This is a genomic window from Sphingomonas sp. NIBR02145, assembly GCF_027359115.1.
Classification (GTDB): domain Bacteria; phylum Pseudomonadota; class Alphaproteobacteria; order Sphingomonadales; family Sphingomonadaceae; genus Sphingomonas; species Sphingomonas kyeonggiensis_A.
Genome location: NZ_CP114791.1, coordinates 3667720 through 3777640, shown reverse-complemented (window position 1 = coordinate 3777640; position 109921 = coordinate 3667720). Strand labels below are relative to the sequence as shown.

Below are 109921 nucleotides of genomic sequence, written 5' to 3'. Positions count from 1 at the left end.
CGAGCCGCATGTCCGACGGTTCCACCACTTCCAGCGTAAAGATGCGCATCAAGCGCGAGATCGGGGGCTTCAAGGGGCTGTTCGGTCGCGTCCGCCACCGCTGGTGGTTCCGGATCCTCGCGGTGCTCGCGCTGCTCTCTGGCCTGTTCGTGTTCCTCGTCTGGCTTTTCATCGCGCGCAACCTGCCGTCGGTCGATACGCTGAAGAACTACGAGCCGCCGCTGCCGACCAATGTCCGCTCGGCCGAGGGCCTGCCGATCTACAGCTATGCCCGCGAGCGCCGCGTGCAGCTGAGCTTCCCCGAATACCCGAAGCTGCTGGTCGAGGCGTATATGTCCGCCGAGGACAAGACCTTCTTCGAGCATCACGGCGTCGATTTCCCCGGCCTGGTCCGCGCGGCCTTCCAGGGTCTGGTCAGCGGCTCCACGCCGCGCGGCACCTCGACGATCACCCAGCAGGTTGCCAAGAACCTATTGGTCGGCAACGAGACGAGTTACCTGCGCAAGGCCAAGGAGGGCATCCTCGCCTGGCGCATGGAGGACGTGCTCACCAAGCAGCAGATCATGGAGCTGTACCTCAACTCGATCGAGCTGGGGCGCAACGCCGGCGGCGTCGAGGCGGCAAGCCAGGCCTATTTCGGCAAGGAGCTCGACCAGCTGACCCTGCCGCAGATGGCCTATCTGGCGATCCTGCCCAAGGGCCCGTCCAACTATGATCCCGAACGCCACACCCAGCGCGCGCTCGATCGCCGCAACTGGGTGCTCGGGCAGATGCTCGAGAACGGCTTCATCGACCAGGCCCAGCATGATTCGGCAGTCGCCTCGCCGCTCGGCACGGTGCCGCGCCAGACGCCGAAATTCGAGCGCGTCGGCGGCTATTTCACCGAGGAAGTGCGCCGCCAGCTGATCGACAAGTTCGGCGAGACCGACGAGACCGGCCCCTACAGCGTCTATTCGGGCGGCCTGTGGGTGCGCACCTCGCTCGACCCCAAGCTGCAGGAATATGCCCAGAAGGCACTGCGCGACGGTCTGCTGCGCTATGACCGCGGCCGTGGCTGGTCCGGGCCGATCGGCCATGCGGATATCGGCAGGAGCTGGCTCCAGTCGTTCCTCAACACCAATATCGGCCTCGACTACGAGAATTGGCGCGCGGGCGTGCTGATCGATCGTACCGGCGACAGCTGGCAGATCGGCTTCGACGACGGCTCGACCGGCACGCTGCCAAAATGGGCCGCGGCCATGCCGGTGCGCGGCAAGGGCGGTCAGGCATTCGATGCGTTCAAGCCGGGCGACATCGTCGCGGTGGCGCCGGAAGCCGGCGGGCAATGGGCGCTGCGCTCGGTCCCCAAGGTCTCGGGCGGCATGGTGGTCGAGGATCCGCGCACCGGGCGCATCCTCGCCATGCAGGGCGGCTTCGATTCGCGCATCCAGAGCTTCAACCGCGCCACCCAGGCGCAACGCCAGCCGGGCTCGACGATCAAGCCGATCGTCTATGCCGCCGCGCTCGAGCAGGGCATGACCCCCGCCTCGATCGTGGTCGATGGCCCGTTCTGCGTGTGGCAGGGGGCCAGCCTCGGCCAGAAGTGCTTCCGCAATTTCGGCAATGCCCGCGGCGCTGGTCCCAAGACGCTGCGCTGGGGCATCGAGCAGTCGCGCAACCTGATGACGGTGCAGATCGCCAACCAGACCGGCATGGATCACGTCGTCGACCTGATGCAGCGAATCGGCGTGTCGCGACAGAAATTCCCGCCCTATCTCAGCTATGCGTTGGGCGCGGGCGAGACGACCGTGACCCGCATGGTCAACGCCTATTCGATCCTGGTGAACCACGGCCGGGCACTCAACCCGTCGCTGATCGACTTCGTCCAGAACCGGAAGGGCGCGGTGGTGTGGCCGGAGAACTGGCGCCCGTGCGAAGGCTGCAACGCGCCCGACTGGAAGGGCGGCGCGATGCCGCGCCCGGTCACCCGCGCCAAGCAGGTGCTCGATCCGCTCTCCGCCTATCAGATGGTTCATATCGCCGAGGGCGTCGTCCAGCGCGGCACCGCCACGGTGCTACGCGACCTGGGCCGCCCGATGATGGGCAAGACCGGCACCACCTCGGGCCCGACCGACGTCTGGTTCGTCGGCGGCACCCCGCAGATGATCGGCGGCCTCTATATCGGCTATGACACGCCGACCAACCTGGGCGGCTATGCCCAGGGTGGCTCTATCGCCGCGCCGATCTTCAAGCAGTTCGCCATCCCCGCCTTCGAAGGCATGGAGAAGGTTCCCTTCACCGCGCCGCAGGGCATCCGCATGGTCCGCATCGACCGCGCCAGCGGCAAGCCGGTGACCGGCGCCTGGCCGTCGAGCGATCCGCTTTCGGGCGTGATCTGGGAAGCGTTCAAGCCCGAGACCGACCAGCGCCGCGGCCGCCGCGACCAGGAAGAACAGCCCGAGGCCAAGGCCATCGAGAAGAAGGCCGCCCCCAAGAAGCAGGAAGGCGACAGCGACTTCTTGCAACGCGAGGGCGGAATCTACTAGCGCGGCACACTATATCGTCATCCCGGCGGAAGCCGGGATCTCAGGCGACGAGCGATCGGCCTGAGGCACGAGATCCCGGCTTTCGCCGGGATGACGTAAAAGATTTGGAGTTACTGATTATGCGCGCCGAAGCGCAGGCTCATGTCGACAACATCAAGGAGTCGCTCGCGCTGCTCCGCCGGTTCCTCGATTGGGATCGCGCGCTGCGCCGGCTCGACGAGCTCAATGCGCGCGTCGAGGACCCGACCCTGTGGAACGACGCCAAGAAGGCCCAGGACGTGATGCGCGAGCGTCGCCGGCTCGACGAATCGATCACCGCTACGCGTGCGATCGAGACCGAGCTCAACGACACCGCCGAGCTGATCGAGATGGCCGAGGCCGAGGGCGACGAGGACATGGCGGTCGAAGGCACCGCCAGCCTTGCCGCGCTCGCCGCACGCGCCGAGAAGGACAAGGTCATGGCCCTGCTCTCGGGCGAGGCCGATGCCAACGACACCTATATCGAGATCAACTCGGGCGCCGGCGGCACCGAGAGCAACGACTGGGCAGGCATGCTCCAGCGCATGTACACGCGCTGGGCGGAGCGCCACGGCCTCAAGGTCGAGCTGATCGACTATCATGCCGGCGAGCAGGCGGGCATCAAGTCGGCGACGTTGCTGGTGAAGGGCGAGAACGCCTATGGCTATGCGAAGACCGAGAGCGGCGTGCACCGCCTCGTCCGCATCAGCCCCTATGACAGCGCCGCGCGCCGTCACACCAGCTTCTCCTCGATCTGGGTCTATCCGGTGATCGACGACAATATCGTGGTCGAGATCAACGAGAGCGAGCTGCGCATCGACACCTATCGCGCCTCGGGCGCGGGCGGCCAGCACATCAACACCACCGATTCGGCGGTGCGCATCACCCACTTGCCGACCGGCATCGTGGTGCAGTGCCAGAACCAGCGCTCGCAGCACAAGAACAAGGCCGAGGCCTATAACCAGCTGCGCGCCCGCCTCTATGAGCGCGAGCTGGCCGAGCGCGAAGCCGCGGCCAACGCCACCAACGCCACCAAGACCGATATCGGCTGGGGGCACCAGATCCGCTCCTATGTGCTCCAGCCATATCAGCTGGTTAAGGACCTGCGCACCGGTGTTACTTCCACCGCGCCCTCGGATGTGCTCGATGGGGACCTCGACGCGTTCATGGCCGCCGCGCTATCCCAGCGGGTGACCGGCGAGACGGTCGAAGTGGAGGATGTCGATTGAGACGCGGCCCCGCGCTGTTCCTGGGACTGATGCTGGCGGCGTGCAGCGGCGCGCCGGTGGCGATCGACAACAAGGAACAGGGCGTCCCTGCGGCCAATAGCGGCTTCCCCGCTGCCGACCGGCCGGTGGCCGGCATCCTGTCACCGCGCTGGTCGACCGAGGAAGCGCGCGATCGTCTCAACGAAGCGGGCCAGGTGATGGACCTGGCCGGCATCAAGCCGGACATGACCGTGGCGGACATCGGCGCGGGCGAGGGCTATTACACCGTCCGCCTGGCTGCACGCGTCGGCGACAAGGGCCGCGTTGTCGCCGAGGACATCGTCCCCGAGACGCGCGACTATCTCGCCACGCGCGTGCTGCGCGAGAAGCTCGACAATGTCAGCGTCCGCCTCGGCTTGCCCGCCGATCCGCGCCTGCCCGAGAACAGCTTCGACCGCGTGCTCATGGTCCACATGTACCACGAGATCGAGAGCCCCTATGAGTTCCTCTGGCGGCTGCGCCCCGCGCTCGCCCCCGGCGGCCAGGCGGTGGTGGTCGACGCCAATCGCCCGACCCAGGACCACGGCACCCCGCCCGAGCTGCTCAAATGCGAGTTCGCCGCGGTCGGCTATGTCTTGGTCTCGATGAAGCCAATGCCCTCGGCCGGCGGCTATATCGCGATCTTCGAGGCAAGGGGCGAGCGCCCCGAGCCGAGCGCGATTCGCGCGTGCAAGAGCGGCAAGACCGCGACGCCGGCGGTGCTGCCCAAGGAAGAATCAAAGGAACCCTAGGCTGCGGAAGCTGGTGGTGCCCTTAGCGGCGACCACCAGGTGATCGAGCAGCCGCACGCCCAGCACATCGAGCGCGCGGGCCAGCCGGTCGGTCGCCTCGCGATCGGCACGGCTGGGGGTGGGATCGCCGCTCGGATGGTTGTGCGCCATCACCACGGCAAAGGCACGGAAAGCGATCGCGTCCGCCGCGATGTCGCGGATCGGCAGGCTGAGCCGGTCGCGCCAGGCCGAGCGGGCATGGCGCATGCCCAGCACCTGCTGGCTCCGGTCAAGATAGGCGAAGGCCATCACTTCCACCCGCTCGCCCGCCAACGGGGCGAACAGCGCGCCCGCCGCTTCGCTATCGGCCAGGCGCAGGGGTGGTTTCTCGGCACCGAACAGCATCCCGCCCGGGTGCCAGTCGATACCGCCCGCCCGAAGCGCGATCCGCTCCGGAACGGACCGTGGGGGAGAGGCGCGGTTTCTCCACAATGGATATGTCTCGCCCGCTTGGCCTCGCGCGGAGGCAGGGCTAGGCTGCGGCCCATGCAGCAGTACCTCGACTTGATGGCCCGTGCGCTCAACACCGGCGCCGAGCAGATGGACCGCACCGGCACCGGCACGCTGAGCGTGTTCGGCCACCAGATGCGCTTCGATCTCAGCCAGGGCTTCCCGCTGCTCACCACCAAGAAGCTGCACCTGCGCTCGATCCTGATCGAGCTGCTGTGGTTCCTGCGCGGCGACACCAATGTGAAGTGGCTGCAGGAGCGCAAGGTCAGCATCTGGGACGAATGGGCAGACGAGAATGGCGATCTCGGCCCCGTCTACGGCAAGCAGTGGCGCGACTGGGAAGCGGCGGACGGCCGCCATATCGACCAGATCAAGGAGCTGATCGAGACGCTCAAGACCAATCCCGGCTCGCGCCGCATGGTCGTCTCGGCCTGGAACCCGGGCGAGCTCCACGCCATGGCGCTGGCGCCGTGCCACTGCCTGTTCCAATGCCATGTCGCCAATGGCAAGTTGAGCCTGCAGCTCTACCAGCGCTCGGCCGACATCTTCCTCGGCGTGCCGTTCAACATCGCCAGCTATGCGCTGCTCACCCATCTCCTCGCCCAGCAGGCGGGACTGGAAGTGGGCGACTTCGTGTGGACCGGCGGCGATTGCCACCTCTATTCGAATCATCTGGAGCAAGCCCGCGAGCAGCTGAGCCGCACGCCCGGCCCGATCCCGCGGCTGGAGATCCTGCGCAATCCGGGCTCGATCGATGCCTATGAATATGAGGACTTCGTGATTCACGATTACGTCGCCCAGCCGCACATCAAGGCGCCGGTGGCGGTTTAGGAGAAATCGTCACCCTGAACTTGTTTCAGGGTCCAACCCTCCCCCCGGGAAGCCGTAGCGCGTTGGATGCTGAAACAAGTTCAGCATGACGGGTTCCCATGCAGGGGCGCATCTGCTTCTGTCGCCGGATGCAGGTGATTTCCTTCCATCTTGCCCGTGCCGACAATGGCGTGATCGGCGTCAACAACCAGCTGCCGTGGCGCCTGCCCGCCGATCTCAGACGCTTCAAGGCGCAGACCATGGGCAAGCCGATGATCATGGGGCGCAAGACCTTCGACAGCTTCCCCGCGCCCCTGCCCGGCCGGCGTCATATCGTGCTGACCCGTGATCGCGGCTGGCAGGCCGAAGGTGCCGAAGTCGCGCATTCGCCCGAGGAAGCGCTAGCGCTTGCCGGCCCCGGCGACGTCGCGGTGATCGGCGGAGCGGAAGTGTTCGCGCTGTTCACGCCCGACAGGATCGAGCTGACCGAAGTCCATGCCGCTCCGGAAGGGGACGCGCATGTCCCCGCTTTCGGGGTTGAATGGCGCGAGGTTGCGCGCGAGGATTTCCCGGAAGAAGCGGGGCGCCCTGCCTACAGCTTCGTGACGCTGGAGCGGACGGGATGAAGAAGAAGATCCTATGGGGCGTATTGATCGTCCTCGTGCTGGCCGCGGTCGGCTTTTTCGGCTTCGCCCCGGGGATCGTCGAAGGCAGCATGAACAAGGTGGTGCCGACGAAGCTCGCCAAGCCGAGCGACGCGGTGAAGACGCTCCACGCCTCGCTCCAGATCGCCGACATGCATGCCGACACGCTGATGTGGAACCGCAGCCTGCTCGAGCGCTCGAACACCGGCCAGGTCGACCTGCCCCGGCTGCTCGAAGGCAATGTCGCGCTCCAGGTCTTCTCCTCGGTCACCAAGACGCCGAAGCACCAGAATTACGACGCCAATTCGGGCGACACCGACAACATCACCCTGCTGACCATCGCCCAGCTCCAGCCACCCAAGACCTGGACCTCGCTGCTCGAGCGCTCGCTGTTCCATGCCCGAAAGCTCGATCGCGCCGCCGCCGGCTCGAACGGCAAGCTGCGGGTGATCCATAATCCGCAGGAGCTCGACCAGCTGCTCGCCGATCGCGCGGCAGGCAGGAAGGTCGTCGGCGGCATGCTCTCGATCGAGGGGCTGCAGGACCTGGAAGGCCAGATCGGCAATTTGGACAAGCTCCATGCCGCGGGCTTCCGCATGGCGGGCCTCGCGCATTTCTTCGACAATGACGTCGCCGGATCGATGCACGGGATGAAGAAGGGCGGGCTTACCCCGCTCGGCCGCCAGGTGCTCGCGCGGATGGAGCAGCTCGGCATGATCGTCGACATCGCCCATTCGAGCCACGAATCGGTCGCCGAGATTCTCAGGCTGGCGAAGCGCCCGGTCGTCTCCAGCCACGGCGGCGTGCAGGCGACCTGCAAGGTCAACCGCAACCTGACCGACGAAGAGATCAAGGGTGTCGCGCGCACCGGTGGCGTGGTCGGCATCGGCTATTGGGACGCGGCGGTGTGCGGCACCGAGCCGGCCAATGTCGTCCGCGCGATCCTGCATGTGCGCCAGCTGGTCGGCGTGGATCATGTCGGCCTGGGCTCGGATTTCGACGGCGCGGTGACTACCGGCTGGGATTCGTCGCAGCTTGTCGCGATCACCGGCGGGCTGCTCGATGCCGGCCTCTCCCCCGACGAGATCCGCAAGGTGATGGGCGGCAATGTCCTGCGCGTGATTCGCGCGGGGATCGTGCCGGGGAAGTGAAAACTCCTTCTCCCCTTGTGGGAAGAGGAATGGGCCCGCGAGGCGAAGCCGAGTGGGAAGGATGAGGGGGAGTGAGACGCACTCCCCTGCCCCCTCACCCTTCCGCCGACTGCGTCGGCTCCCTCCCTCTCCCACAAGGGGAGAGGGAGAGTAGGTCAGCATGTTGGCAGACCCAATCCCGCCCCCTATAGCCCGCCTGATGGAGCGGCTTGACGGCGGCTCGGCAGTCCCGCCCCGCTATCGGGGCGCGATCGTCGCGCTCGGCAATTTCGACGGATTTCACCTGGGGCATCAGGCGGTGGTGGGCCATGCGGTGGCGCGTGCGCGCGCCGAGGGGCGGCCGGCGATCGTCGGCACCTTCGATCCGCACCCCCAGCGCTATTTCCGCCCGGACAGCCCCTGGTTCCGCCTGACCACGATGGACCAGCGCCAGCGCCTGCTCGCCGAAGCCGGCGTCGATGCGATGCTGGTCTTTCCGTTCAACGCCGAGCTGGCGGCACTCAGCGCGCGCGGTTTTGCCGCGGAGCGGCTGGTCGAGCGGATCGGCGCCGGCGGCGTGGTCACCGGCGGCGACTTCACCTTTGGCAAGGGCCGCGAGGGCGATGTATCGACCCTCGCCGCGCTCGGCGCCGAACTCGGTTTCTCGGCCGAGACGGTGGCGCCGGTAAAGCTCGACGGCGAGACCGTCTCGTCGAGCCGCATCCGCGACCATCTCCGCGAAGGCCGGCCGGCCGAGGCCGCCCGGCTGCTCACCCGCCCCTTCGCGATCGAAGGCATTGTCCAGCACGGCGACCAGGTCGGCCGCACGCTCGGCTTCCCGACCGCGAACCTCAGCCTCGCTAACTATCTCCGCCCCGCCTATGGCATCTATGCGGTGCGCGGACGCCTGCCCGACGGGCGCGTGGTCGGCGGCGTCGCCAGCCTCGGCATCCGCCCGACCTTCGAGCCGCCGGTCGAGCTGCTCGAGCCCTATTTCTTCGATTTCTCGGGCGACCTCTACGGTCAGACCATCGAGGTCCAGCTGATCGACTATCTCCGCCCCGAGGCGAAGTTCGATTCGCTCGATGCCCTCAAGGCACAGATCGACGCCGACGCGGCAAAGGCACGGGAGCTGCTGGGCTAGCGCGAATCGCGCACCGCCAGCTGGTGCAGCCGGATCAGCCGGAAGCGCACGCGGTGCCATTTGCTGAGGTCGTCCCAGCGCGATTCGGCAGTGGCCGCGGCGATCTCCGTGTCGATCCGCGCCAGCCCCTCCGCCTCGGGTAGCAGCAGATAATGCCCGGCCAGATCGGCAATCTCGTCACCGCCTCCGGGCCCAGCGACGCTCTGGACCGGAATGTTCATGAAAAGGGGACTCGCGAACCCGCGCGGGGTTCCCCAAATTGGTGGTTAAGCGCACGCGCAACATCTGCTTTGCATGGAGCGCGGCTTCCTCTAATTCCCGCGCACTCATGAGCGACGAAAAAGACTACCGCGACACCGTCTTCCTTCCGAAGACCGAGTTCCCCATGAAGGCAGGCCTCGCCCAGAAGGAGCCTGCCATCCTCGATCGCTGGGCGAGGATCGGGCTGTACGACAAGCTGCGCACGCAGCGTGCCGGCCGCACCCGCTTCATCCTGCACGACGGCCCGCCCTATGCGAATGGCGACATTCACATGGGCCATGCGATGAACAAGGTCCTCAAGGACATCATCGTCCGCTCGCAGAGCCTGATGGGCAAGGACGCGCCCTATATCCCGGGCTGGGACTGCCACGGCCTGCCGATCGAGTGGAAGGTCGAGGAAGCCTACCGCGCCAAGAAGCTCAACAAGGATGAAGTCGATCCCGTCGCCTTCCGCGCCGAATGCCGCGCCTATGCCGAGAAATGGGTCGGCGTGCAGCGCGAGCAGTTCGAGCGGCTGGGTGTGATGGGCGACTGGACCAACCCGTATCTGACGATGAACTATGAGAGCGAGGCGATCATCGCCGGCGAGCTGCTCAAGTTCGCCGAGAGCGGCCAGCTCTATCGCGGCGCCAAGCCGGTGATGTGGTCGCCGGTCGAGAAGACCGCGCTGGCCGAGGCCGAAGTCGAATATGAGGACATCACCTCGACCCAGATCGATGTGGCGTTCGAGATCACCGAGGCGCCGAACGCCCCCGAGCTGGTCGGCGCGCATGCGGTAATCTGGACGACTACGCCGTGGACGATCCCGGTGAACCAGGCGCTCGCCTATGGGCCAGAGGTTGAGTACCTGCTCGTCAAGCGCAATGACGGATTCCAGTTCATTGTCGCGGCCGGCCCCGCAGACGCGTTGATGTATGACTGCCTTGCTCGTTTCTCCAAGGCCCTGCCGGCAGAAGAGCGCTCCTACGAGACTGTTACCCGCTTTTCGGGCTCACAGCTCGCAGGCGCCGTCGCGCGTCACCCGATGCACAAGCTCGGCGGCTTCTTCGCCAAGCCACGTCCGCTGCTCGCCGGCGACTTCGTCACCACCGATGCCGGTACCGGTCTCGTCCATATGGCGCCGGACCATGGCGAGGACGACTTCCTGCTCTGCAAGGCCAATGGCATCGATCCGGTGTTCGCGGTCGATGCGGCGGGCATGTACCGGCCGGACTGGCTGTGGCTCGGCGGCCAGGGATCGGTGATCAACAAGAAGTTCACCGCGTCGGACGGCCCGATCTGCACCGATCTGCGAGAGGCCGGCGCACTGCTCGCCGCCTCGGACGACTTCACCCACAGCTATCCGCATAGCTGGCGCTCCAAGGCCAAGGTGATCTTCCGCTGCACCCCGCAATGGTTCATCCCCATGGACCGCCCGAACGGCGCCACCCGCGACACGAGCTGGGACGACGAATCGCGCGAAGCGACCGCTTCGAACGGCGCCACTCTGCGCGGGATCGCGCTCGATGCGATCGAGAATACCCGCTGGGTGCCTGAAAAGGCGCAGAACCGCATCCGCGCGATGGTCGAGGGGCGCCCGGACTGGGTGATCAGCCGCCAGCGCGCCTGGGGCGTGCCGATCGCGCTCTATGTCCACCGCCAAACCGGCGAATATCTCCGCGATCCGGAGGTCAACGCCCGCATCCTCAATGCCTTCGAGACCGGCGGCGCGGATGCCTGGTTCCAGGCCGATCACCAGCAGCTGCTGGGCGAGAAGTATGATCTCGCGCACTATGAGGTGATCACCGACATTCTCGACGTCTGGTTCGATTCGGGCTCGACCCACAGCTTCGTGATCGAGGCGCGCTACGGCGCCGGCACCCGTGCGGACCTGTATCTCGAAGGTTCGGACCAGCATCGCGGCTGGTTCCAGTCGTCGCTGCTCGAAAGCTCGGGCACGCGCGGCCGGGCGCCCTATGACGCGGTGCTGACCCACGGCTTCGCGCTCGACGGCAATGGCCGCAAGATGTCCAAGTCGCTCGGCAATGTCGTCGATCCGCTCAAGATCATCGGCGAGAGCGGCGCGGACATCCTGCGCCTCTGGGTCGCGCAGACCGATTATTTCGAGGACGTCCGCATCGGCAAGGAAGTGCTTGCCGGCACCGGCGATGCGTATCGCAAGATCCGCAACACCTTCCGCTACCTGCTCGGCGCGCTCGACGGGTTCAGCGAGGCGGAGCGCCTGCCCGTGGCCGAAATGCCCGAGCTGGAGCGCTATATCCTGGCCAAGCTGGCTGAGCTCGATGCCGAGTTGCGCGGCGCTGCGGACGGCTTCGAGTTCAACCGCTACAGCCGCGCGCTGACGGACTTCATGAACGAAGACCTCTCGGCCTTCTTCTTCGATATCCGCAAGGACTGCCTCTATTGCGAGGCGGAGAGCTCGGCCAAGCGCCGTGCCTATCGCACCGTGCTCGACACGCTGTTCCACGCGCTGGTCCGCTACGCCGCGCCGATCCTCGCCTTCACGGCCGAGGAAGTGTGGCAGGCCCGCTTCCCGAGCGAGGACGAATCGGTCCACATGCTCGAATGGCCGGTGTTGCCGGAAGGTGCCTCGGTCGAGAGCGACTGGACCGCGATCCGCCAGCTCCGCCAGCAGGTGACCGAAGCGATCGAACCCTATCGCCGCGAGAAGCAGGTGCGCTCCAGCCTCGAGGCCGAAGTGACCGTGCCGGTGCTGCCGGCATCGGAAGCGGATCTCACCGAGCTGTTCATCGTCTCGAAGGTGAGCAAAGGTGATGCGGTCACGGTCGTGCCCACCCAGCGCCATAAATGCGGCCGCTGTTGGCGGCATCTCCCGGAAGTTGCGCAGGACGGCGCCTTGTGCGACCGCTGTGCCGGGGTGGTGGAATGAACGTGACTCGTGGAATCGGCTTCGCCGTGGCGGCCCTTGTTTTCGTCATCGATCAGGTGACGAAGCTGCTGGTCGTGCGCGCGCTCGGCGTCGACCTGGCGTTCGTCCAGACCCTGATCCAGCAGAAGCTCGGCCTGGACGGGCTCAACCATGTCCAGGAAGTGCTGCCGATCTTCGACCTGCGCTTCGTCGCCAATATCGGCGTGTCGCTCGGCCTGTTCGCCGCGAACAGCGATGCGACGCGCTGGATGCTGGTGGTGCTCACCGGCGCGATCGCCGCGGGCGTGATCTGGTGGATGTTCCGCGAGAAGAAGCTGCCCGATGTCTGCGCGCTCGGCATGGTGCTGGGCGGCGCGCTCGGCAACATCCTCGACCGGGCCCGGCTCGGCTTCGTCGTCGATTTCGCCGACCTGCATTTCGGGACATGGCGCCCGTTTTTGGTCTTCAACGTCGCCGATGCGGCGATTACCATCGGCGTGCTGATCCTGTTGATCCGCGCGCTCCTCGTGCGCGATAAGGCCGCAGGCGAAAGCCCGGCCGCTGTGGAGAATGAAGTCAATGCGTAAGACCGTTACCATCGTGAGCGCGATCGCGCTTGCGGCCTCGCTCTCCGCTTGCGGCAAGAAGGGTTATGACCGGGCGCGTCCCGACGAGTTCGCCGTCGCGCGCCAGGCGCCGCTGGTGATCCCGCCCGATTTCGCGCTGGTGCCGCCGCAGCCGGGCGCCCCGCGTCCGCAGGAAGGCAACCCGGCCAACCAGGCGCTCGACGCGATGTTCGGCGGCTCGGCAGCGCGCAGCCCCGGCGAGCAGGCAGTCATGGACCAGTCGGGCAGCACCGGCGCCGATGTCGGCGCGCGCTCGACCGCAGGCAGCCCGGGCACCAGCGTGGTCGACAAGGGCACCACCACCCGCGACATCGTCGCGGCGCCGGAAGGCGACGGCAAGGATGCCAAGGCCAGCACGCCGCAATAAGCGGCACTGCTCCTCAAGCGCACGAAACAAGAAAGGCCGGCCTGCATCCCCCTGCAGGCCGGCCTTTCCCTATGGCGGGGAGCGCCCGGGGCGCTCCCCTTCCCCCCAACCGAATTAGAAGGCGACGCTCACCGAGCCGAGGATGCCGCCCTTGGCCGCGTCCTTGCTGCTCGGCGTGATGAAGGTCGTGTCGGTGTCGACATAGTTCACACCGAAAGTGAGCGACTTGTAGGTGAAGGTCGCGCCCACGCCCCAGTCGGTATACTCGTCGGTCGGACCCGACAGCCAGCTCGGACCCCAGGTGTGGCCGAGATGGGCGGTGAGGCCGATCGGCGTCTTCGGGATCGCTACCGAAAGGTCGCCGGCCAGGTAGAAATTGTCTTCCTTCTTCAGGAGACCGGTCTGGCCCTGGTCGATCGCCAGCGCCTTCTGCTTCGGCGCATAGTTGCCGGTGACCTTCCCGGTGACCGGGCCGATCGCATAGGAGACCGAGGCATAGGGCTCGATGAAGTCCGAAGCGCTCTTGTCGCCGGTGAAGCCGGGACGCGTGCCCGGATAGACATAGTAGAGCGCGCCGACATCGACGGTGACGCCGCCGTCGAAGGCATGCTTGTAGCCGGCGATCAGGTCGAGTTCCTGATGGGCGGTGCCGTGCACGGTGACATAGTCATCGATCGACGAGCCCCAGGCCGAGACATAGAAGCCGGATGCGTGGCTGATGGTGATGCCGCCCTGCACGGCGAAATTGCCGTCGGTCTGCGAGATGCCGCGGAACTTGTAGTCGCTGACGACGGCGACGCTGCCGCTGATCGTCACGGCAGGTGCCGGATCGGTCTGATCCTGGGCCATCGCGGGGGTGGCTGCGACAGCTGCAGCAAGAGCGGCGAGGCTGATCATGGTGTAGCGCATGGAATACCCTTCCCGTTTATTCAAAAGGGTTCCCGCCTGCTGCGCCCGGTGCGGCGTCATGCGGCTCGAGAGCCTGCGCTGCTTGCGGGTACGCCCTGTTTCTAGACGGGCGCCGCTGCACCGCACAACATTAATTGCTGTTCCGTCACGGGATCGTGACGAACTGTTGCTGACCAGCAACAGGCGGCCGCGCGCACATGAAAAAGGCCCACCCGCGCAAGCGGGCAGGCCCTATGCCAAGCTACGGTAAAATCAGCGGATCTGGACGATCGCGTCCACTTCGACCGCCGCACCAAGCGGCAGGGTGGGCACGCCCACCGCGCTGCGGGCATGCTTGCCGGCATCGCCGAACAGCGCCTGCATCAGTTCCGAAGCGCCATTGGCGACCTTGGGCTGGTCGGTGAAATCGGCCGCCGAGTTCACGAACACGCCGAGCTTCACGATTCGCTCGACCCGCGAGATGTCACCGTCCAGATACTTCTGGATCTGCGCAACGAGCATCAGGGCACAGCGCTGCGCGGCTTCGGTACCGAATGCCAGGTCGCGGTCCTCGCCCAGCCGGCCGGCCATCAGCGCGCCGTCCTTGAAGGGAAGCTGGCCGGAGATATGGAGCAGGCCATTCGCCTCCACCACCGGCACATAGGCGGCAACCGGTGCCGCGGCTTCGGGAAGGGTGAGGCCAAGCTCTTCGAGCTTGCGGGCGACATGCGTGGTCATGCCCCTGCTCAACCACTCGCCGCGTCGGCGGTCAAGCCTGCGTCGAAGCGCGCTTCGATCCAGTCGCGTGCCACCAGCCAGTCGTCGATTCGGGCATGGGCGTGCGGCGCCGGCACGACGCTCGGCGCCAGGCTCGGCTCGGCGACCATGTGCAGGCGGAACACCTCGGGCGCATGCTTCGCCACCGATTCGTGGTGCACGGCAAGATCATCGACGAACACTGCGACGGTGGGCGCGAATTCCTCGATCAGCCGCGCGACGGGCGAGCCCTTGCCACCCTGGTTGCACTCCACCCGGTGCGCGATGCCATGAGTCGCCAGCTGGGCGATACGATGCTCACGGCAATGATCCTGGAGGTTGGTCAGCACCACGATATTGGCGCGCTCCGAAAGCGCGGCCAGCGCCTCGCGGGCATGCGGCACCAGCGTCTGGCGCTCCATCTCGGCGGGGAAGAAGCCGTCGAGCAGACCCCACATCTCCTCGCGCTGGATCACCGACGAATCGCTGCGCCGGCGCATCGAATTGGCGAAATCCGCGCCATCGGGCGTGAAGTCTATGTCATGCGTCTCCCCCAGCCAGGTGCCGAAATGGCGGACCATGTGGAGCAGGACTTCATCGCAATCGGTGATCAGCAGCGGTTTCATGCACGTTCCAGTATCGCCCGGGCGGCGACCAGTTGTTCGGGGCTTATTTCGAGTGCCTCGGCGCAGGCGACAAGGTCGGGCTCGTATGATTCGAGGAAGGACAGGGTGGCGGCGAGCACCACCGCGTCGCCGGCACGCGCGCGCAGGTCCGAAGGTTCGAGCCCGGTCAGGTCGAGCAGGCGCCGGGCCCGCGATTCGTCGCCCAGGGTCCAGACAAGTGCCTGCAGCGCCAGCGCTTCCGCATTTGTTTCCGCGCTCGCCATAGCCTACATCGCCCAAATTGGATCCTGGGGGTAGCGCGTGGCAAAAAGGGTGCTCGTTGTCGAGGACAACGAACTCAATCTGAAGCTGTTCTGCGACCTGCTGCGCGCGCACCAGTTCGAAGCCGAGCCGGTGCGCGACGGCCGCGAGGCGGTGACGCGCGCGCGCGAGTTCGATCCGCAGCTGGTGGTGATGGACATCCAGATGCCGCACATCACCGGCCTCGAGATCATCCAGCACATGAAGCGCGATTCGCAGCTGCGCGCCATCCCGATCATGGCGGTTACCGCCTATGCGGGGCGCGAGGACGAGGAGCGGATTCGCGCGGCGGGCGCCAACGCCTATGTTTCCAAGCCGATCAGCCTGGTGCGCTTCATGGAAGAAGTGCGCGCGCTGATGCCGGCCGAAGCGCCTGCAGCCCCCACAGCGCCGGAACCCGCGCCTGAAGCACCGGAAACGGGCACAGAAGAAGCCCCGCAGCCTAAGGGCCCGGGGCTTCTCTTCTGATCAATCCCCCGCGCGAAGCGGGGGCAAGGCAGGCTTGACGCCTGGCTTACTTGATCTTGGCTTCCTTGAACTCGACATGCTTGCGCACGACCGGGTCGTACTTGCGGAACGAGAACTTCTCGGTCTGGGTACGCGGATTCTTCTTCGTGACGTAGAAGAAACCCGTGTCCGCCGTGCTGACGAGCTTGATCTTGACAGTGGTCGGCTTGGCCATGACCCGTAACCCTTGAATCTTGTAAAAGAAAAGAGCGGCACGCTGAGCGCACCGCTGCCAGACGCGGGCACCTGTGCGATTCTCCATCAAAAGTCAAGGCTGGGTGCCCATCGCCGGATGCTTCACGCGGGTTTAACCCTGGCCCGCCACAATATCCGGCGAAAGGGAAGTGCCATGGAAGCTCTGGTCCCGGCCTTCCTGCTGGCCGCCATCACCCAGCTTTGCGACAAGCCGGCGTTGCTCACCGCGATTCTCTCCGATCGTTATGGGCGGCCACTCACCGTCGCGATCGCGGCGGGGCTCGCCCATGCGACCGGCAATTTCATCGCGGCGGGCGCCGCCACCTTCATGGCGCCGATGATGACGCCCAACGCCAAGTCCCTGCTGCTGGCCCTCGCGCTGATCTTCGGCGCACTGGGTGCGATCGGATCGGGCAAGACGCCGGACCGGCTTAGCAGCTGGAAGCTCGGCTCCTTCTTCACCGCGCTGCTGGGCGTGCTGATCCTGTCCTTCGGCGAGCGCACGCCCTTCTTCACCCTGGCGCTGTCGACCGGCGGCCAGCCCTGGTTCGCCGCGGCGGGCGCCTCGATCGCCAGCTTCGCGGTCGCCTTTGTCGCCGCAGTGCTCGGCGAGCGGGTCTGGCGCGACGCGCCGCTACGCTGGCTGCGCATCCTCAGCGGCATCGCCTTCCTGGTCGCCGGATGCTGGATCGGCGTGAACGCGCTCCGTTTGACCTGATCGATTTCTGAGATCGGCAAATTGCAAGTGCATCGCACGGAGCCGTCCCTATATCCCGTTCGTTGACCCTGCGAACCGATTATCCGGGAGGAAGATATGGCTGACACGAACGCGGCGCTCCGCACCCCCACCGACCTCAACCGCAACGACACCAGGAGTGTCGCCGATGCGCTGAACAGCGCGCTGGCGGACTGCTTCGCGCTCTATTTCAAGACCAAGAACTTCCATTGGCACGTGTCGGGCCCGCATTTCCGCGACTATCACCTGCTCCTCGATGACCAGGCAGCGCAGATCTACGGCATCACCGATGCGATCGCCGAGCGCGTGCGCAAGACCGGCAACATCACGCTGCGCTCGATCGGCGACATCGCGCGCCGCCAGACGCTGACCGACAATGATGCGGATTACGTCGCGCCCGGCGACATGCTCGCCGAGCTGCGCGAGGACAATCTCAAGCTGGTCGAGAGCTTCCGCGTGGTGAAGCAGGCTGCCGAAGATGCCGGCGACAATGCGACCAGCGGGATCGTCGACGAATGGACCGACCAGGCCGAGGAGCGCGCCTGGTTCCTGTTCGAGGCTTCGCGCAAGGGCTGATCGCCCAAGGCGGCAGAATCGGAAAGGGGCCGGACTCGCGAGAGGCCGGCCCCTTTTCACGTCACTTGACCTTGGCGAGATCCGTGTCGAGCTTGGCGAGCAGTTCGTCGGTGATCTTGCCTTCGGAGAAGGGCTGCACGGCGCGGAAGCTCATCGCCTTGAACTGGTCATAGGCCGGGTGCTTCTCGACATCGCCCAGGCCGTCGGCGACCAGCACCGCCTTGGCCGCTTCGTTGGCGAACAGCGTTTCGATCGGCGTGTCGGCGCTGAACTTGGCGGCAGCAACCGGCGCCGCGGCGGGTGCCGGGGTCGTCGCCGGTGCCGGCGCGGTCTGGGCAAAGGCAGCGGCAGGCGCGCAGGCAAGCGCGGCGGCAGTAAGGATAAGCTTCATTACGGGAGTCCCCTCCGGTGGTGGAGCGGTGAGCCTAACCCGCTTTTCGTGTCGGCGCCATTGCAACTGGCACGAGTGTAAGCAGCCATAGATCGGGCGGCGCGCCGATGCGCAGCGAAACCCCGCTCGCGCCGAGGCCACCGGTGACCACAACGGTCCGCGCGCCCTCGCGCACCAGCCCGCAGCGATAGCGCGTGCCGTAGCGGCTGACCGGCGGCGCGATATTGTGACCGAACACCACGCCCTGGCCGCAATGGGTATGCCCGGCAAGCAGCAGGCGCGCATCGGCGGGCAGGCCGGGCGCGATGTCGGGCGAGTGGGTGAGCAGCACGATCGGCTTGCCCAGCGCCCGTGCCGCCCGCAGCGTCGCCACTACATCGGCATGGCCCGAGAAATCATCGCTGACCCCACCCAGTGCGATCGGCCCGCGCAATGCCGCGTCATTCTCGAGCACGGTGATCCCGGCCCTGCCGAGCTGCTCGCGCACCGCCTGGGCTCCCGTCCAATAGTCGTGATTGCCAAGCACCGCGGTGACGCCCAGCGGCGCGCGCAGCTGGCGCAGCGGCGCGATCATCGCCGGTCCGAGCTTGGCGGCGCCTTCCGGATCGTGGCCGAAGATGAAATCGCCCGCGATCACCACCAGGTCCGGCTTCAGTGCATTCACCTGGCCGACGATTCGCGTCAGCCGCGCCGGGCCCATCGCGGCAGTGCCGATATGGATGTCGCTGAGCAGCACGATCTTCATCGGCCGCTCCAGCCCCGGCATCGCCACCTCGCCGCGGCGAACGATCGGATCGCGAGTCGCCTCGCGATACCCCCAGCCGGCCAGGAGGGCGATGAGCAGGGCAATGCCCGCTGCGATGCCTAGGAGAATGCGCATGCGAACATCGTAACGGGAGCGCATCGGCTGCGCTATGCGTTGGCGCATCATGCGCGCCTTTGCCGATCTTCTCGACAGCCTGATCTACACGCGCTCGCGCAACGCCAAGCTCAAGCTGATCGGCGACTATCTCCGCGCCACCCCCGATCCGGACCGCGGCTGGGCGATGGCGGCGCTTACCGGCACGCTCGACCTGCCCGCGGTGAAGCCCGCCCTGCTCCGCGCGCTGATCGAGGCGCGGGTCGATCCGGTGCTCTATGCGATGAGCCGCGACTTCGTCGGCGATTCGGCCGAGACGATCGCCTTGCTCTGGCCCGAGCCGGTGCCCCCGCCCGAGGATAGCGCACCACTCACCGTCTCCCAGGTGATCGCCACGCTCGGGAGCATCTCGAAGTCCGACGCTCCCGCAGCCCTCGCCGCGATGCTCGACCGGCTGGAGGCGGACGAACGCTTCGCCCTGCTCAAGCTCGCCACCGGCGCGCTGCGCGTCGGCATCTCCGCGCGGCTCGCCAAGACCGCGCTCGCCCAGGCCTTCGGACTGGACGTCGATGCGGTGGAGGAAGTCTGGCACGGCCTGACCCCGCCCTATCAAACGCTGTTCGACTGGGCCGAGGGGCGCGGCGAACAGCCGACCACGCGCAACGTGCCGGTGTTCCGCCCCTTCATGCTCGCCCATCCGCTCGAGGCCGAGAGCGTCGATCTGGCCGACTATGCCGCCGAGTGGAAATGGGACGGCATCCGCGTCCAGCTCGTCCATGTCGCCGGCGAGACCCGGCTCTACAGCCGCGCCGGCGACGACATCACCCACAGCTTCCCCGAAGTCGCCGCCAGCTTCGCCACGCCCGGCGTGCTCGACGGCGAATTGCTGGTGAAGGGCGAGTTCCAGGGCGGCGAAGCAGCCAGCTTCAACGCCCTCCAGCAGCGCCTCGGCCGCAAGGCGGTGAGCGCCAGGACGCTCGCCGACTATCCCGCCTTCGTCCGCCTCTACGACATCCTGTTCGATGGCGACGAGGACCTGCGCGAGCTTCCCTGGAGCGCGCGCCGCACCCGGCTCGAAGCCTTCGTCCCTCGTCTCGATCCCGAGCGCTTCGATCTTTCCGCGGTGATCGAGGCCGCGGACTTCGCCGCGCTGGAGGAGATTCGCGCCGGCGCCCGCGATGCCGCCATCGAAGGGGTGATGCTCAAGCGCCGCACATCGCCCTATGTCGCCGGGCGCCGCGCCGGGCTCTGGTACAAATGGAAGCGCGATCCGCTGATCGCCGATTGCGTGCTGATGTATGCCCAGCGCGGCTCGGGCAAGCGCAGCAGCTTCTATTCCGACTATACTTTCGGCGCCTGGACGCCGGAAGGCGAGCTGCTGCCCGTGGGGAAAGCCTATTTCGGCTTCACCGACGAGGAGCTGAAATGGCTCGATCGCCATGTGCGCAACCACACGGTCAACCGCTTCGGCCCGGTGCGCGAGACCGACAAGAGCCTCGTCCTCGAAGTCGCCTTCGATTCGATCCACGAATCGAAGCGGCACAAGTCCGGCCTGGCGATGCGCTTCCCCCGGATCAGCCGGATCCGCAACGACAAGCCCGCCAGCGAAGCAGATACGATCGAGACGTTGCGCAAGCTCGCCACCTGAGCCAGTCTCGCGGCATGGGGGAAGAGCAACGCATCGCGCCCGTGCCGCTGATCGTCGCCGTTCTGGCGGGGCCGGCGATCGCGTCGCTGCTGCCGGGCATCTTCGCCGCCGGATCGAACGCGGGTGACAGCTTCCTGCGCATCTGGGGCACGCTCGCGCTGTTCGGGGTCTGCTATGCCGCGATCGTCGGCGTGCCGCTTGCGCTGCTGCTCCTGCGCGACCCCGCCTTGCCCTGGCGCCGCTGGTTCGGCACCGGCCTGCTCGCCGGGCTGGTGACCGCCGCGCTGGTGCTGGGCTGGACCGCATTGTCGAGCGCGCGGCATCTGGTCGCCGGGCAATGGTCCGAAGTGCAGGTGCTCACCTTGTGGATCGTCGTGCCGCTGGTGCTGCTCTCGGCGATCGTTTCGCGAATCACCCTCGCTTTGTGGCTGGGCCGCCGCCAGATCGAATTGTGAGCCCCGAATTCCTCGCCCCGGCGATGATGATCGCCTCGGGTTCGATCCACGCGGTGGTCAACGCCATCCTCAAGGGCGGCAAGGACAAGATGACCGGCCGCGCGATCATCGACGGATCGAGCGCGCTGATCCTGCTGCCCGCCACCTTGCTGGTGCCGCTGCCGCACGGCGCCTGGGGCTGGCTCGGCCTCAGCGCCGCGATCCATTGCCTCTATCTCTACGCGGTCGTCCGCGCCTTCGAGGCCAGCGACTTCTCCGCCGCCTATCCGGTGATGCGCGGCGCCGCGCCGATGCTCACCGCCGCACTGGCGATCCTGGTCTTCGGCGAAGCCGTGCCGATGCGCGAGGCGCTGGGTATCGCGGTGATCGGCGGCGCGGTCGCCACGCTGGTGATCGGTCGTCACCTGGGCCGGGCCGGGCTCGGCTGGGCATTGCTCACCGCCGCGATGATCGGCTGCTACACCGTGGCCGACGCCCATGGCGTGCGCGCCGCGCCCCGGCCGGTCAGCTATATCGTCTGGTCCTTCGTGCTTTCCGGCGCGGCGATCGTCACCATGTTCGGCCTGGTATCGCGCGGCCGGATCTTCGCCGCTGCGCTGGCCCAGTGGAAGCCGGGCACCGCGGCGGGCGCGCTGTCGATCCTGACCTACGGCCTGGCGCTCAACGCCTTCGCGCTCGGCGCCGTCGCCCCGCTCGCCGCACTGCGCGAGACCGGCATGATCACCGCGCTGGTGATCGCTGTGGTCTTCCTGGGCGAAAAGGTGACGCTGGTCCGCGCACTCAGCGTCACCGGGATCCTGGCCGGCGCGGCGCTGATCCTGACCGCCTAGCCCCTGGGCGAAGGCGTGCTCGTCCCGTCCGCCCGCTCGATCGTCACGCCGGTTACGCCGCCCTCACCCGTGAAGCGCACGCGGGTGCGCGGATCGCCGTCCAGCGTGAACAGGTCGCCGCCCAGCGGGACCAGCACCGACTTGGGGCCACCGTCGCGCTGCCAGGTGAGTGCGCCATTCTCCAGCGCCACGGTGCGCGGCCCATAGCGTCCGGCATAGGCGGCAAGCGCCCGCGCCGGCGTCACCGGGGCCAGCCGCGCGCCATAGAGCGCCGCCGTCCATTCGAGCTCGGTCTTCTGCGGCCCCTGCGCTTTCGCGGCGAGCGTCAGTGCGGCTTCCTGCTGCGCCCGGTCCAGCGCCTTTTCGACCGGCACGGCGATCTTCGGCGCCACGCCCGTACCTTCCCAATTGCCGCCGCCCGGCAGCTCGGGGTAGCCGACCGAGACGCTGATCAGATAGCCGCCCGGCACCGCGAAGAACTCGTTGCGATAGGCGGCCCCGGCAGTGGGCGCGCCGATCAGCGTGCCGAAGCCGAGTCGCGCGACGTGGCTGACGAACTCCTCCGCCGCCGACGCGGCGCGACCGCTGGTCAGCACATAGAGCGGCAGGTTGAGCTGCCCGCCGGGAACCGCTTCGCTCGTCGAAGTGGTCGGCGCCTCGCTCCGCATATGGAAGGTCACCAGCTTGGTGCCGGCGGGCACGAAATAGCTGGTCAGCCGGCGCACCGCCTCGGGGCTGCCGCCGCCATTGCCGCGCAGGTCGAGGATCGCGGCATCGCCATCGCGCAGGAACGCCATCGCCGCATCGATCGCCGCCTTGCTCTCGTCGCCGGTCCAGCCGAACCCGTCATAGCGGACATAGCGGACATTGCCGGGCAACAGCTTCATCTCGGTGATGCCGTGATTGCCGCGACGCAGCAGCGCCTTGAAGAAAGGCGTGTTCTCGATCTCGTCGTCCTGGCTGCCGCGCTTGGCGATTTCCGCCGAAGCGCGCGGATCGAAGGACAGCCCCAGATGCTTGTCGGCGGCGACGGCGAACATATCCTCGTTGATCCGGCGGGTCAGCTCACCCGGATCCTCGACATTGTAGCGACCCGACTTGAGCCCCTTGGCGAGCGCGGCATCGAGCGGGGCACGCTTGGCGGCGAGCACATAGTTCTCGGCGATCGCCTTGCGAATGCCGGCGACGATCTCGGCCGTGCCGGCCCTGGGCGCGGCAACCGGGGCCGGGCCGGGGCCCTGCTGCGCCTGGGCGACGACGGAAAGACCGGCCGAGAGAGCCAGCGCCGTGACGAATGCGATCTTCATGGGTCACCCCCCGACTGTGTTACTTGACCAACACTCTATGATCCGAACCCCGGGCGCGTGGCGCGCAATTTCGCCTGCCTGCTTGCCAAAATCTGGCATAGTAGCGGCGATGACCAATGACGACATGGACCTGCGCATCCTCGCGCTGCTGCAAGAGGATGCACTGATGACGGCGGACCTGCTCGCCGAACGGCTGCCGCTGTCGCCCAGCGCAATCGCCCGAAGGATCCGGCGCATGCGCGGCGACGGCACGATCGCCGCGGACGTCTCGATCGTCTCCGAGGAGGTCGGCCCGTTCCTGTCGGCGCTGGTCCATGTCCAGTTCGATCGGCATTCGCTCGACGCGCTGCAAGGCTTCCAGCGCCGGCTGATCGCCAGCCCGCACGTCCAGCTCGTCGCCGAAGTGACCGGCAGCTTCGACCTGGTGCTGGTGGTGAGCGCCCGCGACATGGATGCGTTCAACGCGCTGGTCGATTCGCTGCTCGGCAATGATCCGGTGGTGCGTCGCTACGAGACCAGCTTCTTCAAGCGCCGCCGCAAGTTCACCCCCGCGCTGCCCTTGCACGAGCTGCTTGGGGACTAGGCTCGCCGGCTAGGAGAAGTGATACCAGTAGATCCCTTCGCCTACCGCCCGGTAGCCGGACCTGCGCCCGGGGAGCCTGGCAGGATCGCGCGGGACCCAATAGCCCCAGCTGTCGTCGAAATAGACCTTCACGGGGATGTCCACACCGTCTTCATCGATCCGCACCCATTCGGGCCGGAGCGACCCGATCGTACGCGGCCAGTGCGATTCGGGGACTCGCGACGATGCATCGACGTGCGGATTGGCCATGAGCGCCCGTGCCTCGGCACGAATCGCGGCCAGCGTCGCGGGATCCTGCGCGGGGTTCGGGCGGCACCCTGGCAACACCAGCACCGCGACGCAGATCACCGCCTGCGCGCGCATCCGTCCGAACACCATGCGCCTCCCCCCAAAAGCAAAAGGGCCGGACGTTTCCGCCCGGCCCCTTCGTTTGTCTGCCTGAAGGCTGACCTCAGCCCTGCGGCGTGAGGTTCACCGCGGCATACTTGCCGCGGCGATCGACTTCGAGTTCGAACTCAAGACGGTCGCCTTCGTTGAGCGTCGGCATGCCGGCACGCTCGACGGCCGAGATGTGCACGAACGCGTCCGGCTGGCCATCATCGCGCTGGATGAAGCCGAAGCCCTTCATGGCGTTGAAGAACTTGACCGTACCGGTCGCCTTCTCGCCAGTCAGCTGACGCTGCGGGCCACCACGGTCGCCGCCGCCGAAGCCGCCACGATCGCCGCGATCTTCACGCGGTGCGCGCTCTTCGACCGGCATCGGCTCGCCGTCGATCTTCAGTTCGGTAGCCGAGATACGGCCGCCGCGATCGACAAGCGTGAAGCCAAGCGGCTGGCCTTCGGCCAGGCCGGTGAGGCCTGCCTGCTCGACCGCCGAAATGTGCACGAAGACGTCTTCGCCGCCATCATCGCGAACGACGAAGCCGAAGCCCTTCTGCGCGTTGAAGAACTTAACGACACCGGTGCCTTCGCCGATGACCTGCGGGGGCATACGGTTGCCGCCGCCGAAGCCGCCGCCACCACCGCCGCCGAAGCCGCCACCGCCGCCGCCGCGGTAACCACCGCCACCGCCGCCGCCGCCGAAGCCGCCACCGCCGCCGCGGTAACCACCGCCGCCACCGCCACCGAATCGGTCACCGCCGCCGAAACCGCCGCGATCCTCGAAACCGCCGCCGAAGCTGCTGCCGCCACCAAAATCATCGCCGCCGAAGCCATCACGCTTGTCGCGGCCACGTCCGCCGCGATCCCCACGGCGCCCTCTATCGAAACTCATGCCCTGTTCGTCTTCCCGGTTCGCCCACAAATCAAATCAAAAGCCAAGCGCCGGACGAAAAACGCAGGTCTTCCAGCGCAAAAACTTGCGCCATGGAATCGGCCATAGCCCAAAATCGTACAGCGAGCGAACGAAATTCGACTTGAAATGGCCGAACTATCGTTAATCGCAGCGCTTGCGCCACATTCCGTCGCAGGGCAGAGCTGTTCGCCATGGACGCGATCACCGAATTGCTCGCCAGTCCGGCCGCCTGGGCCGCGCTCGTCACCCTTGTCGTGATGGAGGTGGTGCTCGGCATCGACAACCTGATCTTCATCTCGATTCTCTCGAACAAATTGCCCGAGGAACAGCGTCAGCGCGCCCGCCGGGTGGGCATCTCGCTTGCCCTGGTCATGCGGCTTGCGCTGCTCACCGCGATCAGCTGGATCATCAGCCTGAAGAACACCGTGTTCAGCCTGGGGCTGACCGGCCCGCTCGACGCGCATGGCCTGCCCAGCTTCGAGACCGATTTCTCCTGGAAGGACCTGATCCTGCTCGCCGGCGGCCTGTTCCTGATGTGGAAGGCGACGACCGAGATCCATCATTCGGTCGACGCCGATGCGCCGGGCGAGGCGGACCAGCTGCTCGACAAGAAGAAGGTCGCCTCGATCACCTTCACGGCCGCGATCGTCCAGATCCTGCTGCTCGACATCGTCTTCTCGGTCGATTCGATCCTGACCGCGGTCGGCATGACCGAGCATGTCGAGATCATGTACGTCGCGGTGATCGCCGCGGTGGCGGTGATGCTGATCGCCGCCGATCCGCTGGCCAACTTCATCAACCGCAATCCCAGCGTCGTGATGCTGGCGCTCGGCTTCCTGCTGATGATCGGCATGGTGCTGATCGGCGAAGCGTTCGGGGCGCATATCCCCAAGGGCTATATCTATACCGCCATGGCCTTTTCGGCGGGTGTCGAGGGGCTCAATATCTGGGCGCGCACCAACCGCGCGCGCAGGCAGGCGGCGAAGCATGCACCTCCGGCCATTGAGCCCGGCGGCGAACAGGGCTAGGCGACCCGGATGACTGTGCATTTCCACGAAGAAGATATCCCCGAGGGCCTGTTCGCGCCGGGCGCCTCGATCGCCGTCGACACCGAGACGATGGGGCTGATCACGCCGCGCGACCGGCTGTGCGTCGTCCAGCTGTCCGACGGTTCCGGCGACGAGCATCTCGTCCGCTTCGGCCCGCGCTCCAGCTATGACGCGCCGAACCTGCGCATGCTGCTCGCCGATCCCGAGCGGCTGAAGCTCTATCATTTCGCCCGGTTCGACCTGGCGGCGATCCGCTTCTACCTCGGCGTCATCGCCGGGCCGGTCTATTGCACCAAGACCGCCTCGCGCCTGGTGCGCACCTATACCGATCGCCACGGCCTCAAGGAGCTGGTCCGCGAGCTGGTCGGCGTCGAGGTGTCGAAGCAGCAGCAGAGCTCGGACTGGGGCGGCCCCGAACTTTCCGAGGCGCAGCGTGAATACGCAGCGTCCGACGTGCGTTACCTGCACGCCATGAAGGAAGAACTCGACAAGCGCCTCGAACGCGAAGGCCGAACCGACCTCGCCCAGGCGTGTTTCGAATTCCTCCCCTGGCGCGCCGAACTCGACCTGGCCGGCTGGCCCGAAACCGACATCTTCGCGCATATCTGATGTCCGAGGTCGCCGCCCGGCTGAAATCTCAGAAGCGCGGCTGGGCGCATCCCGGCAGCGCGCACGACCGCGTCGTGCGCCTGTCGCTGATCTTCCTGCCCGTCGGCATCGGCGTGCTGTCGGCCTTCCTGATCCTCGCGCCGCTGCTCACCAAGGGCGATGTGAGCTTCGTGCTCGACAAGAACAAGGTCGACATGGCCACCGAGCGGCTCCGCCTCGAATCGGCCGTGTATCGCGGTGAGGATTCGAAGGGCCAGGCGTTCCGGCTCAATGCGGGCTCGGCGATCCAGAAGAGTTCAGCCGAGCCGATCGTGCAGCTGCGCGACCTGAACGCGGAGATCAACCTGCCCGAGGGTCCGGCGACCCTCAAGGCGGATCGGGGCCACTACGATCTCGACAAGGAACAGGTGTCGTCCGACGGGCCGATCAAGTTCCAGACGACCGACGGCTATGTCCTCGACACCACCAACGCCACCGTCGACCTGAAGACCCGCAAGATGGAAAGCGGCGGCGCAGTAACCGGCAAGACGCCGACCGGCGTGTTCAGCGCCAACAAGCTGACTGCCGACTTGGAAAACCGCACCATCTCCCTAGATGGCAATGCACGCTTGCGGATTACCCCCAAGCGCGCGAATAGGCGCTAGAACATGATCCGTGCGACTGCCCTGCTTCCGATCGGCTTCACGCTGGCATTGCTTGCCGCGTCGCCCGCGGCTGCGCAGCAGCGGCACGACAGCAACGCGCCGATCGATTTCGACGCCCAGCATATCGAGCTGCAGGACAAGGCCAACCGGGTCATCCTGTCGGGCGGCGTGCGCATCAAGCAGGCGGAGATGACGCTCACCGGCGCGCGGGTCACCCTCGCCTATACCGGCCAGATCACCGATGGCTCGCCCGAAGTGTCGCGGCTCGACGCCTCGGGCGGTGTCACCATCACCCGGCCCGACCAGAGCGCGACCGGCCAATATGCCGTCTATGACGTCAACAAGCGGATCATCACCATGGTCGGCGGCGTCACGCTCAAGCAGGGGCCGAACAACGTCTCGGGCGGTCGCCTGGTCATCAACCTCGACACCGGCCGGGCGACGATCGACGGATCGGGCGTCGGCGGATCGAGCGGCGCCTCCGGCACGCCGGGCGTGCAGAGCCGCGGCGGCCGCGTGACCGGCCGCTTCTCGGTGCCCAAGCGCGCCGGCAGCGCCACCACCGCCCCCGCACCTTCCGCCACCCCGGCTCCGAAACAGTAATCGCCCTTTTTCCACGGCACGCCGCTCGGGGCTTCCCTTCCCCGCCGTCTTCATGCAGGAATCCTGCCAAACGGCTGCGGGAAACCCGTCGGTAACGCGCACCGTCCATACAGGAACCACGTATGACCGACGTCGCCACCCTCGAAACGCCCGTCGCCGATCCGGCGCCACTGCCCGACAAGGGGCTTGCGGTCGTCTCGATCGCCAAGTCGTACGACAAGCGCGTGGTGCTGACGGACGTGTCGGTCTCGGTAGGCCGCGGCGAGGTCGTAGGCCTGCTCGGCCCCAATGGCGCCGGCAAGACCACCTGCTTCTATTCGGTGATGGGCCTGGTGAAGCCCGACAGCGGCCGCATCATGCTCGATGGCGAGGACATCACCCGCCTGCCGATGTATCGCCGCGCGATCCTCGGCCTGGGCTATCTGCCGCAGGAAACCTCGATCTTCCGCGGGCTCAGCGTCGAGGGCAACATCTCCGCGGTGCTCGAGCTGGCCGAGCCCGACAAGGCGGCGCGCAAGCGCAGGCTGGACGAGCTTCTCGACGAATTCGGTCTTACCCGGCTGCGCGCCGCGCCGGCGATGGCGCTGTCGGGCGGCGAGCGCCGCCGCGCCGAGATCGCCCGGGCGCTGGCCGCCGATCCGACGATCATCCTGCTCGACGAGCCGTTCGCCGGCATCGATCCGCTTTCGATCTCGGACATTCGCGACCTGATCATCCAGCTCAAGCAGCGCGGCATCGGCGTGCTGATCACCGATCACAATGTCCGCGAGACGCTCGACATCGTCGACCGCGGCTACATCATCTATGATGGCCGGGTACTGTTCGCCGGCTCCCCGGGCGATCTCGTCCGCGACGAGAATGTCCGCCGCCTCTATCTTGGCGAGAGCTTCGAGCTCTAATCGCCGATGAGTCTCGCGCCTCGCCTCGATCTGCGCCAGTCGCAATCGCTGGTGATGACGCCGCAGCTCCAGCAGGCGATCAAGCTGCTGGCACTGTCCAACCTCGAAATCGAGACGTTCATCGCCGAGGAGCTGGAGAAGAACCCGCTGCTCGAAAGCAGCGGTACCGGCAATGACGAGCGTGACAATGAACCGGCCGATGCGCCCGAGCCCGATGGCGATTTCCAGGAACGCGACGGCCCGGCCGATGCCAGCGAGCTGATCGCCGGCGGCGGCGAGGCGGCGGGCGAGGCCGCGCTCGACGTGGATTTCGCCGCCGAAACCTTCCACCACGACAGCGGCAGCGACACGCTGGGCGGCGCGGGGATGGACGGCAGCCTGGGTCTCACCGGCGCGAGCGGCGGCGGCGCGCCCGAGGACGGGCCGGACTTCGACAATCTCGGCAGCGCCGACCTCAGCCTCGCCGATCACCTGATGGCGCAGGCGGGCGCCAGTGTGGACGGCCGCGACCTGTTCATCGCCGCGCACCTGATCGACCAGATCGACGAGGCGGGCTATCTCACCGCGCCCTTGCTCGACATCGCCAACCGGCTGAACGTGCCGCTTGCTCGGGTCGAGGGCGTGCTGGCGACGATCCAGACCTTCGACCCCACCGGCGTTGGCGCGCGCAACCTCGCCGAGTGCCTAGCGCTGCAGGCGAAGGAAGCAGATCGCTACGACCCCTGCATGGCACGGCTGATCGACAATCTCGATCTCGTCGCGCGCGGCGACCTGCCTCGCCTCAAGCGCATCTGCGACGTCGATGACGAGGACCTGGCGGACATGATCCGCGAGCTGCGCAACTATGACCCCAAGCCCGGCTGCCGCTATGGCGGCGAACCCACGCTCGCGGTTACCCCGGACATCTTCGTCGCGCGCCGCGGCATGGGCTGGGCGGTCGAGATCAACGCCGCGACCCTGCCCCGCCTGCTGGTCAACCGCGCCTATTACACCGAAGTCTCCGCCGGCCCGCAGGACAAGGCGAGCAAGGCCTGGCTGTCCGACATGCTGGTCAGCGCCAACTGGCTGGTGAAGGCGCTCGACCAGCGCCAGCGCACGATCATCAAGGTTGCATCCGAGATCGTGAAGCAGCAGGAAGCCTTTTTCCTCAAGGGCGTCGCGCATCTCAAGCCGATGACGCTGCGCCAGGTCGCCGAGGCGATCGAGATGCACGAATCGACGGTCAGCCGCGTCACCTCGAACAAATATCTCAGCTGCGCGCGCGGGCTGTTCGAGCTCAAATACTTCTTCACCTCGGCGATCCAGTCGTCCGAGGGCGGCGACGCGGTGTCGGCCGAAGCGGTGAAGAACGCGATCCGCACGCTGATCCAGGCGGAGGATCCCAAGAAGATCCTGTCCGACGACACGCTGGTCGAGTTGCTCAACGCCAAGGGCTTCGACATTGCCCGGCGCACGGTCGCGAAATATCGCGAGGCGATGGGGATCGGCAGCTCGGTGCAGCGCCGCCGGCAAAAGGCATTGGAGGGCGTGGGTTGATTCGATTCCTGTGGTTGGTGCTCGCGTTGCTCATGCCGATGGCGGTACAGGCGCAGGACAGGCTCGTCGTGATGAGCTTCAACGTCCGCCTCCCCGCCCCTTCGGACGGCGCGAACATCTGGGAAAAGCGCCGCGACCTGTTCGTCGGGACTATCGCCGCGGCAGCGCCCGACGTGATCGGCACGCAGGAGCTGTTCAAGCTCCAGGGCGATTATCTGGTCGAGCGCCTGCCCGGCTATAGCTGGTTCGGGATCGATCGCCGCGGCGGCCATGCCGACGAGCATATGGGCGTCTTCTATCGCCGCGACCGGCTCAAGCTGATCGAGCATGGCGATTTCTGGCTGTCGGACACGCCCGAGGTGCCGGCCAGCATCAGCTGGGGCAATCTCTATCCGCGCATGGTCACCTGGGGCCTGTTCGAGACCCGGGCCGGCAAGCGATTCTACCTGCTAAACACCCATTTCCCCTATCGCGCCGAGGACGAGGCGGCCCGCGAGAAATGCTCGCGGCTGCTTCAGGCACGGATCGCCGCCCTGCCCAAGGGCGTGCCGGTGGTGCTCACCGGCGACTTCAACACCGTCCCCGAATCGACCTCGCACGCGCTGCTCGGCGAGACGCTGGCCGATGCCCGCGGCGCCGTCGCCAGGCCGGTCGGCCCGGAAGCAACCTTCCACGCCTTCAAGGGCGTGCCCGATCGCCGGATCGACTGGATCTTCACCCGCGGCTTCACCGTGCGCGGCTATCGCACGATAGATACCCACAACGGCCCGCTCTATCCCTCGGATCACTATCCGGTGGTCGCGACGTTCGGATGGTCGAAGCCGGCCCGGCGCTAGGGAAGGTGCGCCTTAGGATTTTGGTAGGTGGATAACGCTATCGCAGGTGCCATGTCCGCGGATTTCACCATCGACGTCGAGCCCGAGCGCGATCTCGTCCGCATCCGGATGCGCGGCTTCTTCACGACTGAGGACATCGACGCCTTTCTCGCAGAGCGTGCTACCGCGCATGGCCGGTTGACCTGTGGGCCCAACCAGCATCTCACGCTCAATGACCTGCGCGAGATGAAGATCCAGGCGCAGGAAAGCGTCGAGACGTTCCGTACCATGCTGGCCGACCCCGCCTATCGCTCGCGGCGGCTGGCTTTCGTGATGGGCAAGACACTGGCCCGCACCCAGCTGAATCGCGCCCTCGACCAGCGCTATGCCCGCTGCTTCGAGGATGTGGCGACGGCCGAAGCCTGGCTGTTCGCCGGCACGGATCGCGCCGCCGCCTGATCAGTTCGCCGGCTTGTTGGCCCCCGCGACCATCGCATCGAAATCCTTCTTGGTCAGCGCGAGCAGCAATCCCTTGTTGTTCTTGCCGAACGCCTCGAGTGGCACCTCGACCTTGCCCGCCTCCGCGACGATCACCGCGGCGGCCATGCTGACCGACTCGACCTTGCCGAGCACCACGCCCTTCGAATCGCGCACTTCGCTGCCGGCGGTGACGTCCCCGGGCTTGGCGGGCACCGCCCGCGCCGTCTTCGGCTTCTCGGCGTCGAGGCGCGAATCGCGCACCGCCTTGTCGATCCGCGCCGCGCTGTCGTCCGGTCCCTTGAGCTCCGGCGCGTCCACCGATCCAACCAGCACCGGCATGCCCGGCCCGGTCGATCCCTGCTGCGCCTGCGCCGCGCCGGCACCCAGCGTCAGTCCCGCGGCAATCGCCGCCAGCTTCACTGCTTTCATCTGTCCCTCTCCTGTCTTTTGCCGGGAATGGTATCGGTAACAGGAGCAGTGGGCAATCAGTCGTCCTCATCCTCGAATCCGGCCAGGTCGAGCGCCCGGGCCTTGACCTGGTGGAGCCGGCACCAATGGACCAGCGCATCCTCCCGCCCATGCGTCACCCAGACTTCGCGGGGCTCCAGCTCGCGGATCGTGCGGGTCAGCTCGTCCCAATCGGCATGATCGGACAGGATCAACGGCAGCTCGACATTGCGCTGCCGGGCACGCTGGCGCACCCGCATCCAGCCCGATGCCATCGCGGTGATCGGATCGGGCAGCCGGCGTGACCAGCGATCGTTGAGCGCGCCGGGCGGGCAGAGGATGATCCGCCCCTGCAATTCGGCCCTGGCGACGCCCGTGGCCGGGCGCAGCTCGCCAAGGTCTGCGCCCTGCTCGACATAGAGATCGCACAGCCGCTGCAGCGCGCCGTGCAGGTAGATCGGATCGTCGAACCCCATCACCCGCAGCTCGGAGATCACTCGCTGCGCCTTGCCCAGCGCATAGGCACCCACCAGCACGCAGCGCTCCGGATTGGCGCGGAGCGCGGCAAGCAGCTTGTCGAGCTCGTCATGCGTCTCGGGATGGCGGAAGACAGGGAGCCCGAACGTCGCCTCGGTAATGAACACGTCGCAGGGCACCGGCTCAAACGGCGCGCAAGTGGGATCCGGGCGGCGCTTGTAATCGCCCGAGACGACGATCCGTTCGCCGCGATGCTCGATCACGATCTGCGCCGAGCCGAGGACATGGCCGGCAGGAACGAAGCGGATATCGATGCCGTGCATGCTGATCCGCTCGCCATAGGCAACGGGATTGCCGCTCTGCGGCCCGTAGCGCGCTTCCATGATCGCCAGCGTCTGGGGCGTGGCCCACACCGCTTCATGGCCGCCCCGCGCGTGATCGGCATGGCCGTGGGTGACCAGCGCGCGGCGGACCGGCTGCGACGGATCGATCCAGATATCGGCCGCCGGCAGATAGATGCCGGTGGGTCTAGGATCGATCCAGTCGCCGAGCTTCGCCATCATGCCTATATGGTCGGGATGGCCGCCGGTTCCCAGCTCCCCCCAACATTGTCGAACTGGTTCGCGGCCCGGGGCTGGGCGCCGCGCCGCCACCAGCTCGAGATGCTGGAAGCGGGCCGGCGTGGCGAGCATGCGCTGCTGGTGGCGCCGACCGGCGCGGGCAAGACGCTGGCGGGCTTCCTGCCGACCCTGGCCGAGCTGATCGAAGCACCCGCCGACGGGCTGCACACACTCTATATCTCGCCGCTCAAGGCGCTGGCCGTCGATGTGCAGCGCAACCTGCTCACCCCGATCGAGGAAATGGGCGCCCCCATCCGCGTCGAGACCCGTACCGGCGACACACCCTGGGAAAAGAAGGTCCGCCAGCGCGCGCGGCCGCCGCAGATCCTGCTGACCACCCCCGAATCGCTCAGCCTGCTGCTTTCCTATGAGGACAGCCTGACGATGTTCGAGGGGTTGCGGACGGTGGTGATCGACGAGGTCCACGCCTTCGCCACCGGCAAGCGCGGCGACCTGCTCGCCCTCGCCCTGGCCCGCCTCCAGCGGCTTGCCCCAAACCTGCGCCGGGTGGCGCTATCGGCTACGGTCGCGGATCCGGACGGCTATCGCGCCTGGCTGGCCCCGCATGGCGATATCGATACGGTCACCCTGGTGCAGGGCGAGAAGGGCGCCGAGCCCAATATCGCGATCCTGTTGCCCGAGGACCGGGTCCCCTGGGCCGGCCATTCGGGCGTCTATGCGATCCCCCAGGTGATGGCCGAGATCGAGACACACCAGACGACGATCGTCTTCTGCAATACCCGCGGCCTGGCCGAGCTGGTCTTCCAGCAATTGTGGAAGGTCAACGAGCTCAAACTGCCGATCGGCGTGCATCACGGCAGCCTCAGCCTCGAGGCCCGCCAGCGCGCCGAGCAGGCGATGGCCGACGGGCAGCTGCGCGCGCTGGTCGCCACCGCCAGCCTCGATCTCGGCGTCGACTGGGGCGATGTCGATTGCGTGATCCAGATGGGCGCGCCCAAGGGTTCGTCGCGCCTGCTCCAACGCATCGGCCGCGCCAACCATAGGCTCGACGAGCCCTCGGAAGCCGTGCTCGTTCCCGGCAACCGCTTCGAATATCTCGAGGCCCGCGCCGCGCTCGACGCCGTCGAGCAGGGCGAGCTCGATCCCGATGTCTTCCGTCCCGGCGCGCTCGACGTGCTGGCACAGCATGTCATGGCCTGCGCCTGCGCGTCGCCTTTCGACCGTGACCAGTTGCTGCACGAAATCCGCGCAGCATTGCCCTATTCGGCACTCCCCGACGAGACGTTCGATCGGGTGCTGAGCTTCATCGCCGATGGCGGCTATGCGCTGCGCGCCTATGACAAGTTCAAGCGGCTGACCAAGGGCAGGGACGGGCTGTGGCGGGTGACCACCCCGGCCTTTGTTGCGCAGCATCGCTTGAACGCCGGCATCATCGTCGAATCGCCGATGATGGAGGTGCGCTTCAAGAATGGCCGGCGGCTCGGCAAGGTCGAGGAAGCGTTCGGCACCCAGCTTTCGCCCGGCGATGCCTTCGTATTCGCCGGGATGGCGGTGGAGGTCGAGCGCGTCGAGCTGACCGACCTGATCGTCCGCGCTACCGCCAAGCCGGCGCGCTATGTCTCGTACATGGGCGCGCGCCTCGCGATCACCGCCACCCTGTCCGAACGGGTTCGCCATTTCCTGCACGACCGCAGCCAATGGCGGCGCTTTCCCGATGATGTCCGCGAATGGCTCGAGGTGCAGGAACGTCGTTCGGCGATCCCCGCGCCCGGCCAGCTGCTCGTCGAGACCTTCCCGCACGAAGGCAAGCACCACATGGTCGTCTACAGCTTCGAGGGCTGGAACGCGCACCAGTCGCTCGGCATGCTGGTGACGCGGCGGATGGAGGCGCTGGGGCTCAAGCCGCTCGGCTTCGTCGCCAATGACTATGCGCTTGCCGTCTACGGGCTGGAGAAGATCGAGGACCCGGCCGCTTTGTTCTCGCCCGACATCCTCGAGCATGAGTTCGTCGAATGGGTGCAGGGCTCGGCTCTGCTCAAGCGCGCCTTCCGCGAAGTGGCAATCATCGGCGGGCTGGTCGAGCGCCAGCATCCTGGGAAGAAGAAGACCGGGCGCCAGGTCACCTTCTCGACCGACCTGATCTATGACGTGCTGCGCAAGTACGAGCCCGATCACCTGCTGCTGCGCGCCGCCTGGGCCGATGCGCGGGCGCGGATGACCGATGTCGGTCGGCTAGGCCATCTGCTCGATACCGCCGCCGACACGATGCTGCATGTCGATCTGCCGCGCGTGTCGCCGATGGCGGTGCCCGTCCTCATCATGATCGGCCGCGAGAATGTCGCGCAGGGCATGACCGAGGACGCGCTGCTGATGGAAGCCGAGGACATCGCGGCGGAGGCGATGCGCCTCGATTAGACACAATTCAGACAATTGCTGCGCAGCATGGATGGGTGTACCTTCACAGACATGAACAGGCTCGCAGCGCTTCTCCTGCTCCCGCTGGCCGCAACCGCCGGAGCCCATGACCTCCAGAATCCGAGCGAGCGCACCCCGCCGCCCCAGGATCCCGAGCTGACCATGCCCAGCCCGGAGGATGTCGAGGCGACGCTGCTGGCGCTGGGCGAGCTCGACGCGCGACTGACCGTTCCGGTGGCCGTCGGGACGAGCGGCCCCTACAATTTCATCATCGACACCGGTGCCGAGCGCACGGTCGTGTCGCGCGAGCTGGCCGGCTCGCTGAAGCTCGGCGCTTCCTCTCCGGTGGTGATCACCTCGATGACCGGCCGCGACACGGTCAACACCGTGCTGGTCCCCGGGCTGAGCATCAAGTCGATCGGCGAGCAGCATACCATCATCGCTCCCGCCCTGGAGGCGCGCAACCTTGGCGCGCTCGGCCTGCTCGGCATCGACACGCTGCGCAACCACCAGGTCACGATCGACTTCGAGAAGGGCGTGATGGCCGTGCGCCCCAGCACGAAGCGCAACGCCTTTTCCAAGCGCGACCGCGACGAGATCGTGGTCACGGCCAAGAGCGTGTTCGGCCAGCTGATCGTGACCGACGCCTATTACGACAATACCCGCATCCAGGTGGTGCTCGACACCGGCAGCCAGGTGACGATGGGCAACAGCGCGCTGCGCAAGCGGGTGGGTCGCGACACGCCGCGGTCGCAGAGGATCCTGCTGACCAGCGTGACCGGCGACCAGACCACGGCGGACTATACCCAGGTGCCCAATGTCACGGTCGGCCAGGTGCGCTTCGGCTCGATGCCGGTCGCCTTTGCCGACGTCACGCCCTTCGAGCGTTTCGGCCTGGTCAAGCGACCGGCACTGCTGCTCGGCATGGATGCGCTGCGCAGTTTCCGCCGGGTCGAGATCGACTTCCCCAATCGCCAGGTCCGCTTCCTGATGCCCAGGGACAACAAGCCGAAACAGGCGGGGACCGGATCGATGCTGCCGGGGGTGCGCGGCATGGGGACGATCCATACCTATTGAGCGGCGCAAAGGGCTACTGGCATTGACTTTGGCCGCCCGGGCGCGTTGACACCGGGATCATGACCAGCCTTTCGCGCGCCGCGCTCGCATCGCTTCCCGCATCCGTCACCCGGCCGGGACACGATATCGAATCCCTCCGCACCGGCGTAGTCCATTTCGGCCCCGGCGCCTTCCATCGCGCACACCAGGCCGATGTGTTCGACCGGGTGCTGGACAGCGATCCGCGGTGGGGCATTGCGGCGGTTTCGTTGCGCAGCGCGGGCACGGTCGATGCGCTCAAGGCGCAGGACGGGCTTTATACGCTTGCGGTGATCGACCGCGAGCCGAGCACCCGCATCATCGCCGCACATTCGGACGCGATCGGACCGGGCGAAGGCGCGAAGCTGCGCACGCTGCTGGCCGATCCTTCGGTCAAGATCGCGACCAGCACCGTGACCGAGAAGGGCTATTGCCTGGGCGCCGACGGTTCCCTCGACTTCAACCATCCCGACATCGTCCATGACCGCGCCCGCCCCGACGAGCCGGCGAGCGTGATCGGCTGGATCGTCTCGGGCCTCGCCGATCGCCGCGCGGCGGGCGCGCCGCCCTTCGCGATGCTCTGCTGCGACAACATGACCGGCAATGGCGGCAAGCTCCGCGCCGCCTGCGTCGCGCTCGCCGGCGAATGGGACGCCAAAGCAGGTCATGGGGGTCTCTCCGACTGGATCGCGCATGAAGTCGCCTTCCCCGATTCGATGGTCGATTCGATTACCCCGGCAAGCGACCCGGCCTTCCTGGCCAAGATCGCCGAAGAACTGGGTGTGACCGATGCAGCCGCCGTGCAGCGCGAGCGCTTCACCCAGTGGGTGCTGCAGCGCTTCGATCTTGCCGACGGGCCGGACCTCGGCGCAGCCGGCGTCACCCTGACCAACGACGTGCAGGGCTATGAACAGGCCAAGCTGCGCATCCTCAACGGCGCGCATTCGAGCCTGGCCTATATCGGCCTGGCGCTGGGCCATGAGACGGTGTTCGAGGCGGTCAGCGATCCCGCCCTCGGCGCCTTTGTCGGCCGGCTGATGCATGAGGACATCGCCGGCTCGCTCAAGCCGGTCGAGGGCCTGGACGTGCAGAGCTATGCGGGCGCGGTGCAGGACCGCTTCCGCAACCCGGCAATCCGCCACCTGCTCAGCCAGATCGCCTGGGACGGCTCGCAGAAGCTGCCCTATCGCCTGCTCGACACCGTTCGCGATCGGCTGGCCGCAGGCGAGAGCGTGGAGCGGCTGGCGGTGCCGGTGGCGGCATGGATCGCCTTCCTCCACCGCAAGGCGACGCTCGGCGAGAAGATCACCGACCCGCTGGCCGAAACACTGGCCCAGGCCGCGGCCAGCGCCGATCCCGCCAGCGCGGTGCTGGCGCTGCGCCAGGTGTTCCCGGCCCAGCTCGCCGAAGATCCGCGCTTCCGCGACGCGGTGACCGATGTGGTTCCGGCATTCCTGGAAGGCCGGGCGACGGCGCTGCTGGCGCGTTGATCCTGCAGAGGCTCGACAGCGACTCGCGAAAGTACACAAAGTACAGGCCAAGCGCGGGTTTTCCGGCGCCTAAAGTTGGCATAAGTTCCCGTAAACGCGGCGCATCCCGCAATGATCTTGCGCGAGCGTGATCCTATTTCCCCTACGATCGGCAAGAGCGGCGAGGGTACCCGGCGGCATCAGGCAAGCAGGCGAAATCCTACATTGCAAGGTTGAGAGGCTGGCTCCCCGGCGAAGGCCGGGGATCAGCAAGGGGCAAGGATCAGATCGCCTGCGGCGCCCCGTCGCGCAGCACATGGGTGCAGAGCTGCGCCTCGGGCGTGTCGTCTTCCTCCAGCGCGGCGACGGTGACCCAGCCCTCGGCGCGAAGGCCCGCGCCGATGCCGGGCGGGGTGCCGAAGGGCAGGAACAGCCGGCGGCGCTCGTCCGCGCCGATCGCGGCGTCGAGGATCGGATCGGCAAACAGCGAGAAGCCGACCGCCGTCTCCTCGCGGCCATTGCCGTGGAGGATCGTGTAGGTGCCGCCGCGGCCGATCTCGGCGCGGGCGCCGTGCGCGAACAGCGAGAAGCCGAGCCAGCTCTGATATTCGAAGCCATGGCGCTCGGTGGGATCGAGGGTGAGCGCGGCCTGGCCCCGGATGCTCGCGGCAATCTCGGCAAGACCGTCGAGGCGGGTCGCGAGCGCCTTGCCGGCGTCGATCGCCCGGAGGCGCTCGATCGCGGCATCGAAGGGCCCGGCCGCCTCGATCAGCGGAAGGTAGCGCGGATCGATCGCGGCGACGCCGGCGGCGTCCTTGGCATCGAGCCGCTCGCGCAGGGTGGCGAGCTGGGCCGGCGTCAGGCTGTCGCTGGCGAGGCAATCGACCAGGTCCGGCAGAGTGAAGTCGAGCGCGATGCCCTGGACACCGGCGGCCTGCAGCGCCTCGATCGCGACGCGTACGATCTCGGTGGCGGCGGCAACGGTATCGAGGCCGATCAGCTCGGCGCCGATCTGGCGGGTGGCGCGCAGCGGATCGAGCTCCGAAGCGGAGAGCTTCATCACCGGCCCGGCATAGGAGAGGCGCACCGGACGCGGATGGTGCGCCATGCGCGTCGCGGCGATGCGGCCGATCTGGGCCGTGAGATCGGGACGGATCGCCAGCGTGCGCTGCGACACCGGATCGACGAACCGCACCGCGTCCCGCAGGCCGCTGGCGGCCTTGAGACGCGCGCTCAGCTCGTCGGCGAATTCGGCGAGCGGGGGATCGACCTGCTCATAGCCATAGCCGCGCGCGACACCGAGCACGCGGGACTCCAGCCGCGATGCCGCATCGGCCGCGGGCGGGAGACGATCGTGGAAGCCTTCGGGAAGTAAACCGCTCATCCGGCTCCCCTAGAACATTCCGCCGCCCCGGTGAAACCCGGGACGGCGGATATCGTGCATCAGAACGCCAGTGCCATCGCAGTCTTCACGCCCGGGAGCGCGCGGACCTTGGCAAGGAGCTCCTCGCTGACCTTCTCGTCGACCGAGAGCAGCAGGATGGCTTCGCCACCCGCTTCGCGGCGGCCAAGGTGGAAGGTGCCGATATTGACACCCGCCTCGCCCAGCGTGGTGCCGAGGCGGCCGATGAAGCCCGGCGCGTCCTCGTTGACGATGTAGAGCATGTTGCCGGCGAGGTCGGCTTCGACCTTGATGCCGAACAGCTCGACCAGGCGCGGTGCGGAATTGCCGAACAGCGTGCCGGCCACCGAGCGATCGCCCTGCGCGGTGCCGACGGTGACGCGGACCATGGTGTGGTAATCACCTTCGCGGTCATGGCGCACTTCGCGCACGTCGAGGCCGCGCTCCTTGGCGAGGAACGGCGCGTTGACCATGTTCACCGTGTCCGAATGGACGCGCATCAGCCCGGCGAGCACCGCGCCGACGATCGGCTTCTGGTTGAGCTCGGCTGCGGCGCCTTCGCTCTCGATCGCGATGTTCTTGAGCTCGCCATGCGAGAGCTGGCCGACCAGCGAACCCAGCTTCTCGGCAAGCGCCATGTACGGCTTGAGCCGCGGCGCTTCCTCGGCCGAGAGGCTCGGCATGTTGAGCGCGTTGGTGACGCCGCCCGAGACCAGGAAATCGGCCATCTGCTCGGCGACCTGGATCGCCACATTGACTTGCGCTTCGGTGGTCGAGGCGCCGAGGTGCGGGGTCGAGACGAAGTTGGGCGTGCCGAACAGCGGGTGCTCCTTGGCGGGCTCCACTGCGAACACGTCGAGCGCGGCGCCGGCGATATGGCCCGATTCGAGGCCCTGCTTGAGCGCAGCCTCATCGATCAGGCCACCGCGCGCGCAGTTGATGATGCGCACGCCGCGACGCGTCTTGGCGAGGTTCTCGGCCGAGAGGATGTTGCGGGTCTGATCGGTAAGCGGGGTGTGCAGCGTGATGAAGTCGGCACGCAGCAGCAGGTCGTCGAGCGACACCTTTTCCACGCCCATCTCGATCGCGCGCTCCGGGGTGAGGAACGGATCGAAGGCGACGACCTTCATGCGCAGGCCGAGCGCGCGATCGGCGACGATCGAGCCGATATTGCCGGCGCCGATCAGGCCGAGCGTCTTGCCGGTGAGCTCGACGCCCATGAAGCGGTTCTTCTCCCACTTGCCGGCCTGGGTGGAGGCGTCCGCTTCCGGCAACTGCCGGGCGAGCGCGAACATCAGCGCGATAGCGTGCTCGGCGGTGGTGATCGAGTTGCCGAACGGGGTGTTCATCACGACGACGCCGCGCGCCGAGGCGGCGGGGATGTCGACATTGTCGACACCGATGCCGGCGCGGCCGACGACCTTGAGGTTCGGCGCCGCGTCGAGGATCTCCTGGGTCACCTTGGTCGAGCTGCGGATGGCGAGGCCGTCATAGTTGTTGATGATCGCCTTGAGCTCTTCCGGGGTCTTGCCGGTGATCTCGTCGACCTCGACGCCGCGCTCGCGGAAGATCTGCGCGGCCTTGGGATCCATTTTGTCGGAAATCAGTACCTTGGGCATGGGATATGTTCCTGATGCTTCGGTCGTCATCCCCGCGAAGGCGGGGATCCATTGTCGCTGATGCTGCGGCTCTTTCGACGACCTGCGTGAATGGATTCCCGCCTTCGCGGGAATGACGTTCTAATTAAGCAGCCTTGGCTTCGGCGTAGGCCCAGTCGAGCCAGGGGCCGAGCGCCTCGATATCGGCGGTGTCGACCGTGGCGCCGCACCAGATGCGGAGGCCCGCCGGAGCGTCGCGATAGCCGGCGACGTCATAGGCCGCGCCTTCTTTCTCGAGCAGGCCGGCGAACTTCTTGATGAAGGCTTCGTCCGCACCCTCGACCGTGAGGCACACGCTGGTCTTCGAGCGGATGCCGTGCAGCTCGGCGAGATGACCGAGCCACGGCCGCGCCGCGACGATCTTGTTGAGCGCATCGGCATTGGCGTTCGAGCGGGCCATCAGCCCGTCGAGGCCGCCCAGGCCCTTGGCCCATTCGAGCGCGAAGATCGCGTCCTCCACGGCGAGCATCGAGGGGGTGTTGATCGTCTCGCCCTTGAACACGCCCTCGGCGAGCGCACCCTTGGAGACGAGGCGAAACACCTTCGGCAGCGGCCAGGACGGGGTATATTCGGTCAGGCGCTCGACCGCGCGCGGGCCGAGGATCAGCACGCCGTGGCCGCCCTCGCCGCCCAGCACCTTCTGCCAGGAGAAGGTGGCGACATCGATCTTGTCCCAGGGCAGGTCGTAGGCGAACACCGCCGACGTGGCGTCGGCGAAGCTCAGGCCCTCACGATCGGCGGGGATCCACTCGCCGTCCGGCACGCGCACGCCCGAGGTGGTGCCGTTCCAGGTGAACAACACGTCGGTCGACCAGTCGAGCGCATCGAGATCGGGGAGCTGGCCGTAATCGGCGCGCACGACGTTAGGCTCAAGCTTCAGCTGCTTGACCGCATCGGTGACCCAACCTTCACCGAAGCTTTCCCAGGCGAGCGTGGTGACGCCGCGGGCGCCGAGCATCGTCCACATCGCCATCTCGAAGGCGCCGGTGTCCGAGCCGGGCACGATGCCGATACGGTGCGTATCGGGCAGGCGCAGCATCTCGCGCATCAGGTCGATGCAATATTGGAGGCGGGTCTTGCCGATCTTCGAGCGGTGCGAGCGGCCGAGCGACTCGGTGGCGAGCTTCTCGGGCGACCAGCCGGGCGGCTTGGCGCAGGGGCCGGAAGAGAAATAGGGACGCGCCGGCTTCGTGGCGGGCTTTGCGACAGGCGCAATAGTGGCGTCGGCGGCAGTCGAATCAGTCATGTAGTCTCTCCTTACAGAGAGCGCGCGCGGCGTTGGGACCGCGTGGCCCGCCGACGGCCCTAGCGGCGGCCCCGTGAAAGTCAATTGCGCGCAAGCCCCGATCCGCGCACATTTCTGACGTTAACCATGTCGTACGGCTATGCTGCTAGGGTGAGGCCATGCGCGTATTCAGCCTGTTCCTGCCCCTGTTCCTCGCTGGCTGCATCTTCGGCGGCGGCGACGAGCGCCCCGCCCCGCGACCGGCATCGGGACCGATTCGCGAGCGGCCGGGTGGCCCGATCACGCTCAATGGCCCGACACCGCGCGAGACGCAGCAATGCTTCGCCGACCTGTCACGCGAAGGGGTGCGCTACAGCGGCCTGCCCGACCGTGATTTCGGCAGCGGTTGCGTGGTGACCGGCGCCGTGCAGCTGCTCGACATCGGCGTGCCGGTGACCGGATTGAAGTCGATGAAATGCGGCCTCGCCCGCAGCTTCACCGCCTGGGTGCGCTTTGCCGTTGCGCCCGCCGCGCGGCAGATGCTGGGCAGCGACCTGGTCAGGATCGAGACCTATGGCACCTATTCGTGCCGCGGGGTCATCGGCAACGGCGCGGCATCGGCGGCGCGCATGTCCGAGCATGGGCTGGCCAATGCGGTGGATGTCTCGGGCTTCGTGCTCGCGGATGGCCGCAGGGTCACGATCGAACGCGACTGGCGGACGGGCGATGGCCAGGTTCGCGCGTTCCTGGAGACGATCCACGGATCGGCCTGCAAGCGCTTCGGCACGGTGCTGAGCCCGGACTATAACGCGGCGCACTACAACCACCTGCACCTCGACATGGGAAGGGGTCCGTTTTGCCGCTGATTGCAGGGCGCCTCGGATCGGCTTAAGCCGGTCGAAATGAACGATACGAGAGTCCCGAGCCGCGTTTTCCGCCCTGCCCAGCAGGAAGTGCAGAACGCCAACACCGCCAGCGGCACGCCCCAGACCGAGCATCCCGCCTACCGCCTCGCCTTCCAGGACATGGACTTCCTGTTGCGCGATGATTTGCGGCCGATCCGTTTCCAGCTCGAGCTGCTCAAGCCGCAGCTGCTGCTCGACGAGGCGCACATCAAGTCGACCTTCGTCATCTATGGCTCGGCGCGCATCCCCGAGCCGGACAAGGCCGGCGCGCTGCTCGAGCTGGCCGAGACCCCGCAGCAGAAGAAGATCGCCGAGCGGCTGGTCGAGAAGTCGAAATATTATGACGTGGCCCGCGAGCTGGCGCAGCTCGCCTCCAACTTCCCGCTCGACGAAGCCGGCAACCGCCACTTCGTCGTGACCTCGGGCGGCGGCCCGTCGATCATGGAAGCGGCGAATCGCGGCGCGCGCGATGTCGGCGCCGACACGATCGGGCTCAACATCCTGCTGCCGCACGAACAGGCGCCGAACCCGTATGTGACCCCGGGCCTGTCGATGCAGTTCCACTATTTCGCGCTGCGCAAGATGCACTTCCTGCTGCATGCGCGCGCGGTGGCGGTGTTCCCGGGCGGCTTCGGCACGTTCGACGAATCGTTCGAGCTGCTGACCCTGATCCAGACCGGCAAGATCGAGCCGATCCCGGTGATCTTCTACGGCAAGGACTTCTGGACCCGCGTCGTCAATTTCGAGGCGCTGTGCGAGGAGGGCGTGATCTCGCCCAAGGACCTCAACCTGTTCCACTTCTGCGAGACCGCCGAAGAGGGCTGGCAGATCGTCCAGGACTTCTGGAAGGACAAGGATCACACGGTGATCGCACGGCCGCGCCCGGGCATCGACAAGCCCGAGACGGTGCTCAAGCAGGGCTAGGCAAGCGTGAGGTAAAGCTCGGCCTCGATCACCCAGTCGTCGCCGAGCTCGCGCCACTTGGCGGTGTAGGTGCCCGACGCCTGCATCGCCCCGCCCTGCGCGGCGACGCCTTCCCAATGGCCATGCTCGAAGGCGATCGGTGCGACCGGCGACACCGTGATCGCATCGGGCATGCGCGTGTAGATGCTGCGGTCCTGCATCGCGAATTCGCGCTTCCAGGCGTGCAACTGCGCCTTGCGGCCGGTAATCAGCGCGCTGTCCGTCCCCGCGACCAGCACGACATCGTTCGCGAGCAGCGGACCGATCGCGGCAAGATCCGCCTCGGCCAGCGCGCGGTTGAACGCCGCGCGGCGGATGCGGATGTCGAGTTCGGGGGTCAGGTGCTGGGCCATGCCCATCCCTAATCAGGCCGGGCCGAAATCGTCCAGCAGCTGCGCGCGGCGCGGTTCGAAATCGGCGAGGCCCCATTTCGCCGCCATCTCCAGCCCGACGATCGGATCCGATCGCGTGGAGACGCGCTGGGGCACCAGGTCGCGCTTCGTGCCGGCGCAGCGGAAGACCGCCACATCCGGCGTTGCCGGCGAATCGGCGGGCTCGTCGATCACCACGGCGAGGCGCTGGCTTTCGAGCAGGACCAGCGCGCCGACCGGGAACACGCCGAGCAGGCTGCGGAACGCGCGCAGCACCCGCGGATCGAAATGACCGGTGGTGCCCATCATCCAGTCGAGCGCCGCACCGGGCGACCAGCTGCGCTTGTAGCTGCGGTTCGACGTCACCGCGTCGAACACGTCGCACACCGCCGCCATGCGGGCGTGGATGCTCAGCGTCTCCTGCGAGATGCCGGACGGATAGCCGCTGCCGTCGATTCGCTCGTGATGATGCAGGCAGACGTCGAGCGCGATCTCCGAGTCGATCCCCGAATCGCGCAGCAGCTCGTAGCCGCGCAGCGTGTGCGCCTGGACCCGGGCATATTCGTCGAGGTCGAGCGGACCGGGCTTGTTGAGCAGGTCCGCATCGATCCGCGCCTTGCCGATATCGTGGAGCAGCCCGGCGAGGCCGATCTCCTGGGTCAATTCGGCCCCAAGCCGCAGCTCGTTGCCGAGCGCAAGCATCAACCCGCAGACCGCAACCGAATGGAGATAGGTATATTCGTCGTGCAGCTTGATCCGGGTGACGCTGGGCAAAGCCGTGGGGCTGCGCGCCACCGAGGCGGCAATCGCCGAGACGATCGGAGCGAGGTTCGCCGCCTGGATCTTCCGGCCGAAGCGGATGTCGGCAAAGGTCTCGGTGACGGTGTCCTTCGCCATGCCGACGATCTCCCGGGCACGGTCGCGCTCCTGGGCGAGGCTGGCAGGGCGAGCATTGATGTGGAGCCTCGTGCTGGACAGGCGGCGCGGCGAGGGGGCCCGCGCGGCGGCTTCCGCGGCCGGCCCGGCACTGCCGAGGTCACGCCATTCGCCCGCGTTCAGGCCATCCCGCGCGCTATCCATCCACCCGGCTCAGGCGTACGAGACGGGTGGCGCACCTGCACCTTGTTGCGACCACTTAACCCCCCCGGGCATGCGGCATTAATTCCAGGATTCACGTAATTTACCGACGGTGGGGGGATCAATCGGCCGACCCGCCGAATTGGGTCAGCCGTGCGGCTCCGCGGCCAATGCCGCAAGCGTGGCCAGCATCTGGTCGAAGTGCAGGGTGATGCGGCGATTATTGGCGATGTGGCGATCGTTGCGCAGCACCTGGGCCGGCACGAACACCCCGCCATCCTTCCACGCCACGACCTCCTCCGAGACCAATGCAGCGACCCGGCGGCGCACCGTCTCGAACGGCAGGTCGATCGCGCGGGACAGCGCGCGCAGCGAAACCGGCTCGCGCAGTGCATCGGGCGGCGGCGTGTCCTCGCTCGAATAGAGCTGCGACAGGTGGGGATCCTGGGTGACGCGGCGGACATTGATCGCGGTGATCGCCGCGACGATCGTGCCAGCGGTGACATCGCCGTACAGCTCGGTCAGCGTCTCCAGCGCCCGCAGCGAGAAGGCCAGTATCAGGCGCTCGACCACGCCCGCCGGCAGGGCGGCAACGCCGGCGCCGAGCGTCGCGATCGCCGGGGCATAGCCTGCCTCCGCCAGCCGCTGCAGCGCATGCAGCAACTCGGCCTTGTCCTCGACGGCCAAGCGCGCCAGCACGTCGCTGTCGAAGAACCCCGGCGCGACACTGAACCCGGCCGCGACGCGCATGAGCAACCCGGCATCGACCAGTTCCGCGGCGCGCCGGCGCACCGTGGTGTGCGGCAGCCGCATCGAATGGGCGATGGCAGTGGCGTTGACCGGGCGGCCGAGCGTGCGGGCATCCTCGACGCCGATCCAGCGCCCGGTTGCCGGATCGCGATGGGGATGGTGGGCGATGCTGCCGCCGAGCACGACTTCGAAGACGAAGCCCGCCAGCCGCTCCTGCGGAACCAGCGCCAGCCCGCGCCGGCTGCGCGCCAGCAGCAGTTCCGAGACTTGGCGCGCGACCAGCCGGGTGGACAGCTTGCGGGAGGGCGGTGCGGACAGGTCGGTTGCGAGCATGGGTACGAGCCAAAAAGAAAGCGCCGCGGGATGGCCCGCGGCGCCTTGTTCATTCCATCAGAGCGGAAGCGTCTTCAGACGCCCTTCTTTTCCGCCTGCGCCTTGGCGGCGGGATCCTTGCTCGGCATGCCCTCGGCCGGAGTCGCTTCGTTCGAGAGGTTGCCGCCCGCGGCATGCTCGTCGGTCGCGTTGCCCTCGGCAGGCGCGGCGCCGGCGGCCGGCGGCGCCGGCAGCGGCAGGTTCGAGCCCTGCGAATTCAGATAGGCGATCACGTTCGCGCGCTCCTGCGCATCCGGGATGCCGGCGAAGGTCATCTTGGTGCCCGAGGCGAACTTGCGCGGATTGCTCAGCCACGCGTCCATCTTGTCGAAGTCCCAGCTGCCGCCCACGGCCTTGAGGGCATCGGAGAAGGCGAAGCCGGCCTTGCCCTGGGCAATCGCCTCACCCATCGTGCCATAAAGGTTCGGGCCGATGCCGTTGGCGCCACCCGATGCGATGGTGTGGCAGGCCATGCACTTCTTGAACGAAGCCTCGCCCTTGGCGAGATCGGCGCTGGCCAGGCGAGTGGCGATCGGCGCGACCGCGACGGCACCGCCCTCACTCGCTTCCTCAACGCCTTCAATCACATAGCCCATGTGCTCGGGACGTTCGGCATGGAAATACATTCCGCTCGCGATCGAAAGCCCAAGTGCAGCAATCCCCCCTGCAAGTGCCCAGCCCGCGATCGTATTGAAGCGATTGTCCATGAAATGCCCCTGCGGATATGTTGCGCTTCTTTAAAACCGCCCTTGCAATGAAAGCAAGCGGGGCTTGCGGTGCGAAGTTCGGGCAGCTAGCGCCCGCGCACTATGGAGAATTTCGCAAGCCCGGCGAGAAAGCTCGTCGCGGAGATGACCGAGGCCGCTGCCAGGACCCCCGTTCGGGCCGTCGCCTTCCAGGGCGCGCCCGGCGCCAATTCGCACATCGCGGTGCGCGAAGTGTTCCCCGACGGCCTGCCGCTCCCCTGCTTTTCCTTCGAGGACGCGATCGACGCGGTGAAGGAAGGGCGTGCCGGCTGCGCGATGATCCCGATCGAGAATTCGCTGCACGGCCGAGTGGCGGACATCCACTTCCTGCTGCCCGAATCGGGGCTGTCGATCATCGGCGAGCATTTCCTCCCCATCCGCTACGCGCTGATGGGCCTGGGCCCGGTCGAGGGCGTCAAACAGGCGATGAGCCACCCCCAGGCACTCGGCCAGTGCCGCCACTGGCTGAAGGCGCAGGGCATCCAGCCGCTCGCCTATCCCGACACCGCCGGCGCCGCCGCGATGGTCGCCGAGGCTGCCGACCCCGCGATCGCCGCCCTCGCCCCGCCGGGCGCGGCCGAGCTGTACGGGCTGCGGACGCTCGGCTCCGACATCGCCGATGCTGCGCACAATATGACGCGATTCGTGGTACTTGCCCGCGAGCCGCTGGCGGCCGAGGACAAGCCCGAGGGACCGTTCATGACCACCTTCGTCTTCGAGGTGAAGAACGTCCCCGCGTCGCTCTACAAGGCGCTGGGCGGGTTCGCGACCAACGGGGTCAACCTGACCAAGCTGGAAAGCTACCAGCGCGGCGGCAGCTTCGCGGCGACCGAGTTCTACACCGACATCGTCGGCAGCCCCGACGAGGCGCCGGTGGCGCGGGCGCTGGAGGAGCTCAAGTTCCACACCAAGTGGATGCGCGTGCTCGGCACCTACCCCCAGGCGCGCGAACGCGCCTGACCAGACGCTGAAAGTAACAAAGGTTGCGCCATAGCCGGTTTTTTTCGCCGGCCGGCGGCGCTTGCTTGACTCACGCGACGAATCGTTGTGCATAGACAACATATCGTCGTGTGAGTCGCCATATTGCCGCAGATACACAACCGTATTGCCCTGTTCCGCACCGAACGCGGGATGAGCCGGCGCGAACTGGCCGAGGCGGCCGGGGTGAACCCCCAGACGATCGGCTATCTCGAGCGCGGCGACTATAGCCCCAGCCTGGAGCTGGGCATGAAGATCGCCCAGGTTTTCGAGGTTCCGGTGGAACTCGTCTTCTCGTTCGCCCCCTTCGAATCGGTCGCGAGCGCGCTGCGCCGCGCGGCCGAATGATGCCGGAGACCGCCATGTCCCGTTTCAACGAACGCCTGTTCGCCCGGCTCGACGCCGCGGCCGACCGCACCGGAATCCCCGCGCTGGCCCGGCAGGAAGTGAGACGCCGCCATCTCCGCTGGATCCCGATGTTTGCACTGGCTCTTGCCCTTGGTGGCTGGGGACTGGGGCTCGCCCGGCCCGATGCGTTCCCTATCGGCTATGGCCTGGTCTCGGCCGGATTCGCGCTGGGCGTGTTCCTGCCGATCTTCGGGCCGATCAAGCCCTGGGGAGCGGCGAAGCTCGTCGACGAATTCGACCGCCAGGTGCGCCAGCGCGCCTTCCTGATCGGCTTCGCCACGGTGACCTTCGCAGCCTTTCTGGGCATCTGGCTGCTGCTCGGGCTCACCCTGCTCGGCAATTGGAGCCGTGAGACGCTGATGGGGCAGCTGGCCAATTTCGCCTATATGCTGTTCGTGCTCTACCTGACCGTGCCGACGCTGCACGCCAGCTGGACGACGCAGCCGGTGGAAGAGGACTAGGCGGGCGGTTTCAGCCCCCTTCAGGAGCAGAGTTACACCTTCCCCCGTCATTACCGCGAAGGCGGGAATCCATTACCGCCTTCAGTAGTGGATGGATCCCCGCCTTCGCGGGGATGACGGGCTGGGTAACAGCGCGATTCGGCGGAGAAACCCTGGGCCCCGCCCTTCGCCGGGGGGCAGCTAAAGGCGCTGAACCAGACGGTTCTGTGCGCTAGCCCCCCTCCACCCACGCGGTGAGCAGGGTGTGCGCAATGGCATAGGGCGGCGGTGCCACGAACGGGGCCTCCGGATCGCGGGCGAGCGCCCTGCGCACATCTTCGCGACTGAACCAGTCCGCATGCTCCAGTTCGTGCACGTCGATCCGGATGTCGTCGTTGAGCGCTTCGCCGATACAGGCGACCATCAGCGAGGCCGGGAAGGGCCAGGGCTGGCTGGCGACATAGCGGACCGCGCCGATGCGGATGCCCGATTCCTCGCAGGTCTCGCGCCGCACCGCCTCGTCGATCGATTCGCCGACTTCGAGGAAGCCCGCGAGCGCCGAGTAGCGGCCCGGCGGCCAGCTCGGCTGGCGGCCGAGCAGCGCCATGTCGCCGCGCTCGGCGAGCATGATGACCACCGGCTCGACCCGGGGGAAATGCTCGGCGCCGCAATGGGGGCAGCTCCGCCCCCAGCCGGCATGCGACACCGAAGTGTGCGTTCCGCAATTTCCGCAGAAGCGGTTGCGGCCATGCCAGAAGACCAGCCCGCGCGCCGACGCGTAATTGGCGGCATCGGCCGGCGCGAAGCGATCGAGCATCGCGAACAGCGCCGGCGAGCGGCCCATCGGCACCGGCATCCCCTCCGGCAAGGTCGAGACGAAGCGCGGCTCGCCCGCCTCGAAGCCGAGGAACAGCAGCTCGCCCTGCGCTTCGGCCAAGCTGGTCCAGGTCAGGTGGCCGTCTTCATCCAGCACCGGGTCGAGCCCGTCGAGCACCAGCAGGCGCGCGCGCGGATCGGCCAGCGCGGTGGCGAGCAGCTCGGGATCGTGGCGAACCCGGTCGGCACGATCGAGCGTGCCGCCGGTGAAACCTGGGGTAAGCGTCATTTGCTCCGATTCACTTGGCGAGATCGGCGTACACAGCCTTGGAGACCGCGCGCTTGAGCTCGGTGTCGCCGAACAGGTTGATCATCGCGACGGCGCGCAGCTTGTGGACCGGATCGACCCAGGCGATCGTGCCGGCGGCACCACCCCAGCCGAACGTGCCCTTGCCCGGGCCGCCCGGCGCATCGGCGAGATAGACCGAGCCGCCCGCGCCGAAGCCGAGCCGGGCGCCGGTATCGCTGGTCATGTCATTGAGTGCCGAGGTGTCGGTGCCCGCCGGCAGCAGGTCCGACATGGCGAGCGCCACCGTCTCGGGCTTGAGGATGCGGGCACCGTCCAGCGCGCCGCCGTTCAGCAGCATGTGGAGGAAGCGATCATAGTCGCGCGCCGACATCACCAGCCCAGCGCCGCCATAGGGGAATTCGGGCTTCTTGAGATAGATCGAGCTGGCCGCCGGATCGGCATCAATGCGCTGGCTGCCCATGAACACATAGTTGCTGGCGAAATTGCCGACCTTGCCCGCCGGCACTGTCCAGTAGCTCTGCTTCATCTTGAGCGGCTTGAAGATGCGCGTGTTGACGAACTGATCGAACGGCATGCCGCCGGCGACTTCGATCACCCGGCCGAGGATATCGAGGCCGATCGAATAGCTCCACTTGGCACCCGGCTCGGCGATCAGCGGCAGCGAGGCCGTGCGGTTGGCGAATTCCTCGAGCGTGTCGGGCCGGGCCGGCGCCATCTGCGCTTCCATCGGCACGTTCACCTGGGCCGGATTGATGCCGAGCTTGTTATACTCGTCGAGCAGCGGTCCCTTGGTGATGATGTTGTAGCCGAGGCCGGCGGTGTGGGTGAGCAGGTTGCGCACGGTGATCGGTTTCGTCGCCGGGCGGGTGGTCAGGTCCTTGGACGGATCGACCAGCACCTTCATGTCCTTGAACGCCGGGATGAAGTCGCTGATCGGCTGGTCGAGCTTGAGCTTGCCTTCCTCGACCAGGATCATCGCGGCGATGCCGGTGATCGGCTTGGTCATCGAATAGACGCGCCACAGGCTGTCGATATCGGCCTTGTGCGCGGTGGCTTCATTGGCGACCCGGCCATTGGTGACCACCGTGACTTCGCCCTGCCCGCGGCCGGTGACGATGACGATGCCGGGCACCTTGCCTTCGGCGACATAGCGTTGGGCGAGCGCGGTCTCGGCAGTGACCTTGGCCGGTGCGGGCGGCGTGGGCGCCGTCTGCGCGAAGGCGGGCGCGGCCAGTGCCGCCATCCCGATGCCGAAACCGATCACTGCGCGCATAGCCGTCTCCTGAATGTCCGTGCCGCCTTGGCGAATACGGTGGGCAGGCCTGCCGATTCGAGATCGGCGACCGGCCACCACTCGCCTTCCACGGCGGCGCCTGCATGCGCTGCGATTGTTGCAGCCGCAAGAGCGACGTCGAGGTTGAAATGGGTGAAGCCGTGGCTGACCTGCTCGTCGAGCAGCTGCCATCCGGCGGCAATGGGGGCGCCTTCCAGGCCGGGCGGCGAGTCGGTCCAGGAACCGGTGGGCAGCGCGCGCATGCCCCCCAGCAGGCCCTTGTCCGGACGGCGGACGAGCAGCACCCGGCCATCGCGCTCGAGCCAGAACATCGTGCCGTGGCGCTGGGGCTTGGGCGGTTTCGCGCTTTTGATGGGGAAGCGTTCCGGCGTGCCGCCCGCGAAGCCGGCGCAATGCGCGCGCAACGGGCAGAGCAGGCATTTGGGCGCGCGCGCGGTGCAGATGCCGCTGCCCAGGTCCATCATCGCCTGGGCGAAATCGCCCGAGCGCAGCTCCGGGGTGATCGTGTCGGTAAGCGCGTAGATCCGGGCCTTGGCGCCGGGCAGCGCTTCCTCGAGAGCGAACAGCCGCGAGACGACGCGCTCGACATTGGCGTCGACCACCACCGCGCGCCGGCCAAAGGCGATCGCGGCGATCGCGGCGGCGGTATAGCCGCCGACGCCGGGGAGTTCGCGCAGGCCGGCTTCGGTGTCCGGGAACGCCCCGCGCCGCGCCACTTCGCGGGCGCAGGCGAGCAGGTTGCGGGCGCGGGCATAATAGCCGAGGCCCGCCCAGGCGGCCATCAGGTCGGCATCCGGCGAGGCGGCGAGCGCCTCCACCGTCGGCCAGGTTCGCGTGAACTTGTCGAAATAGGGGATGACGCTGGCGACCTGGGTCTGCTGGAGCATCACTTCGGACAGCCAGACGCGATAGGGATCGGGCGCATTGGCGCCGGGCCGCGCGCGCCAGGGCAGGTCGCGGGCGTTATGGTCGTACCAATGGAGCAGCGCGGGGGCGATTGCGAGGGGAACGATTGTACGGGGGGCGTTGTCGGGCACAGGGCCCTATGGCATGGGTTGGTGGAAATGACGAAGCCCCCCCGCGCCACGACCCGCCAGCCCAAGCCCGAGCCGCAGCGCGCGCTGCGCGCCCGCTCGGTCTCCGAGCTGCTGCCCGATGTCGGCGCGGCCAGCTTCCGCAAGTTCGGCTTCATCCAGCATTCGATCGTCAGCCGCTGGGGCGAGATCGTCGGCGAGCGCTATGCCCGGGTCTCGATCCCCGAATCGATCAAGTTCCCCCAGGGCAAGCGCGAGCAGGGCGTGCTGAGCCTGATCGTCTCGGGCGCCTTCGCGCCGACGATGCAGCATGTCGCGCCCGAGATCATGGACCGGGTGAACCGCTTCTTCGGCTATCCGGCGGTGGCGAAGATCGCGATCCGCCACGGGCAGGTGAAGGCGCCGGCCAAGGCCGCGCCGCCGCCCAGCCTCAAGCCGCTGAGCGAAGCGATGGGCGAGAGCCTGCGCGGGATCGCCGACCCTGAACTCAAGGCCGTGCTCGAGGCACTGGCCGCCGGTGTCGCCGCGAGCGACGAGAAGCCCAAGATCGGCCGGATCGACTGATGCGTATCGTGATGATGACTGCCGGCGCGGTTGCGCTTGCCCTGGTTGGCGGTGCCCTGGCCGGCGGCGCTTCGGCGCAACAGGCGCGCAAGCCGGCGGCGAAGCCCGCAGCCAGGCCCGCCGCCCGCCCGGCCGCCGCGCCGAACTGGACCGCGACCGTCGCGATCACGCCGGAGGGCGGCTTCCGCCAGGGCAATCCGAATGCGCCGGTGAAGCTGGTCGAATATGGCTCGCGCGGGTGCCCGACCTGCGGGCGCTTCGCCGCCGACGGCGTGCCGCCGCTGCGCAGCGACTTCATCGCCACCGGCAAGGTGAGCTATGAATATCGCGATTACCTGATCCACGGCGCGCCCGACCTGGCGATGGCGCTGGTCAACCAGTGCGTGCCGACCGCGCGCTTCTTCCCGGTGCTCGACGCGATCTACGCCAACCAGAAGCTGTTCGACGACCGGCTGCACAAGCTGGTCGACGGCCAGCCCAAGCAGGTCGAGGCATGGCAGAAGCTGCCGCCGGGCCAGATGGCGACCAGATTCGCCGAGGCGATGGGGCTGATCGCCTTCATGAAGACTCAAGGGTTGCCCGAGGCCAGGACGCGCCAGTGCCTGGCCGATCCGAAGCTGATCGGGCGGATCGCCAAGACCAATGCGGACGCGGTCAACGTCTATCAGGTGGACAGCACCCCCAGTTTCATCATCAATGGGCGCAAGCTGCGCGCCTTCACCTGGGACAGATTGCTGCCCGAGCTGTGGGCCAATGGCGCCTGATCGTATCGAATACCCTGGAGAAAGCAGAGCTATGCGTATCAAATTCGCCCTGATCCCGGTGCTGGCGCTGGCCGGCCTGCTCGCGGCCTGCGGCGGCGGCGGCGAGGGCAACGTCACCGCTTCGGCCCCGGTGAAGGCGGTGACCGCGCCGGCGGGCAAGGCCTGGACCGACGTGATCGTGAAGACCACCGATGGCGGCTATCGCCAGGGCAATCCCGACGCGCCGATCAAGCTGGTCGAATATGGCTCGCGCAACTGCCCCTATTGCGGGCTGTTCGGCCGCACCGCGCCCGAGCCGCTGCGCAAGAACTATATCGCCACCGGCAAGGTCAGCTGGGAATTCCGCGACTTCCTGATCCACGGCGCACCCGATCTCGCCGCGGCTTTGCTCAACCAGTGCGTGCCCGACGAGAGCTTCTTCCCGGTGCTCGACAAGTTCTTCGAGAACCAGGACACGTTCCTGACCCGCACCGAGCAGCTGGTGAAGACCCAGCCGCAGCTGATCCAGCAGCTCCAGCAGATGCCGCCGCCCCAGGCCGCGGTCGCCTTTGCCGAGCAGCTCGGCATGATCGACTTCATGAAGCAGTACGGCGTGCCCGAAGCCAAGGCGCGCCAGTGCCTGGGCGACCAGAAGAAGATCGACGAGATCGCCAAGGTCAATGCCGACGGCGCGACCGTCTATGGCGTGAACGGCACCCCGAGCTTCTTCATCAACGGCAAGAAGGTCGAGGCCGGCAGCTGGGAGCAGCTCGAGCCGCTGCTCAAGGCAGCCGGCGCGCGCTGACGCCTAGGGGGCGGGGGACGCCGTGCAGATCAAGCGGCTGCGGCTGACAGGCTTCAAGAGCTTCGTCGACCCGGCCGATCTGCGCATCGAGCCGGGGCTGACGGGGATCGTCGGCCCCAATGGCTGCGGCAAGTCCAACCTGCTCGAAGCCTTGCGCTGGGTGATGGGCGAGACCAGCGCCAAGTCGATGCGCGGCGCCGGCATGGAAGACGTGATCTTCGCCGGCACCGCCACCCGCCCCTCGCGCGACTTCGCCGAGGTTACCATCCAGGCCGACCAGGTCGGCAGCGATGACGAGCTGGAAGTCGTCCGCCGGATCGAGCGCGGCGCGGGCTCGGCCTACCGGATCAACGGGCGCGACGTGCGCGCCAAGGACGTGGCGCTGCTGTTCGCCGATTCGGCGACGGGCGCGCATTCGCCGGCGCTGGTCAGCCAGGGGCGGATCGGCGCGATCATTCAGGCCAAGCCGGGCGAGCGCCGCGCGATGCTGGAAGAAGCCGCGGGCATCGCCGGCCTGCATGTGCGCCGCAAGGACGCCGAGCAGCGGCTGCGCGCGACCGAGGCGAACCTCACCCGGCTCGACGAGGTCATCGGCGACCAGGAGACGCGCGCCGCGCAATTGAAGCGCCAGGCGCGCCAGGCCGAGCGCTACCGCGAGCTCTCCGACCGGATCCGTGTTGCAGAGGCGCGGATGATCTTCGCCCGCTGGCGCGACGCGGCGAGCGCGGCGGACGCGGCCAAGAAGGAAGCGACCGCGGCCGAGGCGCTGGTCGCCGAGCGGACCAAGGCGCATGATTCGGCGGTGGCGGTGCAACTGGAGGCGGCGGAGAAGCTCGCCACGCTGCGCGCCGAGGCGCTGGCCGTGCGCGACAAGGCGACCGAGGCGATGCACGGGCTCGCGACGCTGCGATCGGACAAGGCGGCGGTCGAGCGGCGGATCGCCGAGGTGCAGGATTCGGTGCGCCGACTGGAGGAGGATCGCGGCCGCGAAGGCGCGCTCGCCAGGGATGCCGCCGAGGCGCTGGCCCGGCTCGACGAGGAACTGAAGGCACTCGACAAGCGGATCGCCGAGGCGACGGCGCGGATGCCGAACCTTGATGCGGCGCTGGCCGATGCCGAGCGCGCGGCGCGTGATGCCGAGGTCGCGCTGGCCCAGGCGCTGGCGGCGCAGGCGAGCGAAGCGGCCGAGGCACGCGTCGCGGAGGCCGCTCTGGTGGCGGCGCGGACGCGGGTCGAGCGCTCGGAGCGTGACCGAGCGCGGATCGACGCGGAACTGAAGGCGCTGCCCGATCCCGAGCCCCTCCAGGCCGAGAAGGCACGCGCCGCCGAGGCCCGGGCGCAGGCGATCCGTCAGGCGGAGAGCGCCCGCACCGGCCTCGCCCGCGCCGATGCCGAGGAGCGCAGCGCGATCGAGTCGCGCAACCATGCCCAGGCCAAGCGCGCCGGCGCGCATGCCGAGCTCGCCCAGCTCGACAGCGAAGCCGCCGCGCTCGCCAAGGCGACCCGGCCTTCGGACAAAGACCGGCTGCTCGACAAGCTCAAGGTCGATGCCGGCTATGAGCGCGCGCTCGCGGCGGCTCTGGGCGACGATCTCGAAGCCGGTCTGGATACCAGCGCCGAGCGCTATTGGGCCGGTGCCGAGCCCCAGGCCGGGGATCCCGGCGCGCCTTCGGGCACCACGCCGCTCGGCCAGCATGTCCAGGCGCCGGCAGGATTGTCGCGGCGGCTGGCGCAGGTGCTGGTTGCCGAGGAGGACAAGGGCCAGCCGCTTGCCGTCGGTCAGCGTTTGGTGACGCTGGCGGGCGTGCTGCGGCGCTGGGACGGCTATGTCGCCAAGTCCGGGGGCGCCGCGGCGGCCGAGCGTCTGGTGCGGGTCAACCGGCTCGCCGCGATCGAGAAGGCGCGGCCGGCGGCGGTGCGCGCGGTCGAGAGCGCCGATGCCGAGCTCACCCGGATCGAGGAGAATATCGCCGAGGCGCGGCGCGCGGCGGCGGATTGCCGGCGGGTGCTGGAGCATGCCGACAATGCGGGCCGCGAGGCGGGGCGCGCCGAGGACCGTGCCACCGCGCAGCTGGAGCGGCTAGATTCGCAGCGCGCTGATCTCGACACGCGCATCCGCCGCGTCGCCGCCGAGCAGGACGAAGCCGCGACCGAGCTGAACCGCGCCGAGGCAGCCAAGGCGGCGCTCCCCGACGGCACCGAGACGCGTGCCCGGGTGCAGGCGCTGTCGAGCGATGCCGAGGGCAAGCGCGCCGCTTCCGCCAGCGCGCGGGCCGAGCGCGGCACGCTGGAGCGCGAGATCTCGGCATCGCGCGAACGCCATGCCGCGGCCGGTGCCGAGGCGAAGAGCTGGAAGTCGCGCGCCGGCGATGCGGCACGGCGCGCCAACGAGATGGACAAGCGCGCGCTCCAGCTCGCCGAGGAAAGCGAAGCACTCGCCGGCAAGCCCGCCGCGCTGGAGGCGCAGCTCGCCGAGGCCGAAGCGGCGACCGAGAAGGCACGGATCGAGAGCGCCGCCGCCCAGGCCGCCGAGCGCGACGCCGAGATCGCGGTGCGCGAGACCGAAGGCGCGGTGCGCGGCGCCAATGAAGTGCTGGCCCAGGCTCGCGAGCAGCGCGCCGGCGCGGTCGCGCGTGCCGAGAACCAGGAGATGCGCCGCATCGAGATGGGGCGGATTTCGGGGGAGCGATTCGAATGCCCGCCGCCGCTCCTGCCGCAAAAGGCCGGATTCGACGAAGCCACGGTGCGCACGCCCGAGGAGGAATCGACCGGCCATGAGAAACTCAACGCCGAGCGCGAACGGATCGGGCCGGTCAATCTGGTCGCCGAGACCGAGCTCGCCGAGCTGGAAGCCGCCTTCACCAGCAACGCCGCCGAGCGCGATGAGCTGCACCAGGCGGTCAACCAGCTGCGCGGATCGATCGGGACCTTGAATCGCGAAGGCCGGCAACGGCTGCTCGCCGCGTTCGAAGCGGTCGACCAGCATTTCCGCCGGCTGTTCTCGACGCTGTTCAACGGCGGCGCGGCACATCTCGAACTGATCGATTCGGACGATCCGCTGGAGGCCGGACTCGAGATCATGGCGCAGCCGCCGGGCAAGAAGCTCCAGTCGCTGACCCTGCTTTCGGGCGGCGAGCAGGCGCTCACGGCCGTCGCGCTGATCTTCGCGCTGTTCCTGACCAATCCGGCGCCGATCTGCGTGCTCGACGAAGTCGATGCGCCGCTCGACGACGCCAATATCGATCGATTCTGCGACCTGCTCGAGAAGATGACCGAGGAGACCGCGACGCGCTACCTGATCGTCACCCATAATGCGGCGACGATGAGCCGCATGCACCGGCTGTTCGGCGTGACCATGGTCGAGCGCGGGGTCAGCCGGCTGGTGTCGGTGGACCTGGGCGGGGCGGAGAGCCTGTTGGCGGCGGAATGAGCTTCCTGTTCGAGGGCCTGTTCGAGATCGTGCTGCAGGCGTGTGTCGAGGGCAGCGCCTGGATCATCGAGAAGCGATTTGGCGCCGCCGGCTGCCTGATCGCGATGGCCGTGATCGCGATACTCGTCGGGCTGCTGATCTGGGAGATCGCCTGAGCGGCGGGTTTTGCTGGGTGGCTTCAGTACGCATAGTCTCTCTCGTCATCCGCGCGAAGGCGGGGATGACGGCAGTATAGTTCGCATGCCGGCCAATCCTTCTGGTTGGCGCAGGCATAGCCGCTCCCTATCTCGATACCGGGGCGGCAACAGGAGGAAGTGCATGCGATCGAGCCTTTGGATCGGCCTTGCCACGGCGATGCTGGCGACCAGTCCCGCTTTTGCCCAGGACAAGCAGCAGAGCACCGCGGAGCGCGCCGGCGACATTGCCGAGCAGCCGGCCAAGGATGTCGGCGCGGTGAAGACGAAGATTCCGCCGGTTCTCCAGAAAGCGGCGGCCGCGCCCTACAGCCTGTCCGGCCTGTCGAAATGCACACAGATCGCCGACGCGTTCGATGATCTCGGCGAGGCGCTGGGACCCGATTTCGTCCAGGGCGTCAATCGCAAGAAGAGCCGCAAGGTGAAGGTGACCGGCGACACCGTGGCCGGGCTGATCGTGCCGTTCCGCGGGCTGGTCCGCGAAGTGAGCGGCGCGGCTTCGGCGCAACGCGAGCTCAATGCGGCGGTCGATGCCGGCTTTGCCCGGCGCGGCTTCCTGCGCGGCGTGTATCAGACGCGCGGGTGCAAGCCGGCGCTGTAGCCCCCTCCGTCACCCCGGCGAAAGCCGGGGTCCCGTGCGGCACCTTCCCTGCGCTACGGCATGAGATCCCGGCTTTCGCCGGGATGACGATGGAGGGTATGAAAGCGCACCCTTCTTTGCTGGTGCCCTTCCGATGAACCTCGACGCCTTTCCCCGCATTGCCCTGTTCGACGCGCCGACTCCGATCCAGCGGCTGGAGCGGGTGGAGAATGCGCTGGGGCTGAAGGGTGCGCGGCTGTTCGTGAAGCGCGACGATTTGATGGGGCTGGGCGGCGGCGGCAACAAGCTGCGCAAGCTGGAATATCTGCTGGGCGCCGCGATCGCCGAGGATTGCGACACCTTCATCACCACCGGCGCGCGGCAATCCAACCATGCCCGGCTGAGCGCGGCGGCGGCGGCGCGGATGGGCCTCAAGGCCGAGCTGATGCTGACCGACACGGTGCCGCGCGAGGACCCCGCCTATCTCCACAACGGCAACCAGCTGCTCGACGGGCTGTTCGGCGCGGTGGTGCATCATTTGCCGCGTGGGAGCGATTCGCTGGCGGCCGCGCAGGCGCGGGCCGAGATACTGCGGGCGGAGGGGCGCAAGGTCTATGTGGTCGGATCGGGCGGCTCCTCGCCGGTGGGCGCGCTCGGCTATGCACGTTGCGCGGCGGAGATCGGGGCGCAGGAAAGCGAACTGGGACTGCGGTTCAGCACGGTGATCGTGGCCAATGGCAGCCACGGCACGCATGCCGGGCTTGCCGCCGGGATCGACGATCCGCGGCGCGTGTTGTCGTTCACCGTGCTGGCCGAGCTGGCGGAGGCGGAGCGCGGCACGCTGGCGCTGGCCAACGAGACGCGGGCGCTGCTCGGGCGGGCGGCGCTGGAGGCGGAGCATCTCCGGATCGACGGTTCGCAGCGGGGCGAAGCCTATGGCATCCCGACCGAGGCGATGCTGGCGGCGGTGCGGCTGATGGCGCGGCAGGAAGGGCTGCTGATCGACCCGGTCTATAGCGGCAAGGCGTTTGCGGGCGTGCTGGCGGGGTTGGCCGGGGGGTCACTGACCGGCGATGTGCTGTTCGTGATGACGGGCGGGACGCCGGGGCTTTATGCGTACCAGCCGGCTTTTGGGTGACACTTAAATCCTCCCCCTCCGGGGGAGGAGTGTCAGGCGCCCAGGATGCGGCGGTAGAGCCGGATATAGTTCTCCGCCATCGCCTCGACCGAGAAATGCGCCGCCACCCGCGCGCGGCAGGCGGTGCGGTCGATGCCCTCCACCTGCCCCAACGCGGCGATCGCCTCGCCTACCGAATCGACCAGGAAGCCCGTCTCACCATCGACGATCAGCTCGGGCATGCTGCCGCGATTGATCGCGATTACCGGCGTGCCGCACGCCATCGCCTCGATCACCGACAGGCCGAAGGGCTCGTCGAAGTTGATCAGGTGCAACAGCGCCTGCGCCTTGCCGAGCGCGCGGAGGCGCTCCGCGCCGCCGACGGGGCCGTGATAGGCGATGCGCTCGTCGAGGAAAGGCGAGACTTCGCGGTCGAAATAGCCCTGGTCCTGGATGATGCCGTAGAGGTTCAGCCGCCGCCCGGTGGCGCGGGCGAGCTGGATCGCTTCGGCGGCGCCCTTGTCCGGGTGCATGCGGCCGAAGAACAGCAGGTCCTCGCCACCCTCGGGCTCGAAGGGGAATTCCTCCAGCCGGATGCCGTGGTGGATGGTGTCGGCGTAGCGCAAGGCCGGGTGGCGATCGGCGTTGCTGATCGCGACAAAGTGCACGCGGTCCTCGAACGGCTTGTACATCGGCAGGATGCGATCCGAGGAGAAGCCGTGGATCGTCGTCACCATCGGCGTGTCGATCAGCGGAGCATAGGCATGGGCCGGGAAATCGGCCTGGTTGTGGATCAGGTCGAACTTGTCCGCCTGGGCGAAGAGGTGCGACTGATGCGCGTACTCCCAGACCTTGGCGTCGATGTCGGGGCTCTCCTCATAGCCCATCGGCACCACGCCATCGAGCGTGCCGGCGGTGATCGAGTCCCGGGTGGCGAACAGGGTCACGTCGATCCCGCGCGCGACCAAAGCCTCGGTCAGCAGGCTCGTCACCAGTTCCCAGGGGCCGTAATGGCGCGGCGGCGTGCGCCACGCGATCGGCGCCAGCATCGCGATCTTCATCCCAGGATATAGCCTTCGTTCGGGGAGAGCAGCGCGGGGTCGTGGCCGCCGCGCGCGGAGGCGAGCACGGTGAAGTCCTCGGCCCATTCGGGGATGGCGAAGCCCTGGGGCGTGTCGCCGAGGTTGAGCACGACCAGCAGCCGGTCATGCGCGTAGCGCCGCTCGAAGGCGAGCAGGTCGCCGCCGGCATCGACCGGGTGGTAGTCGCCGAGCGCGAGTGCGCGGTGTTCGTGGCGAAGGAAGAGGAGCTTCTGGGTCAGGCGCCATAGCGAGGCGGGGTCGCCGCGCTGCGCCTCGACGTTGCGGGCGATCCAGTCGGGGTGGAGCGGCAGCCAGGGGTCGGCGGGGCTGAAGCCGGCGTTCGTGGTCGCGTCCCAGGCCATCGGCGTGCGCACCGGATCGCGGCCGAGCCCGATGCCGGGATCGCGGATCTCGCGCGGGTCCTGAACCAGGTGCGCGGGGATTTCGCCATCCTCCATGCCGATCTCGTCGCCATAATAAAGCGTGGGCGTGCCACGCAGGGTGAGGAGCAGCATCATCGCGACGCGGGCCTGCTCCGCGCCGACGCGGGTGGCGATGCGCGGGCGGTCGTGATTGCCGAGCACCCAGTTGGGCCAGCCCTCCGCCGGGAGCGCGGCTTCATAGTCGGCGATCATCTTCGCCAGGCCGGGCGCGTTCCACTCGGCGCCGATCAGCTGGAAGTTGAAGGGGAGGTGCACGCCGGGCTGCTCGGGCGTGCCGTAATAGCCGACCAGTTTCGGCACCGGCAGGTAGATCTCGCCGATCAGGACGCGGGCGCCATATTCGTCGGCGATCGCGCGCATCTCGCCGGCGATGCCATGGACTTCGGGCTGGTCGGTCGAATGGAGCTGGTGGACGCGGGTGTAATCGGCCTGGCCGGGCGCCCAGTCCAGGTTCACCGGATTGTCGGGCAGGTCGACATGCTTGACCATGTGCCACAGCACATCGATGCGGAAGCCGTCGACGCCGCGCTCGAACCAGAAGCGCAGCACGTCCAGCATAGCCGAGCGCACCGCCGGGTTGCGCCAGTTGAGGTCGGGCTGCTCCTTGAGGAAGGCGTGGTAATAATATTGGCTGGTGGCTTCGTCCCACTCCCAGGCCGAGCCGCCGAAATCGCTGATCCAGTTGTTGGGCGGCGAGCCGTCGGGCCTGGCATCGCGCCAGATATACCAGTCGCGCCGGGGATCGTCCTGGGCCGATCGGCTTTCCTGGAACCAGGGGTGCTGGTCCGAGGTGTGGTTGGGGACGAGATCGAGCAGCAGGCGGATGCCGCGTGCGTGCGCGGCGGCGAGCAGCGCGTCGAAGTCCGCCAGGGTGCCGAAGCGCGGGTCGATCCCGCAATAGTCGGCGACGTCATAGCCGAAATCGGCCATCGGCGAGGGGAAGATCGGGGAGATCCAGATCGCGTCGATCCCCAGCGCCTTGAGGTCGTCGAGGCGGCGCTCGATGCCCTTCAGGTCGCCGATGCCGTCGCCGTTCGTATCCTGGAAGGAGCGCGGATAGATCTGGTAGATGACGGCGGATTTCCACCATTCGCTCACTGGAACCGCTCCTTCGCAATGCGGGTGATGCGGCAGGCGAGATCGGCCTCGCCGCTGGCCGCGATATAATGGTCGCCGGCGTCGGCCACGCCGGTGGTGAACACCACGGGGGTAGGCAGATAGAGCTGGTGCGCGATCGGATCGGTGAGTGCCGGGTTGGCCTCGATCAGCGGGGTCTCGTCCTCGAGGCGGAGGATGCGCGAGGGATCGTCCTTGTCGAGCAGCGCCCAGAAGCTGCGATAGACGCCGACCGCGCCCTGCTTCTCGACGCCGTGATAGATCAGCATCCAGCCCTGCGGCGTGAGCACCGGCTGGCTGCCCCCGCCGATCCGCTGGGTGGAGCTGGTCCCCTTGCGCGCGCGGATGCCGGGCGTGTCGAGCGGCTTCCAATGCAGGCCATCGGGCGACTGCGCCATGTTGATCGAGGGGCCGCCGAGCCAGGGGGAGTCCTCTGGATAGGCGAAATAGACTTCGCCAAGCGGGCGGGTGAGCGCCATGTACTTGCCGCCTGGCTTGCCCTCGAACAGGATCATGTCCTTGTTCTGGTGATCGAGCACCACGCCGAGCAGCTTGTAGTCGAGCCCGTTCACCGAGTGGTACATCGCGGTGCAGTGGCGCTCGGCGGAGACGCCGCACACGGTCATCCACCAGCTGCCGCCGACCAGGCTGATCCGGGCATCCTCGACGCCGTAGTCGAGGAACGACGCCGAGGGCTCGATCGCCTTGTCGTAATGGATCTTCACGATCTTGCTCGCGTCCTTGCTCAGCTCGACGGGAAGCAGCCAGGAGAGCGAGGTGAGGCCGAGCAGGCGCGGGTTGCGGTCCTTGAGCGCGAACTGGCGCGGGTCGTCCATCTGGATGCCCGCCACGGCGTGGCGATCGAGGACATAGCCCGAAGGCGTCCAGCGCACCGCCCGGGCATGCTCGCCATCGACCGGATCGCGCAGCGCTTCCGCCACGCGGACCATCAGCAGCAGGTTACCGTTGGGCAGGCGCGCGAAGCCGGGATTGAAGGCGCCGAGGACATGGGTCGGCTCGGCCACGCCCTTGCGCAGCGGGGAGCGGGACAGGTCGACATCGTCGGGGCGGAAGATCAGGAAATCATCGTCCGCCGCCACGTCTCTACCCCCTCAACAGGATGGAACCTGGCTTTCCCCGCCTTCGCGCTGGTACTTGCCATCTCTCCAGACGTATCGCTCGGCGAAGGATCGGGTTCCCTCGAACTTCACGGTGAAATCGATACCCTTTCGGATCGCCCCGATCTTGCCCCGGACCGACTGGGCATTGTCCTCGACCGCGCCGCCATTGTCATAGACGGACTGGAAGGAGGCCACTTCCTTCGGCCCCTCCGGGTTGAGCGCGACGAGCGTGGTGAAGCTGCACGTGTATCCCTGCCAGGTGCCGCCGCCCTCGACATAGACCACCGGCCGGTCGAGGAACTTGTCGCTGACCGACCATTCGGCGAGGTCGCCGAAGCTGCCGCTCTCCGCCGCCTTGGGATAGGCCTTGCGCACCTTGAAGCCGGTGCCGTCCGCATCGAGATAATGGACCGCGATCGTGCCGGCATCGACATGCGCGGGATCGCGGACATGGCCGTGGCTGACCAGCACCGGGCCGAAGCCAGTATCGACCAGCTTGCTATCGTCGAAGGTGACCGGGCCCTGGTTGACGCCTTCGGGGAAGGACGCCTTGACCGCGGCCGCAAGCCGCGCGGCGGGATCGAGCGCGGGCGTGGGGCTGGCGCTCGCCGAGGGAGACGGCGCCGGCTTCTGCGCCTGGTTGCCGCCGCAGCCCGCCAGCACCAGCGCCGGCAGCAGGAGCGCGGCGGCCCGCCTCATTTCTCGTCCCGGAGCTGCTCGTGGTGGCGGATCACTTCGTCGATGATGAAGCGCAGGAACTTCTCGGAGAATTCCGGATCGAGGTCCGCCGTCTTGGCGAGCTCGCGCAGCCGGGCGATCTGGCGGTCCTCGCGGCCGGGATCGGCGGGCGGCAGGCCCGATTCCGCCTTGTAGCGCCCCACCGCCTGGGTGACCTTGAAGCGCTCGGCGAGCAGGAACACGAGCGCGGCATCGATATTGTCGATGCTCTGGCGGTAGCGGTTGAGGGTCTCGTCGGACATCGCCATCCTCTTTGCGCAGGACGTAAGGTCACGCAAGTCTTGCCTTTGTGCGCCGCACCCGCCAGAGGCTTGGCCCATGAGCGCTACCATCCATCGCCTTGGCGGCGGCCCCGCCCCCTCGCTCGATCCGATGATGGCGCTCGTCGCCCAGGACATGAACCTCGTGAACGCAGTGATCCTCGATCGCATGCAGTCCGAGATCCCGCTGATTCCGGAGCTGGCCGGCCATCTGATCGCCGGCGGCGGCAAGCGGATGCGGCCGATGCTGACGCTCGCGGCGGCGCGCCTGCTCAACTATCCGGGCACCCGCCACCACCGGCTCGCCGCCGCGGTGGAGTTCATCCACACCGCGACGCTGCTGCACGACGATGTCGTCGACAGCTCGGACCTGCGCCGTGGCCGCCGCACCGCCAACATCATCTGGGGCAACCCGGCCAGCGTGCTGGTCGGCGACTTCCTGTTCAGCAAGTCGTTCGAGCTGATGGTCGAGAGCGAGAGCCTGAAGGCGCTGCACATCCTCAGCAACGCCAGTGCCGTGATCGCCGAGGGCGAAGTCAACCAGCTCACCGCGGTGCGCCGGCTCGACCTGGGCGAGGAACGCTATCTCGACATCATCGGCGCCAAGACCGCCGCTTTGTTCGCCGCCGCCTGCCGCATCGCCGCAGTGGTCGCCGAGCGTTCGGAAGCCGAGGAGCTGGCGCTCGACGCCTATGGCCGCAACCTGGGCATCGCCTTCCAGCTGGTCGACGACGCGATCGACTATGTCTCGGACGCGGGCACGATGGGCAAGGACGCCGGCGACGACTTCCGCGAAGGCAAGATGACCCTGCCGGTGATCCTCGCCTATGCGCGCGGCGACGAGGCGGCACGCGCCTTCTGGAAGGATGCGATCGCGGGCCACCGCAATTCGGATGCCGACTTCGCCGAGGCGATCAAGCTGGTGCAGGCGAGCCGCTCGGTGGACGATACGCTCGCCCGCGCCCGCCATTACGGCCAGCGCGCGATCGATTCGCTGGGCATCTTCGCCAATGGCACCGCCAAGGATGCGATGGTCGAAGCGGTCGAGTTCGCGGTCGCCCGGGCGTATTGATTCCAGGGCACGGCAGCGGGACCCCGGCCCGGGGTGACGAAGACTATTCCTCGACGTCCTCGTCTTCATCCTCGTCGTCGTCCAGAAGATCGTCCTCGTCGGCATCGAGCACTTCCTCGATCGCCTCGACGATCAGGTCGAGCTGCTCCTCGCTGGCGGTGAACTCCAGCGTCTCGCCGTCATCATCCTCGAGATGCAGCGTGTAATCGCCGTCGCCATCGGCGGTGATCGAAAATTGAGCCAGGGTTCGCGCCATGTCCGGTCCTCCTTCGCTTGCGCGTAACACCGGCTTGGGGAAATGGTTGCAGCGCTCATGAACGATTTGCTGCCGATCCACGCCGTATTGCCCGATCTGCTCGCCGCGCTGCGTGGCGGGAGCAATGCCGTGCTGGTCGCCCCGCCGGGCGCGGGCAAGACCACGGCGGTGGCGCCGGCGCTGATTGGCGAGGACTGGTGCACCGGCGAAGTGCTGCTGCTCTCCCCGCGCCGGCTCGCAGCGCGGGCGGCGGGCGAGCGGATGGCGGCGCTCGCGGGCGAGAATGTCGGCCAGACCTTCGGCTACGCGACGCGGATGGACAGCAAGCGATCGGCCGCGACGCGGGTGACGGTCGTGACCGAGGGCATCTTCGTCAATCGCATCCAGGCCGATCCCGAACTGGCGGGGGTTTCCGCCGTGCTGTTCGACGAAGTCCATGAGCGCAGCCTCGACAGCGATTTCGGCCTGGCGCTGGCGCTCGACGCACAGGCGGCACTGCGCCCCGATTTGCGGCTGGTGGCGATGTCGGCAACGCTCGACGGCACGCGCTTCTCGGGATTGATGGGCGATGCGCCGGTTGTCGAGAGCGAGGGGCGGAGCTGGCCGCTGGAGTTGCGCCATATCGGCCGCGCGGCGGAGGCGCGGATCGAGGATTCGATGGCGGCGGCTTGTCGGCTCGCGCTGCGCGAGGCCGAAGGCGGCGTGCTCGCCTTCCTGCCCGGCGTCGCCGAGATCGAGCGGACCGCGGAGCGGATCGGCGAAGTGCCCGGTACGGTGGTGCACAGGTTGCACGGCAGCCTTGAGCCGGGCGCCCAGCGCGCCGCGATCACGCCCGATCCACAGGGGCGCCGCAAGATCGTGCTGGCCACCTCGATCGCCGAGACCTCGCTAACGCTCGACGGCATCCGGGTGGTGGTCGATTCGGGGCTGGCGCGGCGGCCGCGCTATGATCGGGCGGCGGGGATGACCCGGCTGGTTACCGAGCGGGCGAGCCAGGCATCGGTCACCCAGCGCGCCGGCCGCGCCGCGCGCCAGGGGCCGGGTGTCGCCTATCGGCTGTGGGAAGAAGCGGCGACCGCCGGCCTGCCGCGCTTCGATCCGCCCGAGATACTGGAAGCCGATCTCTCGGCGTTGGTGCTCGATTGCGCACTCTGGGGGGTGAGCGATCCGCGCGACCTGAACTGGCTCGATCCGCCGCCCGAGGCTGCCGTCTCCGAAGCGCGCAAGCGGCTTGGGACGCTGGAAGCGCTCGACGAAGCCGGCCGCCCGACCGCCCATGGCAAGGCGATCGCCGGGCTGCCGCTGCCGCCCCGGCTCGGCCATATGCTGGTCCGCGCCGCCGAGCGCGGCATGGCGGGGACGGCGGCGCAGATCGCGGTGCTGCTCGGCGAGCGCGGGCTGGGCGGCAATGACGCCGATCTCGAGCTGCGCCTGCGCCGCTGGCGAAGCGAGCGCGGGCCGCGGGCGGAGAATGCCCGACGGCTGGCGCAGCGCTGGGCGAAGCTGGTGGGCGATGACGGGATCGGCGATCCCGCCGCCTGTGTCGCCCTCGCCTTTCCCGATCGGATCGCCAAGCGGCGCGATGCGAGCGGCGAGACCTGGGCTTCGGCCGGTGGGCGCGGGTTCAAGCTCGACCCGACCTCCTCGCTCGCCCGCGCCGAATGGCTGGCGGTGGCGGAGACGCAGGGCATGGCGGCGGGCGCGCGCATCCTCTCCGCCGCGCCGATCGATCCGGCCGAAGTCGAATCGCTGTTTGCCGATCGGATCGAGACGCGGCGCAGCGTCCGCTTCGATCCCGGGACCGGGCGGATCGAGGCGCTGCGCGAACGCAGGCTCGGGGCGATCCGGCTGTCGAGCGGGCCCGATTCGGCGGCAAGCCCGGCAGAGATCGAGAAGGCGCTGCTGGAAGGCGTACGCGAGTATGGGCTGGCGCTGCTGCCCTGGTCGGACACCGCCCAGGCGCTGCGCACCCGCGCCGCCTATGCCGGCAATGATTCGCTGTCCGACGCGCGGCTGCTCGCCGAGCTGGACAACTGGCTGCCCGGCCTGCTCAGCGGCAAGCGGCGGCTGGATGCGGTCGAGGGGCTGACCAATGCGCTGAATAATCTGCTCGGCTGGGACGGGCAGAAGGCGCTCGACCGGCTTGCCCCCGCCCGCTTCGAGACGCCCGAGGGCTCGACCTATGCGATCGACTATGCCGCCGAGGGCGGGCCGATGGTGGAGGTGCGGGTGCAGGCGCTGTACGGGCTCGACACGCATCCGGTGCTCGGCGACGGCACGCCGCTGGTGCTGAGCCTCACCTCTCCGGCCGGCCGGCCGATCCAGACGACGCGCGACCTGCCGGGCTTCTGGAAAGGCAGCTGGGCCGCGGTCGCCAAGGAGATGCGTGGCCGCTATCCGCGCCATCCCTGGCCCGAGGATCCCGCCGCGGCATCGGCGACGCTCAGGACGAAAAAGGCAGATGCAAGGGCCGCCGGCCCGCGCTAAGGGAAATGACCATGACCAAGACCGCTCGCATTTTTCAGAAGCCCAAGAACGCCATGCAGTCCGGCCGTGCGCGCACGACCAGCTGGATCCTCGAGTTCGAGCCGGTCCGCCAGCAAAAGGCCGATCCGCTGACCGGCTGGACCGGCGGCGACGCGACCGCGACCCAGCTGCGCCTGAGCTTCGAGACGCTGGAAGCCGCCACCGCCTATGCCGAGCGCGAAGGCCTGGCCTTCCATGTGGTGCCGGCGCCGGAGCGCAAGCTGAAGCTCCAGGCGTACGCGGACAACTTCCGGTAAGCGCTTCACCGCTTCCACTGCACTTCTTCACCCTGAACTTGTTTCAGGGTCCAACTCTCCCCAGGCGGTACGCTGGTGGGACCTTGGATGCTGAAACAAGTTCAGCATGACGAAGGTCAGATGCCGAGCAGCGCGCCTGACAGCAACAGCAACAGCTTCACGTCGATCGCCAGCCCCTCGGCGCGCTTCTTCGCGACGAAATCGGGGAGCCCCGCCAGCGGCACGCGGTGGACGATGATGTCCTCATCCTCCAGCCCGCCGCCTTCGCCGACCTTGGTCAGTCCGCGCGCGCGGACCAAAGTGAAGCTCTCGCTGACCAGGCCGGGCGAGGAGAAATACTCGCCCAGGTCCTCGATCTCCGCGCTGTCATAGCCGGTTTCCTCGATCAGCTCGCGGCGGGCAGCCTCGAAGGGACTGTCATTCTCGCGGCCGGCCTCATCACCGACAAGGCCGGCGGGGAGCTCGAGACAGCGCTTGCCGAGCGGCACGCGAAACTGGTCGACCAGCAGGACATGGTCGTCGGCGTCGATCGCGACGATCACCGCGGCGCGGATACCCTTGGCGCGCGAGACATATTCCCATTTGCCGCGGCGCTTGGCGGTGATCCACTTGCCGGCCCAGGCAATCTCTTCTTCCATGTCGCTCACAGTTCGATCACCCGGTCGGGAAGTTCGTTCACATCGTCCGCGCTGCGCGGGAAATGCTCGGCGAGCACCAGCCCGATCTGGTGGACGGCCTCGGCCATGCCATCACCGGCCTTGTCCGCCTTCACGCCCTTGAGCAACGCCGCCATCGCTGCGCCCCAGACGTCGGGCGTGACTTTCGAGTGGATCGCCTCGTCGGCGATGATCTCGGCGCGGTGCTCGGCAAGGCTGAGATAGAGCAGCACGCCGGTCGAGCCGCGGGTGCGCTTCTCGGCGGCGGCGCGGAACAGTTCGAGCGCGCGGCGGTGGACGCGACGGTTCTTGGTCGCCGACGGCGTGAGGAACAGGCGGAGCGCGTCGAGCGCCAGCACGACGCGGGCGACCAGGAAGGTGACCGCCATCAGGATCAGCGCGATGGTGAGGTACCAGCGCGCCGGCACGGTCTGCGCCCAGCTGTCGATGAAGCGCGAATGGAGCCATTCGGCCGGCCAGGGCTGCCAGGCGAGCAGCGCCAGGACGAGCAGCATCGCCAGCACCGCCCAGTGCAGCGCGACGTCGTGATAGGGATCCGAGCGCCCGGCGACGACCGTGACGATCTCGCCATTGGTGGTCAGCTCGGCGGCGGTTACGGCCTGGGTGACCGCCATGCGGTCCTGATCGGTCAATCGCATCTCACCAGCTCCCCGAGGCGCCGCCGCCCCCGAACGATCCGCCGCCGCCGGAGAAGCCACCGCCGCCGCCGCCACCGCCGCCCCAGTCGCTGCCGCCGCCACCGCCCCAGCCACCCCCGCCACGGCTGGCCTGGTGGCCGATCTCGTTGGCGATCGACCAGAGGATGATCGGCAGCGCGCCGCTGTCGTCGCTGCGGTAGCGCGGCCCCCAGGGGCCGCGCCGCTTGCGCCGGCCGAGCCCGAGCATCGGCAGGATCACGAACAGCAGGATGATGCCCCAGAAGATCAGCCCGATCGGGAAGCCGCCGCCATTGCCTTGGCGGCGCTTGGCGGTCTCGCTGACCTTGGCCTGGCTCTGCTGGGCACGCTGCTCGGCGGCCTCGAGAGGCAGCTTCATCTGCTCGGCGATCGCCTGCGCGCCGGCGACGATGCCGCCGGCCATGTCGTTCTGCTTGAAGCGGGGGATGATCTTCTCGTTGATGATCTGGCTGGACAGGCCATCGGTCATGATCGGCTCGAGCACGTAGCCGACCTCGATCCGGACCTTGCGCTCATTGGGAGCGACGATCAGCAGGATGCCGTTATTGGCGTCCTTCTGGCCGATCCCCCAGGCACGGCCGAGCTGATAGCCGTAATCCTGGATGTCATAGCCCTGGAGATCGGGAATGGTCGCGACGACGAACTGCCGGGTCGAGGCCTTCTGGACGTCCTCGGAGAGCTGGTTGAGCTGGGCGACCTGGGCGGGCGAGAGCAGATGCGCCTCGTCGACCACCCGGCCGGAGAGCTTGGGGAAAACCGGCTGCGCCTGTGCCGAGAGCGGCACCAGGACCAGCAGCAATGCGAGCAGGCTACGCAACAGACTCATTCAGTGATCTCGCGAATGATGGCTTCGCTGCCGGCGAAGATGCCGTCGGCGAACTTGCCTTCCTTGAAGCGCGGCAGGATGTCGTCGCGGATGATCGCGCCCGCTTCCTCGTCGCGCAGTGCCTTTTCGAGGCCGGTGCCGACTTCGATCCGGACCTTGCGCTCATTGGGCGCCACGATCAGCAGCACCCCGTCGTTGAAGCATTTGCGGCCGATGCCCCAAGTGCGGCCCAGGTTCACGCCATAATCGGCGATCTGGTGCCCGCCGAGGCTCTTGACCGTGACCACCACGAACTGATGCTTCGACTTCTTCTCGGCATCGACCAACTGGTTCGAAAGCCGCCGCCGCTCGCTTACCGAAAGCAGGTTGGCGGAATCGACCACCCGGCCGGTCAGCGCCGGAAAATCATAGCCGGCGGGGGCGGGCCGCGCATTGGGCACCGCCGCCCCTTCGACCGCACCGGCGACGGGCGTCGTCTCCGCCGCCGGCGTGCATCCCGCCGCAACGGCATGCGGATCGTGCGCGAGCGGCTTGCAGGCCGCCAGCGCACCGCAGAGGAGAAGCGCCCGCAGGATCAGTTGCTGTTCCCGAAGCTGACGTCGGGCATTCTCTCCGCACCCGCCTCGGCCTTGAAGGGCACGATCGGCTTGGCGCCGTAGAAGATCTTGGCGCCGATCGCGTCGGGGAAGGTGCGGATGCGGGTGTTATAGGCCTGCACCGCGGCGTTGTAGTCACGCACCGCGATGGTGATGCGATTGTTGCTGCCTTCGATCTGGTCCATCAGCGTCTTGAAGTTACCCTGGCTCTGCAGCTGCGGATAGGCTTCCTGCAGGCGCTGGAGCGACAGGGTCAGACCGGCCTGGGCCTGGTTATACGCCGACATCTTGTTCTCGTCGGTGAGGTCGTCGCCAGTCACCTGGATCTGGGTCGCCTTGGCGCGCGCCGAGACCACATCGTTCAGGATCTTGCCTTCGGACGCAGCGGCGCCCTTCACGGTGTTGACCAACGCGGGAATGGTATCCGCGCGCCGCTGATAATTGGCCTGCACATCGGCCCAGCGCGCCTTTGCATTCTCTTCGGCGGTGGGCACGCTGTTGAGGCCGCAGCCTGCGAGCAGGGCGGCGCCGGCAAGAGCAAGAAGGGCACGAAACTTCATCACGTCAGGATCCTCCGGATCGGGTTCGAAGTGTCTTATACAGTGGCAACACCTCGGTTCGAAAGCTAAATCGGAAACGCAGGCGGTTTGCGCAAGCTCCACAAGCGTGCTTCATGGCAAAGATGCCGCGCGCTGGCGGCAGGGGTTGGGAGCCGAAGCGATGTTCAAGGAATTCAAGGCGTTCATTTCGCGCGGCAACGTGCTCGATCTGGCCGTGGCGGTCATCATCGGCGCCGCGTTCAGCAAGATCGTCAGCTCGCTGACCGACGATCTGCTGATGCCGCTGATCGGCAAGATCTTCGGCGGGCTCGATTTCTCGAGCTACTTCATCGCGCTGGGGCCGATCCCCGCCGCGCTGACCGGATCGACCGACTATGCCGCGCTGAAAAAGGCCGGCGTGCCGCTGTTCGGCTATGGCGCGTTCATCACCGCGGCGGTCAATTTCGTGATCGTCGCCTTCATCATCTTCCTGCTGGTGCGCGCGGTGAACCGCGTGATCCCGAAGCCGGAGGAAGCCGCCGCCGCCGAACCGGCGGACGTGACGCTGCTGCGCGAGATCCGCGACGAGCTGAAGAAGAACGCGGCCTAGGCCGCGGCAAGATCCTCGGCGGTGGCATCCGCAAGGCTGGTGCCGTCGAGGATACGCGCGGTCTCGTCGCGCACCCGCGCCATCGCGTGGCGGATCGCGCAGCTCGCCTCGTCCTTGCAGTCATTGCACGGGCGATAGGCAGTGCGGCTCACGCAGGGGACCAGCGCCAGCGGCCCCTCGATCACCCGGATGATCTCGCCGAGCGAGATCAGGTGCTTGGCGCGTGCCAGGCGATAGCCACCCGCCTTGCCGCGCGTGGACGTGAGGAAGCCCGCCTCGCGCAGATCGGCCAGGATCAGCTCAAGGAACTTGCGCGGCACATTCGCTTCGGTGGCGATGCGGTTCATCGGCGTTGGCGCACCCGCAATGGGCTGTCCGGCCAGATAGAGCATCGCACGAAGGGCGTAGCGGGAACGCTGGGTCAACATCGGTTCAAAACGTCCATGCCAATAGTTTGCGGCACTGTGAAGACCTTAGGACATCCCGCCTGACCTTTTCATTAATGAATCCCGCCCCTATATGGGTCCTGCCGGCTTCGGTCGGCTATGGGGATAAACGAAGGCGTGCAATAGGCGCAGCGGACCCGGGGGCGGTACCCGGCGGCTCCACCACCAGCTACCTGCTCAAGGCAGTTGCTGACGGGGCCGAACTAGGATCGACGTGTGTTGAAAAGCGCTATCTATCTCTCAGCGTGGGCCACTGTGACGGTCCATTACACAAGTGCCAACGATAACGAAGCACTCGCTATTGCGGCGTAACCCCAAGGCCTAACGGCCTAAGGTTATTCTAAAATGCGCGGTTGGACCCCACCGGGCAACAGAAGGGGATTCCAGCGGTACGGGGAGCACCGGGCAACAGAAGCTCCCCACTTTCCCATTTTACTTAAGCGAAATGCCGCAAGGGCGATCCCGGAACGGCGATCTCCCGAATGTCGCGCGCGCGCCGCGCATGGTTTCGTGCGCGCATGGACCGGCAGACCCACAAAGTGACGGCACTGATCGCCTTCGGGGTGATCGCCTCGGCGATGGTCGCCGAGGGTGCGCGGCCGCCGCGGCTTCCCCGCAGGGAAGCCACGGCGCCGGTGGCCGGCAGCCGGCGCCGTCGCGCCGGCTCCGGGGGAGGACGCCGGCTGGCGCCCTCAGCCTTCCTGCTTCAGTGACGCCATGTCGATGACGAAGCGGTACTTCACGTCGCTCTTCACCATCCGGTCGTAAGCCGTCTCGATCTCGTCCATGCGGATCATCTCGATGTCGGCGGTCAGCCCGTGCTGGTGGCAGAAATCGAGCATCTCCTGCGTCTCGGCGATGCCGCCGATCAGCGAGCCGGCGATCGAGCGGCGCTTGAACACCAGGTTGAAGACGTTCGGCGACGGGTGCGCATGCTCGGGCACGCCGACCAGGGTGAGCGTGCCGTCCCGCTTGAGCAGGCCGGTCAGCGCATCGAGATCATGGCTTGCCGCCACCGTATCGAGGATGAAATCGAAGCTGTTGGCGTGCGCAGCCATCTCGTCCGCGTTGCGCGAGACAATCACTTCATGCGCGCCGAGCTTCTTCGCGTCCTCGATCTTGGCGGGCGAGGTGGTGAAGGCGACGACATGCGCGCCCATCGCCGCGGCGATCTTGATCCCCATGTGACCAAGGCCGCCGATGCCGACGATGCCGACCTTCTTGCCCGGTCCCGCATTCCAGTGGCGCAGCGGCGAATAGGTGGTGATGCCGGCGCAGAGCAACGGCGCGACCGCGGCCAGGTCCTTCTCGTCATGGCTGACCTTGAGGACGAAGCCTTCCTTCACGACGATATGATCGGAATAGCCGCCAAAGGTGTGGCCGCCGAGATGCGCGTCCGGGCCGTTATAGGTGCCGACGAAACCGGTGGTCTCGCAGAACTGCTCCTCGCTCTCCTGGCAGGACGGGCAATGGCCGCAGCTGTCGACCATGCAGCCGACGCCGACCAGGTCGCCGACCGCGAACTTGCTGACCTCGCTGCCGATGGCGCTGACGCGGCCGACGATCTCGTGGCCGGGCACGCAGGGGAAGATCGTGCCGTCCCATTCGCTGCGCGCGGTGTGCAGGTCCGAATGGCAGACGCCGCAGAACAGGATGTCGATCGAGACGTCATCGGCCAGCAGGTCGCGGCGCTCGAAGGTGAAGGGCGCGAGCGGGGTGCTCGCCGACTGGGCGGCATAGGCCTTTGCTTGGGTGGTCATGTTGGTCCTCTGTTGCTTGGTATCGGGGTTCAGGGGAGTCAGAGCGTGTAGCCGGGCGGCTTGAACAGCAGCTCGGGATGGGCAGCGATCTCGCTTCGGTAGAAGGCAGGCCAGTCGCCCGTCGCGACATCCTCGATCGCCACCGAGATGCTCTCCGGCGGCGATCCGATCGCGGCGGTGACGGCCTCGGCCAGCGCATCGGCGAGGCGCTGCTTGTCCGCGTCGGAACGGCCCGAGGCGAGCCGGAGCGTGACATGCGGCATCAGCGCGCCCCGGCCGGACCGGCGAGATAAACGGCGTCCGGGACATGCTCGAACCACTCGACCATCTTGCCGTTCAGCGATTCCTGGATGGCGATATGCGTCATCGCGCTGCCCGGGCTGGCGCCATGCCAGTGGCGATGGCCGGGCGGGCACCAGATCACGTCGCCGGGACGGATCTCGACCACGGCCTCGCCCTCGCACTGGGTCCAGCCGAGCCCGGCGGTGACGATCAGCGTCTGGCCGAGCGGGTGGATGTGCCAGGCGGTGCGGGCGCCGGGCTCGAAGGTGACGCTGGCGACGCCGAAGCGGGGATCCTCGGCGATGGTGAGCGGGTCGATCCGCACCGAACCGGTGAACCAGTCGGCGGGCCCTTTTTGCGACGGCTGGCTGCCGTTCCGCTGAATGCGCATCTGCTGCTCCTGTGCCTGGGGCGCCTGCTGGGCGCAGGCGGGGAAGACGGGAAGGAGCGATGCCGCAGCCAGGACCAGCCGTTTCATGCGATCACCCCTTTTCCCTGATGTTCGCAGAAATGGGGTGCGAGCGCTCAGCCGATTAGGGGCTATAATATGAACGCGCTTATGAGTATTTTTCAGCAATGAATCGTCAGGACCTTGCCGATCTCTCGGCCTTCGTCGCGGTGGCGCGCGAGCGCAGCTTCACGCGTGCCGCGGCGCAGCTGGGCGTCACCCCGTCCGCGCTCAGCCATTGCATGCGTTCCCTCGAGGAGCGGCTGGGCGTGCGGCTGCTCAACCGCACCACCCGCAGCGTGACGCCGACCGAGGCGGGCGAGCGGATGCTGCGCACCGTCGCCTTCCATCTCGACGAGATCGCCACGCATGTGACCGCGCTAAACGACCTGCGCGATCGGCCGGCGGGCAATATCCGGATCACCGCCGACGAATTCTCGCTGCAGACCGTGCTGTGGCCACGGCTGCGCGGCGTGCTGGCCGAGCACCCCGACATCCATGTCGAGATCGAGACCGATTACCGGCTGGTCGATTTGGTCGCCGAGAAGTTCGATGCGGGCGTGCGGCTGGGCGACATCATCGACAAGGACATGATCGCGGTGCCGATCGGCCCGCCGGTGCGGATGCTGGTGGTGGCGACCCCGGGCTATCTTGCGAAACATGGCCGCCCGCAGACCCCGCAGGACCTCGCCGAGCATAATTGCATCAACCTGCGCCTGCCGACGCTGGGCGGGCTTTACGCCTGGGAGTTCGAGCGCAATCGCCGCGAGCAGCGGGTCCGGGTCAGCGGCCAGCTGATCTTCAACAGCATCTTCCACATCCGCGATGCCACGCTGGAGGGCTTTGGCCTTTCGTACCTGATGGAAGACCTGGTACGCGACGCGCTGGCCGATGGCCGGCTGGAGGCGGTGCTGGACGACTGGTCGCCGCCCTTTGCCGGCTACCATCTCTATTATCCCAGCCGACGCCAGCCGACGCCGGCCTTCGCGGCGATCGTCGAGGCACTGCGCTGGCGCCCGGGGCGCGAGGCCCGGTCAGGCTGACCGGGCTCCGCCTCCCCTTGCATCAACGCAGCGAATAGGCCGTGATCGTGCCCCCGGGCGCCGTGCCGTTGATGATCGGCGTCACGATCAGCCGCCCCTCCGCGCCGATCGCCAGCGTGCCCGGCGTAGGTGCCGACCAGACGGTGGCATGCGTGTCGAGCGACACCGCATAGACCTTCGCGGAGGTGGAGAAGAGGACGAGGTTGTCGGTGACAAGGATATTGCCGAGGAACGTCTCGCCTGCCGGAACCGGCCAGGACCAGCGGACCGCGCCATCCTCCTCGCCGATCGCGTCCAGCTGCCCGCGCGGATTGCTCGCGGCGAACAATACCCCCTTCGCCAGCGCCGGCGCGTTGCTGTAAGTGCCGGCGGTACGCCAGGCGATCTTGCCGCCCTCGATGTCGTAGCTGACCAGCGGGAAGGAAATGGGATAGATGCCCATTCCCGTGCCCGAATAGGCGATCGCGTTCTTGCGCGCGCCCAGGATCGGGCCGCCGGCATAGGAATAGCCGTTCCACACCCAGAAGGGATCGGCGATGCTCTTGACCAGCGCGCCATCCGAGCGGCGATAGACGTCGAGGCTGCCCGAGTAATAATAGACATACTGGTCGTCGGCCGCGGGCGTGGCGCCGTCCCAAACCTTCCCGGACACGCCGTTCGCCGTCCAGCGGGTGACGCCGTTGTCGAGATTGTAGCTGTAGACGACGTTGCCGTAATAGCCGGATGCCAGATACAGCTCACGCCCGACCGCGGTAGGCTGGGCGAAGACCGACCATTGCGAGGCGAACAGCATGTTGCGCACGAACTGGCCGTTCGCGGCCGTGAGCGTGACAATCCGATTCTCGCCGGAAGAAGTGAACATGGTGACGACCTGCAGCTGGTCGCCGCTCACCGTCGGGCCGCTGCCGTCGGAGATCGGGCCCAGGTCATAGGCCCAGCGCTGCGCGCCGGTGGCGCTGTCGAGCGCGTAAACGCTCGTGCCCGCGCTCGCCTTGCGCGTCAGGAAGATCGTGCCGCCCTTGGTCGATACCGGGCGGAAGCTGCCGGCATCGGCAAAGCTCTTGTCCCACAGTTTCGCGAACTTGGCCGGATCGAAGCTGGCATGGACATAGGCGGTGTGCCCGGCCGAGCGCTGGAACATCTCCCAATCGTTGAGCTTGACGTCGAGCGTGTAGCGGAAGGTCTGGGTGGAGCCGGGATATACCTCCGCGCACGCCGTGTCGCGGCAGAGCCGGAAGGTGACATCGCCGCTGCGCGTCTCCGCGCTGAGGCCGGCAAGGCTCTTCAGCGAGACCGTGTAGCTCTTGCCCGACTGGACGATATCGCCGTCCTGCGACAGCAGTTTGTCGTCGAAGCTGATCCGGGGATAGATCGCCGTACTCGCGGTGCCGCTATAGGTGGCGACGAAGGAGAAGCTCGCCCGGCTGTCGCTCTCGATTGCCGTCTGGCTCTGCGTCGCCTTGTCGAGCGTGACCGCCAGGGTCGGGACGGGTGTGGGAGTCGGCGTCGAGACACTGCCGCCCGTGCCACCACCCCCGCCTGAACAGCCGGCGAGCAACAACATCCCGCCGAACGGCATCAACTTGCGCATGGAAATCCCCCTCTTTGCCGCGCCACCCCGTGCCATCGGCACCGCGGATGTGACAGGCTGAGGAGTGTTCAACAAGGCACTGAGAAAAGGGATTATCCCGATTCGGTGAAATCACCCGGGCAAAGAAAAGGGCCCGCGTTGCCGCGAGCCCCTCTCATGCGTTTCGGGTTTCCCCGGACGATCAGTCGTCGGCGCCGGTGAGGAACGCCGGCAGGCCGATGTCCTCGCCGCCTTCGTCCTTCGACTCCGAGCGCTCGCGGCGCGGGCCGCGATCGCCCCGGTCACCGCGCGGACCGCGATCCCGGTCGCCGCCTTCGCGACGCGGACCACGATCGCCGCCACGGCCACCGTCGCGACGACGGTCACCGCGGTCGCCACGATCACCGCGCGGCTCGCGCGGTTCGCGGGCCGGACGGGTGTCTTCCAGCTCTTCGCCGGTCTCCTGGTCGACGACGCGCATCGACAGGCGAACCTTGCCGCGCGGATCGATCTCGAGGACCTTGACCTTGACTTCCTGGCCTTCCGACAGGGCGTCCGAGACCTTCTCGACGCGCTCGTTCTTGATCTCCGAGACGTGGACGAGACCGTCCTTGCCGCCCATGAAGTTCACGAAGGCGCCGAAATCGACGAGGTTGACGACCTTGCCGGTGTAGATCTTGCCGACTTCCGCCTCTTCGACGATGCCCTTGATCCAGTTGATCGCGGCTTCGATCTGCGAGACGTCGCTCGACGAAACCTTGATCACGCCCTCGTCGTCGATGTCGACCTTGGCGCCGGTGGTGGCGACGATCTCGCGGATCACCTTGCCGCCGGTGCCGATCACGTCACGGATCTTCGACTTGTCGATCGTGAAGGTCTCGATGCGCGGTGCGTGCGCCGAGAGCTCCGAACGGGTTGCCGACAGCGCCTTGTTCATCTCGCCCAGGATGTGGGCGCGACCGTCCTTGGCCTGGTTCAGCGCGGCTTCGAAGATCTCCTTGGTGATGCCGGCGATCTTGATGTCCATCTGCATCGTGGTGATGCCTTCGGACGTGCCCGCCACCTTGAAGTCCATGTCGCCGAGGTGATCTTCGTCACCCAGGATGTCCGACAGGATCGCGAAGTCCTTGCCCTCGAGGATCAGGCCCATGGCGATGCCCGAGACCGGACGCTTGATCGGCACGCCGGCGTCCATCATCGCGAGGCTGCCGCCGCAGACCGACGCCATCGACGACGAGCCGTTCGACTCGGTGATGTCGCTGGTCAGGCGGATCGTGTAGGGGAACTCTTCCTTGGTCGGCAGCACCGGGTGCAGCGCGCGCCAGGCGAGCTTGCCGTGACCGACTTCGCGGCGGCCCGGGGCACCGAAGCGGCCCACTTCGCCGACCGAATAGGGCGGGAAGTTATAGTGCAGCATGAAGTTCTGGTACGACAGGCCACCCAGGCCGTCGATCATCTGCTCGGCGTCCTTGGTGCCCAGGGTCGCGGTGGCGATGGTCTGGGTCTCGCCGCGGGTGAACAGGGCCGAGCCGTGCGCACGCGGGAGGAAATGCGTCTCCGCCTCGATCGGGCGGATCTGCGTGGTGGTGCGGCCGTCGATGCGCTTGCCGTCCTTGAGGATGGCGGTGCGGACGATCTCGGCTTCCAGCTTCTTGGTCAGCTTGATGCCGGCCATGACTTCCTGGGGCGAGAGGCCGTCCTCAGCGAACTTCGCCTTCGCCTTCGCACGCGCCTCGTTGAGGGCGTTCGAGCGGGCCGACTTGTCGGTCAGCTTGTAGGCGGCCGCGATGTCCTTGCCGACCAGCTTCTTGATCGAGTCCTTGAGCTTGGCGTTGTCGTTCGACGACGCGATTTCCCAGGGATCCTTGGCGGCCTGCTCGGCGAGCTTGATGATCGCCTTGACGACTTCGCGGCACGCATCGTGCGCGAACAGCACGGCACCGAGCATGATCTCTTCCGAAAGCTCCTTGGCTTCCGATTCGACCATCATCACCGCGTCATAGGTAGCGGCGACGACGAGATCGAGATCGCCGGCGGCGACCTGCTCGTCGGTCGGGTTCAGGATGTACTCGCCATCGACATAGCCGACGCGCGCGGCGCCGATCGGGCCCATGAACGGCACGCCCGAGATGGTGAGCGCTGCCGAAGCGGCGACCATCGCGAGGATGTCCGGCTCGTTCTCGCCGTCATAGCTCAGCACCTGAGCGATGGCGTTGATCTCGTTGTAGAAGCCTTCCGGGAACAGCGGGCGGATCGGGCGGTCGATGAGACGCGAGACCAAAGTCTCCTTCTCGGTGGCGCCACGCTCACGCTTGAAGAAGCCACCCGGGATACGGCCGGCGGCCGAGAACTTTTCCTGGTAGTGGACGGTCAGCGGGAAGAAGTCCTGGCCTTCCTTCACGCTCTTGGCGGCGGTCACCGCGCAGAGAACCACGGTTTCGCCGAGGGTCGCCATCACGGCGCCGTCAGCCTGGCGGGCAACCTTGCCCGTTTCGAGAGTCAGCGTCTTGCCGCCCCACTCGATCGATACAGTCTTCTTGTCGAACATTGTTTTTCCTTCACACCCGCTGCCCGATGCAGCGGGGGCCTATGGAGAGAGCCGTACGTGGCTCGTGGGACTGGCCGAATTGCCGATCCCCCGTCTGCTCCGCTGCGTGGGAGCCTGACGCCGGCACTAGCCTGCCGGGATGACAAAAAGGCGACCCGAAGGCCGCCTTTCCGGTTACTTGCGAAGACCGAGCTTCGCGATGAGGTCGGTGTAGCGACCCTCGTCCTTCTTCTTCAGATAGTCGAGGAGGCTACGGCGCTTGTTGACCAGCATGAGCAGGCCGCGACGCGAATGGTTGTCCTTGGCGTGCGTCTTGAAGTGCTCGGTCAGGTTGGCGATGCGCTCCGAGAGGATCGCGATCTGCACTTCGGGGCTGCCGGTGTCGGTGCCGCCGCGTGCGTGTTCCTTGATCAGCGCTTCCTTGCGCTCTGCAGTGATCGACATAGTCTTTCCTTCGACATCGCTTAGATATTGAAGCCGCGGACGACCCGGATTTCACCGGATAGAGCCTCCACCAGCGCGATCGGGGTATCCCCCAGGCACGCGAAATATTGGCCGTCTTCCTTGGCGATCCCGGCCAGAACCCGCCCCTGTCGGAGCAGCCCTGCCTGGTCGGGGGTGAGGGATAGAGCCGGGATGTCGTCCAGCCCCGCCCTCAATGGCAGGAGAAGTTGTTCAAGGGAGCGGCCCTTAGCGGCTTCGTCCAGTTTGTCCAGCGAAATCGCGGACTCCAGAGTGAAGGGACCAGCCTTCACCCGGCGCAGCATGGTGACATGGCCGACCGTGCCGAGCGCCAGCGCAATGTCACGCGCGAGGCTGCGGATATAGGTGCCCTTGGAGACATGGGCGGTGAGCGTGATCTGCTCCAGTTCGTCACCCCGGGCTTGACCCGGGGTCCCGCTATTGTCCGCGGCCCCGAGCAAGCGGGACCCCGGCTCAAGCCCGGGGAGACGGGACAGGCTGTGGATGACGACGGATCGCGAGGCCAGCGTCACCTCTTCCCCCGCACGGGCAAGGTCATAGGCGCGCTCGCCGTCCACCTTGAGCGCGGAATAGGCCGGCGGCACCTGATCGATCGGACCGGTGAAGCGCGGCAGCACCGCCTCGACCTGCGCCAGGGTGGGTCGCACGTCCGACGCGGCGACTTCCTTGCCTTCCAGGTCGAGCGTGTCGGTCTGCACGCCGAACCCAATGGTGAAATCATACACCTTGTCGCTGTCGAGCATCCGGCCGGCGAGCTTGGTCGCCTCGCCCAGCGCGATCGGCAGTACCCCGGTCGCCAGCGGATCGAGCGTGCCGCCATGGCCGACCTTGAACTTGCCGTACTTGCCGTCGCGCAGCGCGCGCTTGACGGCGCTCACGCCTTGCGTCGAGCCAAGGCCGAGGGGTTTATCGAGGATGATCCAACCATGCATCCGCGGCGCCCTAGCGGAGCCGCGGGCGCAGAGCCAGCATCACAGGGCCGGTATCAGGCTGCCGGCTTGGCCTTCTTCGCTTTCTTCGCCTTCACCGGCGGCGGTCCGCTGTGCACGATATTGGCGATCTGGCAGCGCTCGCGCCCCGCGAAGATCGTGTCGCCGCGATCGATCTGCGAGGCGCCCGGGAAGGTCTTGAAGCCGACGCCGATCGCGAAGGGCAGGTTGTTGCAGCGACCGAAGAACGAGACGTAATACCAGTTGCGCCGAGCATCCTGGATATAGACGCCGTCGCCGCTATCGGTGGCATCGAAGGTGCGGATGTCGCTCCGGGTGAAGAACGGGATAGAGGCCTGCTCGCCCGACTTGGGCCCGGGCGTCGGGCCCGATTGCTGGGCCGAGGCGGCGGTGGCGGCGAACATCAGCGGCAGGGCACAGGCGATAACGGTCTTGCGAAACATGGATCTTCTCCTTTGCGGAGAACGAGATGGGGCGCTCCTTGCCGCGCTTGTATAATACTTAGGCTGTACGCTGCATGAAGTGGCGGCGGCACAGCGCCACATAGCGCTCATTGCCCCCCACCTCGCGCTGCTCGCCCTGCCGCACCGCGTTGCCTTCGCCATCGACGCGCAGGTTCATGATCGCCTTGCGCCCGCATTCGCAGACCGACTTGATCTCGACCAGCGAGTCCGCGAGCGCGAGCAGCTCCGCCGAGCCGGGGAACAGCGCCCCCTGGAAATCGGTGCGCAGGCCATAGCAGAGCACCGGGATGCCGACTTCGTCCGCGAGATGCGCGAGCTGGCGAACCTGGATGGGCGAGAGGAACTGCGACTCGTCGACCAGGATGCAGGCGAGCGGCGCCTCGTAATGCGCATCCTCGGCAATGCGGCGCAGATCGGTGTCTTCCTCGAACGGGATCGCGCTGGCGCTGATGCCAAGCCGCGAATCGATCACGCCCCTGCCGCCGCGATCATGGATGCCGGCGGTGAACAACAGGGTGCGCATGCCGCGCTCGCGATAGTTGAAATCGGCCTGAAGCAGCGTGGTCGATTTGCCCGCGTTCATCGAGGCATAGTAGAAATAGAGCTTGGCCATGGGGCGATCTGCGCCCGCCGTCGCCACGCGGTCAATCGCCCCGTGCGCTTATCCTGTGGATGCAGGAAGCCTCAGCCCGCGGCGCCGTCCTCATCGCCCAGGTCCTGCGCCACCTTGGGATCGCGCAGCAGCTTGTCGATATGGCTGCCCTCGTCGAAGCTCTCGTCCGCCAGGAACTTGAGCTTGGCCGCGTATTTCATCTTCACCCGGTGGGCGACTTCGCGCTGGAGATAGGCAGTGTTGGTGCGCAGCGCCTTGATCACCACTTCCTCGTCCTTGCCGAGCAGCGGCTTCACGAACACCGTCGCGTGGCGCAGGTCGGGCGACATGCGCACTTCGGTGATCGAGACCATGTGCTTGGCCAGCACCTCGTCATGCACGTCGCCGCGCTGCAGGATCTCGCTCAGCACATGACGCACCTGCTCGCCCACGCGCAGAAGGCGGACGGAACGTTCTTCGGTGGTGGTCTGCGTCTTCATGGCCTGATCTCCGCTCCCTCCCCCACCTTGCAGGCAAGGAGAGGGAGGGAAAACAGCTTAGAGCGTACGCTCGCGCATCTCGACTTCGAAGGTTTCGAGATAGTCGCCCGCCTTGATGTCGGTGAAGTTCTGGCTGAACGTCACACCGCACTCCAGGCCGGCGCGCACTTCGGGGACATCGTCCTTGAAGCGACGCAGCGACGCGATCTCGCCCTGGTAGATGATGACATCGTCCCGGGTGATGCGCGCCTTGAGCGCCTTGCGGATCGCGCCCTCGGTGACCAGCAGACCGGCAGCCTTGCCGTGCTTGCCTGCCGAGAAGACTTCCTTGATCTCGGCGCGGCCGACGACGGTTTCGAAGGCTTCCGGACCAAGCTGGCCGGCCATGCCCGCGCGGATCTCGTCGGTCAGGTCGTAGATCACGTCATAATATTTGAACGCGACCTTGTTGCGCTCGGCGATCTCGCGCGCCTTGGCGTTCGGGCGGACGTTGAAGCCGATGATCGGGGCACCGGCGGCGCCGGCGAGCGACACGTCGCTCTCGGTGATGCCGCCCACGCCCGAATGGAGCACGCGCGCCTTGATGTCGTCGGTGCTGATCTTGTTGATCGCCGCGACGATCGCCTCGACCGTGCCCTGGGTATCCGCCTTGACGACCAGCGGATATTCCATCGCCTGCTTTTCCTTGAGCGCCGAGAACATGCTCTCGAGGCTGGCAGGAGCCTGGGTCGTGCGCTTCTGCAGCGCAACGCCCTGGCGATATTCGGCGACTTCGCGGGCACGCGCTTCGTTCTCGACGACCTGGAGCGGATCACCCGCCATCGGCACGCCGGAGAGACCGAGCACTTCGACCGGAACGGCCGGGCCGGCTTCCTTGACCTGCTGGCCCTTGTCGTTGACCAGCGCGCGGACCTTGCCGCTCTCGGCGCCGACGACGAACACGTCACCGACCTTGAGCGTGCCGCGGTTGACCAGGATCGTCGCGACCGGGCCGCGGCCCTTGTCGAGCTTGGCCTCGATCACCGTGCCTTCGGCCTCGCGGTCCGGATTGGCCTTGAGGTCGAGCAGTTCGGCCTGGATCTGGATCTTGGCGATCAGGTCGTCGAGGCCGATCTTCTTGAGCGCCGAGACTTCGACGTCCTGGGTCTCGCCGCCCATCTCCTCGACGATCACTTCATGCTCGAGCAGACGCTCGCGCACGCGCTGCGGATTGGCGCTGTCGAGGTCGACCTTGTTGATCGCCACGATCATCGGCACGCCCGCCGCCTTGGTGTGATTGATCGCCTCGATCGTCTGCGGCATCAGGCCGTCATTCGCGGCGACCACCAGCACGACGATGTCGGTGATGTCGGCACCACGGGCGCGCATCTGGGTGAACGCCTCGTGGCCCGGGGTGTCGAGGAAGGTGATCTTCGACTTGTCCTTCAGCGTGACCTGATAGGCGCCGATATGCTGGGTGATGCCGCCGGCTTCGCCCTTCACCACGTCGGTGCCGCGCAGGGCATCGAGCAGCGAGGTCTTGCCGTGGTCGACGTGACCCATGATCGTCACCACCGGGGCGCGCGGCTTCAGCGTCTCGGCCGCATCGGCCTCGGCCACGTCCAGGTCGACGTCGCTCTCGCTGACGCGCTGCAGGTTGTGGCCGAATTCGGTGACCAGCAGCTCGGCGGTGTCCTGGTCGATCGTCTGCGTGATGGTGACCGGCATGCCCATCTTGAACAGCGCCTTCACCAGGTCGCTGCCCTTCTCGGCCATACGATTGGCGAGTTCCTGCACGGTGATCGCCTCGGGGACGACCACGTCGCGGACCTGCTTCTCGCGCGGCGCCGACGAGCCACCGTACGAACGACGATGTTCCTTCTCGCGGGCGCGCTTCAGCGCGGCGAGCGAGCGGGCACGCGCGCCGTCCTCGCCGCCCAGGGCGCGATTGACGGTGAGCTTGCCCGACTGGCGGCGGTCGTCGCCCTTGCGGTCGCGCTGCTGCGGACGCGCGGGCTCGGGGCCACGGCGCACCGGCGCACCGCCCGTGGGGGCGGGGCGCGATGCGGGCGCACCGGCGCTGGCCGGGCGCGCGGCCTGAGTCGGGGCCGGGGCAGCAGCCTCGGGCTTCGGCTCGGGCTTGGGCTGCGGCTTGGGGATCTCGGGACGCTGCACCGGGGTGAACAGGCGCGGCGCCGGGCGGCTCGGGTCGAGCTGCAGCGCAACCGGAGCCGGCGGCGGGGCCGGAGTCGGTGCGGGTGCCGGAGCGGGCGCAGGCTTGGGCGCGGGCGCCGGAGCGGCGGCCTCCACCTTCGGCGCTTCCGGAGCGGGCGCAGGCGCGGGTGCCGGAGCAGGCGTGGGCTCGGGCGCCGGCGGCGCCTTGGCGGCCTCCGCTTCGGCACGGGCCTTTTCCTCTACGCGGCGCGCTTCGGCCTCGGCGGCCTCGGCACGTTCGCGCTCCTCGCGGCGGCGCGCTTCCTCGAGCGCCTGCATGCGCTGCTCGTCGGCCTCGCGCAGCAGACGGGCCTGGCGCTCCTGCGCGGACTCGTTCGAGACCGGCGGACGCGGGGCGGGCGGCGGAGGCGGCGGCGCGACCGGCTGCGCAGGTGCTGCGACCTGCGGTTCAGGGGCGGGCGCTTCCGCCGGGCCTTCGCCCGGCTTGCGGAAGACGCGCGCCTTCTTGGTCTCGACGATCACCGTGTTCGAGCGACCATGGCTGAAGCTCTGCTTCACCTGGCCCGTCTCGACCGTGCGCTTGATCCCCAGCGGCGCGCGCATGCCCAGTTTCGGCTTATCGTTGTCCGTGTCGCTCATGCGGCTGCCTAAAGTCCTTCAGTCTGTCGTTCGTCTACGGACGCTTCCGACGGAAGCGCCGATGCGCCTTGCGAAGCGGTTTCGCAAGGGCGGGAGGTGGAATCGGGTCCGATAAAGTGCAGCCACCGATCGAGTGCTTCGCTCGTCCGGGCGGCTGCTTTGGCGTCGGTCAGGCCGGCATGTACCACATTTTCGCGGCCAAGCGCCAAGGACAATATGGTGCGCGGGATCGGCAATGTTAAGCCCTTGCGCCCGCTTCCTTCTTCATCGAGGCCGACGCGCCAGGCCTGGGCGAGCTTGCGCGCCCCGTCCTCGCTCGCGTCGCTCGCATGGAGCAGCAGGTGCAGGCGGCCGCTGCGCGCGGCTTCCTGGATGCGGTCGCCGCCGATCGCGACATGCCCGGCCTTGAACTCGAGACCCAGCCGGTCGAGCGCGTTGCGCTGCAGCTGCTCCTCGATCCGCGCGCCGAGATCCTCGGGAATGCGCAGCTCGGCGCCCTTGAAGGCACGCGCAAGTACGCCCCGGAGCTTCTTGCCAGACGCTTCGAGTTCCGTCCGCGTCACGCCGATCCAGGCGCCGCGGCCCGGCGCCTTGGCGCGGACATCGGGCAGCACTTCGCCATCCGGCGACAGCGCGAGTCGAATCAGCCCGTCGCGCGGGGCTTCCGCACGCGACAGCACGCAAGTGCGCACCGGATCCTTCCCCTCCCGCGCCGCGGAAGGAGTGGTCCCCTTGGCCTTTAGCCGAGCGCTATCATTGTGAGGGTTCCGCATGCGCGTCTCCCTGCACCGGCGCGGCGTTGCGGTCAGCGATCAGCTGCCCGCCCGCACCGTAATTCTCGAGGCTCAGTTCCGTGATGTTGACCTGCACGGCAGCCGCCGGCTTGCCCAGGCGCGCGACCATGGAGGCCGTCACGTCAGCGACGATGCCGGCCTTCTGCTCGCGGGTAGCCGGGCCGGCCAGACGGATGTCGATGAACGGCATCAGGCATCACCCTCCGAGGCTTCGGCGGTCTCGGCCGCGGGGGCCTCGTCCTCGAACCAGTGGGCGCGGGCCGCCATGATGATCTCGTTGCCCTGCTCGTCGCTGAGGCCGTACTCGGCGAGGATCCCGCCCTTGTCCTGCTCGCGCTTCGGCGCGTCCTCGTTGCGGCGGCGCGGCTCGGCGCGCTTCTTCTGCACCAGCTCGTCGGTCGCCAGGTCGGCGAGGTCGTCGAGCGTCCGGATGCCGGCCTTGCCGAGCGTGACCAGCATCGCCTCGGTCAGGTACGGCATGGTGGCGAGGTCGTCCTCGACGCCCAGCTCGCGGCGGGCGGTGCGATTGGCTTCCTCGCGGCGCTCCAGCGCTTCCTGCGCGCGGCTCTGCAGCTCCTGGCCCAGCTCCTCGTCGAAGCCCTCGATCGAAGCGATCTCGTCGAGCTCGACATAGGCGACTTCCTCGAGGCTGCTGAAGCCCTCGGCGACCAGCAGCTGGGCCAGCGTCTCGTCGACGTCGAGCTCGTTCTGGAACATCTCGCTGTTCGCGACGAACTCGGCCTGGCGCTTCTCGCTGGCGTCGGTCTCGGTGAGGATGTCGATCGCCTTGGCGGTCAGCTGCGAAGCCAGGCGCACATTCTGGCCGCGACGGCCGATGGCGAGGCTGAGCTGATCGTCGGGAACGACGACTTCGATACGATCCTCTTCCTCGTCAATCACGACGCGGCTGACATTGGCCGGCTGCAGCGCGTTGACGACGAAGGTCGCGGTGTCGGGCGACCAGGGGATGATGTCGATCTTCTCGCCCTGCATCTCCTGCACGACGGCCTGGACGCGCGAGCCCTTCATGCCGACGCAGGCGCCGACCGGATCGATCGAGCTGTCATGCGAGATGACGCCGATCTTGGCGCGCGAGCCCGGATCGCGGGCAGCGGCCTTGATCTCGATGATGCCGTCGTAGATCTCGGGCACTTCCTGCGCGAACAGCTTCTTCATGAAGTCCGGATGCGCGCGGCTGAGGAAGATCTGCGGACCGCGGTTCTCGCGGCGGACGTTGAGGATGATCGAGCGGACGCGATCACCGACGCGAACCACTTCGCGCGGGATCTGCTGGTCGCGGCGGATCACGCCCTCGGCACGGCCGAGGTCAACGACCACATGGCCGAACTCGACGCGCTTCACCACGCCGGTGATGATCTCGCCCATCCGGTCCTTGAACTCGTCGAACTGGCGCTCGCGCTCGGCGTCGCGGACCTTCTGGAAGATGATCTGCTTCGAAGCCTGGGCCTGGATGCGGCCGAACTCGATCGGGGGCAGCGGATCGACGATATAGTCGCCCACGGCCGCGCCCTTCTGGAGCTTCTGCGCCTGGTTGACGTCGACCTGCTTGAAATAGTCATCGACCAGCTCGACCACTTCGACGACGCGCCACAGGCGCAGATCGCCGGTGTTCGGGTCGAGCTTGGCGCGGATGTCGTTCTCGACGCCGTAGCGATTCTTCGCGGCGCGCTGGATCGCGTCTTCCATCGCCTCGATGACGATGGCCTTGTCGATCAGCTTTTCCTTCGCGACCGAATCGGCGATGGCAAGCAGCTCGGCCTTGTTGGCGGAAATGGCGGTGGCCATCAGTCGTTTTCCTCTGCTTCGTATTCTTCGGCGCCCTCGGCGGAGAGCGGCACGGTTGCGGCAATGAGCTTGTCGGTCATCAGCAGCTTGGCGTCGGCGACGGCGCCGAACGGAACGCTGACCACCTTGTACTTGCGGACATCGATCGAGATCATGTCGCCCTCGGCGCCGATCAGCTCGCCGGTGAGCTGCTTGCGCCCGTCCTCGAGCGGCTCGACCAGGTTGAGGCGCGCCTCATGGCCCTTCCAGTCCTCGAAATCCTGCGCGCGGGTCAGCGGCCGGTCGATGCCGGGCGAGCTGACCTCGAGGCGATAGGCATGGTCGAACGGGTCCTTGCCCGCTTCCTCCAGCGCGTCGAACACATCGGAGATGCGGCGCGACAGGTCGGCGCAATCGTCGATGGTGAGCTGGCGGGTATCCGGGCGCTCGGCCATCACCTGCAGCGTCGGATCGCTGGTCCCGCCGAACATCTTGACGCGCACCAGCACGAGCCCGAGCGCCTGTGCTTCGGGTTCGATCAGCTTGGTGAGGTCGGCAATATTCGCCACGCGGGACTCCGGTAATGGTCAAGCAGCTTCGGAGCCGGAGCCCTGCGGGCCCCGACCTCGGCATGTTTGACGATGTCGAGAAAGCACTGGCGATATACGCACTTGCCCGGTTGGGGGCAAGAGGGGTTGGGAATCAGGGGAGACACCCCCTGCTCCATCCCTCCGTCACCCCGGCCTTGTGCCGGGGGGCCACCGGGAGGCAGGCGCTGGACAAGAGGTTCTTTGCCGTATTGCGCAAGGCGCAGTGGACCCCGGCACAAGGCCGGAGTGACGATCGGAAACGAAGGAAGCCGCGCCTCCGCCTACCCGGGATTATGCGCGTCGAGGAACCTGCCTACCCTCTGCAGGAAATCCGCCTCGTTCGCCGGATCGTGCATCGTGTGATCTTCGCCCGGATAGACGACGAACTCATGCGCCTTGCCCGCCCGGGTCAGCGCATCGTGCAGCCGCTCGGACTGGTCGACCGGCACTGTCTGGTCGGCGGTGCCGTGCGCGATCAGGATCGGCATGGCGAGCTGGCCGGCATAGGTGACCGGCGAGATCGATTCGAGCGACGGCGCCTTGCCCTGGATGCGGGCCCGCCAGGCACGGAAGGCGCGCTCCTCGAAGGTCTTGTGGTCATAGTCGAGCTGGGCGCGGACGTCGGAGATGCCGGCATAGCTGATCGCGCAGCGATAGGTCCGGTTGTCGCGCGCCGCCGCCCACATCGCGGCATAGCCGCCATAGGAGGCGCCCATGATGCACACCCGCTTCGCATCGATCGTGCCGCGCTTCGCCAGCCAGGCGACGCCGTCATCGACATCGTCCTGCATGCCGCGACCCCATTCGCCGTCGCCGCGCGCCGTCATCGCCCGGCCGAATCCGGTCGAGCCGCGATAATTGGGCTGGAGCACCGCATAGCCCTTGCCCGCGAGATACTGGACCCAGGGATCATAGTCCCAGCTGTCGCGCGCGAACGGCCCGCCATGCGGCATCACGATCAGCGGCAGGTCCCTGGCCGCGCGCCCGGCCGGCAACGTCAGATAGCCGTCGATCTTCAGGCCGTCGCGCGCCGCGTAATGGATGGTCGTCACCGGCGCGAGCTGCTTGCCGTCGAGCGCCGGATTGATCGCGGCGAAGCGCCGGGCCTGGCCGTCCGCGAACAGATAATAGACGCCCGGATCGCTCGCCGAGGCGCTGTAGACCAGCAGCGCGCGCTGATCGTCGCTGGCCGAGACCACGCGGTTGACCCGCCCGGGCAGCGCCGCGTCGATCGCCGCCTGGCGGCTGCGCATCGCCCCGTCGAACCACAGCATCCGGTCGCGATCATCGGTATAGGCAACGCCGGCGGGCTTGCCGTCCGGAGTCAGCTCGAACCCGTCGAGATCGGCCTTGCTATTCTCATAGACCAGCGCCCCCAGCCGGCCGGCGCGGAAATCATAGGTGTAGAGACCGATCCGCCCGGACGGCGCCTCGGCCAGCGCATAGCCCTGGTCGCTGCCCTGGACGGGCGCGAACTGGGCGATCTCGGGATCGGTGCCGGCAACGTCATTGCCCTCGCGACTGAACCCGTCAGCCTCGCCCCGGCGATAGACCAGCCAGGCCTTGTCGTCCTTGGCGCCCACGCCGGCGCGCACCACCCCGGCGCCATCGACCACCCAGTCCTGGACATGCGGCTGGGCCGCCACCGCGAGTGTCGCCGCGCCACTGGCCAGGTCGATTCGCCACACCGAAGGCGTGTCCCGGCGGCGATCGCGCGTCTTGAGCAGCAGGAAACCGGCCTTGCGATCGACATGGAGCAGTTCCTCGCCCCTTCCGGCGACGCGTGCCTGCCCGAGCTGGGCAAGCTGGCCGCGCGCCACGTCGATCTCAACCAGCCGGGTGGTCGATTTGGCCTCGTCGCGTGTCAGGCTGGCGAGCAGCCGGCCCGGCGCCAGCCAGAAATACCATTCGAGCCGCTCGCCCTGGGGCAACGCTACGGGATACGCGGCAAGATCAGGGCGCTTCGGGTCGAACAGCATCAACCGGCCCTCGGCCCCGATCCGGGCGACGATGCGGCTGCCATCGGGGGAAAGCTGCGGGTCCTCGATCGCCGCCGGGGCGAGCAGTTCGGCCGCGCTCGGCGGCGTCGCCGGCCCGGGATCGGCCCGCGCCACGGTCATCAAAGCGAGAATGGCCGCCAATCCGGCGGCGCCTGCCCGGCGAAACTGCGTCAACGAAACCCCCACCCGAGTCCGAGGGCGAGGATGATGGGAGATCGAAAATTGCGCAATACCGTAGATTTGCGCAACTTATTGAAACGGCAGCGTTATGACCTGCAATGCGCCGGCAAGCTTGGCCTTGGCAGCGCGCCCGCGACTGCACAGAATGGCGCGGCATGCGGAGCCGGCACCCAAACGGCGCGTTGGCCCCGCCGGAACCAAAGAGGGATCGTGGACATGAAGACGAAGCTTCGCGCGGCACTGCCCGCCATTGCCCTGCTCGCGGCATGCAATGCCGGTTCGGGCGTGTCCGCCGAGCCCCAGGCCACGCCCAGCCCGGCGCCCGATCCCGCCCCGCCCTTCACCATGACCCAGGTCGCCGATTTCGATACGCCCTGGGCACTGGCCTTCCTGCCCGACGGCCGCATGCTGGTGACCGAGAAGGCCGGCAAGATCCTGCTCGTCTCGGCGGACGGCAAGCAGTCGCAGACCATCGCGAACGTCGATGTCGTGTTCCAGGGCCAGGGCGGCCTGCTCGACGTGATCCCGGCGCCGGACTTCGCGAAGAGCCGCCAGGTCTATTACACCTATGCCGAGCCGCGCCCGGACGGCTCCAGCCTCGCGCTGGCCCGCGCCACCTTCGTCGACGGTACGACGCCCGCGCTCACCAATCCGCAGGTACTGTGGCGCGCCGGGGCGGACGGCAAGGGCGGCCAGTTCGGTGCGGTCATCGCCTTCGCGCCCGACGGCAAGTCGCTGTTCCTCACCTCGGGCGAGCGCCAGCGCTTCACCCCCGCCCAGGATCCCAACCAGGCGCTCGGCAAGATCCTGCACCTGACGCTCGACGGCAAGCCGGCGGCCGGCAATCCCTGGGCGGGCAAGACGGGCAGCGCGACCGTGACCGTCACCGATCCGCCCAAGAACACCGAGCTCGCCAGGACCGCGCCCAGCCGCACCGTCGCGGTGGAGGGCACGAACCTGGTTCCCGCCGAGACCTGGAGCCTCGGCCATCGCAATCCCTATGGGCTGGTGTTCGATGGCGGCGGCCGGCTCTGGGAAGTCGAGATGGGGCCCAAGGGCGGCGACGAGGTCAATCTGATCGTCAAGGGCCGGAACTATGGCTGGCCCAATGTCTCCAACGGCGACAATTACGACGGCACGCCGATCCCCGATCATGCGCCGGGCGACGGCTATGAGGCGCCCAAGGTGTTCTGGAACCCCGCCATCTCGCCGGGCGGCATGGCCTATTATTCGGGCAATCTCTTCCCGCAGTGGAAGGGCTCGCTGCTGATCGGCGCGCTTTCCGGGCGCGGGCTGATCCGCGTGGCGCTCAACGGCGACAAGGCGAGCAAGGCCGACCAATGGGTGCTCAACATGCGCATCCGCGACGTCGTCCAGGGGCCGGACGGCGCGGTGTGGCTGCTCGAGGATGCCGGACGGGTCAACGGGCGGTTGTTCAAGCTGATGCCGAAGTAAGGGCTGCGGACAAACCCGTTCCCCGGCGAAAGCCGGGGCCCGGGGTTTCTCTGCCGTGTCGCTCTTTTACCCTGGCCCCCGGCCTTCGCTGGGGAACAGGCAGGCTGGGAAGCGCAAGACCGGATCGACTGCTCCCACCGCTTGCAATGCAGGATTGCGCCTGCCGGGCTGATGCGGTCGGCTCCCCGGGGCCGGCCGCTGTTTGCCCCTGTAGGAAAGATAGGATCGCGTGCACGCAACAATGTTGCGAGATGCGACGCGGACCCGGGAAAGTGGGCAGAATAGCAGCCCGCCAAACCGCCTCTTGGCCTGTACTTCGTGTACTTTCGCGGGCCTCGCCCCAGTCGGTGTAGGACGCCGCCCTAGCGCAGGATCAGGTAGTTCATCCGCGCCGCGGCGATCGGCCGGTCGGGCTCGTCCTGCCAGGCGACTGCCTCGACATTGGCGACGCGGGTGCCGAGCCGGGTGACGATGCCCCGGGCACGCGTCGGCTTGTCGCGGCCACCGCGCATGTAATCCACCGTCAGGTTGATCGGCTTGACCTGGGTCTCGTCGGTGCCGAGCGCCTGCCATAGCGCGCCGACCGCCGCCATCTCGAGCAGCCCGCCGATCGCGCCGCCATGCAGGAAGCCGGGCCGGCCGAGCACATCGGGGCCGAAGGGCATCACCAGTACCGGCGCATCCTCGCCCGGTTCGACCGTGAGGCCGAGCAGTTCGGCGTAAGGGGGCAGGATCACCGGTATCCCTCCGTCGCCATGAAGGTACCGGCGACGTGCGCGATCGGGTCGTTCGGATCGCCGTCATGCGCCTGGCCGCGCACGAACGCGATCGAGCGGGTCAGGCGGTAGCATTCACCGCGGCCGATCACCGCGCGTCCGGGCGTTGCGGGGCGCAGATAGTCGATCCGCAGGTCGAGCGTCGCCTGGGGCACGAAGGTGCCGGCGCGCAGCCAGACCGAGACGGCGGTGGCCATGTCCATCAGCGCCAGGATCGGCCCCGATGCGAGCACGCCCGACGCCGGGTCGCCGATCATGTCCTCGCGGTACGGCAGCTCGAGCTCGGCCCAGTCCGGGCCATGGTCCCGGTAGCCGATGCCCAGCCGCGTGCCATGGCTGGCGAAGCGCAGCTCGAAGAAGCGCAGGGGATCGAAGGTGGAAGGGGCCGCTTGGCTCATAAGCCCGGCCCTAGCGCGGCGGCGGATGGCACGCAAATGGGGGCAATTACATGCTTGTAAGATGCACCATATCGACCCGCCCCTAGCCTCCCCTTTGTCGGGTCCTTCCCGGAAGAGGGGGAAATATGGGGTTGCTGAAGATCGATCTCGGCGAGATCGCCGAGCTGGGTACCAATGTCGCGATGCACGGCACGCTGGCCGCCGTGGATCGGGATGTCGATGACCTGTTCGAGCTGATCGTCGGCATCGCGATCCTGATCTACGAGATGGTGCCCGACTTCGCATGAACGGGATCGACGCGGCCACCCGCGCCGCGATCGTCACCGCCCGGGCTGCGGCGCCCGGCACGGTACGGGCGTGGCGCGCGGGGCCTGCCTATCGCACGCTCGCCGCCCGCTTCGCCGACTGCCCCGCCGGCGATGGGGAAGCAGCAATTGCCCTTGCCGCGGAGATGCTATGCGACGCCAGCTGGGCCGAGGCGCTGCTCGACCCTCTGGTCGAGGTGCTTGCGGCCGATCCGCTGTTCGAGCCGCCCTTCCGGGTAAGCCGCGATCCGCTGCGGATCGGCGCGGTGCTGTTCGAATGCCCGGCGGTGAAGCTCTCCGCCAGCGTCACCAGCGCGGCGGAGATGCGGCGCAGACCCCCGCCGTCCAGCTGCACCTTCACCGGCCGGCTGGCAGTGACGCGCTATGTCCGCGCGGGTGGCGCCACGCTGCGGCGCTGGCGCACGGCCCCTGCCGAGGCTGAATTCCGCGCTGATGCCGCTCCGCCCTGTTTGGAGGAAGCGCCGCTCCACCTTGCCGATGGCGCAGTGGTGGCGATCGACGGACGCAGCGAGGCGCAGTTGCTCGCCGATGCGACCCTTGACGTGGTCACGCTCGTCGCCACCGCCCGTGCCGGGGCACCGCTGATGCGCGAGCATGCGATCGCGGACGGCCGGCTGCTCCGTATCGCCAGCGGCGACGACCGCGCCTCGCGCACCGAGATGCTGCTCGCCTTCCTCCGCCTGGCCGGCCGCGTCGATGGCGGTCCCTGCTTCGAGCAGGCGACCCATGATCCCGCCTTCCACCTGCGCTGGGCGGCGATGCGCGAATGGCTGGCGCTCGACGCCCGCGCCGCCCTTCCGCGGCTGGGAGCAATGGCGGAAAGCGACCTTCATGCGGAGGTGCGCGAGGCAGCGGGCCGGACGCTGGCTGTGGTGCGCGCAAAGCTGGAAACGCCATGCCTCGCCTGATCGATCCCGGCACGGGCGATGCGATCGGCCTCGGCGATCTGGTCGAAGCGCTCGACGCCAACCCGGTCGATGCCCGTGACGAGGACGCCTTCGCCAGCTGGGGCCCGCTGCTTGCCCGACTGGGTCGAAACCCGGATTTCCTCGCCGATCTCGCCATCGCCGAGCTCAAGGCGAATTGCTCCGGGCAGGTCACAGGCAATGGCTATGGCGCCCAGGTCTTCCTGCTGCGCCCGCCCAATGGCCGCTATGTGCTGCGCGCCAATTTCTGGCCGGCACGCGAAGACCCGATCACCCGCGCCAGCGGCCCGGCGGCGTTCTTCTATGATCTGCCGCACGATCATAATTTTCCATTTCTGACATGGGGTTATCGCGGCCCGGGCTATTGGAGCGACTATTATGAATATGATGTCGCCCCGCTCGCCGGCCTGCCGGGCGAGGATGCAGGGCTGCGCTTCGTCGAGCGATCGCGGCTCGAGCAGGGCAAGCTGATGCTCTACCGGATGCGGCGTGACATCCACGTCCAGCTGCCGCCGGACAGCATGTCGGTCTCGCTCAACATCCTCGGCGCCGATCCCGCCCAGCCCTGGCTCGACCAGTATCGCTTCGACATCGCGCGCGGCACGATCGCGCAAGGCCTGACGGTGACCGCAGCCGAGGCGCTGGTCGCGATTGCCGTGCATCTCGGCAACGGCCTCGACCTGGCCGAACGCTTTGCCCGCGACCACCCCTGTTCCCGGATGCGGGTGACGGCGCTCGATGCCCTTGCCTCCGCGCTGCCGGGCGAGGCGGCGACGCGCTTCGAAAAGGCGGTGGACGATCCCGACCGTATCGTCGCCGGTCACGCCCGGGCGCGACTGGGTCCGTGACGGACATGATCGCCACGGAAACGGAGCTATCGCCGTTACCCTCGCACCGTGACCGCCATCGTCGCCTGTAATCTGGAGATGCCCGGCCTGGCCGAAGCCGCCGCCGCACGCGGCCTTGGGCTGGTGCGGTTCGTACCCGGCGTGGCGGCGGATGCGGCGCTGGTGAGAGGAAGGCCCGAGACGATCGCGCGCATCCACGCGATCGGATGGCAGGGACCATTGCTGCTCCTGCTGGCCGATAGCGACAGCGTCGCCCTGGCGCTCGATGCCGGTGCCGAGGACGCGATGCCCGCCTCCGCCAGCGTCGAGGAGATCGCCGCCCGGCTTGCCGCGCGCATCCGGCGCCGGCCCGAGATCGTGCTGGGCGAACTGCGCATCGATCAGGTGGAGCGGCGGGTGACGCGGGCAGGCCATCTCATCCGGCTGCTGCCCCGCGAATATGCGCTGCTGCTCCATCTCGTCCGGCAGGGGGAGCGGCCGAGCGGGCGGAATGAACTGCTGTCCGCGGTGTGGGGGCTGGGATTCGATCCTGGCACCAACGTTGTCGAAGTTCATGTCTCAAGATTGCGTGCAAAGCTCGATCGCGGCTTTGCGATTCCGATGCTGCGCACCGACAAGGGGCGCGGCTACCGGTTGTGCGCGGCGTGATCGCGCCGCTATCGTGCCCCCCATATAAGGGAGAGAGCCAAGCCATGACCGAGCAGCGTGTCACGATCGACATCCACGAAGGCGTCGCCGACGTAAGGCTGGCCCGGCCGGACAAGCTCAACGCGCTCGACCCGGCGATGTTCACCGGCATCATCGCCGCGATCGCCCGGCTGGAGCAGGAACCCGGCCTGCGCGCCGTCGTCCTTTCCGGCGAGGGGCGCGGCTTCTGCGCCGGGCTCGACATGGCGAGCATGGCGCAGAGCGGCCTGGGCGGCGCCAAGGACCTCGACATCGCCGCGCGCACCCACGGCCTGGCCAATGACTATCAGCAGGTCGCCTGGGGCTGGCGCACCCTCCCGGTGCCGGTGATCGCCGCGCTCCACGGCGTCGCGTTCGGCGGCGGGCTGCAGATCGCCAGCGGCGCGGACATACGCATCGCCGCATCCGGCACCCGCCTGTCGGTGATGGAGATGAAATGGGGCATCGTGCCCGACATGGCCGGCTATGCGCTGTGGCACGGCAATGTCCGCGACGACGTGCTGCGCGAGCTGGCATATACCGCCCGCGAGTTCGAGGCCGAGGAAGCCCAACGCCTGGGCTTCGTCACCCGCATCGCCGAGGATCCGCATGCCGAGGCGATGGCGCTGGCCCAGGCGATCGCCGGGCGCAACCCGCACGCGATCCGCGCCGCCAAGCGCCTCGCCAACCTGGAGGGCGACGCCGGCGACATCCTGCTCGCCGAGAGCCGCGAACAGGCCGCGCTGCTGCGCACGCCGAACCAGATGGAAGCGGTGATCGCCAACATGCAGAAGCGCCCGCCAGTGTTCAAAGACTGACGTCGATCGCCTCGACCCGGTCCGGATAGAAAGCGAGATGGCCCCGGATCGCCTCGACCGCGGCATAGGGCGCCTCATAGCTCCACACCGCATTCTCCACGCCGCCGACGATCGAATAATAGGACGCGTCGCCCTTGTACGGGCAATAGCTGACATGGGCGGTGCGGCCGAGCAGCGCCATGTCGGCATCCTCGCGCGGGATGTAGAGGACCGGCGGATAACTGGCCTCGCGCAGCTCGAGCGCGCGGCGCGTATCCGCGATCACCCTGCCGGCGGCACGGACCACGACATGCGCGTCCGAACGCATGATCGTGATCGGATGATCGGGCCCGGGAATCAGGATCGGCTTGCTCACCATATGCCACCTCCGGCAGGCGATATGGGGCGGCGCGAGGCCATTGCAATCGCCCCGTCACGCCGCCATACCGCATCTTCGAAAAAAACCGGGAAAGGGTGCCAGCATGCGTGAAGCAGTGATCGTCTCGACCGCGCGAACCGGGGTCGGCAAGGCGGGCCGCGGCTATTTCAACGACACCGAGGCGCCCGTTCTCGCCGCGCATGTGATGAACGCCGCGGTGGAACGCGCCGGCATCGATCCGGCGCGGATCGACGACGTGTTCTACGGCATGGGCAACCAATGGGGCACCGAGGGCGGCAACATGGCGCGGATGGCGCTTTTCGCCGCCGGGCTGCCGCACAGCGTGCCCGCCTTCAGCCTTGACCGCAAATGCGGATCGGGACTGACCGCGATTGCCCTCGCCGCGCGATCGATCATGACCGACGAGATCGACGTGGCGCTGGCCGGCGGCATGGAATCGATCAGCCTGACGATGAAGAACGCCCCGCGCTATGTGAACCAGTCGGTGATCGGCAAGGTGCCGGCGGCGTATATCCCGATGATCGAGACCGCCGAGATCGTCGCCGAGCGCTATGGCATCAGCCGCGCGGCGCAGGACGAATTCGGCGCGATGAGCCAGCAGCGTGCCGCAGCGGGGCTGGAGAACGGTGCCTTTGCCGAGGAGATCGTGCCGATCACGGTGGAAAAGGCGCTGTTCGACAAGGAAGGCAACCGCACCGGCAGCGAGACGGTGACCGTCACCCAGGACGAAGGCATCCGCGCCGGCACCACCGCCGAGGTGCTGGCCACGCTCAAGACCGTCTGGAAGGACGGGCAGTTCGTCAAGGAAGGCAAGTACATCACGGCGGGCAATGCCAGCCAGCTTTCCGACGGCGCCGCCGCCCAGATCCTGATGGAGCGGAAGACCGCCGAGGCCGAGGGCAAGGAGATCCTGGGCATCTATCGCGGCTTCCAGGCCGCCGGCTGCGAGCCCGAGGAAATGGGGATCGGCCCCGTCTTCGCGGTGCCGAAGCTGCTCAAGCGCGCGGGGCTGAAGGTCGAGGATATCGGCCTGTGGGAGATCAACGAGGCGTTCGCCAGCCAGTGCCTCTATTGCCGCGACACGCTGGGGATCGATCCCGAGAAGCTCAACGTCAATGGCGGCGCCATCGCGATCGGCCACCCGTTCGGGATGAGCGGATCGCGGCTGGTGGGCCATGCGCTGATCGAGGGGCGCAAGCGCGGGGTGCGCTATGTCGTGGTGTCGATGTGCACCGCCGGCGGGATGGGGGCCGCAGGGCTGTTCGAGCTTCCCTGACGCCCGCCTTCCTCCCTCGTCACCCCGGCCTTGTGCCGGGGTCCACCGGGAGGCGCGCGATGGGCAAGAAGCTCTTTCGTCAAAACGAGAGGCATAGTGGACCCCAGCACAAGGCCGGGGTGACGGTTAGTGGTTTTTGGCGACGGATTGATTCAGTCCAGCCCCACCGCGTCCGCCGCGCGCTTCTCGGCCGCGGCGTGCAGGTCCCAGAAACTCTCCACGGGCTCGCCGGCCAGGCGCCGCTGCAGCACTTCGAGATGGGCGCCCCAGCCGCCGCCGAAATTGCGCGCGTCCGCCGCCCCGCGCAGGCGGTTGTGGGTGAGCACCAGCCGGGTGCGGTCGGGGGCGAAGGCGAAGAGCTCGATCGTCACTTCACCGGCATCGCCATTGTCCCAGGTGAAGGCGAGGAAATGCGGCGGCTCGAAGCGCGTGATCGTCTCCGACCAGGCCTTGCCCTGATGCTGGGCGTAGCGCTCGGGATTGGGCACGTCGCCATCGGACAGGTTCTGGTGGTTGAAGGTCATGCCGAGCTTGCCGCCGACCTGCGGCTCGGTCGGACCGCCCATGAACCAGCGGGCGCGCAGCTCGGGATCGACCAGATATTGCCAGACGGTCTCGATCGGCGCGGCAAGGTCGCGCTCGAAGCGGAGCATCTGCGGGGTGATCGTGTCGGCGGCAAGCGTATCAACCATCGTGCTTCTCCGTGATACGGCCCAGGCCTTCGAGGATCATCGTCCAGCCCTTGCGGGTCTGGTCCTCATAGGCGGCCCAGGCGGGGTCCATTGCGTGGGTAAGGGTGAGCGTGCAGCCGCTGTGGCTGGGCGCGATGTCAATCGAGACGCGGGTCCATTCACTTTCCTCGACCGGTCCCGCCGCGAAGAGGAAGACGAGGCGCTGCGGGCGCTCGATGACTTCGAAGCGCAGTCGATGGGGCACTTCCCCGGTGCCGCGCCGCTCGACGATCAGCCCCTCGCCACCGACCCGCGCGTCGATCTCGCAGCGGACCATCTCGCCGTCCGGCGTGGCGAAGAGGAAGCGTGCCGCATCGGCGGGATCGAGCCAGGCATCGAACACGCGCTCGGCCGGCGCGGCGAATGCGCGGGTGATGCTGAGGATCGGGGCACTCATGCCAGGTTGACCTGCCAGGAGACTCCGAACCGGTCGTTCAGCCAGCCGAAGCGGGGGCTCCAGCCATAATTGTCGGGCGGCATCAGCACGCCGCCGCCCTCGGACAGGGCCGCGAACAGCCGGTCGAACTCGGTTTCGTCCGCGACATCGAGGAAGAAGGACCAGCTCGGGGTGAAATCGAAGCCGTGCGTGATGAAGCTGTCATGGATCATCACCGCCTGGCCGGCGATCACCGCATGCGCCCGGAGGATCGTGCCTGCGGGGCCGGGCCCGTCGGGGCCGAAGCGCTCGACCGACTCGATGCGGCTGCCGGGCACGGTCTCGATCCAGAAATCGAGCGCGGCCTGGGCCTTGCCGTGCTGGAACATCAGGAACGGGGTGGCCCGGGTCATGAGCGGGTCGCCTTCTGGTCCGCGGCGATGATCGCTTCGAGCGCATCGAGGCGGACGGTCCAGAACTTCTCCCATTGCTTCAGCCATTGCTCGGCTTCGGCAAGCGGCGCGGGCTTGAGTGCGCACATATAGCTGCGTCCCACCTTGCGCCGCGCGACCAGCCCCGCGCCCTCGAGCACCTTCAGGTGCTTGGACGCGCCGGCGAAGCTCATCGCAAAGGGCTGGGCGAGATCGCCGATCGATTTCTCGCCCTGGGCAAGATGGGCGAGCATGCCGCGCCGCGTGGGATCGGCGAGGGCGTGGAAGGTGGCGTCGAGTCGATATTCAACCATGTGGTTTAATATCTGCGCGCCAGCCGGGATAGTCAACCGATTGGTTGAATAATTTTCGGCGGATTTCCGCGATTCCTCCGGAGAAATGTTGAATCTCTTGTCACGCTTGCGCGCAAAGAAGGCGTCGCGCTCGGCTTCAGCCGCGGCGCGGGCTTCGGAGGTCATGGAGGGTCCGGTGGAGTCGGCCATATGCCGACCCCATCAGACAAAATCCTACATTGATAGCGTTATTTACGCCTCAGCCGGCACCGGCGCGCGGGCGGCGCGGATGCTGTCCCAGGCATAGAGCGCGCAGCCGGCCCAGATCAGCGGGAAGGCGACCAGGTGGACGGTACGCAGCGGCTCGCCAAGCGCCAGCGCGACGAAGAATTGCAGCGTCGGTGCGATGTACTGGAGCAGGCCCATCATCGACAGCGGCAGCAGCCGCGCGGCGGCGGCGAACATCAGCAAGGGCGTGGCGGTGATGACGCCGGCGGCGATGAGCAGCGCGTTCTGGCTGGTGGAGACACCGAAGCCGCTGGTCCCCTGCCCCGCCGTATAGGCCAGCCAGACAGCGGCGAAGGGAATGAGCAGGATCGTCTCGACCGTGAGCCCGCCGAGCGAATCGATCGCCACCACCTTGCGGACCAGGCCGTAGAAGCCGAAGCTCAGCGCCAGAGCGAGCGAGATCAGGATCGCCCCGCCGCCCTCCAGCGCCATCACCAGCACGCCCGCCGCGGCGATGCCGATCGCCACGCCCTGCCAGCGCCGCAGCCGCTCGCCGAGCACGAGCATGCCGAGCGCGACATTGACCAGCGGATTGATGAAATAGCCGAGGCTCGCCTCGAGCACATGGCCCGTCTCGACCGACCAGATATAGACGAACCAGTTGATCGCGATCAGCGCCGCGCTGGCGCAGAGCAGGAGGAGGGTGCGGCCGCGGGCCGCGCGCCAGATGTCGCCTGCCCGGCCGAACGCGAAGACCAGCACGCCGAGCAGCAGCACCGACCAGACGATGCGGTGGGCGAGGATCTGGAGTGCCGGCACGTTCGACAGGATGTGGAAATAGATCGGCAGGAAACCCCAGATGCCATAGGCGCCGACCGCAAGCGCAAGGCCGCGATTGGCGGAAGCGCGGGCGGGATCGGCGGACGCGGGACTGCTGCTCATGCCGCCTCCTTGCGCGGACCTTCGACGGCGCGCAAGCAAGCCTCGCTTTGCCGTCGCAAAGCGATTGCACCGAAATGCTTCCTCGCTACTCTTGTCAGACAAGAGGGGGAATCATGTCTGACGAATGGGATCGGGAAGGCCCTTATGGCCATCCGGTAGTCGCGACTCTGGTGGGAGGCGCCATCCTGGTGCTGGCCGCCGTGCTGGGGCCGCATTTCTGCGAGCCCGTGCCGCTGCCGGCGCTGCTGGTGGGGGGGGCTGCCGCCGGGCTGGTGCTGTGGCTGATCGGATTCCTGGCGACGACGCGCCATGCCGGGCTGGGCTGGAAGCTGGGCTCGCTGGCGCTGCTGATCGGCGCGGGCGCCGGGGCGGCGCTGGTTGCGCATGGCCAGTTCCAGACGCGATCGCGCGCCGATGCCAGCAGCTTCGCCGACATGGAGCTGGGCACCGACGGCACGCCGTCGCTGCCCGCCGGCGCGGCATCGCGCGGGCCGGTCTCGAGCCTCTATCTTTCGTCGATCAAGGAAGATCAGGCCGCGGCGCGCGCCTATGGCGAGGCGCTGGGCAAGTTCGGCGCGGGGGCGCTGACCAGCCCCTATATGCTCCAGCAGAACCCGCAGGTGATCGGCCATTGCGGCGATATCGCGCAGGTCCGCGCGCTCGCCGCCGAGCAGAGCCTGGCGCGGCTCGCCCGGCGCAAGGCGCTGGCCGAGGCGATCGGCGGCGCGAGCCTGCCCAAGGCCGCCAAGCTGGGGATCGCGAAGATCGCCGGCGATGCGCAGGCCGACCCGCTGCTCGCCAACCAGCAGGCGATGCTCGATGCGACGGCGGAGCTCTGCACGCTGCTCGCGCGCAAGAGCTGGACCAACGCCAATGGCTATTTCGGCTTCGGCAGCGGCAGCGATACGGCGGCGTTCAAGGCAGTGAGCGCGAAGCGCCAGGCGATCGCGAAGGAGGCCGAGGCGCTCGACCGGGCCGCGCGCGAGCGGATCCTTGCCGGGCGCGAGCAGGTGCGCACCGCGCTGAGCCGCTCGATCTACGCGGGGGAGTAAGGCTCAGCCGCCGATCCGCAGCCAGAGCGCGGTCGCGTCGTCCGAGGTCTTGAAGCGCGGGAAGCGGGTGCAGGCGGCGTCGCCCTGCTCGATCGCGCGCAGCTCCTCGGCGATAGCGGCGAGGCCGCGGCTGCGGATCGCCTCGATCAGGGTCGTGTCGTCATAGGTGCCGTAGCTGTCGATCAGCGCGGCATAGCCGTCGCTCATCAGGAAGAGCTCGTCGCCCGGCGCACAGGCGATGCTGGCGCCGGCGACTTCCGACATATGCTCGGGATCGACGCTGAGCACGCGCATGCCGGGGCGGCCGCGGGTGGCGCGGAGATTGGCGAGGATCGGGGCGGAGCGCTTGGGGCTGCCCAGGCCGTGCGCGGCAAGGCTGGCGGCGCGTTCGGCCTCCGAATCGCGGATCTCGCGGACCGGGCCGAGCCGGGTGACCGGGCCGCCGGACCAGAGGAAGCCGACACAGTCGCCGAGCCAGCCGATCTCGAGCACGCCTTCGCCGAGCCGGGTGGCGAGCGAGGAGGCGAGCGGATATTCCCAGCGATCCTCGGGATCGCGGGTGCGGTCGCGCTCCCAGCCGGCGAGGATCGCATCGCCGACATCGCCGAACAGCGCTTCGACCGACGCGGCCGGAGAGACGGTGAAGGCACCGTGCGCGATGCTCGCCAGCCAGGCCGCGCCGCCCTGGCTGCCGACCAGCCCGGGCGGGCCGAGATCGGTCGCGCCGTCGATCACCCAGGCATGGCCGCGCACGAAGCCGGCGCGGTCGTCATTGGGAACGGAGACATCGCCGGCGAGGCTGATCGACTGGAGGAGATCGAAGTGCATGATCCCCTCCTAGCAGGCCGGCGTGACACCTGTCAGTCGCCTGGTGGCGGACGATGCGTGATTTCGACGAGTATCTTGCCGGGCGCGATGAAGTAGAAGGCGAAGGCGCCGCGCTGGTGGACGGGCGGATCGCCGGCCAGCCCCTCGGCCGCCAGCGCCGCGTGGAGCGCGGTCACCGCCACCTCGTCGGCCAGGTGGAAGCCGATATGGAAGCCCTCGGGGAAGCCCTGCGCGCCGCCACGCTGGAGGCGGCTGAGCACCAGCACGAGGCCGGCGCCGTCGACAAGGATCGACAGGCCGTTGTCGCCCAGGGTCTGGAGGTGGCGGAAGCCCAGCCAGCGCTCGAAAAAGGCGCGGGCCTCGGCGATGTCGGGGACGGGAAGGTCGAGATGGTTCAGGCGCATTGGTCGTTCCTCAAGTTGAGGCCCGGCGCGTGCGTGGGATCGTTCAGGTCACACCCGCCGAGCCACCGGCGCGCAACTGCGCCGGCGTCTCGTCGCGGGTCCCCTTGCGGGGTACAGGTTCTCCGCGGACAGCGGAGCGGCCGGGCTTACCTATCCGGTCCATGGCCCTTTATCGACGGCAGGATTTTGCGGCTTTGCGGGCGCTCCGTCAACCGGCCGGGCGGATCATGTAGCGGGCGTCCGGGCCATAGCTGGCGAGCTTGACGCGGAGTTCGGGGCTTTCCCGGGGCACGAAACCCTGGGCCTGCCAGAAACCGGCGGATTGGTTTACCGAGACCAGCGCGATCGGCGCATCGACCTGCGCGAGCAGCAAAGCGAGCCCGGCGCGGGCATTGCCGCCGCCCCGCGCCTCGGGAAGCAGGGCGAGATCGTGGAGATACCAGCTGGCCCGGCTCTCGGGCAGCGCGCCGAGCAAGGTGTCGAGCGGGGGGATGGCTCCCTGCGGCCAGGGATAGGCGATGAGGTATCCGGCCACGCCGTCCGCGCCATCGAGCACGAAACAGCTGCCCGGCGCGAGCGCGAGCCGTTCGGCGAAACAGGCCCGCCCCTCGGGATGGTCCGGGAAGGCGATGCGGGCGACCGCGACGACACCGTCGAGGTCCCCCGCCTCCATCGCCCGCCAGCGCATCAGTCGGCGAACAGCAGCACGGGGGTCTCGACCAGCTTCTTCACCGCCTGGACGAAGCTCGCCGCATCCCAGCCATCGACCACGCGGTGGTCGCACGAGATCGACAGGTTCATCAGCTTGGCGCGGACGATCTCGTCGCCCTGGAAGATCGGGCGCTCGACGATCTTGTTCGGACCGATGATCGCGACTTCCGGACGGTTGATCACCGGCGTGGTGGCGATGCCGCCGAGCGGGCCGAGCGAGGTCACGGTGAGGGTGGAGCCGGACAGCTCCTCGCTCTTCGCCTTGCCGGTGCGCGCGGCCTCGGCGAGGCGCGAGATCTCGCTGGCGAGCTGCCAGACATTCTTGTCCTGCGCATCGCGGATCACCGGCACCATCAGCCCGGCATCGGTCTGCGCCGCCATGCCGAGATGGACACGGCCATGGCGCGTGACCACGCCGGCCTCATCGTCATAGCGGGCATTGATCATCGGGAAATCGGGCAGCGCCCGGCAGATCGCGACGATCAGGAACGGCAGCATGGTCAGCTTGGGGCGCTGGCCGCGATTGTCGTTGAGGTCGGCGCGCATCGCTTCGAGCGCAGTCACGTCGATCTCGTCGACATAAGTGAAGTGCGGGATCGCGCGCTTCGATGCAGCCATGTTCTCGGCGATGCGGCGGCGCATGCCGATGACCTTGATCGGCTGATCGTCGCGCGCGCGGCTGGCATGGGGGGCGTGATAGCCCTGGGCGCTGCCGTAGCGGAGATAGGCGTCGAGATCGGCGTGGCGGACATGGTTGCCATCCGCCTTCACGCTGGCGAGATCGATGCCGAGATCCTTCGCACGCGCGCGAACCGCCGGGCTGGCGAGGACCTGCTTGTGCGGGGCCGGCTCGGGCAGGGCGACGGGCGCGGGTTCCGGAGCGGGAGCGGGCGCCGGAGCAGCCTCGACAACTTCCTCGACGCCCGGCGTTTCCGCCTCGACCTGCTCCTCGACCGGAGTCTCGGCAGCGGCAGGCGCGGCCGCTTCGGCATCGCCCTCGACTTCGATCACCATCAGCCCCGAGCCGATCGCGACCATCTCGCCGACTTCGCCGGCCAGCGCGACCACCACGCCGGAGACGGGCGATTCCATCTCGACCGTGGCCTTGTCGGTCATCATGTCGGCGACCTGCTGGTCCTCCGAGACGCGGTCGCCGACCTTGACGTGCCAGGCGACGATCTCGGCCTCGGCAATGCCTTCGCCGATATCGGGCAGGCGGAACGTGAAGCGTGCCATGCGGATCAGTCCTTCAGGATCTTCTTGAGGGCGGTGCCGATACGGACCGGGCCGGGGAAATAGGCCCATTCCAGGCTGTGCGGATAGGGCGTGTCGAAGCCGGTGACGCGCTCGATTGGGGCTTCGAGATGGTAGAAGCAGCGTTCCTGGACCTGGGCCGAAAGCTCGGCGCCGAAGCCCGAGGTGCGGGTCGCTTCGTGGACGATCAGGCAGCGACCGGTCTTCTTCACCGATTCCTCGATCGTCTCGATGTCGAGCGGAACGAGGGTGCGCAGATCGACGATCTCGGCGTCGATGCCGAGTTCCTCGACCGTGTTGGCGACGACATGGACCATCGTGCCGTAGCAGAGGATCGTCACCGCCTCGCCCGGGCGGACCACCGAAGCCTTGCCCAACTCGACGCGGTAATGGCCCTCGGGCACCTGGGCGCCGGGATGATCGGCCCAGGTCTTGGCCGGGCGGTCATAATGGCCGTGGAACGGGCCATTGTAGATGCGCTTGGGCTCGAGGAAGAGGACGGGATCATTGTCCTCGATCGCCGCGATAAGCAGGCCCTTGGCGTCATAGGGCGTCGAGGGGATCACCGTCTTCATGCCCGAGACGTGGGTGAAGATGCCCTCGGGCGACTGGCTGTGCGTCTGGCCGCCGAAGATGCCGCCGCCATAGGGCGAGCGGATCGTGATCGGCGCGGTGAAGTCCGCCGCCGAGCGATAGCGCAGGCGCGCCGCTTCGGAGACGAGCTGGTCGAGCGCCGGATAGATGTAATCGGCGAACTGGATCTCGGGGACCGGGCGCAGGCCATAGGCGCCCATGCCGATCGCCACGCCCATGATACCGATCTCGGTGATCGGCGTGTCGAAGGCGCGGGTCTTGCCATATTTGGCCTGGAGCCCGGCGGTGGCGCGGAAGACGCCGCCGAAATAGCCGACATCCTCGCCCATCACGACCACGTTCGGATCGCGCGCCATCATCACGTCCATGGCGGAGTTGATCGCCTGGATCATGTTCATCTGGGTGATCGCACCCATATCCGTGACCGTATCGGTCATGCCTGTGCCTTGCGAAGGGTCCAGCGGTCGCCCGCCGAAGGTTTCCATGTATCGAGCTTGCGGCGCGCGCCGGCGTCGCCCAGGCCATAGGCCTCGACGAACAGCTTCACCGGCGCCTCGGTGCGCGGGAAGCGGACGGCGTCGTCGACCAGCTGGTGATCGCCGCCCTCGACGACCAGTGCATAGGTGCCCGCCGGTGCGGTCTCCGCCGGGAAGAGATGTTCGCTCGCCGGGGTGGCATGGCCCATGACCGGCGGCAGCGCGTCCGCAGTGCCGGTCACCATCATCACCGGCACCTGGACGCTGCTATACGCACTATCCGGAACCAGGCCGGGCTGCTTGCCGGGTGAGGAGAAGCCGAGCACCGCCTTCACCGCCGGATTGCGCGCCTTGAAGTGCGGAAGGCCACCGCCCAGGCACAGCGAGGTGAGCGTGCCGAAGCTGTGCCCGGCCGCGATCACCGGCAGGCCGGGAAATGCCTGGGCCGCATGGGCGCCAGTCGCGCGCATATCCGCGAACCGCTCGATCAAGCCGGAGAGGAAGGTGAACTTGTCGCGCTCCGGATAGTGCATCGAATCGACATGCAAGGGCGCGAGCACGACGAAACCCTCGCCGAGCAGCACCGAGATCAGCCGCGCATAGCGCTCGGGCCAGGAGCCATGGCCGGTCGAGAACAACACCACGCCCCTGGGGCGGGCAGGCTTCCAGATGAACAGCTTGGTCGAGCGGGTCGGCGAGACGGCGAGGTCGATCGTCTCGGGATCGCCGATCGGGGCGGCGTGGAGCAGGCCGGGCGGGAGCAGCGCAAGCGCGCCGAGCGCACAAGCCCCCTTAACCAGACCGCGGCGGGTAAGGACCAGGGTCACAGGCCGGCCGCCTTCTGCTCGTCGAGCATCTGCTGCTGCTGTTCCTTGAGATGCCAGGGGATCGTCTCGAACACGCCTTCGAACATCGATTCGAAGGGCTGGTGCATGCCGTGGCCGAGGATGCCGTTCTTCTCGGCTTCCTTCTGCGATGCCTTGACCAGCTCGGCGAGCTCGAGGTCCTGCGCGGCGTGGCGCTCCTCGTCCCATTCGCCGAGCTTGATGAGATGCTCCTTGAGGCGGCGGATCGGATCGCCGAGCGGCCAGGCATTGGGCTCGCCGGCCGAACGGTACGCGGTCGGATCGTCCGAGGTCGAATGGCCTTCGGCGCGATAGGTGAAATGCTCGATCAGCGTCGGGCCCTGGTTGGTCCGCGCGCGCTCGGCGGCCCATTCGGTCGCGGCGTACACCGCCAGCGCGTCATTGCCGTCGACGCGAAGGCCGGCGATGCCATAGCCGATCGCGCGCGCCGCGAAAGTGGTCGCCTCGGCCCCGGCAAAGCCCGAGAAGGAGCTGATCGCCCACTGATTGTTGACGACGTTGAAGATCACCGGCGCCTTGTAGACGGTCGCGAAGGTGAGCGCCGAGTGGAAGTCGCCCTCGGCGGTCGAGCCCTCACCGCACCAGGTGGCGGAGATGCGGGTGTCGCCCTTGGCCGCGCTCGCCATCGCCCAGCCGACGGCCTGGGGATATTGCGTCGCGAGATTGCCCGAGATCGAGAAGAAGCCGAATTCCTTCGAGGAATACATGA

Annotated in this window: 120 protein-coding genes, 1 other RNA gene and 1 pseudogene (1 of these 122 cut by a window edge); 55 read left to right on the top strand and 67 right to left on the bottom strand. The window is 67.6% G+C overall.

Features of this window, described 5'->3' with window-relative positions; translation table 11 throughout:
* Positions 1–8: 8 nt before the first annotated feature.
* The 3 genes from O3305_RS17210 to O3305_RS17200 all read left to right on the top strand — a co-directional run bounded on the left by O3305_RS17210 (position 9) and on the right by O3305_RS17200 (position 4542).
* A complete protein-coding gene (locus O3305_RS17210) occupies positions 9–2525 on the top strand; it encodes a penicillin-binding protein 1A (RefSeq protein ID WP_269573621.1) in 2517 nt (838 codons plus the stop codon).
* A gap of 119 nt (positions 2526–2644) precedes the next feature.
* Positions 2645–3772 (top strand): peptide chain release factor 2, encoded by a 1128-nt coding sequence (gene prfB / locus O3305_RS17205; protein ID WP_184162311.1) that lies wholly within the window; start codon positions 2645–2647, stop codon positions 3770–3772.
* Between the two features lie 29 nt (positions 3773–3801).
* On the top strand, positions 3802–4542 hold the full coding sequence (locus O3305_RS17200) for a class I SAM-dependent methyltransferase (RefSeq protein ID WP_446746023.1): 741 nt from the start codon (positions 3802–3804) through the stop codon (positions 4540–4542).
* Here O3305_RS17200 and O3305_RS17195 read toward each other — a convergent pair.
* Positions 4528–4926 (bottom strand): JAB domain-containing protein, encoded by a 399-nt coding sequence (locus tag O3305_RS17195; protein WP_269573619.1) that lies wholly within the window; start codon positions 4924–4926, stop codon positions 4528–4530. The genes O3305_RS17200 and O3305_RS17195 overlap by 15 nt on opposite strands.
* Before the next feature lie 141 nt (positions 4927–5067).
* On the opposite strand from O3305_RS17195, the gene O3305_RS17190 reads away from it, so the two are divergent.
* The 4 genes from O3305_RS17190 to O3305_RS17175 all read left to right on the top strand — a co-directional run bounded on the left by O3305_RS17190 (position 5068) and on the right by O3305_RS17175 (position 8759).
* The gene (locus tag O3305_RS17190; RefSeq protein WP_269573618.1) at positions 5068–5862 is read left to right on the top strand and encodes a thymidylate synthase; all 795 of its coding nucleotides are present in this window, start codon (positions 5068–5070) and stop codon (positions 5860–5862) included.
* A gap of 134 nt (positions 5863–5996) precedes the next feature.
* Positions 5997–6467, top strand: a complete 471-nt coding sequence (locus O3305_RS17185; RefSeq protein ID WP_269576550.1) for a dihydrofolate reductase — start codon at positions 5997–5999, stop codon at positions 6465–6467.
* On the top strand, positions 6464–7636 hold the full coding sequence (locus O3305_RS17180) for a dipeptidase (RefSeq protein ID WP_269573617.1): 1173 nt from the start codon (positions 6464–6466) through the stop codon (positions 7634–7636). Before O3305_RS17185 ends, O3305_RS17180 begins: the two co-directional genes overlap by 4 nt.
* A 199-nt stretch (positions 7637–7835) precedes the next feature.
* Positions 7836–8759, top strand: coding sequence for a bifunctional riboflavin kinase/FAD synthetase (locus O3305_RS17175; RefSeq protein WP_269573616.1), 924 nt, complete (start codon positions 7836–7838; stop codon positions 8757–8759).
* On the opposite strand, the gene O3305_RS17170 is transcribed toward O3305_RS17175, so the two are convergent.
* Entirely contained in the window at positions 8756–8980 is a 225-nt protein-coding gene (locus O3305_RS17170; protein WP_269573615.1) for a hypothetical protein, read from the bottom strand. The genes O3305_RS17175 and O3305_RS17170 overlap by 4 nt on opposite strands.
* A 107-nt stretch (positions 8981–9087) precedes the next feature.
* On the opposite strand from O3305_RS17170, the gene ileS reads away from it, so the two are divergent.
* Genes ileS through O3305_RS17155 form a run of 3 tightly spaced genes read left to right on the top strand, consistent with a single transcriptional unit; the run spans position 9088 to position 12882 of the window.
* Positions 9088–11910 carry an isoleucine--tRNA ligase gene (gene ileS / locus O3305_RS17165; RefSeq protein WP_269573614.1) on the top strand — a complete coding sequence of 941 codons (2823 nt, stop codon included), beginning with the start codon at positions 9088–9090 and terminating at the stop codon, positions 11908–11910.
* Positions 11907–12476, top strand: coding sequence for a signal peptidase II (gene lspA / locus O3305_RS17160; protein WP_342251563.1), 570 nt, complete (start codon positions 11907–11909; stop codon positions 12474–12476). The genes ileS and lspA overlap by 4 nt, the downstream gene beginning before the upstream one ends.
* Positions 12469–12882 carry a DUF3035 domain-containing protein gene (locus tag O3305_RS17155; protein WP_184162338.1) on the top strand — a complete coding sequence of 138 codons (414 nt, stop codon included), beginning with the start codon at positions 12469–12471 and terminating at the stop codon, positions 12880–12882. Before lspA ends, O3305_RS17155 begins: the two co-directional genes overlap by 8 nt.
* Before the next feature lie 114 nt (positions 12883–12996).
* Here O3305_RS17155 and O3305_RS17150 read toward each other — a convergent pair whose 3' ends face one another.
* From O3305_RS17150 to O3305_RS17135, 4 genes are all read right to left on the bottom strand, one after another.
* Positions 12997–13791 carry a TorF family putative porin gene (locus O3305_RS17150; RefSeq protein ID WP_184162341.1) on the bottom strand — a complete coding sequence of 265 codons (795 nt, stop codon included), beginning with the start codon at positions 13789–13791 and terminating at the stop codon, positions 12997–12999.
* A gap of 252 nt (positions 13792–14043) precedes the next feature.
* A complete protein-coding gene (locus tag O3305_RS17145) occupies positions 14044–14508 on the bottom strand; it encodes a RidA family protein (protein ID WP_269573612.1) in 465 nt (154 codons plus the stop codon).
* Between the two features lie 8 nt (positions 14509–14516).
* The gene (locus O3305_RS17140; protein ID WP_269573611.1) at positions 14517–15152 is read right to left on the bottom strand and encodes an HAD family hydrolase; all 636 of its coding nucleotides are present in this window, start codon (positions 15150–15152) and stop codon (positions 14517–14519) included.
* Positions 15149–15415, bottom strand: coding sequence for a DUF3572 domain-containing protein (locus O3305_RS17135; RefSeq protein WP_184162350.1), 267 nt, complete (start codon positions 15413–15415; stop codon positions 15149–15151). Before O3305_RS17135 ends, O3305_RS17140 begins: the two co-directional genes overlap by 4 nt.
* A 37-nt stretch (positions 15416–15452) precedes the next feature.
* On the opposite strand from O3305_RS17135, the pseudogene O3305_RS17130 reads away from it, so the two are divergent.
* Positions 15453–15812 (top strand): annotated as a pseudogene (locus O3305_RS17130) (response regulator); the annotation flags it as partial.
* Between the two features lie 154 nt (positions 15813–15966).
* Here O3305_RS17130 and rpmG read toward each other — a convergent pair.
* Positions 15967–16134, bottom strand: a complete 168-nt coding sequence (gene rpmG, locus O3305_RS17125; protein ID WP_025560997.1) for a 50S ribosomal protein L33 — start codon at positions 16132–16134, stop codon at positions 15967–15969.
* Positions 16135–16308: 174 nt separating this feature from the next.
* On the opposite strand from rpmG, the gene O3305_RS17120 reads away from it, so the two are divergent.
* Both O3305_RS17120 and O3305_RS17115 read left to right on the top strand, forming a co-directional pair.
* Positions 16309–16872, top strand: coding sequence for a TMEM165/GDT1 family protein (locus O3305_RS17120; RefSeq protein WP_269573610.1), 564 nt, complete (start codon positions 16309–16311; stop codon positions 16870–16872).
* A 96-nt stretch (positions 16873–16968) separates the two neighbouring features.
* Entirely contained in the window at positions 16969–17466 is a 498-nt protein-coding gene (locus tag O3305_RS17115; RefSeq protein WP_184162360.1) for a Dps family protein, read from the top strand.
* Between the two features lie 61 nt (positions 17467–17527).
* On the opposite strand, the gene O3305_RS17110 is transcribed toward O3305_RS17115, so the two are convergent.
* Together O3305_RS17110 and O3305_RS17105 are read right to left on the bottom strand one after the other, a co-directional pair.
* Positions 17528–17857, bottom strand: a complete 330-nt coding sequence (locus O3305_RS17110) for a hypothetical protein (protein ID WP_269573609.1) — start codon at positions 17855–17857, stop codon at positions 17528–17530.
* Positions 17858–17891: 34 nt separating this feature from the next.
* Positions 17892–18737 (bottom strand): metallophosphoesterase, encoded by an 846-nt coding sequence (locus O3305_RS17105; protein WP_269573608.1) that lies wholly within the window; start codon positions 18735–18737, stop codon positions 17892–17894.
* 49 nt (positions 18738–18786) lie between these two features.
* On the opposite strand from O3305_RS17105, the gene O3305_RS17100 reads away from it, so the two are divergent.
* From O3305_RS17100 to O3305_RS17090, 3 genes are read left to right on the top strand one after another with little or no spacing between them, the layout of a single operon-like run.
* Positions 18787–20364 (top strand): cisplatin damage response ATP-dependent DNA ligase, encoded by a 1578-nt coding sequence (locus O3305_RS17100; RefSeq protein WP_269576549.1) that lies wholly within the window; start codon positions 18787–18789, stop codon positions 20362–20364.
* 14 nt (positions 20365–20378) lie between these two features.
* A complete protein-coding gene (locus O3305_RS17095) occupies positions 20379–20819 on the top strand; it encodes a hypothetical protein (RefSeq protein ID WP_269573607.1) in 441 nt (146 codons plus the stop codon).
* Positions 20816–21649: an EamA family transporter gene (locus O3305_RS17090; protein WP_269573606.1), complete on the top strand. Its 834-nt coding sequence runs from the start codon at positions 20816–20818 to the stop codon at positions 21647–21649. The genes O3305_RS17095 and O3305_RS17090 overlap by 4 nt, the downstream gene beginning before the upstream one ends.
* Here O3305_RS17090 and O3305_RS17085 read toward each other — a convergent pair.
* Positions 21646–22956, bottom strand: a complete 1311-nt coding sequence (locus tag O3305_RS17085; protein WP_269573605.1) for a S41 family peptidase — start codon at positions 22954–22956, stop codon at positions 21646–21648. The genes O3305_RS17090 and O3305_RS17085 overlap by 4 nt on opposite strands.
* 109 nt (positions 22957–23065) lie before the next feature.
* Between O3305_RS17085 and O3305_RS17080 the strand changes: the two genes are divergently transcribed.
* Positions 23066–23539, top strand: coding sequence for an Lrp/AsnC family transcriptional regulator (locus O3305_RS17080; RefSeq protein WP_269573604.1), 474 nt, complete (start codon positions 23066–23068; stop codon positions 23537–23539).
* 9 nt (positions 23540–23548) lie between these two features.
* Here the strand turns inward: O3305_RS17080 and O3305_RS17075 are convergent, their stop codons facing one another.
* Both O3305_RS17075 and O3305_RS17070 read right to left on the bottom strand, forming a co-directional pair.
* Positions 23549–23917, bottom strand: a complete 369-nt coding sequence (locus tag O3305_RS17075; protein WP_269573603.1) for a hypothetical protein — start codon at positions 23915–23917, stop codon at positions 23549–23551.
* A 73-nt stretch (positions 23918–23990) separates the two neighbouring features.
* On the bottom strand, positions 23991–24812 hold the full coding sequence (locus tag O3305_RS17070; protein ID WP_269573602.1) for a cold-shock protein: 822 nt from the start codon (positions 24810–24812) through the stop codon (positions 23991–23993).
* 212 nt (positions 24813–25024) lie between these two features.
* Between O3305_RS17070 and O3305_RS17065 the strand changes: the two genes are divergently transcribed.
* From O3305_RS17065 to O3305_RS17030, 8 genes are all read left to right on the top strand, one after another.
* Positions 25025–25861: a TerC family protein gene (locus O3305_RS17065; protein WP_269573601.1), complete on the top strand. Its 837-nt coding sequence runs from the start codon at positions 25025–25027 to the stop codon at positions 25859–25861.
* Between the two features lie 9 nt (positions 25862–25870).
* The gene (locus tag O3305_RS17060; RefSeq protein WP_184162382.1) at positions 25871–26491 is read left to right on the top strand and encodes a ribonuclease D; all 621 of its coding nucleotides are present in this window, start codon (positions 25871–25873) and stop codon (positions 26489–26491) included.
* Positions 26491–27135, top strand: a complete 645-nt coding sequence (gene lptC, locus O3305_RS17055; RefSeq protein ID WP_269573600.1) for an LPS export ABC transporter periplasmic protein LptC — start codon at positions 26491–26493, stop codon at positions 27133–27135. The genes O3305_RS17060 and lptC overlap by 1 nt, the downstream gene beginning before the upstream one ends.
* Before the next feature lie 3 nt (positions 27136–27138).
* Positions 27139–27738, top strand: coding sequence for an LptA/OstA family protein (locus O3305_RS17050; protein WP_269573599.1), 600 nt, complete (start codon positions 27139–27141; stop codon positions 27736–27738).
* Positions 27739–27860: 122 nt separating this feature from the next.
* Positions 27861–28637, top strand: a complete 777-nt coding sequence (lptB, locus tag O3305_RS17045) for an LPS export ABC transporter ATP-binding protein (RefSeq protein ID WP_269573598.1) — start codon at positions 27861–27863, stop codon at positions 28635–28637.
* A 6-nt stretch (positions 28638–28643) separates the two neighbouring features.
* Positions 28644–30173 carry an RNA polymerase factor sigma-54 gene (rpoN, locus tag O3305_RS17040; RefSeq protein ID WP_269573597.1) on the top strand — a complete coding sequence of 510 codons (1530 nt, stop codon included), beginning with the start codon at positions 28644–28646 and terminating at the stop codon, positions 30171–30173.
* A gap of 17 nt (positions 30174–30190) precedes the next feature.
* Positions 30191–31009 (top strand): endonuclease/exonuclease/phosphatase family protein, encoded by an 819-nt coding sequence (locus O3305_RS17035; RefSeq protein WP_269573596.1) that lies wholly within the window; start codon positions 30191–30193, stop codon positions 31007–31009.
* Positions 31010–31060: 51 nt separating this feature from the next.
* Positions 31061–31447 carry a hypothetical protein gene (locus O3305_RS17030; protein WP_269573595.1) on the top strand — a complete coding sequence of 129 codons (387 nt, stop codon included), beginning with the start codon at positions 31061–31063 and terminating at the stop codon, positions 31445–31447.
* Here O3305_RS17030 and O3305_RS17025 read toward each other — a convergent pair whose 3' ends face one another.
* A complete protein-coding gene (locus O3305_RS17025) occupies positions 31448–31897 on the bottom strand; it encodes a hypothetical protein (RefSeq protein ID WP_184162401.1) in 450 nt (149 codons plus the stop codon).
* 56 nt (positions 31898–31953) lie between these two features.
* On the bottom strand, positions 31954–32952 hold the full coding sequence (locus O3305_RS17020) for a ligase-associated DNA damage response exonuclease (RefSeq protein WP_269576548.1): 999 nt from the start codon (positions 32950–32952) through the stop codon (positions 31954–31956).
* A gap of 18 nt (positions 32953–32970) precedes the next feature.
* Here O3305_RS17020 and O3305_RS17015 point away from each other — a divergent pair, with 18 nt between their 5' ends.
* Genes O3305_RS17015 through O3305_RS17005 form a run of 3 tightly spaced genes read left to right on the top strand, consistent with a single transcriptional unit; the run spans position 32971 to position 37973 of the window.
* Complete coding sequence (locus tag O3305_RS17015; RefSeq protein ID WP_269573594.1) at positions 32971–35388, top strand: ligase-associated DNA damage response DEXH box helicase; 2418 nt, start codon at positions 32971–32973, stop codon at positions 35386–35388.
* Between the two features lie 51 nt (positions 35389–35439).
* Positions 35440–36465, top strand: a complete 1026-nt coding sequence (locus O3305_RS17010) for a retroviral-like aspartic protease family protein (RefSeq protein WP_269573593.1) — start codon at positions 35440–35442, stop codon at positions 36463–36465.
* A gap of 59 nt (positions 36466–36524) precedes the next feature.
* Entirely contained in the window at positions 36525–37973 is a 1449-nt protein-coding gene (locus tag O3305_RS17005; protein WP_269573592.1) for a mannitol dehydrogenase family protein, read from the top strand.
* A gap of 262 nt (positions 37974–38235) precedes the next feature.
* Here the strand turns inward: O3305_RS17005 and O3305_RS17000 are convergent, their stop codons facing one another.
* The 3 genes from O3305_RS17000 to O3305_RS16990 all read right to left on the bottom strand — a co-directional run bounded on the left by O3305_RS17000 (position 38236) and on the right by O3305_RS16990 (position 42258).
* The gene (locus O3305_RS17000; RefSeq protein ID WP_269573591.1) at positions 38236–39336 is read right to left on the bottom strand and encodes an ATP phosphoribosyltransferase regulatory subunit; all 1101 of its coding nucleotides are present in this window, start codon (positions 39334–39336) and stop codon (positions 38236–38238) included.
* A gap of 59 nt (positions 39337–39395) precedes the next feature.
* On the bottom strand, positions 39396–40973 hold the full coding sequence (gene serA / locus O3305_RS16995; protein ID WP_269573590.1) for a phosphoglycerate dehydrogenase: 1578 nt from the start codon (positions 40971–40973) through the stop codon (positions 39396–39398).
* A gap of 124 nt (positions 40974–41097) precedes the next feature.
* Positions 41098–42258, bottom strand: a complete 1161-nt coding sequence (locus tag O3305_RS16990) for a phosphoserine transaminase (RefSeq protein WP_269573589.1) — start codon at positions 42256–42258, stop codon at positions 41098–41100.
* Between the two features lie 158 nt (positions 42259–42416).
* On the opposite strand from O3305_RS16990, the gene O3305_RS16985 reads away from it, so the two are divergent.
* The gene (locus tag O3305_RS16985; protein WP_269573588.1) at positions 42417–43103 is read left to right on the top strand and encodes an extensin family protein; all 687 of its coding nucleotides are present in this window, start codon (positions 42417–42419) and stop codon (positions 43101–43103) included.
* A 36-nt stretch (positions 43104–43139) separates the two neighbouring features.
* On the top strand, positions 43140–44066 hold the full coding sequence (locus tag O3305_RS16980) for an LOG family protein (protein WP_184162415.1): 927 nt from the start codon (positions 43140–43142) through the stop codon (positions 44064–44066).
* On the opposite strand, the gene O3305_RS16975 is transcribed toward O3305_RS16980, so the two are convergent.
* From O3305_RS16975 to O3305_RS16960, 4 genes are all read right to left on the bottom strand, one after another.
* Positions 44063–44458: a YybH family protein gene (locus O3305_RS16975; RefSeq protein ID WP_269573587.1), complete on the bottom strand. Its 396-nt coding sequence runs from the start codon at positions 44456–44458 to the stop codon at positions 44063–44065. The genes O3305_RS16980 and O3305_RS16975 overlap by 4 nt on opposite strands.
* Before the next feature lie 12 nt (positions 44459–44470).
* Entirely contained in the window at positions 44471–45556 is a 1086-nt protein-coding gene (locus O3305_RS16970) for an HD-GYP domain-containing protein (protein ID WP_269573586.1), read from the bottom strand.
* Between the two features lie 144 nt (positions 45557–45700).
* Entirely contained in the window at positions 45701–46636 is a 936-nt protein-coding gene (locus tag O3305_RS16965) for a hypothetical protein (RefSeq protein ID WP_269573585.1), read from the bottom strand.
* Positions 46637–46710: 74 nt separating this feature from the next.
* Positions 46711–47382, bottom strand: a complete 672-nt coding sequence (locus O3305_RS16960; protein ID WP_269573584.1) for a c-type cytochrome — start codon at positions 47380–47382, stop codon at positions 46711–46713.
* A gap of 102 nt (positions 47383–47484) precedes the next feature.
* Here O3305_RS16960 and O3305_RS16955 point away from each other — a divergent pair, with 102 nt between their 5' ends.
* From O3305_RS16955 to O3305_RS16945, 3 genes are all read left to right on the top strand, one after another.
* Complete coding sequence (locus tag O3305_RS16955) at positions 47485–48381, top strand: prephenate dehydratase (protein ID WP_269573583.1); 897 nt, start codon at positions 47485–47487, stop codon at positions 48379–48381.
* 171 nt (positions 48382–48552) lie between these two features.
* Positions 48553–48747 carry a helix-turn-helix transcriptional regulator gene (locus O3305_RS16950; RefSeq protein ID WP_269573582.1) on the top strand — a complete coding sequence of 65 codons (195 nt, stop codon included), beginning with the start codon at positions 48553–48555 and terminating at the stop codon, positions 48745–48747.
* 14 nt (positions 48748–48761) lie between these two features.
* Complete coding sequence (locus tag O3305_RS16945; protein ID WP_269573581.1) at positions 48762–49268, top strand: hypothetical protein; 507 nt, start codon at positions 48762–48764, stop codon at positions 49266–49268.
* Between the two features lie 211 nt (positions 49269–49479).
* Here O3305_RS16945 and nudC read toward each other — a convergent pair whose 3' ends face one another.
* The 3 genes from nudC to O3305_RS16930 are packed head-to-tail and all read right to left on the bottom strand — an operon-like array spanning position 49480 to position 52704.
* A complete protein-coding gene (gene nudC / locus O3305_RS16940; protein WP_269573580.1) occupies positions 49480–50352 on the bottom strand; it encodes an NAD(+) diphosphatase in 873 nt (290 codons plus the stop codon).
* Positions 50353–50362: 10 nt separating this feature from the next.
* Positions 50363–51646 carry a serine hydrolase domain-containing protein gene (locus tag O3305_RS16935; protein ID WP_269573579.1) on the bottom strand — a complete coding sequence of 428 codons (1284 nt, stop codon included), beginning with the start codon at positions 51644–51646 and terminating at the stop codon, positions 50363–50365.
* Entirely contained in the window at positions 51634–52704 is a 1071-nt protein-coding gene (locus tag O3305_RS16930) for an A/G-specific adenine glycosylase (protein WP_502958143.1), read from the bottom strand. Before O3305_RS16930 ends, O3305_RS16935 begins: the two co-directional genes overlap by 13 nt.
* Before the next feature lie 27 nt (positions 52705–52731).
* Between O3305_RS16930 and O3305_RS16925 the strand changes: the two genes are divergently transcribed.
* From O3305_RS16925 to O3305_RS16895, 7 genes are all read left to right on the top strand, one after another.
* Positions 52732–53265: a DUF721 domain-containing protein gene (locus O3305_RS16925; protein WP_269573578.1), complete on the top strand. Its 534-nt coding sequence runs from the start codon at positions 52732–52734 to the stop codon at positions 53263–53265.
* On the top strand, positions 53265–54029 hold the full coding sequence (locus O3305_RS16920; RefSeq protein WP_269573577.1) for a thioredoxin domain-containing protein: 765 nt from the start codon (positions 53265–53267) through the stop codon (positions 54027–54029). The genes O3305_RS16925 and O3305_RS16920 overlap by 1 nt, the downstream gene beginning before the upstream one ends.
* A 31-nt stretch (positions 54030–54060) precedes the next feature.
* Positions 54061–54813 (top strand): DsbA family protein, encoded by a 753-nt coding sequence (locus O3305_RS16915; protein WP_269573576.1) that lies wholly within the window; start codon positions 54061–54063, stop codon positions 54811–54813.
* 22 nt (positions 54814–54835) lie between these two features.
* Entirely contained in the window at positions 54836–58243 is a 3408-nt protein-coding gene (gene smc / locus O3305_RS16910) for a chromosome segregation protein SMC (RefSeq protein ID WP_269573575.1), read from the top strand.
* Complete coding sequence (locus tag O3305_RS16905; RefSeq protein WP_269573574.1) at positions 58240–58398, top strand: hypothetical protein; 159 nt, start codon at positions 58240–58242, stop codon at positions 58396–58398. The genes smc and O3305_RS16905 overlap by 4 nt, the downstream gene beginning before the upstream one ends.
* Positions 58399–58561: 163 nt before the next feature.
* Positions 58562–59038 (top strand): hypothetical protein, encoded by a 477-nt coding sequence (locus tag O3305_RS16900; RefSeq protein ID WP_269573573.1) that lies wholly within the window; start codon positions 58562–58564, stop codon positions 59036–59038.
* Positions 59039–59171: 133 nt separating this feature from the next.
* A complete protein-coding gene (locus O3305_RS16895) occupies positions 59172–60155 on the top strand; it encodes a D-cysteine desulfhydrase family protein (protein WP_269573572.1) in 984 nt (327 codons plus the stop codon).
* Positions 60156–60187: 32 nt separating this feature from the next.
* On the opposite strand, the gene O3305_RS16890 is transcribed toward O3305_RS16895, so the two are convergent.
* Genes O3305_RS16890 through O3305_RS16870 form a run of 5 tightly spaced genes read right to left on the bottom strand, consistent with a single transcriptional unit; the run spans position 60188 to position 64876 of the window.
* The gene (locus O3305_RS16890; protein WP_269573571.1) at positions 60188–61195 is read right to left on the bottom strand and encodes a glycosyltransferase family 4 protein; all 1008 of its coding nucleotides are present in this window, start codon (positions 61193–61195) and stop codon (positions 60188–60190) included.
* The gene (locus O3305_RS16885; RefSeq protein WP_269573570.1) at positions 61192–62757 is read right to left on the bottom strand and encodes an alpha-amylase family glycosyl hydrolase; all 1566 of its coding nucleotides are present in this window, start codon (positions 62755–62757) and stop codon (positions 61192–61194) included. The genes O3305_RS16890 and O3305_RS16885 overlap by 4 nt, the downstream gene beginning before the upstream one ends.
* Entirely contained in the window at positions 62754–63875 is a 1122-nt protein-coding gene (locus O3305_RS16880; RefSeq protein WP_269573569.1) for a glycoside hydrolase family 130 protein, read from the bottom strand. The genes O3305_RS16885 and O3305_RS16880 overlap by 4 nt, the downstream gene beginning before the upstream one ends.
* Before the next feature lie 12 nt (positions 63876–63887).
* Positions 63888–64595 (bottom strand): hypothetical protein, encoded by a 708-nt coding sequence (locus O3305_RS16875; RefSeq protein ID WP_269573568.1) that lies wholly within the window; start codon positions 64593–64595, stop codon positions 63888–63890.
* Positions 64592–64876 carry a chorismate mutase gene (locus O3305_RS16870; RefSeq protein WP_184162469.1) on the bottom strand — a complete coding sequence of 95 codons (285 nt, stop codon included), beginning with the start codon at positions 64874–64876 and terminating at the stop codon, positions 64592–64594. Before O3305_RS16870 ends, O3305_RS16875 begins: the two co-directional genes overlap by 4 nt.
* A 76-nt stretch (positions 64877–64952) precedes the next feature.
* Between O3305_RS16870 and O3305_RS16865 the strand changes: the two genes are divergently transcribed.
* Positions 64953–65966, top strand: a complete 1014-nt coding sequence (locus O3305_RS16865) for a polyprenyl synthetase family protein (protein WP_269573567.1) — start codon at positions 64953–64955, stop codon at positions 65964–65966.
* A 43-nt stretch (positions 65967–66009) separates the two neighbouring features.
* Here O3305_RS16865 and O3305_RS16860 read toward each other — a convergent pair whose 3' ends face one another.
* Complete coding sequence (locus O3305_RS16860) at positions 66010–66222, bottom strand: hypothetical protein (RefSeq protein ID WP_269573566.1); 213 nt, start codon at positions 66220–66222, stop codon at positions 66010–66012.
* 57 nt (positions 66223–66279) lie between these two features.
* On the opposite strand from O3305_RS16860, the gene hrpB reads away from it, so the two are divergent.
* Both hrpB and O3305_RS16850 read left to right on the top strand, forming a co-directional pair.
* The gene (hrpB, locus tag O3305_RS16855) at positions 66280–68709 is read left to right on the top strand and encodes an ATP-dependent helicase HrpB (RefSeq protein WP_269573565.1); all 2430 of its coding nucleotides are present in this window, start codon (positions 66280–66282) and stop codon (positions 68707–68709) included.
* Between the two features lie 11 nt (positions 68710–68720).
* Positions 68721–69005: an ETC complex I subunit gene (locus tag O3305_RS16850; protein WP_269573564.1), complete on the top strand. Its 285-nt coding sequence runs from the start codon at positions 68721–68723 to the stop codon at positions 69003–69005.
* Between the two features lie 116 nt (positions 69006–69121).
* Here O3305_RS16850 and O3305_RS16845 read toward each other — a convergent pair whose 3' ends face one another.
* The 5 genes from O3305_RS16845 to O3305_RS16825 form a co-directional block, all read right to left on the bottom strand.
* Complete coding sequence (locus O3305_RS16845) at positions 69122–69643, bottom strand: NUDIX hydrolase (protein ID WP_269576546.1); 522 nt, start codon at positions 69641–69643, stop codon at positions 69122–69124.
* A 5-nt stretch (positions 69644–69648) separates the two neighbouring features.
* Positions 69649–70320 (bottom strand): TPM domain-containing protein, encoded by a 672-nt coding sequence (locus O3305_RS16840; protein WP_269573563.1) that lies wholly within the window; start codon positions 70318–70320, stop codon positions 69649–69651.
* A 1-nt stretch (position 70321) separates the two neighbouring features.
* Entirely contained in the window at positions 70322–71185 is an 864-nt protein-coding gene (locus tag O3305_RS16835; RefSeq protein ID WP_269573562.1) for a TPM domain-containing protein, read from the bottom strand.
* Positions 71182–71625, bottom strand: coding sequence for a TPM domain-containing protein (locus tag O3305_RS16830; RefSeq protein WP_269573561.1), 444 nt, complete (start codon positions 71623–71625; stop codon positions 71182–71184). The genes O3305_RS16835 and O3305_RS16830 overlap by 4 nt, the downstream gene beginning before the upstream one ends.
* Before the next feature lie 134 nt (positions 71626–71759).
* A complete protein-coding gene (locus O3305_RS16825) occupies positions 71760–72341 on the bottom strand; it encodes a LemA family protein (protein ID WP_269573560.1) in 582 nt (193 codons plus the stop codon).
* 160 nt (positions 72342–72501) lie between these two features.
* Here O3305_RS16825 and mscL point away from each other — a divergent pair, with 160 nt between their 5' ends.
* Positions 72502–72930, top strand: a complete 429-nt coding sequence (gene mscL / locus O3305_RS16820; protein ID WP_269573559.1) for a large conductance mechanosensitive channel protein MscL — start codon at positions 72502–72504, stop codon at positions 72928–72930.
* Here the strand turns inward: mscL and O3305_RS16815 are convergent.
* Entirely contained in the window at positions 72927–73358 is a 432-nt protein-coding gene (locus tag O3305_RS16815; protein ID WP_269573558.1) for an RrF2 family transcriptional regulator, read from the bottom strand. The genes mscL and O3305_RS16815 overlap by 4 nt on opposite strands.
* Positions 73359–73419: 61 nt before the next feature.
* Here O3305_RS16815 and ssrA point away from each other — a divergent pair.
* Positions 73420–73761: a transfer-messenger RNA gene (ssrA, locus tag O3305_RS16810) on the top strand.
* Positions 73762–73894: 133 nt separating this feature from the next.
* On the top strand, positions 73895–74089 hold the full coding sequence (locus tag O3305_RS16805; RefSeq protein ID WP_269573557.1) for a hypothetical protein: 195 nt from the start codon (positions 73895–73897) through the stop codon (positions 74087–74089).
* Here O3305_RS16805 and O3305_RS16800 read toward each other — a convergent pair.
* From O3305_RS16800 to O3305_RS16790, 3 genes are read right to left on the bottom strand one after another with little or no spacing between them, the layout of a single operon-like run.
* Complete coding sequence (locus tag O3305_RS16800; protein WP_269573556.1) at positions 74069–75136, bottom strand: NAD(P)-dependent alcohol dehydrogenase; 1068 nt, start codon at positions 75134–75136, stop codon at positions 74069–74071. The genes O3305_RS16805 and O3305_RS16800 overlap by 21 nt on opposite strands.
* Before the next feature lie 38 nt (positions 75137–75174).
* Positions 75175–75399, bottom strand: coding sequence for a tautomerase family protein (locus O3305_RS16795; RefSeq protein ID WP_269573555.1), 225 nt, complete (start codon positions 75397–75399; stop codon positions 75175–75177).
* Complete coding sequence (locus O3305_RS16790) at positions 75399–75896, bottom strand: (R)-mandelonitrile lyase (protein WP_353739201.1); 498 nt, start codon at positions 75894–75896, stop codon at positions 75399–75401. Before O3305_RS16790 ends, O3305_RS16795 begins: the two co-directional genes overlap by 1 nt.
* 98 nt (positions 75897–75994) lie before the next feature.
* On the opposite strand from O3305_RS16790, the gene O3305_RS16785 reads away from it, so the two are divergent.
* Complete coding sequence (locus O3305_RS16785) at positions 75995–76909, top strand: LysR family transcriptional regulator (RefSeq protein WP_269573554.1); 915 nt, start codon at positions 75995–75997, stop codon at positions 76907–76909.
* A gap of 22 nt (positions 76910–76931) precedes the next feature.
* On the opposite strand, the gene O3305_RS16780 is transcribed toward O3305_RS16785, so the two are convergent.
* The 13 genes from O3305_RS16780 to O3305_RS16720 all read right to left on the bottom strand — a co-directional run bounded on the left by O3305_RS16780 (position 76932) and on the right by O3305_RS16720 (position 92098).
* Positions 76932–78500 (bottom strand): outer membrane protein assembly factor BamB family protein, encoded by a 1569-nt coding sequence (locus O3305_RS16780; RefSeq protein ID WP_269573553.1) that lies wholly within the window; start codon positions 78498–78500, stop codon positions 76932–76934.
* A gap of 181 nt (positions 78501–78681) precedes the next feature.
* Entirely contained in the window at positions 78682–81027 is a 2346-nt protein-coding gene (gene pnp / locus O3305_RS16775) for a polyribonucleotide nucleotidyltransferase (protein WP_269573552.1), read from the bottom strand.
* A gap of 174 nt (positions 81028–81201) precedes the next feature.
* Positions 81202–81471 (bottom strand): 30S ribosomal protein S15, encoded by a 270-nt coding sequence (rpsO, locus tag O3305_RS16770; RefSeq protein WP_116839282.1) that lies wholly within the window; start codon positions 81469–81471, stop codon positions 81202–81204.
* Between the two features lie 20 nt (positions 81472–81491).
* Complete coding sequence (truB, locus tag O3305_RS16765; RefSeq protein WP_269573551.1) at positions 81492–82442, bottom strand: tRNA pseudouridine(55) synthase TruB; 951 nt, start codon at positions 82440–82442, stop codon at positions 81492–81494.
* Positions 82443–82495: 53 nt separating this feature from the next.
* Positions 82496–82903 (bottom strand): DUF6491 family protein, encoded by a 408-nt coding sequence (locus tag O3305_RS16760; RefSeq protein ID WP_269573550.1) that lies wholly within the window; start codon positions 82901–82903, stop codon positions 82496–82498.
* Positions 82904–82961: 58 nt separating this feature from the next.
* A complete protein-coding gene (locus tag O3305_RS16755; protein WP_269573549.1) occupies positions 82962–83537 on the bottom strand; it encodes a thymidine kinase in 576 nt (191 codons plus the stop codon).
* Between the two features lie 71 nt (positions 83538–83608).
* Positions 83609–84016, bottom strand: coding sequence for a 30S ribosome-binding factor RbfA (gene rbfA / locus O3305_RS16750; protein WP_184162529.1), 408 nt, complete (start codon positions 84014–84016; stop codon positions 83609–83611).
* A gap of 57 nt (positions 84017–84073) precedes the next feature.
* Positions 84074–86809 (bottom strand): translation initiation factor IF-2, encoded by a 2736-nt coding sequence (infB, locus tag O3305_RS16745; protein WP_269573548.1) that lies wholly within the window; start codon positions 86807–86809, stop codon positions 84074–84076.
* 8 nt (positions 86810–86817) lie between these two features.
* The gene (locus O3305_RS16740) at positions 86818–87582 is read right to left on the bottom strand and encodes a DUF448 domain-containing protein (RefSeq protein WP_269573547.1); all 765 of its coding nucleotides are present in this window, start codon (positions 87580–87582) and stop codon (positions 86818–86820) included.
* Complete coding sequence (locus O3305_RS16735) at positions 87563–87793, bottom strand: tautomerase family protein (protein ID WP_184162536.1); 231 nt, start codon at positions 87791–87793, stop codon at positions 87563–87565. The genes O3305_RS16740 and O3305_RS16735 overlap by 20 nt, the downstream gene beginning before the upstream one ends.
* Positions 87793–89409, bottom strand: coding sequence for a transcription termination factor NusA (gene nusA, locus O3305_RS16730; protein ID WP_269573546.1), 1617 nt, complete (start codon positions 89407–89409; stop codon positions 87793–87795). Before nusA ends, O3305_RS16735 begins: the two co-directional genes overlap by 1 nt.
* Entirely contained in the window at positions 89409–89957 is a 549-nt protein-coding gene (rimP, locus tag O3305_RS16725) for a ribosome maturation protein RimP (RefSeq protein WP_269573545.1), read from the bottom strand. The genes nusA and rimP overlap by 1 nt, the downstream gene beginning before the upstream one ends.
* Positions 89958–90259: 302 nt before the next feature.
* Complete coding sequence (locus O3305_RS16720; RefSeq protein ID WP_269573544.1) at positions 90260–92098, bottom strand: alpha/beta hydrolase family protein; 1839 nt, start codon at positions 92096–92098, stop codon at positions 90260–90262.
* 276 nt (positions 92099–92374) lie between these two features.
* On the opposite strand from O3305_RS16720, the gene O3305_RS16715 reads away from it, so the two are divergent.
* Entirely contained in the window at positions 92375–93613 is a 1239-nt protein-coding gene (locus O3305_RS16715; RefSeq protein ID WP_269573543.1) for a PQQ-dependent sugar dehydrogenase, read from the top strand.
* Between the two features lie 362 nt (positions 93614–93975).
* On the opposite strand, the gene O3305_RS16710 is transcribed toward O3305_RS16715, so the two are convergent.
* Positions 93976–94350 carry a PaaI family thioesterase gene (locus O3305_RS16710; RefSeq protein WP_269573542.1) on the bottom strand — a complete coding sequence of 125 codons (375 nt, stop codon included), beginning with the start codon at positions 94348–94350 and terminating at the stop codon, positions 93976–93978.
* Positions 94347–94787 carry a PaaI family thioesterase gene (locus O3305_RS16705; RefSeq protein ID WP_269573541.1) on the bottom strand — a complete coding sequence of 147 codons (441 nt, stop codon included), beginning with the start codon at positions 94785–94787 and terminating at the stop codon, positions 94347–94349. The genes O3305_RS16710 and O3305_RS16705 overlap by 4 nt, the downstream gene beginning before the upstream one ends.
* 125 nt (positions 94788–94912) lie before the next feature.
* Between O3305_RS16705 and O3305_RS16700 the strand changes: the two genes are divergently transcribed.
* Genes O3305_RS16700 through O3305_RS16680 form a run of 5 tightly spaced genes read left to right on the top strand, consistent with a single transcriptional unit; the run spans position 94913 to position 98371 of the window.
* The gene (locus O3305_RS16700; RefSeq protein ID WP_184162555.1) at positions 94913–95074 is read left to right on the top strand and encodes a hypothetical protein; all 162 of its coding nucleotides are present in this window, start codon (positions 94913–94915) and stop codon (positions 95072–95074) included.
* A complete protein-coding gene (locus O3305_RS16695; RefSeq protein ID WP_269573540.1) occupies positions 95071–96021 on the top strand; it encodes a hypothetical protein in 951 nt (316 codons plus the stop codon). Before O3305_RS16700 ends, O3305_RS16695 begins: the two co-directional genes overlap by 4 nt.
* Positions 96009–96887 (top strand): transposase, encoded by an 879-nt coding sequence (locus O3305_RS16690; protein ID WP_269573539.1) that lies wholly within the window; start codon positions 96009–96011, stop codon positions 96885–96887. The genes O3305_RS16695 and O3305_RS16690 overlap by 13 nt, the downstream gene beginning before the upstream one ends.
* Before the next feature lie 48 nt (positions 96888–96935).
* A complete protein-coding gene (locus O3305_RS16685; protein WP_269573538.1) occupies positions 96936–97535 on the top strand; it encodes a winged helix-turn-helix domain-containing protein in 600 nt (199 codons plus the stop codon).
* A 44-nt stretch (positions 97536–97579) separates the two neighbouring features.
* Positions 97580–98371 carry a crotonase/enoyl-CoA hydratase family protein gene (locus tag O3305_RS16680; protein WP_269573537.1) on the top strand — a complete coding sequence of 264 codons (792 nt, stop codon included), beginning with the start codon at positions 97580–97582 and terminating at the stop codon, positions 98369–98371.
* Here O3305_RS16680 and O3305_RS16675 read toward each other — a convergent pair.
* Positions 98361–98729 (bottom strand): DUF427 domain-containing protein, encoded by a 369-nt coding sequence (locus tag O3305_RS16675; RefSeq protein ID WP_269573536.1) that lies wholly within the window; start codon positions 98727–98729, stop codon positions 98361–98363. The genes O3305_RS16680 and O3305_RS16675 overlap by 11 nt on opposite strands.
* A 103-nt stretch (positions 98730–98832) precedes the next feature.
* Between O3305_RS16675 and O3305_RS16670 the strand changes: the two genes are divergently transcribed.
* Complete coding sequence (locus tag O3305_RS16670) at positions 98833–100026, top strand: thiolase family protein (protein ID WP_269573535.1); 1194 nt, start codon at positions 98833–98835, stop codon at positions 100024–100026.
* Positions 100027–100178: 152 nt separating this feature from the next.
* Here O3305_RS16670 and O3305_RS16665 read toward each other — a convergent pair whose 3' ends face one another.
* From O3305_RS16665 to rarD, 5 genes are read right to left on the bottom strand one after another with little or no spacing between them, the layout of a single operon-like run.
* Complete coding sequence (locus O3305_RS16665; RefSeq protein ID WP_269573534.1) at positions 100179–100718, bottom strand: SRPBCC family protein; 540 nt, start codon at positions 100716–100718, stop codon at positions 100179–100181.
* Positions 100711–101154, bottom strand: coding sequence for an SRPBCC family protein (locus O3305_RS16660; protein ID WP_269573533.1), 444 nt, complete (start codon positions 101152–101154; stop codon positions 100711–100713). Before O3305_RS16660 ends, O3305_RS16665 begins: the two co-directional genes overlap by 8 nt.
* Entirely contained in the window at positions 101151–101546 is a 396-nt protein-coding gene (locus O3305_RS16655; protein WP_269573532.1) for a VOC family protein, read from the bottom strand. The genes O3305_RS16660 and O3305_RS16655 overlap by 4 nt, the downstream gene beginning before the upstream one ends.
* The gene (locus O3305_RS16650) at positions 101543–102067 is read right to left on the bottom strand and encodes an ArsR/SmtB family transcription factor (RefSeq protein ID WP_269573531.1); all 525 of its coding nucleotides are present in this window, start codon (positions 102065–102067) and stop codon (positions 101543–101545) included. Before O3305_RS16650 ends, O3305_RS16655 begins: the two co-directional genes overlap by 4 nt.
* A gap of 42 nt (positions 102068–102109) precedes the next feature.
* Positions 102110–103027: an EamA family transporter RarD gene (rarD, locus tag O3305_RS16645; protein ID WP_269573530.1), complete on the bottom strand. Its 918-nt coding sequence runs from the start codon at positions 103025–103027 to the stop codon at positions 102110–102112.
* A gap of 113 nt (positions 103028–103140) precedes the next feature.
* On the opposite strand from rarD, the gene O3305_RS16640 reads away from it, so the two are divergent.
* On the top strand, positions 103141–104079 hold the full coding sequence (locus O3305_RS16640; RefSeq protein ID WP_269573529.1) for a hypothetical protein: 939 nt from the start codon (positions 103141–103143) through the stop codon (positions 104077–104079).
* Positions 104080–104082: 3 nt separating this feature from the next.
* Here O3305_RS16640 and O3305_RS16635 read toward each other — a convergent pair whose 3' ends face one another.
* From O3305_RS16635 to O3305_RS16605, 7 genes are all read right to left on the bottom strand, one after another.
* Positions 104083–104907, bottom strand: a complete 825-nt coding sequence (locus O3305_RS16635) for a hypothetical protein (protein WP_269573528.1) — start codon at positions 104905–104907, stop codon at positions 104083–104085.
* Between the two features lie 32 nt (positions 104908–104939).
* Positions 104940–105311, bottom strand: a complete 372-nt coding sequence (locus O3305_RS16630) for a VOC family protein (RefSeq protein WP_269573527.1) — start codon at positions 105309–105311, stop codon at positions 104940–104942.
* A gap of 208 nt (positions 105312–105519) precedes the next feature.
* Positions 105520–105999, bottom strand: coding sequence for a GNAT family N-acetyltransferase (locus O3305_RS16625; protein ID WP_269573526.1), 480 nt, complete (start codon positions 105997–105999; stop codon positions 105520–105522).
* Positions 105999–107258 carry a dihydrolipoamide acetyltransferase family protein gene (locus tag O3305_RS16620; RefSeq protein ID WP_269573525.1) on the bottom strand — a complete coding sequence of 420 codons (1260 nt, stop codon included), beginning with the start codon at positions 107256–107258 and terminating at the stop codon, positions 105999–106001. The genes O3305_RS16625 and O3305_RS16620 overlap by 1 nt, the downstream gene beginning before the upstream one ends.
* A gap of 5 nt (positions 107259–107263) precedes the next feature.
* The gene (locus tag O3305_RS16615) at positions 107264–108268 is read right to left on the bottom strand and encodes an alpha-ketoacid dehydrogenase subunit beta (RefSeq protein ID WP_184164977.1); all 1005 of its coding nucleotides are present in this window, start codon (positions 108266–108268) and stop codon (positions 107264–107266) included.
* 35 nt (positions 108269–108303) lie between these two features.
* Entirely contained in the window at positions 108304–109173 is an 870-nt protein-coding gene (locus O3305_RS16610; protein ID WP_269573524.1) for an alpha/beta hydrolase, read from the bottom strand.
* Positions 109170–109921 carry the 3' portion of a 3-methyl-2-oxobutanoate dehydrogenase (2-methylpropanoyl-transferring) subunit alpha gene (locus tag O3305_RS16605; protein ID WP_269573523.1) on the bottom strand. 517 nt of this gene lie beyond the right edge of the window, so 752 of the gene's 1269 nt are visible here — the last part of the coding sequence; its start codon lies off the right edge, out of view; it ends in the stop codon at positions 109170–109172. The genes O3305_RS16610 and O3305_RS16605 overlap by 4 nt, the downstream gene beginning before the upstream one ends.

Coding starts and splice junctions, on each gene's coding strand:
- O3305_RS17140 (WP_269573611.1), bottom strand. CDS start 15,152: ATGAAACCGCTGCTGATCACCGATTGCGATGAAGTCCTGCTCCACATG.
- rbfA (WP_184162529.1), bottom strand. CDS start 84,016: ATGAAGACGCAGACCACCACCGAAGAACGTTCCGTCCGCCTTCTGCGC.
- O3305_RS17060 (WP_184162382.1), top strand. CDS start 25,871: ATGACTGTGCATTTCCACGAAGAAGATATCCCCGAGGGCCTGTTCGCG.
- O3305_RS16965 (WP_269573585.1), bottom strand. CDS start 46,636: ATGCTCGCAACCGACCTGTCCGCACCGCCCTCCCGCAAGCTGTCCACC.
- rpsO (WP_116839282.1), bottom strand. CDS start 81,471: ATGTCGATCACTGCAGAGCGCAAGGAAGCGCTGATCAAGGAACACGCA.
- hrpB (WP_269573565.1), top strand. CDS start 66,280: ATGAACGATTTGCTGCCGATCCACGCCGTATTGCCCGATCTGCTCGCC.
- O3305_RS16980 (WP_184162415.1), top strand. CDS start 43,140: ATGAACGATACGAGAGTCCCGAGCCGCGTTTTCCGCCCTGCCCAGCAG.
- O3305_RS17095 (WP_269573607.1), top strand. CDS start 20,379: ATGGGGGAAGAGCAACGCATCGCGCCCGTGCCGCTGATCGTCGCCGTT.
- O3305_RS16665 (WP_269573534.1), bottom strand. CDS start 100,718: ATGGTTGATACGCTTGCCGCCGACACGATCACCCCGCAGATGCTCCGC.
- O3305_RS16630 (WP_269573527.1), bottom strand. CDS start 105,311: ATGCGCCTGAACCATCTCGACCTTCCCGTCCCCGACATCGCCGAGGCC.
- O3305_RS16780 (WP_269573553.1), bottom strand. CDS start 78,500: ATGCGCAAGTTGATGCCGTTCGGCGGGATGTTGTTGCTCGCCGGCTGT.
- O3305_RS16915 (WP_269573576.1), top strand. CDS start 54,061: ATGCGTATCAAATTCGCCCTGATCCCGGTGCTGGCGCTGGCCGGCCTG.
- O3305_RS16960 (WP_269573584.1), bottom strand. CDS start 47,382: ATGGACAATCGCTTCAATACGATCGCGGGCTGGGCACTTGCAGGGGGG.
- O3305_RS17105 (WP_269573608.1), bottom strand. CDS start 18,737: ATGCGCATTCTCCTAGGCATCGCAGCGGGCATTGCCCTGCTCATCGCC.
- pnp (WP_269573552.1), bottom strand. CDS start 81,027: ATGTTCGACAAGAAGACTGTATCGATCGAGTGGGGCGGCAAGACGCTG.
- O3305_RS16945 (WP_269573581.1), top strand. CDS start 48,762: ATGTCCCGTTTCAACGAACGCCTGTTCGCCCGGCTCGACGCCGCGGCC.
- O3305_RS16900 (WP_269573573.1), top strand. CDS start 58,562: ATGCGATCGAGCCTTTGGATCGGCCTTGCCACGGCGATGCTGGCGACC.
- O3305_RS16990 (WP_269573589.1), bottom strand. CDS start 42,258: ATGACTGATTCGACTGCCGCCGACGCCACTATTGCGCCTGTCGCAAAG.
- serA (WP_269573590.1), bottom strand. CDS start 40,973: ATGCCCAAGGTACTGATTTCCGACAAAATGGATCCCAAGGCCGCGCAG.
- O3305_RS16935 (WP_269573579.1), bottom strand. CDS start 51,646: ATGCGCGCAGTGATCGGTTTCGGCATCGGGATGGCGGCACTGGCCGCG.
- O3305_RS16805 (WP_269573557.1), top strand. CDS start 73,895: ATGGACCGGCAGACCCACAAAGTGACGGCACTGATCGCCTTCGGGGTG.
- O3305_RS16690 (WP_269573539.1), top strand. CDS start 96,009: ATGCCTCGCCTGATCGATCCCGGCACGGGCGATGCGATCGGCCTCGGC.
- O3305_RS16845 (WP_269576546.1), bottom strand. CDS start 69,643: ATGGAAGAAGAGATTGCCTGGGCCGGCAAGTGGATCACCGCCAAGCGC.
- O3305_RS16760 (WP_269573550.1), bottom strand. CDS start 82,903: ATGTTTCGCAAGACCGTTATCGCCTGTGCCCTGCCGCTGATGTTCGCC.
- ileS (WP_269573614.1), top strand. CDS start 9,088: ATGAGCGACGAAAAAGACTACCGCGACACCGTCTTCCTTCCGAAGACC.
- O3305_RS16865 (WP_269573567.1), top strand. CDS start 64,953: ATGAGCGCTACCATCCATCGCCTTGGCGGCGGCCCCGCCCCCTCGCTC.
- O3305_RS17000 (WP_269573591.1), bottom strand. CDS start 39,336: ATGAGCGGTTTACTTCCCGAAGGCTTCCACGATCGTCTCCCGCCCGCG.
- O3305_RS16860 (WP_269573566.1), bottom strand. CDS start 66,222: ATGGCGCGAACCCTGGCTCAATTTTCGATCACCGCCGATGGCGACGGC.
- O3305_RS17030 (WP_269573595.1), top strand. CDS start 31,061: ATGTCCGCGGATTTCACCATCGACGTCGAGCCCGAGCGCGATCTCGTC.
- O3305_RS17195 (WP_269573619.1), bottom strand. CDS start 4,926: ATGCTGTTCGGTGCCGAGAAACCACCCCTGCGCCTGGCCGATAGCGAA.
- O3305_RS17020 (WP_269576548.1), bottom strand. CDS start 32,952: ATGGCGAAGCTCGGCGACTGGATCGATCCTAGACCCACCGGCATCTAT.
- O3305_RS16850 (WP_269573564.1), top strand. CDS start 68,721: ATGACCAAGACCGCTCGCATTTTTCAGAAGCCCAAGAACGCCATGCAG.
- O3305_RS16870 (WP_184162469.1), bottom strand. CDS start 64,876: ATGTCCGACGAGACCCTCAACCGCTACCGCCAGAGCATCGACAATATC.
- mscL (WP_269573559.1), top strand. CDS start 72,502: ATGTTCAAGGAATTCAAGGCGTTCATTTCGCGCGGCAACGTGCTCGAT.
- O3305_RS16715 (WP_269573543.1), top strand. CDS start 92,375: ATGAAGACGAAGCTTCGCGCGGCACTGCCCGCCATTGCCCTGCTCGCG.
- O3305_RS16795 (WP_269573555.1), bottom strand. CDS start 75,399: ATGCCGCATGTCACGCTCCGGCTCGCCTCGGGCCGTTCCGACGCGGAC.
- O3305_RS16615 (WP_184164977.1), bottom strand. CDS start 108,268: ATGAACATGATCCAGGCGATCAACTCCGCCATGGACGTGATGATGGCG.
- O3305_RS16825 (WP_269573560.1), bottom strand. CDS start 72,341: ATGAAGTTTCGTGCCCTTCTTGCTCTTGCCGGCGCCGCCCTGCTCGCA.
- O3305_RS17070 (WP_269573602.1), bottom strand. CDS start 24,812: ATGAGTTTCGATAGAGGGCGCCGTGGGGATCGCGGCGGACGTGGCCGC.
- O3305_RS16975 (WP_269573587.1), bottom strand. CDS start 44,458: ATGGCCCAGCACCTGACCCCCGAACTCGACATCCGCATCCGCCGCGCG.
- O3305_RS16655 (WP_269573532.1), bottom strand. CDS start 101,546: ATGACCCGGGCCACCCCGTTCCTGATGTTCCAGCACGGCAAGGCCCAG.
- lptC (WP_269573600.1), top strand. CDS start 26,491: ATGTCCGAGGTCGCCGCCCGGCTGAAATCTCAGAAGCGCGGCTGGGCG.
- O3305_RS17015 (WP_269573594.1), top strand. CDS start 32,971: ATGGCCGCCGGTTCCCAGCTCCCCCCAACATTGTCGAACTGGTTCGCG.
- O3305_RS16785 (WP_269573554.1), top strand. CDS start 75,995: ATGAATCGTCAGGACCTTGCCGATCTCTCGGCCTTCGTCGCGGTGGCG.
- O3305_RS16875 (WP_269573568.1), bottom strand. CDS start 64,595: ATGAGGCGGGCCGCCGCGCTCCTGCTGCCGGCGCTGGTGCTGGCGGGC.
- O3305_RS16675 (WP_269573536.1), bottom strand. CDS start 98,729: ATGGTGAGCAAGCCGATCCTGATTCCCGGGCCCGATCATCCGATCACG.
- lptB (WP_269573598.1), top strand. CDS start 27,861: ATGACCGACGTCGCCACCCTCGAAACGCCCGTCGCCGATCCGGCGCCA.
- O3305_RS16740 (WP_269573547.1), bottom strand. CDS start 87,582: ATGCGGAACCCTCACAATGATAGCGCTCGGCTAAAGGCCAAGGGGACC.
- rpmG (WP_025560997.1), bottom strand. CDS start 16,134: ATGGCCAAGCCGACCACTGTCAAGATCAAGCTCGTCAGCACGGCGGAC.
- O3305_RS16670 (WP_269573535.1), top strand. CDS start 98,833: ATGCGTGAAGCAGTGATCGTCTCGACCGCGCGAACCGGGGTCGGCAAG.
- nudC (WP_269573580.1), bottom strand. CDS start 50,352: ATGACGCTTACCCCAGGTTTCACCGGCGGCACGCTCGATCGTGCCGAC.
- O3305_RS16955 (WP_269573583.1), top strand. CDS start 47,485: ATGGAGAATTTCGCAAGCCCGGCGAGAAAGCTCGTCGCGGAGATGACC.
- O3305_RS16695 (WP_269573540.1), top strand. CDS start 95,071: ATGAACGGGATCGACGCGGCCACCCGCGCCGCGATCGTCACCGCCCGG.
- O3305_RS17005 (WP_269573592.1), top strand. CDS start 36,525: ATGACCAGCCTTTCGCGCGCCGCGCTCGCATCGCTTCCCGCATCCGTC.
- O3305_RS17180 (WP_269573617.1), top strand. CDS start 6,464: ATGAAGAAGAAGATCCTATGGGGCGTATTGATCGTCCTCGTGCTGGCC.
- O3305_RS16720 (WP_269573544.1), bottom strand. CDS start 92,098: ATGACCGTGGCGCGGGCCGATCCCGGGCCGGCGACGCCGCCGAGCGCG.
- O3305_RS17170 (WP_269573615.1), bottom strand. CDS start 8,980: ATGAACATTCCGGTCCAGAGCGTCGCTGGGCCCGGAGGCGGTGACGAG.
- truB (WP_269573551.1), bottom strand. CDS start 82,442: ATGCATGGTTGGATCATCCTCGATAAACCCCTCGGCCTTGGCTCGACG.
- O3305_RS17200 (WP_446746023.1), top strand. CDS start 3,802: ATGCTGGCGGCGTGCAGCGGCGCGCCGGTGGCGATCGACAACAAGGAA.
- O3305_RS17110 (WP_269573609.1), bottom strand. CDS start 17,857: ATGAAGCTTATCCTTACTGCCGCCGCGCTTGCCTGCGCGCCTGCCGCT.
- O3305_RS16950 (WP_269573582.1), top strand. CDS start 48,553: ATGAGCCGGCGCGAACTGGCCGAGGCGGCCGGGGTGAACCCCCAGACG.
- O3305_RS17080 (WP_269573604.1), top strand. CDS start 23,066: ATGACCAATGACGACATGGACCTGCGCATCCTCGCGCTGCTGCAAGAG.
- O3305_RS17065 (WP_269573601.1), top strand. CDS start 25,025: ATGGACGCGATCACCGAATTGCTCGCCAGTCCGGCCGCCTGGGCCGCG.
- O3305_RS17075 (WP_269573603.1), bottom strand. CDS start 23,917: ATGGTGTTCGGACGGATGCGCGCGCAGGCGGTGATCTGCGTCGCGGTG.
- O3305_RS16700 (WP_184162555.1), top strand. CDS start 94,913: ATGGGGTTGCTGAAGATCGATCTCGGCGAGATCGCCGAGCTGGGTACC.
- O3305_RS17085 (WP_269573605.1), bottom strand. CDS start 22,956: ATGAAGATCGCATTCGTCACGGCGCTGGCTCTCTCGGCCGGTCTTTCC.
- O3305_RS17175 (WP_269573616.1), top strand. CDS start 7,836: ATGGAGCGGCTTGACGGCGGCTCGGCAGTCCCGCCCCGCTATCGGGGC.
- nusA (WP_269573546.1), bottom strand. CDS start 89,409: ATGGCCACCGCCATTTCCGCCAACAAGGCCGAGCTGCTTGCCATCGCC.
- O3305_RS17190 (WP_269573618.1), top strand. CDS start 5,068: ATGCAGCAGTACCTCGACTTGATGGCCCGTGCGCTCAACACCGGCGCC.
- O3305_RS16735 (WP_184162536.1), bottom strand. CDS start 87,793: ATGCCGTTCATCGACATCCGTCTGGCCGGCCCGGCTACCCGCGAGCAG.
- O3305_RS17100 (WP_269576549.1), top strand. CDS start 18,787: ATGCGCGCCTTTGCCGATCTTCTCGACAGCCTGATCTACACGCGCTCG.
- O3305_RS16925 (WP_269573578.1), top strand. CDS start 52,732: ATGACGAAGCCCCCCCGCGCCACGACCCGCCAGCCCAAGCCCGAGCCG.
- O3305_RS16680 (WP_269573537.1), top strand. CDS start 97,580: ATGACCGAGCAGCGTGTCACGATCGACATCCACGAAGGCGTCGCCGAC.
- O3305_RS17210 (WP_269573621.1), top strand. CDS start 9: ATGTCCGACGGTTCCACCACTTCCAGCGTAAAGATGCGCATCAAGCGC.
- O3305_RS16890 (WP_269573571.1), bottom strand. CDS start 61,195: ATGAAGATCGCGATGCTGGCGCCGATCGCGTGGCGCACGCCGCCGCGC.
- O3305_RS16635 (WP_269573528.1), bottom strand. CDS start 104,907: ATGCACTTCGATCTCCTCCAGTCGATCAGCCTCGCCGGCGATGTCTCC.
- O3305_RS17120 (WP_269573610.1), top strand. CDS start 16,309: ATGGAAGCTCTGGTCCCGGCCTTCCTGCTGGCCGCCATCACCCAGCTT.
- O3305_RS16985 (WP_269573588.1), top strand. CDS start 42,417: ATGCGCGTATTCAGCCTGTTCCTGCCCCTGTTCCTCGCTGGCTGCATC.
- O3305_RS16625 (WP_269573526.1), bottom strand. CDS start 105,999: ATGCGCTGGCGGGCGATGGAGGCGGGGGACCTCGACGGTGTCGTCGCG.
- O3305_RS17150 (WP_184162341.1), bottom strand. CDS start 13,791: ATGCGCTACACCATGATCAGCCTCGCCGCTCTTGCTGCAGCTGTCGCA.
- O3305_RS17155 (WP_184162338.1), top strand. CDS start 12,469: ATGCGTAAGACCGTTACCATCGTGAGCGCGATCGCGCTTGCGGCCTCG.
- O3305_RS16815 (WP_269573558.1), bottom strand. CDS start 73,358: ATGTTGACCCAGCGTTCCCGCTACGCCCTTCGTGCGATGCTCTATCTG.
- O3305_RS17050 (WP_269573599.1), top strand. CDS start 27,139: ATGATCCGTGCGACTGCCCTGCTTCCGATCGGCTTCACGCTGGCATTG.
- O3305_RS16705 (WP_269573541.1), bottom strand. CDS start 94,787: ATGAGCCAAGCGGCCCCTTCCACCTTCGATCCCCTGCGCTTCTTCGAG.
- O3305_RS16840 (WP_269573563.1), bottom strand. CDS start 70,320: ATGCGATTGACCGATCAGGACCGCATGGCGGTCACCCAGGCCGTAACC.
- rpoN (WP_269573597.1), top strand. CDS start 28,644: ATGAGTCTCGCGCCTCGCCTCGATCTGCGCCAGTCGCAATCGCTGGTG.
- rarD (WP_269573530.1), bottom strand. CDS start 103,027: ATGAGCAGCAGTCCCGCGTCCGCCGATCCCGCCCGCGCTTCCGCCAAT.
- O3305_RS16895 (WP_269573572.1), top strand. CDS start 59,172: ATGAACCTCGACGCCTTTCCCCGCATTGCCCTGTTCGACGCGCCGACT.
- O3305_RS16640 (WP_269573529.1), top strand. CDS start 103,141: ATGTCTGACGAATGGGATCGGGAAGGCCCTTATGGCCATCCGGTAGTC.
- O3305_RS16660 (WP_269573533.1), bottom strand. CDS start 101,154: ATGAGTGCCCCGATCCTCAGCATCACCCGCGCATTCGCCGCGCCGGCC.
- O3305_RS16905 (WP_269573574.1), top strand. CDS start 58,240: ATGAGCTTCCTGTTCGAGGGCCTGTTCGAGATCGTGCTGCAGGCGTGT.
- O3305_RS16650 (WP_269573531.1), bottom strand. CDS start 102,067: ATGGCCGACTCCACCGGACCCTCCATGACCTCCGAAGCCCGCGCCGCG.
- O3305_RS16755 (WP_269573549.1), bottom strand. CDS start 83,537: ATGGCCAAGCTCTATTTCTACTATGCCTCGATGAACGCGGGCAAATCG.
- prfB (WP_184162311.1), top strand. CDS start 2,645: ATGCGCGCCGAAGCGCAGGCTCATGTCGACAACATCAAGGAGTCGCTC.
- O3305_RS16790 (WP_353739201.1), bottom strand. CDS start 75,896: ATGAAACGGCTGGTCCTGGCTGCGGCATCGCTCCTTCCCGTCTTCCCC.
- O3305_RS17135 (WP_184162350.1), bottom strand. CDS start 15,415: ATGGCGAGCGCGGAAACAAATGCGGAAGCGCTGGCGCTGCAGGCACTT.
- O3305_RS16920 (WP_269573577.1), top strand. CDS start 53,265: ATGCGTATCGTGATGATGACTGCCGGCGCGGTTGCGCTTGCCCTGGTT.
- O3305_RS17025 (WP_184162401.1), bottom strand. CDS start 31,897: ATGAAAGCAGTGAAGCTGGCGGCGATTGCCGCGGGACTGACGCTGGGT.
- O3305_RS17010 (WP_269573593.1), top strand. CDS start 35,440: ATGAACAGGCTCGCAGCGCTTCTCCTGCTCCCGCTGGCCGCAACCGCC.
- O3305_RS16970 (WP_269573586.1), bottom strand. CDS start 45,556: ATGGATAGCGCGCGGGATGGCCTGAACGCGGGCGAATGGCGTGACCTC.
- O3305_RS17145 (WP_269573612.1), bottom strand. CDS start 14,508: ATGACCACGCATGTCGCCCGCAAGCTCGAAGAGCTTGGCCTCACCCTT.
- O3305_RS16620 (WP_269573525.1), bottom strand. CDS start 107,258: ATGGCACGCTTCACGTTCCGCCTGCCCGATATCGGCGAAGGCATTGCC.
- infB (WP_269573548.1), bottom strand. CDS start 86,809: ATGAGCGACACGGACAACGATAAGCCGAAACTGGGCATGCGCGCGCCG.
- O3305_RS16800 (WP_269573556.1), bottom strand. CDS start 75,136: ATGACCACCCAAGCAAAGGCCTATGCCGCCCAGTCGGCGAGCACCCCG.
- O3305_RS17115 (WP_184162360.1), top strand. CDS start 16,969: ATGGCTGACACGAACGCGGCGCTCCGCACCCCCACCGACCTCAACCGC.
- lspA (WP_342251563.1), top strand. CDS start 11,907: ATGAACGTGACTCGTGGAATCGGCTTCGCCGTGGCGGCCCTTGTTTTC.
- O3305_RS16835 (WP_269573562.1), bottom strand. CDS start 71,185: ATGAGTCTGTTGCGTAGCCTGCTCGCATTGCTGCTGGTCCTGGTGCCG.